Genomic DNA, 115343 nt, shown 5'->3' on the forward strand with positions numbered 1-115343 from the left:
CCGCTCATTCCACCGGCTTCCCCCCGAAGGGTTCCGCCGGTTTCCTGCGCTCGACTTGCATGTATTAGGCACGCCGCCAGCGTTCGTCCTGAGCCAGGATCAAACTCTCCATGAAAGAGTAGCCTGATCAAAGCTGTCCTCCCGGTTTCCCGGTCGGTCAGAACGGAATCTGGCTAAAGATTCCTGTATTTCAAAAATTGACAGAGAATGATTCATTCTCTTTCCTTCTTCTTGTCTTTTGTTTAGTTTTCAAAGGCCGCTGCAAGTAATCAAGTCAATGGTGGGCCTGAGTGGACTCGAACCACCGACCTCACGCTTATCAGGCGTGCGCTCTAACCAGCTGAGCTACAGGCCCCCGCCATGATTACAGGCATAAAAATGGAGCGGGTGATGGGAATCGAACCCACATCATCAGCTTGGAAGGCTGAGGTTTTACCACTAAACTACACCCGCATGTAGATGAAAGAATATAAAGTTTGTGCAGAGTCAAAGATGGTCGGGAAGACAGGATTTGAACCTGCGACCCCTTGGTCCCAAACCAAGTGCTCTGCCAAGCTGAGCTACTTCCCGTTTCACTCATTAAAATAAAAATGGTGCGGTTGAGAGGAGTCGAACCTCCACGGGTGTTACCCCACTAGGCCCTCAACCTAGCGCGTCTGCCATTCCGCCACAACCGCAAGCTTGTAATAATCATGGTGCGGGTGGAGGGAGTCGAACCCCCACGCCCGAAGACACTAGATCCTAAATCTAGCGCGTCTGCCAGTTCCGCCACACCCGCATGACTAAAAATTGTTGCTTATTTCTATATGAAATTAAATGGCGGTCCCGACGGGAATCGAACCCGCGATCTCCTGCGTGACAGGCAGGCATGTTAACCGCTACACCACGGGACCTTATAAAGTGTCGATGGTGGAGGATGACAGGCTCGAACTGCCGACCCCCTGCTTGTAAGGCAGGTGCTCTCCCAACTGAGCTAATCCTCCAAAAACAGACAAGTTGTCTGATTGAGATAAAGTAAGTATGGTGACCCGTACGGGATTCGAACCCGTGTTACCGCCGTGAAAGGGCGGTGTCTTAACCACTTGACCAACGGGCCTAAATGCTGGCGGAGAAGGAGGGATTTGAACCCTCGCGCCGCTTGCGCGACCTACACCCTTAGCAGGGGCGCCTCTTCAGCCACTTGAGTACTTCTCCTTGATGGCTCCACAGGTAGGATTCGAACCTACGACCCATCGGTTAACAGCCGATTGCTCTACCACTGAGCTACTGTGGAATAGTGTGTCCCTCTCTTTGGGAGACAAGTAATATCTTAACATCAGGGAAAATGTTATGTCAATATATTTTCAAAAGTTTTTCCGTGCCGCTGCGGGGTTTAAAGCGCTTTTAGCGCCTGCCCTTTCGGCGACTTTTATAATGTATCACATCCCTTTTAAGGACGTCAACGATTTCTGCAACTTTTTTTCTTCGATTTTTTTCAACACTCCACGGCATTTGCCGCACACGTATTTTTCGGTATTCATCCTTCGTCTGCGCGGATATTGAAACCGGCACGAGGCACATTCATAAACGTGAATAATCGAAGAGGTTTGTTTCGCTCCGGGAATCGATTTGCAATGCCGCGCTCCCCCCACTTTTTGAAGCAGCGCTTTAAAATCAGCATCACGATGCTGATATCCTCGCCCTTCGAGGTGGAGATGATAATGGCACAGCTCATGCTTAATAATGCTGATCAGTTCATTTTCTCCATAATGCTCCATGTGCTTTGGGTTTATCTCAATAGTATGTGAATGGAGCGCGTACCTTCCTCCGGTCGTGCGAAGCCTCTTATTAAAGACGGCACGGTGTCTGAATGGCTTTCCAAAACAGTCGATTGAAATCTGCTTAATCAGCAGCTGCAGCTCTTCATTCGTCAACGTCATCCTCCTGCTGTGTGCCTTCATAGTTTCTATCATATCATGTAGCAGCCTACTCCTCTACTGACTCTTTTATTCGGTCGCACGAAGCCGTTTCAAATCCGTTTACTGGACGAGAATCCATTACATAGTGACTGTTAGGCAGCCTAACCGACAATCAAGTTCACCCAGTAAAAAAGCTGCCCTAAACAGACAGCTCCTTTCCCTTTTATTCGTTATGAGGGACGTTTCATCGTAAGGGAGATACGCCCCTTTTGTACATCAACTCCATCAATCCAGACTGTTACTACGTCACCTACAGCTACTACGTCCATCGGATGTTTGACGAAACGATCGGCAAGCTTGGAAATATGAACGAGACCATCCTGCTTAACACCGATATCTACAAACGCACCGAAATCAACCACGTTTCGGACGGTCCCCTCCAGCTCCAATCCTTCATATAAATCCTCCATCGACAAAACATCCTGTTTCAGCAACGGCTTCGCTACTTCTTCGCGAGGATCGCGGCCCGGCCTGCGGAAGGCATCCAGAATATCCTCTAATGTAGGCAGACCGATACGAAGCGAGTCTGCTGCTTTCTGATGATTCAGCTGCTTCACCGCTTCCGAAGCCTTGTCTGATCCGATCTCTGAAGCATTTAATGACAGCTGCTTTAACAATGCCCCTGCTTCTTTATAGCTTTCTGGGTGGATCGATGTCGCATCCAACGGCTCCTTTCCATCAGGAATGCGCAGAAATCCGATACTTTGCTCGTACGTTTTCGCTCCGAGCCGGGGTACCTTTTTTAAATCGGTCCGTTTCTGAAATCGCCCCTCCGATTCACGGTGCCGGACAATGTTGCCGGCCACAGCCGGTGATAAGCCGGAAACATACGCAAGCAGCGAAGCAGACGCCGTATTGACATTAACCCCGACTCTGTTTACGACCGTTTCCACTACGAAAGTAAGGCTGTCTGACAGCTTAGATTGGGTCACATCGTGCTGATACTGGCCGACACCGACAGACTTCGGGTCGATTTTCACAAGTTCTGCCAGCGGGTCTTGAAGACGGCGCGCAATCGACACTGCACTCCGTTCTTCTACCTGAAGCTTCGGAAATTCTTCTTTCGCTGTTTTTGAAGCCGAGTACACGCTCGCACCAGCTTCATTGACAATTAAATAATAAATATCCGCTCGCTGCCGTTGAATGACTTCAGCGATAAACTGCTCTGTTTCCCGTGATGCCGTGCCGTTTCCGACAGCAATCATCGTTACACCGTAGCGACTGATCATACGGGTGACTTCAGCTTCTGCTTTTTTCGTCTGATGGTGCGGCGCTGTCGGATAGACAACACCTGTTTCCAGGAGCATCCCGGTCTCGTCCACTACTGCCAGTTTACACCCAGTTCTGTATGCCGGGTCCACTCCTAACACGACGTGTCCTTTCAACGGAGGCTGCAGGAGCAGTTGACGAAGGTTTGTTGAAAAAACTTCAATGGCATGCATTTCTGCTTTATCTGACAGCTCACCGCGGATTTCCCGTTCTACTGCAGGATAGATAAGTCGTTTCAGGCTGTCCTCTATCGCTGCTTGAAGCTGCTCTGCAGCCGGGACAGTGCGTCTTACCATTCGATTAACAGCCCACTTTTCGATCTCCTCTGCCGGTGGGATCACTTTTACTCGCAGGACGCTCTCTTTTTCTCCACGGTTTACAGCCAGGGTCCGGTGAGGCACCATTCGGCTTATTTTCTCCTCATAGTCATAATAAAGGGCGAACACTTCTTTTTCATCCTCCGCCTTCGCCTTTTTTTCAACCTTCAAACTGCCTCTCTTCCATACTTGATGTCTGACGTACCGCCGCACGGAAGGGTCATCCGCTGCAAATTCGGCAATGATATCCCTTGCACCTTGTAGTGCATCCTCTGCTGTCTCGACCGATTCTGATACATACGCCGATGCCTGTTCCAATGGATCGCCGGCCGAACAGCTTTGCAGCCACTGCGCTAACGGCTCCAGACCTTGCTCCTTTGCAGTTGATGCCCGAGTTCGTTTTTTCTGTTTGTACGGTCGATAGAGGTCTTCTACCTCCTGCAGCTTTTTTGCCTGCTGCAGATTATTTGCGAGTTCCTCTGTCCACTTTCCCTGCTCTTCAATTAATCGCTGGACTTCTTCTTTTCGTTTCGCAAGTGAAACAGCGTATTCCCAAATAGAGAGAACGCTGCGAATTTCCTCTTCATCCATTCCGCCCGTCATTTCTTTTCGATACCTGGCGATGAACGGTACCGTATTTCCCTCTTCCGCAAGCTTCAGCACGGTTTCCACTTTCGCAATCGGAAGGTTTGTTTCCGTATGTACGTGCTTTACAATCGTTTGATCCATCATCATTCCCCTTTCCGTTTCTGATTATAACATTTGCAGACTCTTCCTTCAGACAGCCTCGACATTCTCCAGAAAGATTTACGTGCTCGCCGCGGCACTTTAGAACACAAAAAAAGCTATCCTTCTTGACGAAAGACAGCCTCGAACTCCTATACGTACGCTTTCCCAATCATGACGGTTGCATCATCATCTACGTGCTCGAATAAATCAGACAGTCGGTCCATAATCGCTTCTGGCGTATCGTTTGCTGAGAACAGCCGATCGGATAACGGATCCTGAGGGAAGCCATCCGAGTACATCGTAAACACCATGCCCGGACGGTATTCCCAAGACTGTGTGCGAAGCTTTACTTTCCTGCCTGAAAGATAGCCTCGTTTTGGGACCGGCCGAATCATATCTCCGTCTGGATGATAAAAATGACAGGAAATATTACCCATATTAATGTATTCACACCGGCGGTTTTGAACATCAATTCGCAAAATGGAAAGGACAACACCGCGCGTGCCCCACATTCTGTCATTGCACAACTGAATCAGCCGCTCCAACGCTTCATCCGGATTTGACTCGATCACTTCCATTGCAAGCTTGGAGGCATGCATTGCCTCTTCGCCGCTTCCCAGACCGTCTGCCAATGCACAGGTCACTGTTCCGTCCCGGCTTGTACCGAAAAAACTGTCGCCGGAACACCAGTTGTTCCCTTTTGCTGTATGGTAAACGCTTATGTCCGAATCATCCAGATGAAGGTGTTCAATCATTTAAAAAGCCTCCGTTGCTTCTATGCGGATTGACTCTCTCAGTTTTTGCAAAGCCCGGCGCTGAAGTCTGGACACATGCATCTGAGAAATGCCGAGCTTCTCACCGGTTTCCTTTTGACTGAGATTATCGAAATACGTAAGCTGTAAAATTTGCTTTTCCCGGTCCGTTAATACAGCAAACGCTTTTTCAAGCAGGAGCTGCTGATCTGTTTTTTCGTAGCCGCCCTCGTCCTGACCAACCAGATCGAGCAGCGTAACAGCACTCCCTTCGTCGTCTGCTTCAATAGAGCGGTCGACTGATAAAGCCTGGTAGCTTTTGCCCATCTCCATCGTTTCCAGTACTTCTTCCTCCGAAACACCGAGATGGTCTGCTATTTCATGAACACTCGGGGAACGTTGAAGTGTCGTCGTCAAATCTTCAACAGCGCCTTTAATTTTCGGTCCCAGTTCCTTAATTCTTCTAGGTACGTGAACACTCCATGTTTTATCACGGATGAAGCGCTTAATTTCTCCAACAATCGTCGGCACCGCAAAGGATTCGAAGCTGCGGCCAAATGATGGATCAAACCGGCGCAGTGCCGCAAGAAGCCCGATCATCCCTACTTGCGTTAAATCTTCATCGTGCCGCTGTCCCCGGGAAAATTTCCGGGCAAGTGCATGGACGAGGCTCTCAAATTCGAGAACGAGCTCTGTCTGCAGTTCATCATCGTTCGTTTCCTGAAATTCTGCAATCTTATCGAGAATTTTCTGCTTCGCTTCACTGGTGTTTTGTTGGTTCTTCTGAGGTTCTGTCGACATCGCTATCCACCTCATCTCTTTGAAGGAACTTTGTCATGATTATCATGACACCGTCTTCACTGCGGATTTCCACTTCATCCATCAGGGTCTCAATCAGAAACAGCCCCAGCCCTCCTTCCTTAAGGTCCTCAACGGGCTGGTCTTTCGTGATCGGACCGCGGCCGCGGTTTAATTCTTCGATATCAACAGCGCCGCCTTTATCAGCCACCACAAGCTCAAGGCGGTTCTCAAAAATAGCAAAGCTGACATGCATGCTCGCATGCTCGGTCTGCTCAGGGTAAGCGTGATTAACCACGTTGGTACACGCTTCTGCGATTGCAATTTTAATATCTTCGATGTCATCGTAGGAATAGCCAAGTCTGTTCGCTATTCCAGACACAGTTAGACGCACAACGCCGACATATTCTGGCCTCGCCGGTACCTTCATTTCGATAAGTTCAGACTGATGGGCCATGCTTATGCTTCCTCCCTCTTCGCGTGGTCGATATCAATGACCTCATGCAGGCCGGTGATTTCAAACAGACGCTTCACTCGTGCATTCAATCCGGTCAGTGTTAATGACGTACCTGCCTTCTCACTTGCCTTCAGCGCCCCGATGAAGATCCCCAGTCCTGTACTGTCTATATAATCCACTCCGGAAAGGTCAATAATCAGCCGCTTGTCCTCCTGCTCCGCAAGCGGTGTGATCGTTTCCTTCAGCTTCGCAGCCGTGTAAACATCAACCTCTCCTGAAACTTGTGCAACACTTTTGCTTTCGTAGTCGGAAACCTGGATATCTAAGTTCATCTTTTCCCCTCCTGAATATTATGCATTATCTTAATCTCTTTACCCGGAGGGCAGTTCCTTAAAACTTCCTTCTTAAAATCATTAACGTAAAATCATCCCGAAGCTGGAATTCCTGTGCTTTTTCAAGCTCTTCAAACAATTCGTTAACAATTTCTTGAGCACTGAGATGAAGTCTTTCTTTTATCATGCTGACAACCGTATCCCGTTCTATGAACTCGCCGTCGACACGGCTTTCGGTTACACCATCGGATAAAAACACAATAAAGTCGCCCGGATCCAGGCGGAAGCCGCGCTCTTCGTATCGAACTTTTGGAGATACCCCAAGCACGAGACCTTTCGCCTCCAAACTCTCAAACGACTCTTCTGCTGAACGATAGAAAAAGCCCGGCTCATGCCCGGCGCTTGCAAAATGAAACTGATGGCTGTCCGGATAGTAAACACCGTACATCATGGTAATAAACATGTCCTCGTCAATGTTCCGTTCTACTACTCGGTTAAGGCTTTCCAGAACACCGGCCGGTTCGGTCTGCTTGTCCGTCAGCGTGTCCATCGCGTATTTTATCATCGACATCGACATTGCCGCAGGTACCCCTTTGCCGATGACATCAGCGACTGCGACAGCAAAGTTTCCTACAGTGTCCTCATCGTAATGATAATAATCTCCGCTCATCTTCCCTGCGGGCACGCTGATCACACCAAAATCAATTTCATCCGTTTTAATCTGCTTGTCCGGCAGAAGCGTTCGCTGCATCTGAGCAGCAACATTCAGCTCTGATTCCAGCTCCTGCTGTCGATCGCGGAGGCTTTGGTGCTCCCGGTACGCAAGTCCGTATCCAATCATGACCTCCAGAAGAAGGTCAAATGAATCTGTCACTTCTTCCGGCAGGTCTTCAGCCAATTCCTGAAACACGGACAAATGGAGGCTGACCGTTTCTTCCGGAGACATATCCTGCTCCATCATTTGTTTGCTGAACTGTTGAGCGTGATACAGGGCGGTTTCACTTTTATCACGCAGGTAGCTCGTCAGCATATCTTTGTATAATCGATACATCGAAACCTGCATATCCTCCACTCAGCCTGCACCCCCTGCTTATCTGTCTATGTTATCGAAGCCATTTCACTGCCGTAATGACAGTACCTTGATTAAGCTCAGATTCAATAGCAAAATCATCCATCAGACGCTTCACTCCCGGAAGACCTGCTCCAAGTCCACCCGACGTCGTAAACCCGTCTTCCATGACGCGGCGAAGATCCTTGATTCCGGGACCTTGATCGGAGGCAATTATTTTCATGCCCCGTTTACCGCCTTCCGCTACTTCTTCGATTTTTATCTGACCTTGATCTGCGTACAAATAAATATTACGTGCAAGCTCTGAGATGGCTGTGGTTATACGTGCCTGATCAACGGAGCCGAAGCCGATTTCGCGCGCGAGCTTTCGCCCGGCCTGCCTGGCTGCCACGATCCCCCATTCACTGTTAATATCGACATGGGTCTGAACTTGCATGTTTCACCCCTCCAATTCGAGCTGGAGTCTTTCCAGCCCCTGCTCAAGGTCCAATGCAGTCGGAACTTCATCCAGAACAATGCCCATATCGATCAACGTGATAGCAACAGCAGGCTGAATTCCAGTCAGCACCACTTTTGCTCCCATCAAGTTGGACATATCCACCACATCACCAAGTACCTTTGCGATAAATGAATCGATCATATCAACGGACGTTAAATCGATTACAACGCCACGTGACCCTTCTTCATGAATTTTTTCCAGAACATCTTCCTGAAATTGAAGTGCTGTCTGGTCATCCAGCTCCACCTGCACGGAAATAAGCAGGTAATCATGAAGCTTTAATATAGGAATTCGCAAAATGAGGTCCCCCTATCCTTCAAGTTCAACAATCTCGCGCTTTGTCATGCCAAGCGCTGTTTCGATACCTTTTTTAAGCGTGCTTTTAGTTGGGAATTTGCCCAGATCAATTCCCAGATTGACGATCGTCTGGGCGATTTCAGGGCGGATACCGACAAGGATGCACGTCGCTCCGACAAGGCGCACTGCTTCAGATGCCTGGATAATATGATGAGCCACCATCGTATCCACTACAGGCACACCGGTAATATCAATCAGAACCACCTGCGAACGGTGCTCAATTACCCCGTCAAGAAGGTTTTCCATGATCAGCTTCGCCCGCTCGGTGTCAATCGTCCCTACGAGCGGCATGACGCTGATCTTATCAAATACGGGAATAAGGGGAGCTGACAGTTCTTTTAATGCCATCTTCTGCAAAAACACTGTGTTTTCCCACGACCCGGAATACTGGTTAACCAGCTGATCCACGACATCGTCCACCCAGCTTTCAATTTCCTGAAATAGTTCAAGCTGGTCTTTGATTTCCCCATCATGGTCTGCTATTACTTTCACCGCAGACTTTCGGAATTCCTGCAAGCCTCTTGTAATGAAGTTAAGCGGCCAGCCCATTTGAATCAGCCGCTCTACAAATTGGTTTAAATCTCGGCCGCTCACATCGTTTTGCTGGATCGTGATGATCAGCTTCTGTACGAAATCCCGGCTCGTGCTCTCATATACAGCTGAAGAAACGTTCTGGAGAGCCTCATCCTGCCGAAATTGTTCAATTCGGCTGCCCCACTCTTCGGTTATATCCTGTTGGTTGTCTAGTATAGCCTGTCGTACATTTCCTTTCATATCTGCTGCTTCCTCCACTCTTGGCGACAAAGTTATATGTTCATTATTCCACTGATTCTGCGCATTTGCAAACGTTCCAAACAGTCGCTGATCAAAAATTTTCTATAGAATTGTGGCTCTATCGGATTACCGGTTTAGCTCCTTACGAAACGGGAACAGTCTTTAACAGTACAACGTCGGCATCCGGGGACAGTAAAACCGGATGCAACACCTGCACCCGGTTTTACTGAAATAAAATCGTATAAATGATACCTAAAAGTCAATAAGGCCAATGCTGATATTCAATCCCTCATTCACTTTTACCATCATGTCTTCATCCAGCTGCGTGATTTTATCCGTCAGCCGCTGTTTGTCAATCGTTCTGATCTGCTCCAGTAAAATGACGGAATCACGATCAAAACCATACTTGTCAGCGTCAATTTCAACATGCGTCGGAAGTTTTGCTTTCTGGATCTGCGCGGTTATCGCAGCAACGATCACGGTTGGACTGAATCGGTTTCCTATATCGTTCTGGATAATGAGTACCGGTCTTACTCCACCCTGCTCGGATCCGACCACGGGGGATAAATCCGCGAAATATACGTCACCACGTTTTACAATCAACGCCGCTACACCCCGCTAACTAGGCGGTCCAGCGTGCTTTCAGCCTCCTCTTCAGCTAAAAAGGACTCCGTTGCAATATTGAGGTTGATTTTTGCCATTTCCATATACCCTTGCTCCATCGACTCTCGGATGTGCTCTTTCTTCTGCTCCTGCTCCTGTACATACAGTTTCGCTGCGCGCTGAATTACGTCATTACGTTCCAAGCGATCCCCTCCAGTTAAAGCGTCGAGTTCTTGAACTAGCTGCTCAGGCAGACTCACGGTTACGTTTTTCTTCACTTCCATCGTCACCGGGCACCCCCACAAACCATTTTCCATTAAGTTATCCACAACAATCATAACACTTGACAAAAGCCAATGCAAAACCGTTTTAGCGAATTTACACATCTTTTTGTGTAAATTTTCTAACGATTGTATTCGTTTTCACTGGGAGTGGACTGTTTCGATGACAACATGCGCACACGCAAAGGTTCGTGAATGTGAGATCGATACGTGCACAATACCTTGTTCTTCAGCAGCGTTCAGCGTTGGGCGCCCCCCTGCTTCATACCCTGTTTCCATATCCTGAAAGGATAATGAGGAACCAATTCCGGACCCTCTCGCCTTTGCGTATGCTTCTTTGGCAGCGAACCTGCCGGCGAGATATTCGACTTGTCTGCGTCCAGTCAGTTCGTTATACCTTACAAGCTCCTGCTCTGTCAGGACACGCCGTGCCAATCTGACACCTGCTTTTTCGATTCGGTCGAGCTCAATGATGTCGATCCCCGTTCCTGTAATCATCCACTTTCCTCCCGGGCTCTTTTCGGTGAACTGCAGGGCTTTCCTGTGATAAGCTTAGCATATAAAGGCAGCACTGCATTGTATTGTATCGTATGCTGCCCGCCACTGAAAAGGGCGTATTTCTTCTATATTAAAGGCGGGATGCTATGTTTCTGCGCAATGAAAGCTTCGGGGAGTATATTCGTTCCTATCCAATGATCTCGATTTTACTCTCGATTAATGTGTTTTTCTATATTTGGACCGGTCTGTTTACATTTTTGGGCGGGCAGGAAATTTATCTTCTTGGAATTGGCTTTAACCCCGCTATTTGGGCTGGTGAATGGTGGCGGCTTGTGACTCCGATTTTTTTGCACGCTTCGCTGCTGCACGTCGGATTTAACTCGTTCGCACTGTTCTTATTCGGGCCAGCGCTGGAGCGCCTGCTTGGCGGACCGAAATTTCTGTTTATTTATCTCGGCACGGGAATACTTGCCAATATCGTGTACTTGTTTATTGGCAGCCCTGTCACCGCTCACCTTGGTGCGTCCGGTGCAGTATTCGGACTGTTTGGACTGTACGTCTACATGGTACTTCTCCGTAAAGACCTTATCTCTCACATGAATGCCCAGACGATTCTTGTGATCACAGGGATTGGGGTCGTGATGACGTTTGTGAATCCGAATATTAACATTATCGCGCACATCTTCGGCCTTATTTCCGGAGCTCTGCTTGGCCCAATCGTTCTCTCCCGAGTGACAAGCGCTGATTACTTCCGGCAGCGCGAGGTTCACGATCCAGATGAGATCGGATTTGATCCGGACCGCTGGAAAAAGAAAGAAGCGTTTAAGAAAAAGAAATGGCTGTATATCGGCGGCGGTGCCGCAGCCATGATTCTGTTTTTCTACCTTGTTGATACGTTTTTCTTTTCATAACGGCATTGAAAGAGCGCCTAAGCCGGCGCTCTTTTTTTCGTTTATGCGAGGGGGTTGCAGCCTCTAAAAAGACCCAGACCGAAGTCTGGGTCTTACCAGGCTGTTGATAAAGTCAATTTGTTTACATGGTTATTCGATTGATTGTATTTCCCCTCTGTTAAGCGAGCCTGCCTTGGGCTGGCCTTCAGCTATTTCTCAGGGTGATCCCGTATGAAGGGAAGAAAGGCACGGCTTCACTCGGACACAGGCTTCTTACAAGAAGCCTTCAAGACCCAGTCCGGCTCCGCTCGTGCATGGATGCCGTTCGCAGATCTGAGCGGCACGGAATCTTCAGGCTTCGCGGATTCCACGTCCCCGCCGGACACGAAGGGAAAATGGATTTGTTTGTTGGAGAAAAACGTTCCGATCGGTAGATACGACTGTTCCATGGTACATACGTGAAAGCACTGGTAATCCTTATTCGACATCGAAGTGTTGCCTATATAAAGGTTCCACCCATTTGGAACAAGCACGTGCGAATCATCACCAGGCGTTTCAACCGGACTGGCAGCTGCCAAATTGGAGGATCTCGACTCCAGGAGGATCCGAACGAGGCGAAGATCCGGCGGACAGCAGGAGGGAGCGGTTAGCTGAAGCCGTTCCCTCCGGAAAGCGAGTGTCCGTAGATGTAGGCAGGTGCAACGTTATTCACTTAAAATGACTTTATCCACACTTTGAAAAGACCCAGACCGAAGTCTGGGTCTCACGCGTATCTTTTTAATACCGCTTCAGCAGGTAGTGCAGCGGCAGAATCGAAACGAGAACAATGAGGAGCGCGCCCGGCGCGGCTTGCGCATAAAGCGCTTCTGATGCCTCGTAGTAAACACGCACAGCAAGCGTATCAAATCCTGGAGGCCGAAGCATCAGCGTTGCCGGAAGCTCTTTGATTGAACTTACGAACACGAGCGCTCCACCCGCAAGAATCCCCGGAAGAATGGAAGGAAGCGTGACCTTCAACATAACCTTCCAAGCAGGATAGCCGAGGCTTCTGGCAGCTTCGTCCATTCTGGGTGATACAAGCGACAAGGAAGCCTCCCCGGCCTGCATCGCCTGCGGCAGAAAGCGGACGACGAAAGCGATCGCGATCATATAGAACGTATTATACAAAGCCGGAAGATGGTTGTTAAACACAAACACCATACCGAGCGCCACAATTACCCCCGGCAAGGCGTAGCCTGTATAGCTGAGTTTGTCAATTCCGGACGAGATGACGGAGGGGTGTCTAGATTTCAAATAGATCAGCGGCAGAGCCAACACCATGCAAAGGAGGGCCGCCAACCCGGAAACCTGCACACTGTTCAACGCATATTCAAAGAAGCTGGCATCAATGACACCCGCCCCCGCACCGACAACTGTCCAGTGCACGAGCACATAAATCGGCATCAGCACAGCAAGTGAAAAAATAAAGATAACGTACAGAAAAGCGAATGGCTTCCACCGGCCGAGCTTCAAAATTTCTGGCGGACGATACGTGTTTGAAGTTTGATAGAACTTGTTTCGTCTCCGTGAAAATGCTTCCAGCCAAAGGATGATCACCGTAAGTACGATCAGTACCAGGCTAAGCACAGCCGCAGATGGAATATCAAAGCCTGCTCTCTGATAATAAATGGCAGCTGTGAATGTAACGTAGCGCATCATGGCAATGGCACCAAAATCGGAAAGTACATACAGTGAAATCAGAATTGCTCCTGCGCCGATAGCCGGACGCAGGAGAGGCAAATTCACCTTCCAGAACACTTGGGAGGTGGTCATCCCCTGTGAACGCGCGACCTCTTCAAAATTCCGGTTCATTTTTCGCAGAGACGCGCTTGCTATAAGAAACACGTAGGGGTACGTGAACATCGTCATCACGAAAAACACGCCCCAGAATGAATAAACATTCAGCGAATACGTCCCTAATACAGACAAAAAGCTGTCGTTCCAAAAATCGCGCATCCAGCCGCTTGGACCGAATACAATAATGTATGTTACAGCTCCTACATAAGGCGGGATCACGAGTGGAATCGCGAGCAGCCACTGCCAGACTTTTCGGCCCGGCACGTCTGTACGAATCACGATCCAGGCGAGCGACACACCGATTACGACCGCCATCACGGTAACAGCTACGGTCAGAGAAAGCGTGTTCCAAAGGAGGCCCGGTATACGCCCCCCGATGAGACGGGCCCAGCTGTGTGCCCCTGCGGAAAGAGACCGGACAATCACATATACAAGAGGAACGGACATGAGCAGACCCGTGATAGTTCCGATCAACAGCAGCACAAAACCCGGCGGATTCCCATTCCACATATGGCGCCACTGACGCTGCAGTTTCTGCAAGGCAGTCAGCCTACTGTTTACCCCGCTCTCCTCAGTATGATTCGACATACAAACATTCTCCTGACTTCGTTTACCTGACTTTTTCTCCTTCTCTATTCAATCATAATTACGCGTGTTCTGCCACACAAACCGTCTGCTCACCGACAGAAAAAACCGCGCTCCGGAAGTAAAAACCTCCGAAACGCGGTTCAGTTTGACGCTTGAAATCAGCGAAGCTCGAGATCGAGTCCAGCGTCTTCAATGAGCTGACGGGTATCTTCAAAGTAGTCGCCAAGCTCTCGCAGCGGCATATCCTGAACGTGCAGCTCAGAGAATGGGACCGCTTCTTCAAATGGAGGTTCCAGCTCTGGATTGATTGGTACTTCCAATGATTCACCGACAAACGCCAGCTGATTTTCTTCTTCAAGCACCCAATCCATAAACGCTTCTGCATTTTCCTGATTCGGTCCGCCTGCTACCATTCCAGCTCCGGCAGCGTTCACGATAGCGCCCATCTCGTCGTCACCCTGGTCTGCATAGACAAAGCCAACGTTGTTATCTTGTGGCTCTTCCAGCTGCTGATGGTAGTAGTAGTTGTTGACAAGGCCAAACGCGTGAGTTCCTTCTCCAACCGCGCGGCGGATATCGCCGTGCCCTTCAAAAATACCAGCGGCATTTTCCTGAATAGACTCGATCCATTCCTGTGTGTCCTCATCGCCCCACTCGTAGCGAAGGGCAGAAACGTTCCCGATCATGCCGCCGTTTCCGCCGCGCGTGATCGCATAGCCGCCTTCTACATCAGCATAGGAGTCATCCAGCAGATCCTCCATACGCTGTGGCACATCCTCTTCTTCAATCATATCTTTGTTATAAATAAACCCGCGGGCACGTGTCGAAAGGGCAACCCACTCGTTGTTCTCCGCACGAAACTGTTCATCAATCGTGTCGACATTTTCCGGCTCAGACGGTGCCAGCAGATCCTGCTGGTTTAAGTATTCCATCGCTCCAACATCGTTGGATATAAAGATATCTGCCTGTACATTGCCTGCCTCTTCCTGAAGCTGAAGCGGCTCTACTTCGTGAAGCGCAAGCACTTCAACACCGGTTTCTTCTTCAAATTTATCAAGAAGCGCGTCTACGAAGATTTCATTTCGGGAGGAATATACGACCAGTTCGCCGTCCAGCTCTTCAGCAGCTTCCTCATCACCTGCTTCATTTGCTTCGTCGTCAGCAGTCTCGTTATTCTCAGCTGCATGATTGTTAGCAGCTTCGTTGTTTCCTTCGTTCCCGTTATTACCTTCATTCTCTGCGCCGCACGCTGCAAGCAGTCCAGCAGATAACAGAGAAATTGTTAACACCTTGTAATGAACCTTCATAAACACCTTCCACTCCTTCAATGCTTAATTGAAAATGATTATCATTTATTTCAGTTCTCATTCTACCGACAATGAGAATCATTGTCAATGAGTTTTTGTTTAATTGTTGTACATTGTTAAAAAGATTGTCGCCCTTTAACAAAGCCAATAAAAAAACGCCGCAGCTGCGACGTTTTCTCTTCTTATCTACTCAACCAGCGCAACCAGCTCCGGCTTAATATCGAAAGAAACAAGCGTTCCGACTTCTACATCCTGTTCAACCGGCGCATAGATAATCATCGGTGCCGCTGTCAAATCCTGCTCCTGATGCAGCCGGACGTGCAGCTCCTGATATTCACCGCCGTACGTAACTCTGTCAACGCGACCACAGTAGGCGCCTTGTTCAGACAGCATACATCCCTCTGGACGGATGGAAAGCGTTACTTTTTCCAGCTGCTCCTGCGACTCTTCCGGAAGTGAGACGCGGCCGATATGGGTATGAATGCTTTTCAGATCCTGATCCATTCTGCCGGTCAGCAAATTCGTTTTTCCTACGAACTGGGCGACGAAACAGTTTTTCGGACAGCGGTACATTTCCTTCGGCGCTGCAATCTGCTGAATCACGCCTTCGTTCATGACAACGACACGGTCAGAAACGGCAAATGCGTCCTTCTGATCATGCGTCACTATAATCGCTGTCGTATTCGCTCTGCGCAGAATATTCGTAACATCAAACCGCATCTTTTCCCGAAGTCCGGCATCCAGATTACTGAACGGCTCGTCCATCAGAACAACGTGCGGTTTTGGCGCCAGTGCCCTGGCGAGAGCCACGCGCTGCTGCTGACCGCCTGAAAGCTGCGATGGGAATCGATCTGCGTACTCTTCCAGTCCAACAAGATCCAGTACTTCCTTCACACGCTTTTTCTTCTCACGGCTCTTCCACTTATTGAGTCCAAACATGACATTTTTAGCAATCGTCATATGAGGGAAAAGCGCATAATCCTGAAATACCATGCCAATTCCGCGCTTTTCCGGCGGGAGTGAATTAGATTCTGACACAATCGAGGCGCCATCGATTCGAATCGTTCCGGATGTCGGATTCTCGAACCCAGCGATCATACGCAATGTAGTCGTCTTACCACATCCGCTCGGCCCAAGCAGAGATACAATCTCGCCTTCTTTAATTTTCAGGCTGAGACCATCTACTGCCGGACGCCCGGTAGTTGAAAATGATTTCGTGATGTTATCAAGCTGAATTAAGCTCATGCCATTTCCCCCTGTACGCTCTCAGTTGCAGAATTTCCGAAGCACGCCGACGACCTGTCTATCTTGCTTATTTAGAATCATTATAATCTAACTGAGAATGATTTTCATTTCTACTGAAGTATAGCACACCTCAAATTTCCCGGTCAACCTGCAGCGGCAGTTGTCTCAAACTGTTCACAACTTTCTGACGGTGTCTGCTTCATTCTCATTCCCGGTTTATTCTTGTCTGCAAAATGGGAGGCTGCACGTCAGCGCAGCCTCCCGGATCAGTCCAGTTGTATTCTGTATAGGTTTAGAGAAGCTTTTCTCCAAAGAGAGAGCCAATCAACGCGACTGCAGCTTCTGCTGTCTGATTTTTCACATCCAGAATCGGGTTAACTTCAACAAACTCAGCAGATGTAATGATGTTTTTTTCTGCAAGAATTTCCATTGCAAGATGCGTCTCCCGGTATGTAGGTCCACCGATCACCGGCGTGCCGACACCTGGTGCATCGTTTGGATCAAGCGCATCAAGGTCCAGGCTCAGATGCACACCGTCTGTATTCTTCGTAACTATGTCTGTCGCTTCTTCCATGACCTTTGACATGCCGAGACGGTCAATTTCGTGCATCGTATACACATGGATGCCACGTTCCTTGATCAGCACCCTCTCGCCTTCATCGAGAGAACGGGCACCGATAATGACGATATTTTCCGGCTTTACCTTCGGGCTGAATCCCCCGATTGAGGTCAGGTTCTCGTGACCGAGCCCGATGCTCGCGGCAAGCGGCATACCGTGAATATTGCCGGAGGGCGAGGTTTCGCCGGTGTTCAGATCGCCGTGGGCATCGTACCAGATAACTCCGAGGTTCTCTTTATCCTTCGCTGTGCCGGCAAGTGAGCCGATGGCAATGCTGTGATCGCCTCCTAAAATCAGGGGAAATGCCCCTTCAGAAACGATATCCATCACTTCATCTGCGAGCATTTGATTCGCTTTTACGACAACGTCCAAGTCCTTCAAGTTCTGATCGTTTTTAACGTCAAGACGGGAAGGACGGCCGATTTGAATATCTCCCCGGTCTTCCACTTCATATCCAAGTGATTCAAGGCGTTCCACCACGCCTGCATAACGGATAACACTCGGTCCCATATCCACGCCGCGGCGCATTTGTCCTAAGTCCATCGGTACTCCAACAATTGTAATTTTTTGCTTCAATTCAATTCACTCCATTTGATGATGTATTTTATGCTGCAAGGCAGCGGTTATGTGTCGTGCAGCTCTGGAAGGCGGCAGAGGAGAGGAGCCGCTTCGGGAAGCGGCTCCTCTTATTCGTTTATTTGGAGAGCAGGCCGCGCACGGCAAACGTGATGTTTTGCGGGCGTTCAGCAAGACGGCGCATGAAATATCCGTACCAGTCGTTGCCGAACGGCACGTACACGCGCATTTTGTATCCTTCAGCAGCAATCTGCTCCTGCATCTCAGTCCGGAAGCCGTAGAGCATCTGGAATTCAAATCGATCCCGGCTGATATTGTTCTCTTCCGCAAACTGCTTTACTTCTGCAATGATATTATGGTCATGCGTAGCGACTGCTGCATAGCTTCCATTCAGCATATGGCGCTTAATAATGTTCATGTAATTGGCATATACGTCTTCTGCTTTTTGATACGCCACTTCAGGCGGCTCATTATACGCCCCTTTAATCAGTCGAAGGTTCATCCCCTTCAAATCGTCAATGTCTTTTTCAGAACGGAATAAGTAGGCCTGTATAGCAGTCCCGACATTATCATAGTCGCGGCGGAGCTCCTGAAGCACCTCCAGCGTCGGATCCAGGTGTGAATAGTCTTCCATGTCAATCCGCACAAAATTTTGATGCTGTTTCGCCGTGTCCAAAATGGTCCGCATGTTTGATAAGCAAAGTTCTTTATCAATATCAAGTCCCAGCTGCGTCAGCTTCAAAGAAAGATTACAGTCGACCCCTGCTTCTGCCATTGCGTTCAGTGTCCGCACGCAGTAATCAGCAGCATCCATTGCTTCGTCTTTGTTGTAGACAAATTCGCCAAGATGATCCACTGTGACGGACAATCCTTTTTCATTTAGTTTTCGGGCTGTTTCCATTGCCTCATCAATCGTTTCTCCAGCTATAACGGATTTCGCTCCGAATTTAGGTCCCCATTTTTCTGCCCGGTTTTTCACAAAATCATTCTGGGCCAGAAAAAGAAAAATATTACGTGTAATCATCAGGAAGGTCATCCCCTTTCTTCTCGTTGGTACGGCAGGACATGCGCTGCTGGACAAATGCCAGTACATTTCTTTTCCCGCTGCTTCGGCTTTTCAACCATTGACCGCCGCACTGTTTCGGTAATGCAAGAACAATGCCAATAATAAAACACTTGACCTGTAAGCCTTTTCAACGAAACCACGCTTCATTTATTTTGCGGTGCCATCATAATTTGCACCTCTACGAAAATTATTTTTGCATTCAAGCGCTGTTGCCTTATAAGATGAGGAGGAAGCGTTCACTAATGGAGGAATGACGATGCTGCCTGAAATGCCGGCTGTTTACAAACAACTGATCGACAAGCTTGATGCAGGAATACACATTGTAGACCGTAATGGCCAATCGCTGATCTACAATGAAAAAATGTCCCAAATTGAAGGAATGGACAAAGACGAAGTGCTCCGCAAAAATATAATGGATATCTTTCTCTTTGCATCCGAGGAAGACAGCCGACTGCTCCAAGCTTTAAAGCACGGCCGCTCTTTCCGCAGCGAGAGACAAACCTACTTCACTTTTAAAGGAAAGGAAATTACGACGGTTAACGATATTTTTCCAATTGAGGTTGACGGTGTGCGGGCTGGTGCAGTTGAAATTGCAGAGGATATCACAAAGCTGGAGAGAATGACCCGCCGGAAACGGCAGGATAATCTGCGTTTTACATTTGAGCGGATTGTTGGAGAAAGTATTCAATTAAAGGAAACGGTACAGCGGGCCAGACAGGCGTCGCGCACTGCTTCGGCAGTGCTGCTGTATGGAGAAACAGGCACCGGGAAAGAGCTTTTCGCCCAAAGCATCCACTCGGAAAGTCCTCGGGCAGCCGGTCCATTTATCGCTCAAAACTGCGCTGCCCTGCCGGAATCACTGATAGAAGGCATTTTGTTCGGATCGGTGAAAGGCGCGTTTACAGGTGCATCCGGACAAACGGGCTTGTTCGAGCAGGCAGCAGGCGGTACACTGCTCCTGGATGAGGTCAATTCCTTATCGAAACCGATGCAGGCAAAGCTTCTGCGTGTCATTCAGGAAAAAACCGTGCGCAGGCTTGGCGGTACGAAAGATGTCCCAGTCGACGTGCGGATTATTGCTGTTTTAAATGAAGACCCCCTTACTGCCATGCAGCAGGGCCGGCTCCGGCCTGATTTGTATTACCGGCTGAGCGTTGTTTCCTTAGCGGTTCCGCCGCTCCGGGAACGGCCACGGGACATTCCGCTTTTAAGCAATTTCTTTATATCGCTGTTTAACGAGCGGTTTCAGCTGAACGTCGCCGGCCTTTCAAAGGAAACAGAAGCTCTTTTCAACGACTATGAGTGGCCGGGCAATGTACGTGAGCTCGAGCATGTCATCGAAGGTGCCATGAATATTATTCATCATGCAGGCAGCATCGAGCCACATCACCTGCCTGGCCACATGAAGCTGCGAATGCTGAAGGAAGATATCCGCGCTTCAGAGCCGGCTGCTTTCGAACAAAAGCCGCTGAAGGAGCACCTCGAAGACAGCGAGCGCACCTATTTAAAAGAAACACTCCGCCGCACGAATGGAAATGTCACCCGCGCTGCAAATATACTTGGCATGAGCAGACAAAGTCTGCAATACCGGCTGAAAAAGCTGCAGATTTATCGTTCTGATACAGCGGACAGCTGATGGTCCGCAAGCTTTCGGTACAGAGAGTGGCTGTCGTACAGCGTCCGGTGGCTCCCTCTCCCTGTTACCCGCCCGTTTTCCATCACAATGATTTGATCCGCTCCTGCGATTGTTGAGAAACGATGTGCAATGATGATCGTCGTTCTGCCATTCATCAGAATATCAAGCGCTTCCTGCACTTGCTTTTCCGACTGGCTGTCCAGGCTCGCAGTGGCTTCGTCCAGCAGCAGTACTTCCGGATCGCGCAGCAGGGCTCGGGCAATCGCAATTCGCTGCTTTTGTCCCCCTGACAAACGGATTCCCCTCTCTCCTACTTCTGTATCGAGCTTATTGGGAAGCTCCTGTACGAAAGACGAGGCATTCGCTGCTTCAAGCACATCCCAAAAACGATACTCCGGCGGTTCTTCTGATAGACCATACATTAGGTTTTGACGCACAGTTCCAGCCAGCAGCGGACTTTCCTGCGATACGTAACCGATCTTGCGTCTCCATAACCGGAGCGGGTACGAAGCAACCGGGTCGGTTCCGTAGCGAATCGAACCCGCGCCGGGCTCGTAAAACCGTTCAATTAAGGAAAACAGCGTCGTCTTTCCAGCCCCGCTCGGTCCTACCACTGCTGTCACACTGCCTGCCGGAACCTCAAAAGAAACATCGGTTAATACCTGATCCTGTTCGTAGGAAAAGGATACTTGCTCCATCGTCAGCGGCTGCAGGACAGTCGGAGGCTGGCGCTCAGCTGACTCCGGCTCTTCAGTCTCATCCAAAAGACCGCGGATCCGCTCTGTCGCTCCAGCTGCTTTTTGCAGCTCGGCAAAAAATGATGAGAACTGGCTGACAGGCACAATGATCATAAATAAGTATAAAATAAACGCGACCAATTCACCGGCCGTAAGCGCTCCAGCTGCCACTCTCACTCCTCCGAAGCCGATGATAAACACTAGCATCAACATCATAGCGAGCGTCATGAGCGGATGCAGAACTGCCAGCACTTTTGCTTCCTTTAACCCGTAGCGAAACAGCTCTTTCGTGCGCGATTCCCCACGCTGTCTTTCGTGTTTTTCAGCTGTATACATCTTTACAAGCCTTATTTCAGAAAGGACGGTGCTGAGCACAGCCGTATAAGAGGCCATCTCCTGCTGAAGTGATTTGGAAATCCGGTACATTTTCCTGCCGAGCGGAATAATAATAAACAGCATCACCGGCACAGCTGTCAGCATAACCAGCGTCATCTGCCAGTCCAGCCAAAGCAGAATCATGACGGCTCCTGTCATGGAGAGCACCCCTGTGACCGCTGATACAAGGTGTCTCGTAATCAGACCTTTCACAATCCCGGTATCATTAATCAAACGGCTGACCGTCTCCCCGCTCTGTACGTGATCAAAATAAGATACGGGCAGACGGAGAATATGCCGCCAGATACGGCTTCGCAGCTCCCGCACAATGTGTTCACCTGTATAGGTGAGCAGGTACATCGATACTCCGGTCCCCACAGCCTGAAGCAGAAATAAACTCAAAAACAGCACAATTGTCCCCGTTTCCAGTCCGCCTGCGGTCACTGAATCGACAATTTGCTGCGTAAACAGTGGGATGAGAAGACCGACCGCGGTTTCAAATAAGCTCAGGATCAGCGCAGCAGCCAAAATCCATACCGGCGGCTTTGTCATTCGTATTAAGTCATAAAATTCGCGCCACGTAAATCGCTTTTGCTCCGGCATTTGTGCCACTCCCTGTCTGCTTCCATTCTGCCTCTATTATAACGTTCCCGTTCTGATCTGTCCGAATTCACATCCAGCTGATCCGGCCCTGCAATCGCCGGAACAGCCGATGCATATCGCAGTAATAGATTCAATGCCGTTTGGAACGTTGCTCGGGTGAAGCCTCATAGCCGTTCGAACTTGAACGGCATGACAAGCGCGAGCGGAGCCGGACTAGCTCTTGAAGGCTTCTCGTGAGAAGCCTGTGTCCGAGTGAAGCCGCGCCCTCCTCTCGTGCCATTCTCCCTGCAGAAAGGGGTCACACTGAAAAGGAGCTGAAGGCAGGCCCATAGCTGGCTGGATAAGGGAAGAAAGAATGCATAGAAATGACTAAACGGTTAAATCCGAATGACGTTGTCAACCACCTGAAAAAGCCGCCCGATTTGGGCGGCTTTCCCAGGCTGTTGATAAAGTCAATTTGTTTACATGTTTATTCGATTGATTGACTTTCCCCTCTGTTTACCGGCGGAAGCTTGCCGTGGGCTTGCCTTCAGCTATTTCTCAGGGCAACCCCTGAGAAAGGATCTTCAGGCTGCGCTAATTCCACAGGCGTCCCCGCCGGACACAAAGGGAAAATGGATTTGTTTGATGGAGAAAAACGTCTCAATCGCTGAACGCTGCGGCTTTTTTGGGTGGATACGTTGACGTTCATCCCGATTCGACATCGAAGCGCTGCCTAACGAAAGGTTCCCTTTATATGGAACAAGCTCGTGTGAATCATCATCAGGGTTTTAACCGGACAGCCAGCTGCTAAATCGGAGGAAACTCGACTCCGAGAGGATCAGAACGAGGCGAAGATCCAGCGCTTCTGACGAAAGGAAGAAGCGGTTAGCTGAGGCCGTTCCCTCCGGAAAGCGAGGGTCCGCAGATGCAGGCAGGTGCAACGTTATTCACTTAAAATGACTTTATCAACACTCTGAAAAAGCCGCCCGATTTGGGCGGCTTACCAGCTAAGCGTTGTCGTTATTCTCGTTCTCGTCTTCCTCTTCGTTTTCATTCTCATTTTCTTCATTGCCGGTGGTCGTTTCTTCATCATCTTCTTCATTGCTGTTGGTGTTGATGTTCTCACTACCATTTTCTTCAGTGTTTGCCGGATCGTCAGACTCTTCTTCATTTCCTGTTTCATCGTTTTCGGAAAGTTCATTGTCCGAATCATTCGCCTGCTGTTCTTCGCTGCTTGCCTCCGGCAGCTGCAGCGGAATCACTGTCACTTCTTCTTCTTCATTATTCACCAACTGCATCGTGTCGAGTGTAAAATATTTCGCAGTCAATTCAACAGCCTGCTGAAACAGCTCGAATTCTTCTTCCGATGCGCCGTCGTCACTAAAAAATACAAACGCCGTTTCATCTTCATAACGAATGTCGCTGATCTCCACTTCCTCTGGCACAACCGATGAAAAGCTCTCATCTTCTGAGTTCGCCATCTCCTCGACTGTTTCATCAAACGTCAACGGTTCTCCTGCTCCATTGGTCATCGGAGCTCCTGCCTGCCGGGCACTGACGAGATTGCCGTCAACCTGGTAAAATCCACGATTCATCAGGGAGAGACCTACATTTGTCTCACCAACTGGACCAAATTCCAGCGGGTCTTCTCCTTCGAAGAAGTATACCTGGTTAATTTGATGAATAGACAGGACTTCCTGCAGCACTTCAAGCGCGTAGTCTGTCTGGGCGCTTGACAGGCTGGAGAAATCGGTTCCCTCCTCAAAATAAAGACTGACCGCCCCCTCTTCCGGCTGATGAAGTTCAATGGACTCCAGCATGCTGAAAACACCATCTTCTTCTGTCGGATCGCTGGCTGCCAACGCTTCTGTCACAGCCTCTGCTTTTGTGAGACCTGAACCGCTCTCAGGGGTAAGCGTGACCAGTGAGCCATCCTCTTCTTCCAACGCTGCTGTTACATAGGTTGTGCTTTCTTCTTCATACGTGTAATCGATCTGTGCTTCCTGCATGCCGTTCCCGTTATTTTCCTCATTATTTAAAATATTGCCGCTTAGATCTGCCTCTCCCGGAGACGTGTTCACCGGTTCATTGTCCGCAGCTTCCTCTTCCTCGTTCACCTGTATGTCAGCGCTCTCTTCCTCTGCTCCATCGTTCGGGGAGCTTGTATTGGAAGAGTCGTTGCCTGCATCATTGGTGCTCTCGTCATCTGCAGCCTGTTCTTCTGAGTTGGTTTGCAAATCCGATTCACTCATGGTCGACATGTTGTTCTGTTCAGCGGAGTTCATATCGTCTCCGCTCATGAACATGCCGCTGTTCATGAATGAAGGGATCATGAGAACTACGAGAAGAACGGCGGCTGCCGAAGCCATGGCCGGAAAAAACCACTGCCGCTTCCGCTGCTCCATCCTGGACGGCATTCTTCCGCCGCGCTGCTTTTCTACCGCCTGGAACAGCTCGTCCTTGGAGCGTCGGTCTTCAATCTTCGGAAGCTTTGTCAGTGTTTTTTCAATATCATCCTCTGACCATTTCCTTCTGCTCACTGCATTTCCTCCTTTCCATCCTGTACATCTTCATGTGCCTTCAAATGCTTCTGCAGTGCTTTGATCGCGCGGTGCTGCGTCGTTTTCACCTTGCTTTCCGACCATCCAAGAATTTCTGCACTCTCGGCGATCGACAGGGATTGCACGTAGCGGAGAACGATCACCTGCTGTTGATCCTTTGTACATTTTTCAAGCATCTGATACACCTGCTGAATCTCTTCCTGCTGCTCAACAATTTGATCAGGGAGCGGCTGCTTGTCCTCGATTTCAAACTCCCGTTCGCTCCATTCGTATTCCTTGCCTTCGAATTTGCGCTTTTTTCGGGATTGTCTGCGTATCCAGTCAATCGCAACATGCTTTGCGATGGAGTAGAGCCATGTTTTCTCACTGCTTTTGCCCTCAAACGTTTCAAAGGAATGCAGTACTTTAATATAAACTTCCTGAACCAGTTCTTCGGCCGTTTCCCGGCTTCGGACCAAGTAAAATAAATACTGGAATAATTGCTGGTGGTAGGTCGTGTAAAGCCGTTCAAACTCCTCCCTCACAATATTCCCTCCCTGTGTCATCTAGTTAGTCGCTTACGCGCTGATAGTGTTACAACCTGTTTACGAATTTATGTATGCGTTTACGGGATCTTTCTCATTATGAAGAAACCCGATTCATGACAGTCGACATTCCGGCCTGTCATTTGTATGTGAAACAATCTCCATACGTTTCACATGCTTATTGTATCAGATACCAGCTCGGTGCCGGGAATAATTCCGGATTATAAGAAATCAGACATAGAAAAACCATTCATCCTTTACGGACGAATGGTTTTTCTATGTCTTTCGCCGGCACTTCTTTTTTCGGTACCAGCTCGTAAATTTTGTCGGTCTCAAATAAAGAAATCACTTCCTGAAGCCACTCATAGTATGCTTCAGCTGATTCGAGCTTGTCAATATCGGTTTGTGCACGTTCGGCAAGAGTTTCGCCTGCTTTTTGTTGGACTTCTTCGAGCTCTGCTTTCGCGGTTCGCAGCGCCTTTAAATTCAGCTCAGACGCCTCGCTCCACCGTTTAATAAAAACAGTCGAGAACGATTTATACCAATCTGGATCGGTTTGATATAAATCCTTTCGCACCCCTTTACGCCATGTTTTTTCAATCATATTCGCATCTGCCAGCGTCCGGACGCCCGTACTCATGCTCGTTTTGCTCATACCGGTCTTACGGCTCAGTTCATCAAGCGTAACCGGATCTTCTGAAAAAAAGATAGCCCCGTACAGTCTGCCGATTGAAGCAGGGAGATCATACAAGCTGATATTGTTCGCTATTTCGTTCGTAAACCTGGCTCTGGCTTGCTCCAGTTTCTCTTCAACGTCCATCACAGCAACCTCCTTTTTTTACACCTTTCTCATAGTAGCATGATGAAAAGAACTGATAAAACGAAAGGTTGCGTCCTTATATTGAGTAAATTGTAGTATTATAAAGATATTAGCGCGTCAGTTTTGTACAGTTTTTTCTGTACAAACTTTATCCCTGATTATGTCTCTGCACAACAGTTGAAGGATGAGAAAAAGATGCGTATAGTGAACAAGGTGTGATTTCAACTGCTTTGTACCTAGTTCCATGTTATTCCATGCGTCAAAGGTAGCAAAGAGTGTGAGAAACCATGAAAATGAAAAGAGGTGGCAGACGTGGCTAAAATCGAAGTGCGCAATCTATCCAAGATTTTTGGAAAACGAACGAAACCAGCACTTGAAATGTTGAAAGAAAAGAAGTCGAAGGACGAAATACTTAAAGAAACTGGTCTTACAGTCGGTGTTAACCGTGCGACGTTTGACGTGAACGAGGCAGAAGTCTTCGTTATTATGGGACTTTCCGGAAGCGGGAAGTCAACACTTGTCCGTCTGCTGAACCGTCTGATTGACCCGACGGAAGGTCAGATTCAGATCGACGGCGACGACCTGGCGAAAATGGACGATTCGGCGCTTAGAGAAGTTCGCCGTAAAAAAATGAGTATGGTATTTCAAAAATTCGGGCTGTTTCCATTCCGAACGATCGTGTCGAATGTTGAATACGGTCTTGAAGTACAAGGAATGCCGAAGGAAGAGCGACGTCAAAAAGCAATGGATTCTTTAAAGCTTGTAGGGCTGCAAGGATACGAGGATCAATATCCGGACCAGCTTTCCGGCGGAATGCAGCAGCGGGTCGGACTCGCAAGAGCGCTTGCTAATGACCCAGACATCCTGTTAATGGATGAGGCTTTCTCTGCACTGGACCCGCTGATCCGAAAGGACATGCAGGATGAATTACTCGATCTGCAGGCCTCGATGCAAAAAACAATCATCTTTATTACACACGATTTGGATGAGGCGCTGCGTATCGGTGACCGCATAATGATCATGAAGGACGGGGCGATCGTACAAATCGGTACACCGGAAGACATTCTGATGCATCCGGCAGACGACTATGTTGCCCGCTTCGTTGAAGACGTGGATCGTTCCAAGGTATATACAGCTGAGCATATTATGACTCGCCCAGAGACAGTGAACGCTGAGAAGGATGGTCCGCGGGTAACACTGCAGCGGATGCGTGATGCAGACATTTCTTCCGTCTACGTCGTCAACCGTTCTCGTGAGCTGCAGGGTATCGTGCATGCCTCTGATATCGCTGAAGCTGTGAAACGGGAAGAGCGTGACATCGCTCCATATATTCAAAAAGAAGTACCAACGTGTAACCTGGAAACGCCGATGCACGACTTGTTTGAAATGACATCAAATTCCACTGTGCCGATCGCTGTTACAAACGACAGCGGGAAATTAGAAGGCATTGTTATTCGAAGCAAGATTCTTTCGGCATTATCTGGAAAAGAGGTGAACAGCGTTGAGTGAAGCAATTTATGACTGGTTTGACGCTATTTTGGAATTCCTGCCCCGCCTTCCAGTCGGAACATGGGCAGAAGATTTTGTAGACTGGCTTCGAAATGCTGAAGGCTTTGAGTTTATTTTCGAAGGGATCCGTAATTCAGTCGGCTGGATTACCGGTGTCCTGAACAGCTTTTTCGGATTGATACCGCCGATCGTGCTGATCTTAGTTCTTACCGTCATCGGGTATCTGCTCGTCAGAAAAACCGGGAAGTTCGGTCTCCCGATTCTTATTTTCTTCGGTCTCCTCTTCATTGAGAGCATCGATTACTGGGATGACTTGATCCTGACATTGTCGCTTGTTATCACTGCGACCTTGATTTCCGTTATAATAGGGGTACCTGTTGGAATTTGGATGGCTAAAAATGATCTGGTCCGCAACATCGTGACACCGATTCTCGACTTCATGCAGACGATGCCGGCATTCGTGTATCTGATTCCGGCCGTCGCCTTTTTCAGTATCGGAATCGTCCCAGGTGTTATTGCTTCCGTTATATTTGCAATGCCGCCCACCGTCAGGCTGACGAATCTCGGTATCCGTCAGGTGCCGAAAGAAACCATTGAAGCCTCCGATGCATTCGGTTCGACTTCGAATCAGAAGCTGTTTAAAGTACAGCTGCCGATGGCGAAGGTTACGATTATGGCCGGTGTAAACCAGACGATCATGCTGGCTCTTTCCATGGTTGTTATTGCTGCCATGATTGGAACAGATGGCATCGGCCGTCAGGTCTATTATGCCGTTGGACGAAACGACATGGCGATGGGCTTTGAAGCCGGAATCAGCCTTGTTATCCTTGCCATCATTCTCGACCGCCTTACTCAGGCACTGAATCCTGAGAAGCGACAAGCTTAGGTTTTAACCTTTTTCTCAAAAAGGTCATATAGATAGAAAAACATTTTATAAAAGGAGAGGGTTTTACAATGAGAAAGATGCACAAGTTTGGCCTTGCTGCTGGTTTATCGGTCGCGCTGCTTGCAGCTTGCGGAGACAATGCAGAAGAAAACAACAACGCTGCTGGAAACGACAACGCAGATAACGCTGCTGAAGAGAATAACGGTGCGGACAACAATGCAGCAGAAAACAACGCAGCAGATGATGATGCAGACAACGACGGCGAAGCTTCCGGCTCTGACTACGGGGAAGAGCTTGAGTATACCATCACTGGTATCGATGCTGGTGCAGGGATTATGTCAGCTGCAGAAGATGCACTTGAAACGTACGACCTGAGTGACTGGGATATTTCTGCAAGTTCGGATGCTGCTATGACGCAGGCACTAGGCGATGCGTTTGAAAATGAAGAACCAATTATCGTAACAGGCTGGACGCCGCACTGGAAGTTTTCAGAGTATGACCTGAAATTCCTGGATGACCCGGAAGGCGTTTTCGGTGAAGCAGAAGACATTCACACATTCGTTCGCGAAGACCTCGAATCAGACATGCCAGAAGCGTATCAAGTACTCGATAATTTCCAGTGGTCAGAAGACGACATGGGTGAAATCATGGTCTCCATTCAGGAAGGCATGGATGAAGAGGAAGCTGCACGAGAATGGATCGATGCAAACGAAGACATGGTTGCGGAATGGACAGACGGTGTTGAAGAAGTAGATGGTGAGCAGATCGATCTCGTCTTTGTTGCATGGGATTCTGAAATCGCCTCTACCAACATGATTGCACTCGTTCTGGAAGACCTCGGCTACGAAGTCTCCATGGATCCGCTTGAAGCAAACTTCATGTTCCAGGCAGTGGCTGACGGTCAGGCTGACGCAATGGTAGCTGCATGGCTGCCGCTTACTCACGATCACCTCGTCGAAGAGTACGGTGACAGTATGGAAGACCTTGGCGCTAATCTGGAAGGTGCACGCACGGGACTCGTTGTTCCGGAATACATGGACATCGACTCCATCGAAGATCTGCAGTAGACAATACTTTTCTGTTATACGAGAAGACCCGGCCAAGAGGCCGGGTCTTCTTATATTCATTCGGTATCAATAGAGGAAATTATGCTTTTTACTTCTATGTCATCTGACTAAGCTTGAGTTATGCCGGTCTGTTAAGAAAATAGGTCCTTCCCCTTTTCCTCAGCTGCTTTAGCTGCTTTCGTTTCTTTAACGGTATCAAACACCCAGCGCAGGATACATGCGTGAAGAATGACCCCGCTGAACGTCAGCAGCGCTATCACAATATTTCCGGTGATCGAATCCGGATCGATATAGGCATAGCCAAAAAAGATAAGCGAAGCGGCTGCCCCGCCCCATGCTTCTGCATAATGAGCCAGTTTTTCCTGTTCGGCCCAGTAGAGCGGGATCGTACATAAAAATACGAACAGAATGACACCCGGCAAGACGTGCATCAGCTTTTGTTTCGAGAGCACTTTGATCGCCGGCTTGGCATAATATTTTGTCATCGCCTTCAGCCGCAGAAAATGAAGAATTCGCGCCAAGCGGGCAGCTTGAAAAACAGCATCAAGCGGAATAATCGCGATAACAATGAATGGATTATCTTTAAAGAAGGAAAGCTTTTGTTCTGCTCGGTAAAAGCGGACACAGAAATCGACGAAGAACACGCCCCATGTTCCCCACACAATCGGATCTTCATATCTTGTTTCAAACCAGATCGTGGATACAGCTGCAAAGGCAAGCAGCACCATCACACCCTCATATACCATTTCCGGCGCTGTTCGATCTGTGCTCAAGGGATTGCCTCCTTCTTGAAAATCATGTACTGAACCTCTATTATAGCGAATGGGAGACCGCATGTAACATTTCTCCAGAAAGAACGACAAATCCTGTAAGAACTTACGATGATAATTTAGAAAAGGTGGTTTTCTCATGCGTAAAATGCGAACGTTTGTTATCGGGGCAATGGCACTGAGTCTAGCTGCAGCCTGCGGAGTAAATGAAGCGAACGATAATGACAATGAAGTGAACAATAACGTTGGCGGAGCCAATGAGGTAGAAGAAAACCTCGACGATGTGAACGAAAACACAGAAGGCATTTCCAATGAAGAAGAGGAGGATGCAGATATCGAAGCGGACAATGAAGCGAATTCGGACGAAAACATTGCCGAGCCTGACTCTGAGGATAATGAAAATAACGGAAATAACAATGCCGATGCTAATGAAGATGCGGATGAAGAATCTAATGCAGCGAATGAAGAAGAGGCAAATGAAGAGGCAGCATCCGACGAAGAAACGACTGAGGAAGCAGAAGCCGTCGTTTCTCCTCTTTACCTTTATTTCTCGGATGCTGAGCTGTTGAATAATTACCGCGTGGAAGCGGATAATGAAGTGAGCATGGATGAAGCGGGGGCGATGGAAGCGATGGAACTCTGGGCAGCAGGTCCGACCCATGAAGAGCTTTATCCGCTTCTTCCGGAAGGAACAACCGTTCAGTCTGTAGCACTCGATGATACGACAGCTGAAGTGTCGTTCTCGCCGGAAATTGAAGACGCAAACCTCGGGTCCAGCGGTGAAATGATGCTGCTTGAGCAGATTGCTATGATGATGCAGCAGTTCGGCGCGGAGGAAACATCTATTTTAGTAGATGGTGAAAGTGCTGGCGCCCTGCTCGGTCATACTGATTTGGACGAGGCTGTACAGGCTGGCAGCCCGGAAGATTTTCAATCGATGGAGTAACCGGCAGGCTTAAGGTTGAATCATCCGTTTCAAGTCTTATATAATACGGCTATGCAGAGAAGCCGACAGAATAAGCTGGACCAGCAGCAAAACGGCTGGACCAGCTTTCTTTGTGCCTCTGCAGGAAAGGAAGTTTATGCATGCTTAAGCCTGTTAAAAAAACGGTGATGCACAGCTATCCGGGGCTTGTCGCCCTCGTCACCACTGCCTTTGAAGGAGAAACCAATATAATGGCTGCCGGCTGGCACTCGTATATATCCTATGATCCCCCTATTTACGGAGTTGCAGTGGCAGAAGAGCGGCACTCTCATCGGCTGATGAAGGAATCCGGAAGCTTTGCTGTGCAGTTTGTTTCTGCCGATCACGCTGCTGTCATTCAAAAAGCAGGGACCTACAGCGGTTCGGAAGGAAATAAACTCGATAAAATTGGATTGTCATGGCAGATAGGTCGTACTGTTCCAGTACCGGTGCTTGACTGCGCCTATGCAGCCTATGAATGTCGTATCATTGACCGCAATACTTACGGCGATCATGACTGGTTTGTCGCTGACATCACGCAGTTTCATCAGGATGCATCCTGTTTTCAGGAAAACGGATTGCCGAATATGGAGGTCAATCCGCTGCCGCTCTATCTCGGCCGCTCCACCTATTTGACAGCCGATGAGCAAACGTCCCGAAGAAATGTGCATATTCGCCGCTGAAGGAGACAGCCTGTTATGAACGAGTATCGTCCGTATATTGACATAAATGCAGAGTATTACGAAAGCAAATGGGAGAAGCACTCCCGGCCGTCACTATTTGCCGGTTGGAACTGGGCAGCTTTTCTGCTGGGGCCGGTTTGGGCAGCCTCCCGTCATCTATATGTATTTGCGGCTTCCTATTTCCTTATTTATCTTTTGTTCCTTCTCATAGAATCCCTGCTTCCGGCCTTGCTTAACCTTGGAGCTGGTGCAGCTGCAACACCTGCTTTTCTTGCAGCACCAATTCTTTTCATGCATATTGCGTTCGGCATGACTGGAAATGCCGTTTATATGCGTAAAATCTCTAAAATGGCTCAGCTCGAATCTGAGGGACGTCCCTCTCCGCCGCTCTTTCGCGGCCGGGGCCTGTCTAAAACAGCCGGAGCCGTCGTTCCAGTGGCAATGCTGCTTATTGCAGCCGCTCCGGCACTGTTTTTATTTAACTGGCACTGGAATCCTCCCCTCGAGCCGGGGATTTATGTTTACGACGGTGATCAGCCTCCTTCCGGAGAACTGGATACGATGGAGAATCCTGTCTTTATTAAATATGAATCCATGATTCAGCTGTATTATACCGGAGAGTCTCTTGACGGAATTGAACTTCGCTACGAGCTGTATTATCTCGGGACGGGAGCTGAGGAACTCATTTCCGACCGTGCTTATCCTTTTTTTTCTGGAAGTTCGCTGTCATTGGATCTTCTTAACGCAGAAGATCCGGAGCTCATGGAAGGCGAGTACCGGGTCGACGTCTACCTTAACGACAGTCTCTATGATATACAGCCGTTCACCGTTACGCTTCGATAACGTCAGCTGATTTTCGTGCCGTCCGGTACGTCACTGTCTGGTGCTACCAGTACGACGTCTCCCTCCCCCGGGACTCCGCCAAGCACAAGCACCTCTGATGTATAGCCGGCAACCTTGCGCGGCGGGAAATTAACGACCGCGATAACCTGACGGCCAATCAGCTCCGACGGCTCATATCGCTTTGTAATCTGGGCGCTCGACTGAAGCAGACCGAGACTGCCAAAGTCAATTTTCATTTTTATCGCAGGGACATGGGCTTTTTCGAGCGCTGCCGCTTCCACGATGGTTCCGATCCGGATATCCAGTTTTAAAAAGTCTTCCAATTGCACCATAACGAATCACTCCTTTTCTCGAAACTTGCTCCGTTAATGTTCCACAAATGTAAGTGTTATTCCTGCTTTTCAGCTCTGAGAACTGGATCAAAGAAGGAAAATCATGAAAAGAATGGTTTCTCTCCGTTTAATATAGGGAATGTTTTTATAATCCCTGCTATACGTGTTCGACAGGACCAGCCATTTCCGTCCTGATGACATACATGATTCACTACGACATAGAAAAAGGGGGAACGATCCGCAATTGCGGATTTAAACTACTTATGACTGAACATTATCAGTATGAAACGAAAAAACCAAGTATCGTCTTTTACATTTCTGCACCAATCGTAGCTGCATTCGTAATCTGGGGGTTTCTCGGTCCGGATTCCTTAGAGAATGCCTCCAATCAGGGGCTTGCGTTTACACTCGATAACTTCGGCTGGTTTTACATGCTTTCCACCGCTTTTATTATCGGTTTTGTACTTTTTCTCGCTATCAGCCCGTTCGGTAAACTAAAGCTGGGAAAACCGGATGAGAAACCGGAGTACCGCTTTTTCACTTGGATCGGCATGCTCTTCTCCGCCGGCATCGGGGTAGGGTTTGTTTTCTGGGGAGTGGCCGAACCGGTGCTTTATTTTTTTGATCCGCACCCTGACTTTGCAGGCTCTACAGAGGGTGAGCTTGCTACAGCAGGTCTTCGCTACGGGGTTTTCCACTGGGCACTGCACCCATGGGCAATCTTCTCACTGGTAGCCTTAACGCTTGCTTACGTACAGTTCAGAAAAGACCAGCCAGCGCTTATCAGTTCTGCGTTTCAGCCAATTCTCGGTGACCGTGCACACGGTGCCTTCGGAAAAGGAATTGACACACTTGCCGTTTTGGCTACTTCAACCGGGGTTGCGACTACATTTGGTCTGAGCGCCCTGCAAATATCAGGCGGGTTTTCCTACTTGTTTGACGGTATTGCAAACAATCCATCGACACAGCTTACTATTATCGCAATCATTACTGTGCTGTTTATTTTTTCCGCTGCTACCGGTGTAAATAAAGGCATTCGCATACTAAGTACGATTAACCTGACCATGGCAGCAGTTCTACTATTATTTGTTGTCATAGCAGGCCCGACATTATTTATCGCACAAAACTTTGTGACAACGATCGGCGGCTATCTATCAAATGTGGTTACGATGAGCCTCGATCTCGACCCATACGGGGACGGCGAATGGCTCGGCAACTATACGATATTCTTCTGGGCCTGGCACATTTCCTGGTCTCCATTCATGGGTATTTTCATCGCCCGTATTTCCCGGGGGCGTACGATTCGGGAATTCGTCGCCGGTGTTCTGATTGTGCCTTCCGTATTGGCAGCACTCTGGTTTACTACGTTTGGCGGAACCGCTCTAAGTATGATTCTTGGCGGGAACGATGTGATCGGCGACCTCGTTATGGAAGAAGAGGAATTGGCGCTCTTTGCGACGTTAGGCGAACTTCCCTTTGCAGCAGTTATGAGCGGCCTTGCCATTGTGCTCATCATTATTTTCTTTATCACTTCGGCGGACTCGGCCTCTTATGTACTCGGTGCGATGACGAGCAGCGGCAGTCTGAGTCCAAAACTTTACATTAAAATTATCTGGGGCTTTCTTATTGCAGGAACCGCCTCTGTACTGCTGTTAAGCGGCGGACTGGAGGGTCTGCAGACCGCTTCCATTGTCGCAGCTCTGCCGTTTGCGGTCATTATGGTCGTCATGATCTTTTCTCTCTTGATTATGATGTCGCGTGATGTGAAGATCGATAAGATCAAAAAACGCAAACGGGAACGGCGCGAGGTAAAAAAGGAAGTATACGGCGGAATGAAAGAGAATGTATTTGACGATGCGTTTGATGACGTCCGCGATGACTTAAAAGAAGACGTTCGTGATGAGATTTATGAAGAAATGAAAGAAGAAGTAAAGGAAGAAGTTTACGAGCAAGTCAAAGAAGAAGTCTATGACGATTTGAAAGAAGAAGCGTACGAGGAATTCAAAGAGAAAATCTACGATGATCTCCGGGAAGAATTTGAAGAACAGCTTTCAGACAACGAAATCGATCCAGACGACAAGAAGAAATAATCAATAATAAAGGCCCGGAATCAGTGATGATTCCGGGCCTTTAGATTGTCGATAACGTCTTTACGGGGAAATCACCTTGCATCTGGCTGCATCTGCGGATCCTCGCTTTCCGGAGGGAACGGCCTCAGCTAACCGCTTCCTTTTAGTGATAGAAGCGGTGGATCTTCGCCTCGTTCTGATCCTCCCGGAGCATTCCTTCGAGGCCGGCAGCTGGCAGTTCACTTGAAACCCTTGACGATGCGCACAAGCTGACTTGATTCGGGTGGAACCTTCGCTTAGGAAACGTTTCGACACCGCTTAGGGGACCGGTGCTTCAACAACTTTACCACGTAGACAGATGAGCTGGCGTTTCTACTGATCGTGACGTTGTTTTTTAAAAAAGCAGATCCATTTCCCCGTCGTGTCCGGCGTGCCCGTGGAAGCAGCGCAGCCGGAAAATGCTATGCTGCTCGGATCGCTGAACGGCATGAAAAGCGCGAGCGGAGCCGGACCAGGTCTTGAAAGCTTCTCGCGAGAAGCCTGAGTCCGAGTGAAGCCGCGCCATCCTCCCGCGCCCTTCTCTCTTCAAAAGGGGCGAATAGCTGACTGCAAGCCCACGGCTGGCTCGGCAAGCATAAGGGACATACAACAAAACGAATAAACATCTATGCAGATTGACTTTATAAACAGCCTGAGGGCCCGGAATCTCACTGATTCCGGGCCCTTTGTTAAGCTCATAAGGTTTACGAACTTCTACTGCTGCATGTCGTCGTTATAGCCAAAGAGCCACGTCAGAACGAATGCCGTACCGCCTGCAATGAGGTTTGTCAAAATATAGAGCACGAGACTGCTGAATGATTCAATGTAGAGCAGCGTACCCGGAATAACTGTAATGGCCATTCCTGTTGCCTGCAGGTTAAACAGCGCGGCGAAAAATCCACCTGCTGCACCACCGATCAGACCCATCACGAAAGGCTTTCCATAACGGAGGTTTACACCAAAGATCGCTGGTTCCGTAATACCGAGAAACGCAGACACAGAAGACGGAAGCGCAATAGCTTTCAGTTTTTTCGCCTTCGTTTTTAAACCGACGGCAAGAGCTGCTGCACCCTGCGCAGCAATACCAGCTGTAATCAGTGCGTTAAACGGATTTAGTCCGTTATCAGCAAGCAGCTGAATTTCAAACAAGTTGAATATGTGGTGCACCCCGGTGATCACGATCACCTGATGGAGACCACCGATGATCAGTCCGCTTAATCCGAGCGGAAGCTCCAGCACGAACGTGGCCCCGACCATAATCGCAGCTTCTACTGCTGAGAAAATCGGTCCGACGATAAACAATGCAGCCGTAATCATGATCAGAAGGGTCAAAAATGGGGTTAAAATCAAATCAAGTGCTTCTGGAATTCGCTGACGAAGCCATTTTTCGAGCTTCGCACCGAGATAACCCGCTATAAACGCCGGGAGTACGGATCCCTGATAGCCGATCAGCGGAATAAATCCGAAGAACATAAGCGGATCTGCCGCACCTTCCCCGACTTCATATGCGTTTGGCAGGGCCGGGTTGACGAGCATTAAACCGAGAACGATACCGATAACCGGACTTCCGCCGAACACCCGAAACGCCGACCAGGCAATCAGCGCCGGCAGAAAGGCAAAGGCTGTATCGGTTAACACTTCTGTATATAAGATAAAGTTATCCGGGATCGCTTCTGGTGTCGTACCGAACAGACCCAGCACCGCTTCCTGTGTAACAAGCCCGCGGAGACCCATGAATAAACCGGTGGCAACGAGCACCGGGATGATTGGAACAAAGACGTCACCGAACGTTCTGAGTAGACGCTGCATCGCATTACCCTGCTTCGCAGATTCCGCCTTCTGCTCCGATTTCGATGATTCCGATACACCTAGTGCAATGACTTCCTGGTGAATCCGGTTTACTGTACCCGTTCCGAAGATGACCTGAAACTGTCCGGAGTTGTAAAAAGCACCTTTTACCTTATCAATCTCCTCGACCTTCTCCTGATCAATCTTTTCCTTGTCTTTTACCATGAGACGAAGACGTGTCGCACAGTGGGCAGCAGAATCAATATTCTCTTGCCCGCCGATGGCTTCAATCAGTTCTTCCGCTATTCTGCGGTTCTCATCAGCCATGCTTCATACCCCTTTCTTTTTTTAAATCAAGCACCTATACAGGATCGATCACCTGAACATGTAATCGATTCCATATTGTGCAAAATAAAATAAATCTCTTGTGTAATCGATTCCATCAACATGATAAACTATCCCGCTTCAAAAGTCCATAGCCCATTACAGATTTTTCGACATTTTGCTGGTTTAACGATCGAAGCAGCATTTGCGCAGCTTCTCTTCCAGCTTCTTCGTATTTGTAATCGATGGTAGTCAGCGCCGGGGTAACGTACTGCGACATGTCGGTAGCGCCTACACCGGCAAAGCCGATCTGTTCAGGCACCTGAAGCCCTTTTTCTTTCGCAGCCTGCATCGCACCTACTGCCAGTCTGTCTGTCACTGCAAGCACGGCGTCAGGCCACTCTGAATCGGAGGCTGCTATTTGTTCAAATGCCGCTTTTCCGCACTCACTTGTAAAATCGGCCTTGAGGATCCATTCGGGCCGAACCTCAAGCCCGTGTCGATTCATCACGTCCAAAAAGCCCTGCCTGCGCAGCACGCCGACAGCATAATCCGATTCGTCTACTCCAATAAAACCGATTCGGCGTTTCCCGCTTTGAATCATATGCTCTGTTAAATCTGCGGCAGCGTGATAGTCGTCAAAATAAACCGAAGACACGCCTGGAAGGTTTTGACCGAGTGCGACAACCGGCACCTGCATAGCCCGCAGCGTAGCCAGCAGCTCTTCGTTCTGGTTGGTCGCCGTCAAAATAATGCCGTCTACTCGTCTGCTTTCAAGCAGCTGCAGCTGCCGGCGCTCCTGTTCATGATTCAGATTCGAGCTTGCGAGCAGCATTTGATAGCCATTCTGCTGGAACACATCGTCGAGTCCATTCGCCATCCGGCTGGATGTCTCTGTAAACAGCTTTGGCAGCACGACCCCGATTACTTTTGTGCGCTTCAGCCGAAGTGACTTTGCTTGTTCGCTCGGTCTGTATCCCGTTTCTTCAATGATGCGGCGTACCCGCTCCCGAGCTTCTGCACTGACATAGCCGGAATCATTCAGCACTCTGGACACCGTCGTTCTGGAAACTCCGGCTTTATCTGCAATGTCGTTTATTGTGACCATCACTCTCACCTCATCGATATCCTACCACGAAGATGAAAACCCTGTCATCTCATGTGATTCTCAGCAGGTATTTTGTTACCACTTTAAGAATAATGCTTGATCCCTCCTCATCTTGGGTAATAAGAACCCTGATGATAGAACTAATTAAACCCGTGGAAGGGGTTATCAAATTGCCTGCTTATTTATCTAAATCTGTGCTGACTTCATCCATCGCCCGAAAAATGACGCTCGTTGTCCTGGGTGCCACACTGTTCAGCTTAGCTGCAGGGGCACCGGTTGCTTACGCTCAGTACCTGCTTGCACAATCCGGTGCACTGGATCTCGTTGGCACGACAGTTGCTAACCTGCTCCAAACCTACTTTACGCTGATTGTTAATACGCTCATTTTACTTGCCTTTGTATTTACAGGGCTGCGATTCCTCGTTGTGAAGCCCCTCCAGCGGTTAAATGGCGTCATACAGCGCATTCAAGGGGAAAAGCTGGACCTCTCGCACCGTGCCGAAAATGATTCTGCCGATGAGATTGGCCAGCTGTCACGTGCCTTTGACAGTCTTCGTCTCTCCCTCTCCGACACGATTGTGCATGTGAAAGCGGCTGCCGAGCAGACAGCGGCTCAAGCGGAACAAAATGCAGCCTCAATCGAGGAAATCAGCGCTGGCTCTGCAGTTGTTTCGGACAGTGCAAACGTCATGCGCAGCCAGGCCGCATCCGGTCGAACAGCCGTTGAGAATACATCCCAGGCACTGCTGGAGCTTTCTTCTCTTTTACAAATAATCAGCACAAGATCGGATCGATCCGGAAAAGCGGCCGAGGATACCCTCTCTCTTACTGGGAAAGGAAGCACCAGCTTGGAAGAAGTTGCTTCGAAAATGAATCAAATGAAACAGGATGCCTCAGAGGCAGGAATTCACGTGCAGTCCCTTGATAAATATGCAGGCCAAATAAACAGCATCGTCGATACGATTACGAAGATATCTGATCAAACCAATTTGCTTGCACTCAATGCAGCGATTGAAGCTGCCAGAGCCGGTGAGGCCGGCCGCGGCTTTGCCGTCGTTGCCGACGAAGTTCGCAAATTGGCTGAACAAACCTCACGCGAAGCGGAGCATGTAACGGGTATTATCACCTCTATAACAGATACTGCCGCACTGGCTGCAGATTCAATGGAGACAAATGAACGATCGGTAGCTGCGGGGGCAGAAGAAGTTACCCGTACAAAACAGTTGTTTGACACGATTTACGAAGCGGTATCCAAAACATCTGGTGATATAACAGAAATTAAGGAGCTTGCCGGTGAGAAAACAGCTTCCTCTGCTGCAATTATCTCGTTTATTGATGAGATCGGCTCCTTTACAGATGATACCGATCATCATGCGGAGGCTGTCGCTTCCGCTTCCTCTGAAGCGAGTCATTCCTTGGAGGAAATTGCGGCCAGCACGGAGCAGATGACAGCACTCGCTGGCGGTTTACTGGAACAAACAAATCAATTTTCAACAGCTGAAGGAGGGCGCCAGGTATGACCGTAGAGATAACAGATACCGGAAGCGCTGTGCACGTATTGCTCCCCGCGCACCTTTCAGCTGAAGATGCCGCTGCCATGCGAAGCCGCCTGCTTGAGCACGGCAATCGCGGCGGCCGGAATTTTTACTTTCAAGGTTCAGAACGATTTGTAATCGATACATTATTTCTCGGCATTCTTGCAACGCTGATGAGGCGCTGTCATGCTTCTATTTCAGTCAGCGGCCTTTCCAGCGAAGCTCTTCAGACTTGTAAGAAAGCCCGAATGGACAAGTTAATTCATCTCGTTAAGCCATAATAGACAGAAAAAGAGACACGGAAGCGATCGCTGCCGTGTCTCTTTCTATTCGAAGCTATGATTATACCGCTGATACATTCGCAGCCTGTGGGCCACGGTCGCCGTCAACGATTTCAAACTCAACGTTTTGTCCTTCATCAAGTGTCTTGAAGCCTTCAGCGTTGATTGCGGAGAAGTGAACGAATACGTCGTCGCCGTCCTCGCGCTCGATGAAACCAAATCCTTTTTCTGCGTTAAACCATTTTACTGTTCCTGTGACCATATAAATCGGCCTCCCTAAAAGAAATTTGTTGAATCGTGCGAATCATTCGTACCCTGGTCGTGCCAAGAGGCCGTTGATATTGCCAATTCAAACATGTACAAGGCTGATGTTAGCATAATTGCACAAAACAATCAATATTATCCAGAAAAAATGATACCGCTTACGCAGTTGATACATCAGTCTTCTTCCACATTAGTCCCCCGCTGAACCTCCACCCGCTGGCGCAGTGTATGCTTATATTCTCTGCTTTCTCCCTCGCCGCCGGCTGGTGCGACAGTAAAGACCGCTTCTGCTTCAATCGTAAATTCACCCGGATCAGCTTCAACCTCAATGTGATTTCCGCTGTGTTCAGCGTCTTCGTCGAGCATGATCTGCTGTATGTCTCCACCGGCATCCTCTTCCGCTTCATAAAGCAGCATATCTCCCTGCTCAATCCGGTTGATTACAGCAATATGTCCTTCATACTGAAACAATGCCTCCTGTTCACCGTTGTGTAACACAACCGGCGTGACAGAAAGCGTTCCTCCAGCAAACTCCGGATCCAGATACAATTCCGCCTGCTCATATGGACCAGCCTCCCCGCATCCGCGCAGTGTAATCACGGATACGATAAAGAACAGCACTCCTGCCTTCATCTGCTTTCCCTCCTGTTTTCCATTCCCTCTCATTTTACCTAAAGCTGGGGGGTGAGGTAAAGAAAACAGTTGGCCGCGCTATTGTGCTTCTACTGTTCCTGCCTGCAGGACATGGCGCATAAGAAAATCAGCTGCTCCATCTTCGGCATTCGTCCCTGTAACAAAGTCCGCCGCCTTTTTTAATTCCGGTATGGCATTACCCATTGCCACACCAGTGCCGGCGCGGCGCAGCATGTCGATATCATTCGGTCCGTCGCCAAACGCGATCGCTTCCTGCTTGGAAATACCGTATTGATACAACAGGTATTCCATCGCTGACCATTTTGAGATTTCTTTACGAACCAGTTCAAATCCGTCCTGCCAGCGGATTAATTCCGCCGTACGGCTGTAGAGCTTTTTCGGGAGCGTAATGAAGTCCGTAGACCGAACGCTGTACTTTAATATTTTCTCCGGTTTCACCGTATGAAGCGGCCCTGTGTAGACCGGATACTTTCCGCCCTCATTAACCCATGCCTGTACAATTTCATCCTGTTCCAGGCAGTACAGGCCTTCTTCTGCATGAACCATTATATTTCTAGCACCGGAGCGGACGACCGCTTCGTGCAGCTCCCACGGTGAATGCATGTACTTCATCTGCAGCGGATCAAGCGAAAACCAGTCGTAGACGGCAGCCCCATTTAAACAAATCATCGGCGTTTTCAGTCCGAGACTCCGATGATGCGGCAGGGTAATATCCAGGTGTCTTCCCGTAGCGAGAAACACATAAATGCCAGCTCGTTTCAGTTCTTCAATCACCTGTCTCATTTTATGGGAAATTACATCTTCGGTATTTAACAGAGTACCATCCATATCGAGAAATACAGCTCTTATGCGCATGTCTGTTTCATCCTCTCCTGTTTCTATACCTACACCATACCCGCTGAACGTAAATCCCGTGTTAAGGAAGCTTAAAGGTTGAGGCTCCATTTTAAACGTTTTGTAAAGATCCGCTTTTCCTGAAGCGAACCGACCACAGCTAATTTCATTCAACAAGTTCCTATGAAAAATGGAGAATGAATGATCAAACAAGCGATACTGCTGTATGACGTACGCTTTCATCGAATTTTTGACTTTTTCTCATAATCTGCTATACTCATTCTGTTCTCTACGGACCGAGTCTTTCTAGGAAGGACTCTATCAATCTAATAGAAAGAGGTGCACGTGTTGTCTACAATTGAAAAATGGAAATAGGAATGGTTCAGCAACGTGAAAGGAGACGTGCTGGCAGGGCTGGTTGTAGCCCTCGCTCTGATCCCGGAAGCGATTGCTTTTTCCATCATTGCTGGTGTTGACCCGATGGTCGGCCTCTATGCCAGCTTCTGTATTGCTGTCATTATCTCGTTTGTCGGTGGACGCCCCGGCATGATTTCGGCAGCAACAGGAGCAATGGCTCTGCTCATGATTACGCTTGTAGCAGACCATGGCTTGGAGTATCTGCTCGCCGCTACGATTCTGACAGGTATTCTGCAGATTTTATTCGGGGTGTTTAAGCTCGCTGCGTTGATGAAATTTGTGCCGAGATCCGTTATGATCGGCTTTGTCAATGCGCTTGCAATCTTAATCTTCACGTCCCAGCTGCAGCACTTTGTCAACGAGACGTGGGTGATGTATGCGATGGTGGCGCTCACGCTGGCGATCATTTATATTTTGCCTAAGTTTACGAAAGCCGTTCCGTCTACACTTGTCGCCATCGTTGTCGTTACGGCGATAGCGATCATTATGAACGCAGGCGTTCGTACAGTCGGCGATATGGGGGCACTCCCGGATACACTGCCGATCTTTGCCCTGCCAAACATCCCGCTGAACATGGAAACGCTGATGATTATCTTCCCTTATTCATTAGCGCTTGCGATGGTTGGGATATTGGAATCTCTGTTAACGGCCTCGATCGTGGATGACATGACCGATACGGACAGTGATAAAAACAAAGAAAGCCGCGGGCAAGGAATTGCCAACGTCACTACAGGTTTCTTCGGCGGCATGGCCGGCTGTGCAATGATCGGTCAATCAGTCATCAACGTCAAGTCCGGTGGTACGGGCAGACTATCCGCTTTGGTCGCCGGTACGTTTCTTATGTTTCTCATTCTCGTCGTCGGAGACTGGGTTGTGCAAATTCCGATGGCAGCTCTAGCCGGCGTCATGATCATGGTATCCATCGGCACGTTTGACTGGTCGTCGCTGACGAACATTCATAAAGGGCCGCGGACGGATGCGCTCGTCATGGTCACCGTCGTCGGTACGGTAGTTTATACGCACGATTTGGCGATTGGTGTGTTCGCCGGGGTAATAATGAGCGCTATCTTCTTTGCCTGGAAGCTTTCCAAGATCAAAGTCGAGGAACATTTCAATGTTCGCACCCGGGAGATGACGTACGAAATTCACGGACAGCTCTTCTTTGCTTCCGTACAGGCTTTCATGGACCAGCTTGATTTTAGCGCCGATGTCAGTCACGTTATTCTCGACTTATCGAATACACAGCTGTGGGACGACTCAGCAGTTGGCGCTATTGATAAGGTGAAGCACAAATATGGACTTCGCAATATTGAAGTATCTATTACAGGATTAAACAAAGAAAGCTACAAGCTAATGGAAAAGATCGGCGGCTTAAACAAAGCCTCCGGCCATTAAGGAGGCCGTTCGCTTATGAAACGTATCTTACTTGCAGTTGATGGCTCTGAACACAGCAATCGAGCCGCCGAAAAAGCAATTGGACTTGCCAGGATCACGGAAGACTCTGAAATTGAACTGCTTTATGTAGTCGACGGCAGCCGCTCTAAAACAGATATCCTGCACTATGGGGATTCTGATGCAGCTTCTGCGAAGCGCCGCCGTATGCTCGCTTCATTTGAGGACATGATTGCCGCTGAGAACATCTCTGTTACCTCAACCGTTCTTCACGGAAAGAACGGCGTAGCAGAGCCTATCATTTCTCATGCGAACGACGGCGCGTACGATGTGCTTGTGATTGGAAGCCGTGGACTGAACACGATGCAGACGATGGTTCTCGGAAGCGTCAGCCATAAAGTGATGAAGTATGTGAAAGCCCCGGTCATGATGGTTAAATAAGGAAAAAGAGCGCACGTTGCAATGCTCCTCTTCACGAGAAGAACTCTCCAAATGGAGGGTTCTTTTTTATGCACTGACAGCTGGTTCCGCCTCCGAAAGGATGAGGAGGGAACGAGCACGACTTTCCCTCCTGACCTCCAGATCTTCTACCCTGAGAAGTCTTTCTTTATCTTCCGCATCACGGCTTCTAAAGGTGAAAAAGCCTCAAACCTAGTGAAGCCGTGTCCTTCTGCCAAGTGCTGCTCACTAAAATGGGCCTATTCTGGCAAAGCGGAGGGGACCTGCAACCAAAACGACGTCCTGTCGTTCTTCACTGAAAAGTCTGCGCTTTTTTTGGTCTGGCTCATGTATGTTTTGATTTTTTCCTGTAGTGACTGTTTGTTTGAATCATGCAAATATGGGAAGATAGCTGTATACACTACTTTAACGGAATAAGGGGGCTCCTTATGTTTACTCATATTTTAGTCGCAGCAGACGGATCCGAGCACAGCTTCAGGGCATGTGAAAAAGCAGCAGAGCTTGCTTCATTAGCAGAGCGGAACGCCGTGGTTGAACTGCTTCATGTGGAAATGCGCAGCCGTTCTGTTACAGACGAGCTGGAGGATGAGAAACCTCACCCGCCGGCCGAGGAGCAGCAGGAGCTGTTTGATGAATATAAAAAAGTCGATATCGGCCCTGCAGAATGGAAGGAAACGGTTATTATGGAGCGGGAAAACGTCGCTTCCTCCATTATCGATTACACGAAAGAGTCCGGAGCGGATATTCTCGTAATCGGAAGCCGCGGACGCAGCTCGCTGCAGACGATGGTGCTTGGAAGCGTCAGTCACAAAGTCATGAAGTACGTCGAAGTTCCGGTTTTGATCGTTAAATAAGCGTTATAGTAAACGGTGCTGATTGGTGGTGCAAGAAACTGGAGAACGGATCCTTCCTGAAAACATGGAACCGGATCACCCTATGTGCCTCACACATGCAGCACGGTAGTACTTGGCACTTCCCTGGTTTCCAGCCGTGTACGAAACATTGCCTGCGGCAGCGGCTACGAAGCGAAACTTATGGCAAGGCTCAGGCAAAAACGGTTAGCTGAGCCCGTTCTCTCCAGAAACCGAGTGTCAGCAGATACAGGCAGATGCAACGTTATTCCCCTAAAATGACTATATCTACATTCTGAAAAGACCGTTCTCTGTGAATAGAGAGCGGTCTTTCGTTGATCAGGCATGCTTTTCCTGCAGGTTTTCTTCTTTCTTTGCTTGAGCATCCGGTGGAAAGAACAGCTTCCGGTCTCGCCGCAAGAAATAAAGCGACAAAAGAACAGCAAGAATATCGGCCGCGGGGAATGCAATCCAGACTCCCCAGACACCAATCACCGGTGCGAGAATCAGAACGAGCGGAATCAAAAACAGCACCTGCCTGGCCATCGATAGAATTAAAGCCGGCCTCGCTTTTCCAAGCGCCTGATAAAGGCCGCCGCTGATCACCTGTATGCCGATCACAAACGCGACAGCAAAAATAATTCGCAGCGCATCAACTCCTGCGTCGATCACAGCCTGATCCTGCGTAAATACTCGCATAAGCCAGTCCGGGATGACCATCGCTGCTCCAAATACGAGAAACGAAAACAGCGTTACGACTTTGAGAGAAAGCTTAATCGCCTCACTCATTCGTCCAAACTGCCGAGCCCCAAAGTTATAGCCGACGATCGGCTGCATCCCCTGTAGAATTCCCATCATCGGCATTAGCGTAATCATCGCGATTCGCTGCACAACACCAAATACCCCGACGTAAAATTCGCCGCCGTAGCGGATCAGCATCGCATTAATGACGATCATCATCACGCTTCCTGCTACCTGCCGGGCAAATGCCGGCATCCCAACGATAGAGACTTCCTTAATAATCCGCCAAACCGGCAGCATGAGAACTGGACGAATATGAAGGGAGCTTTTCCCGCTGATAAAATACTTTAACACCATAAAGGTTACGGAAGCCTGTGAAATGACAGTCGCAATAGCCGCTCCCTGCACTCCCATATTCAGCCAGATAATAAAAACTGGATCCAGAATAATGTTGAGCACAGACGGAATAATCATTGTGATCATCGCAAACCTGGCATTTCCTTCTGCGCGGATGACGGCGTTTGTCGTAAATGCAAATGTAAAAAAGACTGTCCCCATTGTAATTGGGAAAATATAGGAATATGCCATCGCCATAACGGTATCGCCTGCCCCAAACAGCTGGAGAACCGGGTTCAGCAGTGTATAGGAGCCGATCACGCCGATGACACCAATAAGTACAACGAGCATCATCATGTTACTAAATACATGATCTGCCTCTTTTTCTTTCCCGGCTCCGAGCCTTCTGGAAATAACAGAAGCACCACCCATGCCTAACGCCCCGGCAACAGCCATCATGACGATCATAAGCGGAAAAGCCAGCGTCACAGCAGCCACTCCGTCAATGCCGACCGCATAGGAAATAAAGATGGTATCGACCAGGTTGTACACGGACATCGCAAGCATTCCTGCAATTGCAGGAATAGAAAGTCGCTTCAGCAAGGCAGGGATCGGCTCAGATCCAAGCCTTGCACTTTGTTCTTTTTGGGAGTTCACCGGCCTTCCTCCTCACGGAACGACAGACGTATTTTCTCCAGCAGCCGCCGCATTTGTTTGTCCTCTTCAGCTGAAAGAGCACTGGTTATTTTCGACTCTGCATGTTCCAGTGCTGTCCACATCTCTTCTTCGATATGCATGCCTTTTTCCGTAAGAGAAATCACTCTGCTGCGCCGGTCTTCGCGGCTCTGCATTTTCCGAATCAGTTCTTTTTTCAGCATCGTTTCCAGCAGTCCGTTCATCGTTGATCCTTGCACATTCAGCCGCTGCATCAGCTCCACCTGCGTCATACTGCCTTCTTTGTAAAGCAGAAACAGGATATTACTTTGAGAGCGTGTCAGCCCTAACCCTGAAAACTTACGATTAATATTGTTTTGAAGCATGTGTGCAGTCATACCAAGTTCGTAGGAAAGCAGTTTTTCTATGGGCTGATTCATTACCAGTCGTCCTCCATCGCAAATACTTCGTTCCCTAATATTACGATATACGAAGGAGTTCGTCAATCCATTTTCAGGAAACAGATGTACGACGAATAGAGCTGCCAGCCGGCAGCTCGTTATCAGGCTTTTGAAAAAGTCCGTCTGATTACCTAGTTACTGTTTTTTTATATCATCCTTCTTCGCTTCATCAGCCTGCCGCTCCGAAACAAAGCGGCAAAGAATTTCCCTCCTGCTCGCTGCTCCTAAGACGAATGCTGCGAAGCACCCGGGTCCCGCTCTATGAAAAAGACCCTGCACGAAGAAGGTTCCATGGGCACTTGCAGGCTCCTGCTAAAAACATCAGGTGTTTACCTTCTCTGCCAGCTGTCGAAACCAGAGAGCCTCGGCTCAGAATAAAGGGTAGACCCAGCGCTTCCGACAACCGGAGGAAAGCCAAACCCGTTTCCTCCGGAAAGAGCAGGTCCGCAGATGCAGACGGTGGCGAAGATAATCACCTCCGTTCCCAACGCCTTTTATTAAACAACATAGACAAACTGGCCGTTAGTAGCCATTTTCCTGATTAACCTGATTGACCGGAAGTATTTCCCCTTTTGTATAGGCGATTAAATTTGGTATTAAAATATCGCAGACGACCCGTTCGTTGTAAAATTCGGTTGAGCCTGCTGTGTGCGGAGAGATAAGTACGTTATCCATCTCCCAAAGCGGATTCGCTTCTGGAAGCGGCTCTTCTTGAAAAACGTCCAGTCCGGCTCCGCCGAGCTGCTTTTGTGCAAGTAATTCCGTCATTGCCGCTTCATCTACGGTGCCGCCCCGGCCTATGTTAATGAAAAAGGTCTGTTTTCCCATCAGTCGAAGTCGTGCCTCTGAAAAAAACTGTTCCGTATCTTTTGTCAGCGGCAGGGCATTGATGACAAAATCGGCCTTCGCAAGCCGCTGATCGGCTTCCTCCGGCGTGACGATTCTATCTGCATAATCTGACGGCGCTCCGCTTTTGCGAACGCCGGTAACATCCATTCGGAACGCTTTTGCGAGCCTTGCCGTTTCCTCTCCGATCGCTCCCATCCCGTATATCACGATTGAAGCTCCATGAATTTCATGCTTCAATCCAGCATGATGCCATTTCTTTTCAGTCTGCTGCTTTGCATAAGCAGACATGCGCCTTGTCCAGCCGAGCATAAAGGCAAAAATCGTTTCCGAAATGGGCGCGGCGTGGACTCCATTGGCACTTGAAATCTGAATTCCCTGCTTAAAGTATGTATCGAGTGGAAGATGGTCGACGCCTGCACTCCACGTTTGGATCCACTTCAGATGTTCTCCCGCATACTCCATCATGTCTGCCTTCCATCCAGCAGCTGCTTCTGCTTCCGGCATCCAAGGCTTCCACGTTTCTTCCTCCCGGCCGATAACCACATTCCAATCTGGGACTGCTTCTTTAATTTTCTTGATGAGCTCCCCCTGCAAATCCTGTGCAATGACGATCGTTCGCATAAATGGTCCTCCTCTAATGACTAGTCATTATACCTTTTCGATCAAAGACGGTTCTTTTCCTGCTTTTTGGAGGCTTCTGACGGAGCTGTTTCGCTAAACTGTCATAAAGCATTCATAATCACAGACGGGCTTCCGGTTTCTACCGTCTGTCGTTTCGCATATAATAGAAAACAGACTGTGTATGTTGCACCGCGATCTCGAGCATTCATCTTTGAAAAGAGAGGTTTTGTGTATGTCATATAGTAAAATGCTGCTTATTACCGCTGCCGTCTTCGGTGTCATCGGTACGTTCATGGGTGGTCACATGGCCGGCTCAGGCGGACCTTCACTGCGTCCGATCCATGCTCACGTTCTGACTGCCGGCTGGCTGTCTTTATTCGCCTGGTCGATCTACTACAAAGTATACCGTCCTGGAAAAACGCTGCTTACCAAAATTCATGTATGGAGTGCCCTGATCGGAACCATTGGACTCTGCCTCGGCATGTATCTCTATATGATGGAGCCGTTTCCGCTCCCGGGAATAGTGACCCTGCTGTTCTATATCATCAGCGGATCTGTGCTGATGATCAGCTACTTTGTCTTTTTAATTATCGCTGTCCGAACGCCTGATGAGGATCCTGCTTAATTTGTCTATTACGCAGAAAACAGCCTCTGCCCGATGAATGGGCGGAGGCTGTTTAATTGTTAATCGGCATCGATCGCTTCAATTGCCTGCTTCACTGAACCATAGGTTTTTAAAGAGGATAAATCGATATCCAGCCCCCGTGTGTGCATTGCGACTTTTGGTGTGATGCCGGTGATGATCATCGTCACTCCTTTCAGCTTCATTAAATCACCAAGCTGAAAAATACCGACGACGGCTGCTTCATCCACTTCACGGAAACCGGAGAGATCCAAAATCAGCGTCTCAATCGCAGATCGGTCCAGTTCAGGAAGAATACGCTCCATGATAATGTTCATTCGCTTCTCATCAATGTTTCCGATAAGCGGCAGAACGGAAATCGTTTCTTTAATCGGCACAACTGGAGTGGAAAGGAGCTCAATTTCTTTATTATAGGAGGCAAGCTTTTCCTCTGCTTCTTTGAAATCGGTAATATCTTTTTGAATCCCGACGAAGTAGTACTGATCCTCTGATTCCAGATAAATCGGATCGATATGCAGCAGGTTCCAAAACGGCGTTCCGTCTTTTTTATAGTTAAGCAGTTCGACTGACACCGGCTCTTTTTCTTTAACTGCGCTGCGAATTTTATCGACTTCGCGCTGATCTGTCTTTTCACCCTGCAGAAACCGGCAGTTTTGACCGATGATGTCTTCCTGGGAATAGCCGGTCAACTTGGTGAATCCCTGGTTTGCGTAAATAATCGGGTTATCCGGCTGCTGCGGATCGCTGATGATAAAGACGAGCTGTGTCTTTTCGAGGATTTTATTTTTAAGTGCCTGTAAGTCCGTAACCACGTTATCGCTCCTTTGCTTCTGCTTCCGTTAAACGTGTCTCTATTGTACCCAACTTACAAACGCTTGAAAAGCCGGAGCTGATTATGCTTCCGGCTCTTGCAGAATATGATCACGCAGAACGAGCGAACAGGCTCCTCGCAGCGTACTGTTTTCCAGTGTTGATACATGGATATCTGTATCGGCAGCGTGCTTGGTCAGAAAGCGTGGATATGCAGCTTTACGCGCTGTTTCCATCAGCTGTTCGTTCCGGCTTAACCCGCCCCCGAAAACGACTGCACTCGGATTGAACGTATGCACAGCGTTCACAAGAGCATACCCAAGCCACGTGCCAATCTGCTTCAGTGCTTCAGCTGCAGCAGGATCGGTGCCTGCAGCGGCTGCAACGTCTGCGCCGGATGTGTAGGGCCTGTGCTCAGTCGCTTCATTTGCCTGCCGTACGAGCGCTTCAGCCGAAGCAAGCGTCTGCAGGCAGCCGCTTGCTCCGCATGAACACTGGACGCCGTTCGGATCGATGAGCGTGTGGCCGATTTCTCCAGCTATGCCGGAAGCACCTTCTGCGACTCTTCCGTTTTCCACGTAAGCCGCTCCCAACCCTCGACCAGCATTGATAAACAAAAAGGAATCATACGTGCGCCCCTTCCCGTACCACGATTCGGCCAGCGCCATTGCCTTCACGTCATTACAGGTGGAAATCGGGAGCCCAAAAGCTGTCTCCAGCGCATGGCGAAGCGGAACGCCCTTTATCCCATGAGCGGGGGCGTGAACCGAAACACCGCTGCGTCTGTCTACGATTCCATGTACGGCTGCGCCTATTCCAAGCACCGGTTCCGGTTCCTCACTCAAAAATTGATGCAGCGAAGAGGTAAGAAAGGAGAGAAAGGTGTTTTCCGTCACCTGCTCCGGGATGGCAATCGTCCTGCTCCGCAGCAGTACGGTGTCCAGCCCTGCTGACGCGATTCGCAGCTCGCTGGATCCAATATCAATACCGACAATCCGCTGGGCCCGGTTATTCATTTGCAGCAGGATCGGCTTTCGACCGCCGCTGGAGGCTCCTGCTTTCGTCTCACGCACGAGATTTTCCTGAAGCAGCGCCGTCACAATATTTGTAACGGATGCTGCGGTCAAACCTGTACGGTCGGCAATGCTCGCGCGTGAAATTCCTGACGTACTCTGTCGGATCGCCTGCAGCACCCGGCTTCTGTTTCGTGCTTTCATATGCTGAAAACTGCTCATCACCTATCCCCCTATTGCTGGATCGTCTGCATAAACCGTTGAAACGCGCGAATACCGGCATCGTCACGTTTAAACACGCCCGCATGACCTAAGATCTCTGCAAAGACAAGCCCCGTTTCTTCCTGCAGAAGCGTCTCCATTTCTTCCACGCTCGCGATACGGCGTCCTTCCGAAACCTTCAGTGCCCAATCAGCGTGCTTTGCCGTGATCCCGTCATACAACGCCGATTCAGGGGAAACACCCGCTAGCTTTTCCGCAGTTTCACGAAGCTCCTGCTTCAGCCGACCTGGCAGTACGGCCAGCCCCATGACTTCGATCAGGCCGATATTTTCTTTTTTAATGTGATGCGCATGCGCATGCGGATGAAATATCCCGTCCGGATGATCGCTGGAGGTGCGGTTGTTCCGGAGCACAAGATCAAGTTCGAATGCCCTTCCGCGCCGTCTGGCAATCGGAGTGATTGTCTGATGGAGCGTTCCGTCTGTCTCTGCATAAATCCCTGCCGTTTCATCGCTGTAAGCACGCCAGCTGTTCAAAATGTGTTCTGCTGCTTTTTTGACTTCCGTACGATCGTCTCCCTGAAGCCGGACGACGGACATCGGCCATTTTACTCTGGCTGCAGTCACTCCTGTAAACTGTGGCAGTTCCATTGTTTCTTCTGCTTCAGCGCGGGCCATCGGAAACGTATAGCGGCCGGCCTGGTAATGATCGTGGCTCAAGATAGAGCCTCCGACGATAGGCAAGTCCGCATTGGAGCCTATAAAGTAGTGCGGGAACCGTTCAGTAAAAGCAAGCAGCCGGGTAAATGTGTCGCCGGTGATGACCATCGGCTCATGCTTCTCTTTCAGCACAATAGCATGTTCATGGTAGTAGACATATGGAGAAAATTGAAAATGCCACGCTTCTTCATTTAAGGTCACCGGAATTGTTCGCAGATTCTGCCTGGCAGGGTGATTAAGCCTACCTGCATAGCCTTCATTTTCTCTGCAAAGCAGGCAGAGCGGATAGGAAGAAGCCGGCTGGTGCTTAAGCTTTTCAATTTCAGCCGGATCTTTCTCCGGCTTCGATAAATTGATCGTCATATCAAGCGCACCGTATTCTGTATCCGTCTTCCAGGTTACATTCTTTTCAATACGCTTTGTCCGAATGTAATCAATCGCTTTGTTCCACTCGTAAAACCAGGCCGTAGCCTGTTCCGGGCTTTTCTCTTCCTCTTTGCCAAACCGGCTCGCGATCACAGAAGGCTTATCTGCAAAGACACCCATCAGCTTCGTATCAAACAAGTCTCGTTCCGTTACCGTATCATTTTCTATCCTGCCTTCATCCAGTGCCCATTTCAAGATATCCTCCATGATCGAATGAAGGTCCCGTTCTGCTGCGGATACCGGCTGTTCAAAATCAGCAATCTGCAGCTTCTCAAGCAGCTGATTCCGGCAGTACACGTGATCTTCTTTCTCAATCAGCTTTTTTCTGACAGCCCATGCCGTCAATTCTTCCACTAATCGGCTGATGTTCATTCAGTTTTCCTCCCCGTAGCCATTCGGATGCTTTTGGTGCCACTCCCACGCTGTTTTTACGATCGTGTGCAAGTCAGCATACTTCGGCTTCCAGCCCAGTACGGATGCTGCTTTCTCGGAGGAAGCAACCAGCTCTGCCGGATCTCCCGCCCGGCGCGGAGCTATTTCCCGGGAAATAGGACGTCCCGTTACATGTTCAGCAGCATCGATCACCTGCTTCACACTGAAGCCGCTGCCGTTGCCAAGGTTAAACGTATCTGACGATTTGCCGTTGCGCAGGTGCTGCAGCGCCTGAATGTGAGCTTGAATCAGATCCTCGACGTGAATATAATCGCGGATGCAGGTGCCGTCATCTGTTGGATAATCATCTCCGAAAATCATGATTTTCTCGCGCTGTCCGAGCGCCGTCTGCAGAATAATTGGAATCAGGTGAGTTTCCGGATCATGATCTTCTCCAATATCAACGGTCGTATGCGCCCCTGCTACATTGAAGTAGCGCAGCACGACGTACTCCATGTCATAGGCCTGCCGGCACCAGTGCAGCATTTGTTCGATCGCAAGTTTCGTCTGACCGTACGTGTTGCCTGGCTTTGTGGGGGCCGACTCTGTGATCGGTACAGATTCCGGTTCCCCATATACAGCGGCCGTTGACGAGAATACGATATGCTGAACACGATGCTGCTTCATCACCTTCATCAGACTGATGGCGCCGCCTACGTTATTGTCGTAGTAGTCAAGCGGCTTTTCCATGCTGACACCGACGAGCGAATCTGCGGCAAAATGCATCACAGCATCTATCGATTCCGATGCAAACATGGCCTCAAGGGCTTGTTCATCACGGAGATCGACGTGATAAAAAGCAGCCTGATCCGGCACTGCTCCCCGATGACCGGTCTGCAGGTTATCTGCTACTACTACCTCTTCACCCGCTTCCAGCAACGCTGCAACAGCATGGCTTCCAATGTATCCTGCTCCTCCACAAACGAGTACACTCATTTTATGCCTCTCCCTTCCATTTTCCGGCTCCTCCGCCGATATCTGTTACATAAAATGCCGGTTTCCAGCCGACCGCTGCCTGATAAGTATTTCCAATGCGCTCAAGCGTTTCCTGCAAGCCCTGCTGCTTAACAACCGCAATTGCACAGCCGCCAAATCCTGCTCCTGTCATTCTTGCTCCAAGAACACCTTCCTCTGCCCAGGCAGCCTCAACGAGTGCATCCAGATGCTCTCCTGTCACTTCATAATCCTGTTTCAGCGATTGATGTGAGGCATTCAGCAGTTTGGCGAACCCATCAACGTCACCATCCACAAGCTTTGCATGCGCCTCTTTCGTGCGCTGCTGCTCGGTTACGGCATGGCGGGCACGTGCATATTCTACCTTAGAAAGATGACCTGCCTTTTCCTCAAGCATTTCCGGCGGCACTTCACACAAATATGCGGGTGCTCCATTCTCCTGCAGATTCATTAACGCGGATTCGCATTCTTCCCTGCGCTGATTGTACGCCGAGTCTGCAAGCTCTCTTCGCTTATTTGTATTCATAATCACGAGGACGTTGTCCTGCAGATCAAGCGGGGCATACGATACGTCCAGCGTTCTTGTATCGAGCAGCATCGCCTGCTTTTCTTTACCGTTAGCGATTGCGAACGGGTCCATAATACCGCAGTTAACTCCAAGGTAATCGTTCTCTGCCTGCTGTGCCAATTTACTCAGGGTAACCTGATCGAGTCCGAGCTCGTTATATGCGTTTAGCACGGTACCAATCAGGACATTAAATGAAGCTGAAGAAGAAAGCCCTGCACCGTTCGGGATGGTTCCCTCTACAACCGCGCGAAATCCGTGAACACGGCGTCCTGTTTCAGCCTCGATGACCGCTGTCATAGCCCGAATAAAATCTGTCCATCCGCCCTGCAGCTCTACCTTCCCACCGAGATGAATCGTTTGTATGCCATCATCCGGAAAATTGATCGAATACATTTCTACTTTTCGCTCTTCAAGAGGAGAAACCGCTGCGTAAGTTCCGATTGTCAGCGCAGCTGGAAACACGAGTCCTCCATTGTAATCAATGTGTTCTCCTATTAAGTTTACTCTTCCCGGTGAAAAATAAACCGCGTCTGCACGCTCGCGAAACAATTTCTCATATGTTTTCTCTACTGTTGTCATGAGGACACCCCTTTATTAATTAATTTAATTAAGTATCTTTATCGTAGCATGATTCCAGTCATCGCACAACCTGACACGAAAATCTTCATCGTTCATAATCGTTCAAAAGCAATCACTCCTCTTTATTTTCTGCTGATATTTCTGTCTGCATCCAGCTATTCAGCAGCATGTATCTATACTGACCTCAGCGGATCAAAAGGAAAATGAATGTTTTTGAATGTTTTTGAAATAAAATGATTGATTTTGATTGTTTCATGTTTTATACTCAATGTAATCCCTTACATGGAGGCGGAAACAATGCTGACATACGAACGGCACGACACAATTCTTGAACTGCTCCGGCAGCGGCGGACAGTGAAATTGACAGATTTGACAGAAGCAACCGGTGCTTCAGAATCTACAATCCGGCGTGACCTGAGTGAACTTGAAGATGCACAAAAATTAAAGCGTATACACGGTGGTGCCTCTCTTCCTTCCAGGAAGTCGGATGAACCAACGATGCTCGATAAAAAAACAGTTTTCGCCGAAGAAAAACAGCGAATCGGCAGACTGGCCGCTTCCTTTATTGAAGACGGTGATTCCGTCTACCTCGATGCCGGAACCTCAACGGAGGCGATGCTTCCTTATATTGAGGCAAAGGAGATCGTTATCGTTACAAACGGCCTGAACATTGTAGAGCCTGCTCTCAAGCGAGGATTTCGCACATACGTTCTCGGCGGCTACGTCAAATCGGGAACGCTTGCTTTTATCGGCAGGACAGCCGCTGAATCACTGAAGCAGTATCGGTTCGATAAAGCATTTCTCGGCACAAACGGAGTCGACCCGGAATTTGGCTTTTCCACTCCGGACCCGGAAGAAGCTGCTATTAAACAGCTCGCATTGGAAGCGTCCCAAGAGGCGTTTGTACTCGCAGATGCGTCCAAACTGCAGCAGACATCCTTTTCGCGTTTTGCCTCCATTCACGACGCTGCACTGATTACGGAGATAAAAGCTGATACAGAACTGTTTCTCGAGCAGCTGAGTGAGCATACTACGATTGAAGGAGTGAAGCCATGATTTACACCGTCACCCTTAACCCGTCGATTGACTGCTTTATGGAACTGCCGGAGCTGGTCGAAGGTGCGACAAACCGCGCTACCGAGCAGCGGATGATTCCAGGCGGGAAAGGCATAAACGTCTCCCGCGTGCTGCACCGGTTTGGCATTGCCTCAACGCTGCTCGGTTTTACAGCAGGATTTACCGGCGCCTTTTTAAAGGAAGAGCTTGCTGCAGAGGGCTTGCGCACCCATTTTACTGACACACCTGGTATGACACGAATCAATATGAAACTCAAGACCGCAAAGGAAACCGAGGTTAATGGCCCTTCTCAAGCTATCAGTGAGGAACATGTCCATCAGCTGCTTGCCGGACTAGATTCAGCGGACGAACATGATCTGCTCGTTCTTTCCGGAAGTCTTCCACCGTCACTCCCGTCTGAAACGTACCGGATGATAGCTGAAAAGCTCACGCTTCGAACGGTGATCGATACAAGCGGTGTGCCTCTGCAAAAAGCGCTCTCGGCCAGGCCGTATCTGATTAAGCCGAATATCGATGAACTGACCGCCCTGTACGGCCAGGAATCAGCGGATACACCAGGAGCTGTACGTTTGGCGAAAAAAGCTGTTGCCGATGGTGCAAAAAATGTTCTCGTCTCCCGTGGAGCTGAATCCGCCCTGCTCGTTTCCGCCGAACGTGTGCTGGAAGCAGCTGTTCCAACCGGAACGATCCACTCTACTGTTGGAGCAGGTGATTCGATGGTTGCCGGATTTCTCGCGGGGCTGGAGAACGGTCTTGCACCTGAAGAAGCATTCCGCTGGAGCATCGCTGCCGGTTCTGCCACGGCATTTTCAGAATCCCTTTGCACGAAAGAGCATGTTGAAGATCTGCTGCCGTCCGTCTCTGTTCACGAATATAAGGAGGAATCGGTATGAAAATCACAGAGTTGCTCACAGTTGAAACAATTGTACTGGATTTGACAGCTGACTCAAAAGACGGCGTCATCGATGAGCTAACGGCCAAACTGGATCAGGCAGGCAATCTGAATGATCCTGCTGCCTTCAAAGCAGCCATTCACGAGCGGGAGTCACAAAGCTCGACCGGTATTGGCGAAGGGGTCGCGATCCCTCACGCAAAAACGAAAGCTGTGTCACGCCCTGCGATCGTTTTCGGCCGCTCCAAAGCGGGAATCGACTATGATTCTCTCGATGCTCAGCCGGCTCACTTATTCTTCATGATCGCAGCCAGCGAAGGAGCGAACCAAACTCACCTTCAAGCATTGTCCCGCCTTTCCACACTGCTTATGGACGAGTCCTTCCGAGAAGAGCTGATGACCGTTCCTTCGGAAGAAGACTTGCTTGCAGCGGTTGACCGGAAAGAAACAGAAAAGCTTGCTGAAGAGGATCCAAAGGAAGCATCAGGGGACCGCCCGTATTTTCTCGCTGTCACAGGCTGCCCGACTGGCATTGCGCACACGTACATGGCAGCTGACGGCTTAAAAGCAGCTGCTGAAAAGCTTGGCTACGATATTAAGGTAGAAACAAACGGCTCAGACGGTGTAAGAAACGCGCTGACCGCAGAAGATATTGAAAAAGCAGACGCGGTGATCATCGCTGCGGACACGCGGGTGGAAACAGACCGTTTCGATGGCAAACCGTTGCTGAAAGCGCCGGTAGCCGCAGGCATCCGCAAGCCGGAGAAGCTGTTGCAGGATGCACCTGATGCACCTGTGCACCAGGCAGCCGGCGGCGGAGAGCGCCAGGCCGCTTCTGCATCGGGTCTCGGCTCAGCTAAATCGGCAGGTGCCGCGTTTTACAAGCACTTGATGAGCGGTGTATCAAACATGCTGCCATTTATCGTCGGCGGCGGTATTTTAATCGCCTTGTCCTTCTTCTTTGAAGATCCGATCACAGGAGAGATGGGCTGGTTTGGTGAAATTCTGTCGACGATCGGCGGTGCCAATGCCTTCTTCTTCATCGTACCAGTGCTTGCAGGCTTCATCGCTTACAGCATCGCAGACCGTCCCGGTTTTGCTGCCGGTATGGTCGGCGGTCTCATGGCTCACAATGGCGACGCCGGTTTCCTCGGCGGGATTGTAGCCGGTTTCCTTGCAGGTTATCTCGTACTTGGCATCCGTCGTTTGTTCAGCTTTATGCCTGCTTCACTTGAAGGCATTAAAACGATTTTGATTCTCCCGCTGTTTGGTATCTTTACAACCGGGTTCATTATGTACTTCCTCGTCGTACCGATGGCAGCCGTCCAAGGCGGACTCGTCAGCTGGCTCGGCGATATGCAGACAGGCAACTTCGTCATTCTCGGAATCATTCTCGGCGGGATGATGGCAGTCGACATGGGCGGACCGATCAACAAATCCGCTTACGCATTCGGACTCGCGATGATCGACGCCGGATTGTATGCTCCGATTGCTGCTATTATGGCGGGAGGTATGGTGCCGCCGCTCGGTATTGCACTTGCTACGACGTTTTTCAAGCGAAAGTTCACGAAGGAGCAGCGTGATTCCGGCCGCACAAACTACATTCTTGGAGCTTCGTTTATTACGGAAGGAGCGATTCCTTTCGCAGCAGCTGATCCACTGCGGGTGATCCCTTCGCTCATTGCCGGCTCTGCCGTAGCAGGCGGACTGTCCATGTTTTTCGGTGCCGCTTCTGAAGCACCGCACGGAGGCGTGTTCGTTATCCCGATCATGACGCAGCCGGTTCTATATGTAGTCGCCATATTAATTGGCTCACTTGTTACAGCAGGACTGCTTGCGATTCTGAAAAAGGACATCGATCAAGTTCCTGCCGCAGGAGCTCCTGCCCCGCAGAAAAAAACAGCTTAAAACGAGACGAGCCGCCCGGGTTGGGCGGCTCGTATTCATTTTCTTGTCACGTGCCTCGCATGTATTTGTCCATTCGTTTGTCATCCTTATTTTCCTTTACGACAAGGATCGCGTGAATCATGCCTGGTATATAGAAAAACAGGGTTAATACGAGGTTAATCAGTGCCTGAATCGGTTTCCCTGCTAGAAGGACCGCTACAGGCGGCAGTAAAATGGCAAGCAGCCACATCATAAGACGTCATCCTTTCTGATTTCAATATCCCGGACTACTTATCTTCCCCGGGAAGTCTGCCTCGTAAACGGTTGCGGGGATGTTGCCGTTGCGGAAGGTCGTCGGCCGTGATGCCCACTTTGGCACGGAAAACAGATTCTTTCTTCAAGACCGGCCGTCCCTTTCCGATACCGACCTGCTTTTCCTCAGAACGAATGACGGTTGAGTGGTCCTGGGTTTTTAAGTCGGATACGAGCTGCTTCATATCACGGAATAAGTCGCGCTTCCTCACTGTACCCCTCCTTTTTTACGAATCGTATTGTTGTTCTTTACCCGTTTTTGACTGGATTGAAGCAGTGGAACAGATGGTTCCGGCACTTTCAATGATGCAGGATACGTGGGTCATATGGGTGAACACTGCTGAGAACCACTCTTGCAAATGATTGCAGGAGATTGTTAATCTGAAAGCACGTTACGCAACGCTTGCGAAGACTCAAGTTGTTTTATTCGTTATAACAGCCTGTTACGTTCACGGCCGGTATCTTTCGGCGCTCAAACCATCAGCCTCCTGCTTCCCCTTATGTCGTAATCAAAAAAAAAACGGAACCGGTCATCCCCGGTTCCGCTCTTATGTTCCTGTGCTTACGCCCACCACATGTCCGCAGGCTTTTCACGAATGAGTACGCTGTTGACGTTATCAGCGGCGCGCTGAAAGCCTTCATCAATAGACATAATCGGATCTTCGTGCTCAATGCTGACAACATAATCGTAGCCGTACGTACGCAACGCACTGATCATATCCGACCATTCCTGCATGCTGTGCCCGCATCCGACAGACCGGAACGACCAGGCGCGTGTCTGCACCTCGCTGTATGGCTGCATATCGGTCAGACCGTACATGTTTACGTTATCCTGATCAATGTACGTGTCTTTCGCATGGAAGTGATGGATCGCATCTGCTTTTCCAAGTATTTTGATCGCAGCTACCGGATCGATGCCCTGCCACCAGAGATGGCTCGGGTCGAGATTGGCGCCAATCGCAGGAGAAGTTGCTTCTCTCAGCTTCAGCATCGTGTGCGGCGAATGGACGAGAAAGCCTCCGTGCAGCTCGATGCCGATTTTAATACCGTGTTCTTCCGCGTAAGCGCCGAGTTCTTTCCAGCATGGGATCAGCTTTTCTTCCCACTGCCACTTCAAAATGTCGCCGTATTCAGCCGGCCAAGGGGCTACCGGCCAGTTTGGCAGCTTAGCTCCTTCGTGATCACCGGCAGTACCGGAAAAGCCGTTGACAACCGGCACGCCGACTAATGACGCCAGCTTAATGGTCTTTTTCATGACTTCTACTGATTCTTTTGCAAAGGCTTCATTAGGATCAATCGGGTTCCCGTGACAGCTGAATGCACTGATCATCAAGCCGCGGTCCTCCACCTTCTTCATGTACTCATTTCGCTTATCTTCGCTTTCCAGTAGGCCGTCCAGATCGCAGTGCGCGTTTCCCGGGTAACCGCCCGTGCCGATTTCCACTGCTTCCAATCCGGCAGCTTTGACATAATCGAGCATGTCCTCAAAAGACTTGTCTCCGAACAGAACCGTAAATACGCCAGATTTCATGCAAATCTCCTCCTCGATTTAGACGAAAATCATGAAGCATTTCCGTCTTTCATTTCTATCAGCCTCATGACTGGTTAATCCTCCAGTGAGATGCTGCGTCCTTCCACGCTGCTTCTGTAAATCGCATCAACAATCTGCTGCACGTAAAGCGCGTCCTCCGGCTTAATGATCAGTGTTCCATCACCGCGGCAGGCATCAATAAAATTCTGCAGCTGAAACAGTCCCGGGTCCGCTTCTCCCGGCACCCAGTTCGGGGTACTGTCGAGCAGCATCCCGTGCTTCGCCTGGTTAACCTCGAGCGGGAACAGATCAACGCCTCCCGTATCACCGGATATCGATACATATTCTTTATCTTCTTTTACGTTTGCGGCCCATGATGTTTCAAACAGCATCGTTGCCCCGTTATCAAAACGGATATATGCCGTGACGTGATCATCGACTTCGAATGTCGTATGATCAACACGCCCCCATTCGTTTATCTGGTCCGGCATCCGGCTCAGCTTATTGTACGTGTTCCCGCTGACTTCAACCGGCTTTGGACTGCCCAGCAGCCATAAGGATAAATCCAGGAAATGACAGCCAAAATCAATCAAGCTGCCTCCTCCCTGGAGCTCTTTATTGGTGAACACGCCCCAGCCGGGTACTTTTCGACGGCGCAGCGCCTGCACTCTTGCCACCATCGGCGCTCCGATTTCTCCAGCCTCGACGAGCTTTTTAGCAGCCTGGCTCTCTTTCATCGAGCGGTAGTGATAAGCAATCATCAGCTGTTTTCCGCTCCGTCTGGACGCTTCCAGCATGCTTGCGCCTTCCTCCGCTGTCATCGCCATCGGCTTCTCACACATGACGTGGACGCCCGCATCGAGGGCAGCAATCGCAGCTTCCGCGTGAAATTTATTGGGTGTACAAATAATGACAGCGTCTACTTTTGGCAGCACATCGCGAAAGTCATCCGTGACAAGCGGCTGGTGAAACGAGACCGCTGCCTGCCTGGCTGTTTCCAGGTTGATGTCACAGACGGCTGTTACTTCCACTTCATGCTTTAGCTCCAGCAGGACGGGGATATGACGGTGACGGGCAATTCCGCCGGCCCCGATTAATCCAATGCGTAAACGGTTCATGCGTATCCTCCTCAGCCCAAGTCCAGATCGACGATTGTTTTTGATTCGTTTGCTTCCAGTGCGCCAAGAATAACTTCCAGCGATTTCTTCCCTTCTTCACCAGGAATGGCAGGTTCCTCATCTGCCTGGATTGAGCTGACAAACGAATCGATTACGCCGGAGTTTGTCTGACCGCCGCTCTCGTTCGTTTGAATGCCGCCCAGTTCGAACCTCGCTTTCTCACCGTCCACATAATCAATCACCACGTTGTACTGCGGATCGTCTTCCAGCTTCATGATGCCCTTTTCAGCGTATATAACTGTCGCATTATCCTCTCCGGCTGTGTAGGACCAGCTTGCAGCAAGCGTTCCGATGATTCCTGTTCCAGTCCGGAGAATGCATACTGCCGTATCGTCGACCGTGCTGTGGTCTTTGGCGCTCGTTTCGATAAACGAGCCGACGCTCGTAAAGTCTTCGCCGAGAATAAACCGGAGCAGGTCTGTCTTGTGAACACCAAGGTCGCCCATGGCGCCAATAAACGCTTCATCCTTTTTAAAGAACCAGCTGTCTGCGCCATCAGCACTCCATCCTTCCGGTCCGCCGTGCCCAAACGCCGTTCGAAAGCTGTAGATTTTACCAAGCTCGCCGCGCGCGATCATGTCCCGTGCCCGCTGATGGGAAGGAACAAACCGCTGATTATGCGCAATCATCAGCCACTTGCGCGCATTTTTAGCTGCTTCAATCATGTCATCTGCTTCCTTGCTGGATGTCGCCATCGGTTTTTCGCAAAGAACATGCACGCCTGCGTTCAACGCTGCAATCGAAACTGGTGCGTGCAGGTAGTTCGGAGTGCAGACGCTGACGATATCAATATCTTCGCGCTCCAGCATTTCCTGATAGTCTGTGTAAGCCATCGCATCGAACATACTGCCAAGCTCTTCGGCCCGCTCTTGATTGATATCGCATACCGCAGTAAGCGTCACCTCCGGGTTTGCCGCATATTCCGGCAGGTGCCGATATTTTGCAATACTTCCACATCCAATAACTGCTGCTTTTAACATTTATTCGTCCTCCTCTTTAGATGAGATTGGTTCAAGCGCTTCGGGATGATGGCCGTATACCGGCTTTTCACCGGCATGGCGTGCTGCCCACCCTGCTGCATTTTTGATGACCTGCTGCACATCCGGGTGATAGTACGTTGGATAGGTTTCGTGCCCCGGCCGGAAATAGACGATCTTTCCGCTTCCGCGCCGGAACGTGCAGAGACTGCGAAAGACTTCTCCGCCTTCAAACCAGCTGACCATCACCAGCTCATCAGGCACCGGAATGTCAAAATGCTCTCCGTACATTTCTTCCTTTTCCAGTTCAATATGAGAGCCGATTCCTTTCGTCAGAGGATGCGTCGGATCGACGACCCAGATGCGTTCCTTCTCATCCGCCTCCCGCCACTTTAAATCGCAGCCGGTCCCCATCAGGCGCTGAAACACCTTTGAGAAGTGTCCGGAATGCAGCACGACAAGGCCCATGCCGTTCCACACGCGCTCCTGCACTTTCGCTGCTATTTCATCGCTTACTTCCTCATGGGCTTTATGTCCCCACCAGATCAGGACGTCGGTTTTATCAAGCACTTCATCTGTTAATCCGTGCTCAGGTTCATCAAGAACCGCCGTGCTGATCGACTCATACTCTTCCGCTAAAAAGCTGCGGATGGCTTCATGGATGCCATCCGGATAGATGTTCTGCACTTCCGGGTTTTCTTTTTCATGACGGTATTCGTTCCAAATTGTAATATGCATCGAACCACTCCTTTAGCTATTGTGACGCGCTTCCTATGTCAGGCGGCGCTGTGGATTCTCGGATGATCAAGCTGACATCCAGCACTTCAGGCTCCGGACTTCCGCCCTTCATCGCTTCAAGCAGCTTCCCGGCTGCTGCATCTCCTTTCAACTGAATCTGCTGCCGAATCGTCGTTAAAGAAGGAATGCTGTACCGGCTTGAATGAATGTCATCAAATCCAGCTACGGACAGATCATCCGGCACCCGGATTCCTCGTTCATAAAGGGCCCGTATCAGACCTTGAGCAATGATATCCGAGGTGCAGAATACAGCTGTTGCATCCGTTGCAGACACGCGCTCTGCAGCTTCATATCCGCTTGAAAAACTATGAGAATGAGGCGTTTCAACCGGATTCATAGGCTGAATCCCAGCCTCTTTGCACGCTCGCTCATAGCCGGTATACCGGTAATGTTCGACCGGATTGTGCAAGTTGGTACCGGTAAACAGAATCCGTGAATGGCCAAGTTCCGCCAGATGACAGGTGGCAAGGTAGGCCCCCTTCTCATCTTCAATATTGACAGACGGATACCTGTCCGTATGTTCCTCATACGTATCAATCAGAACGGCCGGCACATCGATACTGCGCATTTCGTCGTAAATCTCTTTCGGAAATAATCCGAAAAACAACAGACCGTCAAGCTTACGCTTGTGCACCCAGGTCCGGTAGTGCTCCGGCCTGGACAAACCGGTCAGCAGAACATCAAATCCGCTTTCGCGCGCACGTTGTTCAACTGCACTGATCATCTCATTATAGTAAGTATTTTCACGCATCACATGTGCAATCGACTGATTAACAAGCGGCAATATTATCCCTATCAGCTGCGAGCGCTGACGGGTAAGCGAAACAGCAGTGAAATCCGGTTCATAGCCAAGTTCCTCAATGGACATCAATACCCGCTCTTTCGTCGATTGAGACACTTTTTTCACATCATTCAGCACATAAGAGACCGAAGCCTTGGAAACGCCGGCATGCCGCGCTACATCTGTAATAGTTGGTCGTTTTTTCATCATGGCTCCCTTCCGCATCTATGCTGCAGGTTAACCGGTTCACTAAGCAACTGCTCTTATCATATCGGCTAATGGAAACGCTGTCAATCACAAATGTGGACAGCCGGCTGATGGCTTGTCCGCAACGTACGTGTCTATTCGATTTTCTAGGCCTTTAAAAGGGAAACGTCAATCTCTGCGCCTGAAACCTGGACTGAGCCATATCAGAAGCAGACTGAGCAGGAGCCCGGCCGAAGCGGAGGCAGTTAAAATCGTTGTAATTGGCAGATCGGCAGCAACCAGCATCGTAATCAGTCCGAACGCGATTGGTTCAAATCCGCTTGCTGCCAGCGTAATAATGCTCATCACGCGTCCCAGCTTCGCTTTTTCTGTTTGTTCCTGCACCATCGTAACAACAGGCAAATAGACGAACATAGCTGCAAACCCTGCTGCGGCTGTTAAACCTACAAGCATCGGCATCGCCTCTGAGCGGCTGAAGAGCAGAAAGAGCAAAAACGTCAGTGCAAGCGATAGAAACACGAGGCGGCCCCGCTTACGCTTCAGGTTCCAAATGACAAGAACAACGCTTGCTGTAAACGTTCCTGCTGCAAGACCCCCTTCCAACAGACTCAGTTCAAGCGGGGTACCGCCAAGTGCACTGACGATAATCGGAAAGCTGATGATGATCGGACCGATCATAAATAAGTTCAGCACGACAATCGTAAGCGTGCCAGTCCGGTGAAGTTCAGATCCTTTCACATAGCGCAGTCCTTCCACTAAGTCTGTGAGCGCCGACTGGCCATCTGTGCGCTTATCCGGCCGCGGGTCTTTAATGAACGGAGGGAAGACGAGCACTGTCGAAACAGCTATCAAAATCGCAGCCCCCGAAAACGTGAGGGTGAAGTCACCGATGTACAGCAGCAGCCCTGCAATGATCGGTCCTATAATAAACATCATTTCAGTCGATCCCTGGAACAGTGAATTAGCACGCTGAAGCTCCGCATCTCTGACAATGATAGGAATCATCGAAGACACTGCCGGAAAGAAAAACGCGTCGAGGAATCCGAACACGAGTGCGATAATGACTAGTGCCGTAACTGTCAGCCAATCGTTCACGTAAAGAATAATCATGGCAGCCATAACGCATACCTGCAGAAAATTGGTGACAAACATGATATTCGACTTGCGTATTTTGTCTGCTAAAATCCCGCCGTAAATCATCATGATAACCCTTGGAATGGACACACTCATCATAACGATTCCTAAAACAGCCGGATCTTGCAGTTCGTCGACGATGAACCAGGAAACAGAGAGAAAAAACATGGAAAATCCAAGCATAATGGTGAGGCCTGACATCCAGACGAGTAAAAAAGCCCGGTTTTTATGTAAAGGTGGTGTCGTCATGGCTGCTGGCCTTCTTTCCTTCTTATTTTCTACTGCTGCACATCTATCATTATGGTAAGATAATAAAAGATCGATACGAAAGGACGTTCGCTATGCGTTATTATACACACCTCTCGACGGCATGTGCGGCAGCGCTTGCCGTTGATCATTATACGGCTTTTTCATTTACAGAAACAGCCCCAGCTTTTACCGCGGCCGGTCTGATGCTTGGCGCCGTTTTCCCGGACATCGATGAAACGACCTCCTGGATCGGCAGACGCTCAAGAGGGCTGGCCTTCTGGGTAAAGCTATTGTTCGGCCACCGCGGCCTGACTCACTCCGGTATTGCAGCCCTCGTCGCCGTGCTTGTTCTGCTTCGGTTTGATCACGCCTTTATTGAAGCTTTCTGTTTTGGCTTTGTTGCTCATCTCACCGGGGATTTGTTTTCCAGAAGCGGCATTCCATTATTCTACCCTCTGACGAGAAAACGCACGAGTCTTCCTGTTTACCGGACCGGCTCTTGGGTTGAAATGCTTCTCTTTATCGCATCACTCGTTTATATTGCTTATTTCTTATTTTAACAGAATATGTTTTGTTTAAGTTTGTTCGTTTAGGGAATGAGGTCAGTGACAGAATACCCTGTCTTGAAAGGAGAATGTTTCATGGGATTGGTCGTTCATTCATCGAGGCTTACTTTAAAAGCTCTTTCTCTCGACCTTTTCCCTCATTTGCGACAGGCTAACTATTTTCCAGCTCATCTTGACGCTCATTTACAAGGGTTACGGATGAACTCGGCCTGCTACGGCTGGGGCCCTTGGATAATTTATTTGCGGGATTCAGATGAGGTAATTGGAGATATCGGATTTAAAGGGAAGCCGGACAACTGGCATACAGTGGAAGTCGGCTACGGAATCAGGAAGCCTTATCGCTTACAGGGATATGCAACTGAAGCACTTGAAGCGATATTAAACTATTGCTTTCAATTAACAGAAGTGACCAGAGTGACTGCGGAATGCCGACACGATAACCTGGGCTCCATCCGCGTCCTGGAAAATAATCACTTGTTCCCGGAGACGGAGCATTTACAAATGGTGAACTGGCAGCTTACGAAGAACCAGTACTTTTCCAAACGCAATGCGCTCGCTGCCTCTTCTGATACTGGAAGCTAAAAACCGCAGAGCAGTTAAAAGCAGCCTCTCCTCTTATGGATCAGGCTCTTTTTTATGGCACTCTGCCTTAGCTGCTCCGTACATACGAATGGTAAGAGGCCAGCCGGAACGTCCCGGCTGGCCTCTGCTTCCCTTATTTTCTGACATAAAACTGGTCAAGCAGTCCAGCTGCTTCGCCGCGGCTGTTCCAAGCCGCTGTTACATAGGGGGTGCCTCCTGCCTGAACGCGGCTGATCCATGTCTGTTCAGCAGCAGCGCGGTGCATGAGCAGCGGCTCTTTTGTATCCGATGCTGAAAAGCTTTGATTCAGCACCCACCAGGCAGGCGTGATGCACGCCCGCTCCAAATCCTGTTGGAGACGCTCTCCCTCCAGGACCGGTGTAGCTTCCGGAAGACTGACTAATAAAACCTTTGTATACTGCGGGTCGCGAAGGCGGGGCAGCAGCTTTTGAACTGCTTCTGATACGTTGCCTCCCTTTCGTTCCACCTCCCGATGATAAGCCTCCGCTGCATCGAGAAGCAGAAGCGTATGGCCGGTCGGTGCGGTATCAATCACAACAATATCATCTGCAGCCTCGTCTACAATTTCAGCAAATGCCTGAAAGACAGCAATTTCCTCAGTACATGGCGAATCCAGATCCTCTTTCATAAATGACAGCTCGTCTTGTGAAAGTCCGGCTCCCGCTTCTCTGAGCACCTTCTCCTTATAGGCTTTCGTGACTTCTTTAGGGTCCACAGCACTTACCGTAAGTGAGGCGGGACGCTCGCTGCCTATCGCCTGCTCCACGTGAGCAGCCGGGTCCGTCGTAGTTAAATGAACGCGATGTCCCGCCGCTGCAAGTGCAGAAGCAATCGCAGCTGCTACCGATGTTTTACCAGTGCCGCCCTTTCCCATCGTCATAATCACGCCTTTTTCCATTTGAGAAAGATCCGCTGCAAGCAGTTCAAGCCCGGGCTCCGAACGGAAACCTGCCACCTCTTCCTGGAAGGCTACTTCTTTGTCAAAGAACGATCGAAGTGCTTCAAGTCCGGTCACGTTATGAGGCTTCAGCGGTATAAAAGAAGCCTGATCCGTGTCTGTTTGCGTCAGTGCTTCCTGCTGAACCCGCTCAAGCTGCACGGCCGTTTCATCTCTGGTCCTGCGCTCAAATACACCGTTGATCAGCAGCTGCTGACTGTTGATTCCAAGTTCACCTAGCTCTGCTCCTGCCCGTTGCGCTTCGGCAAGGCTGCCCCTGTCCGGACGTGCAACGAGAATCAGCTTTGTACGTTTTGGGTTTCCAAGCACCCGGACAGCTTCTGCGTATTGTTCCCGCTTAGAAGCTAAGCCGGAGACCGGACCAAGGCAGGAGGCACCGTGCTCGTTTTCATCAAGAAATGTTGTCCATGCCTGCGGCAGCTGCAGCAGACGAAGGGTATGCCCGGTAGGAGCTGTATCAAAAATGATATGGTCATAGGGGGAGGTCTTATCTTTGTTCGTCAGCAACTGGGTAAACTCGTCGAATGCTGCTATTTCGACTGTGCATGCACCGGACATCTGCTCCTCCATCGAATCAACAGCCGACTGCGGAAGCAGGTCCCGGTATGGCCCGAGCACTCTCTCCCGATAAGCCGCTGCCGCCTCCTCCGGATCCAGATTAAGAGCGGACAGACCTGATACGCCAGGAACTGCTGCTGTTTCATGTCCGAGATCCATGTCGAATACGTCCTGAAGATTAGAAGCAGGGTCCGTACTTACGATTAACACCTGCTTGCCTAGGTCGGCAAGGCTGACAGCAAGTGCCGCAGCGGTGGACGTTTTCCCTACTCCTCCCTTACCTGTTAAAAATAGATATGGAACCGTTAGATCAGTCGGGTCAAATTGCTTCACGTTCAACACTCCTTCGGCCGCGTTTACAGCAGGTTAACTTTTGTAGATGGAGCCTTACTTTGCAACTCTTTTTCTTCGACATCCAGAAAAGCCGCCAGCTCGCTTCTGTCCGGATAACGTCCGTTCATCACCAATTCTCCATCTACTGTTATCGCCGGCAGTGCATCCGCTCCCTCTGTATCGAGCAGCTGTTTCACAGCGCTGTTTTCCACAAAAGGCTGAGGCTCCTGGGCAAGATTATATCGTTCCATATCAAAGCCTGCTTTCTGAACATCCAGATGCAGCTTGGCCATTTTTGTCAGTGCCGGATCCACATCCGGTCCGCATACGCCAGTTGAACAGCAGAGAGCAGGATCAAATACACGAATTTGTTTTGTCATGATACATCATCCTCCGTTTTTATGTATATAAGCAATCATTTATATACAGAGTGTAACGCACCCTTCATTAAAACGCAACCGGCTCCCTGCCATTCAGGCTCTTCTTTAGTGAACAGGCTCAAACTGCTGTTTTAATGGACGAATACCTTACCTGCTAAAAAAGGAGCTGTCAGCTGAGCCCATTCCCTTCCTCAAAGAGGGTGTCGCACATACAAGAGTTTTCAGCCATTAGAACGTTGCCGATACGTTGAAAACTGCCTGCCGCAAGATGCGACAGGCAGTTTCAGCTGCTATTAGTTTGGCAGGTACGCCAGCATGGAAGTGGCGATGGTAAAGTAAATCATCAGACCGATTACGTCGTTCAATGTTGTAATAAACGGACCGGATGCGACTGCCGGGTCAATCTTCAACTTGTTAATAATCAGCGGAATCGTCGCTCCGACAACCGTTGCGATGCTCAGCGTGATAAAGATGGACGTACCGACAACACCTGCAAGCACCCAGTTTCCGTATAAAAATGGAATGAGCACCATGATGGTGACAGCGCAGAATAAACCTAGATAAACACCGGTTCCGAATTCACGCCGGATCATGCCGCCAATCTGTCCACGCTCTACATCGCCAGTTGCCAGCCGGCGAACGACAACAGCGAGCGCCTGTGTACCTGTATTACCAGCAGAGTCCATAATGAGCGGAATGAAGGCAGCAAGAATTACAACAGCTTCCAGTGTTTCTTCAAACTGATCGATTATGTTTGCCGTAATCAACCCGAGGAACATGAGGGCCACAATCCACGGAGCCCGTTTCTTAGCTGCTGTAAAAGAAGAGATTTTAGCGTCGAGCGAGCCGCGCACAGCGGAAATCTCACCAAAATCCTCTTCCGTTTCTTCTTCAACAACATCTAAAATATCATCGACGGTGATGATCCCGACTAACGTATTCTGCTTTGTTACAACCGGAACAGCAAGAAAGTCGTATTTTTTAATAAGCCGGGCAACATCCTCCTGATCCTCTTCAGCGTCGACGGATACAACACGAGTACTCATCGCATCCGCCACCGTATCCTCCGGCCTTGCCGTAATCAGATCCCGAAGTGACACAACGCCTGCGAGTTTATCTTTGTCGTCGACCACGTACAGGTAGTAAATCGTTTCTGCGTCCGGTGCTTCTTCGCGCAGACGCTCCATCACGTCTTTTACCTGATCGCTTGCACGAAGCGCAATGAATTCCTTCGTCATGATGGCCCCGGCTGTTTCTTCTTCGTATGCCATCAGTTCCCGGACTTCTTCCGCTTCCTCCTGCTGCATGATGCTCAAAATTTCAGTTGCTTTGTTATCTTCCATTTCTGCAAGAAAGTCAGCAGCATCATCCGCATTCAGCTCATCAAACATGTTTGCTACATACAGCTCATCTACCGTTCGAATAAAGTGAGCCTGGTCTTCTGCCTCCAGCTGCTCGAAAATCTCTGCCATTTCAGCCGGACTGAGAACGGTATGAATAAACTCCTTCTGTTTATCGGTGAGCTCCCGGTAGATCTCTGCCCGGTCTGTCGGATGAAGATCCATCACCGTCTCGTGCACCTTCAGAGTCTGCTCTTCATCGATCTGTTGAATGATATATTTCTTATACTCTTCGCGAGTATACGTATTGAGTTTTACCATGTGTCTGCCTCCTTATCAAAAGGAGCACTTTCCACAAGCAGGGAAAGCGACTCCCTCTATTGTTATAGTTTTTTTACCCTCTGTGAATAAACATGAATCGGGGTCCATCTTTCCCCACTCCTTTCCTTGAACCTGCTTTTCAGCTGAATTCATCAAAAAAAGCACCCTCCACAAATAGAGGGTGCCTTGAATACGCACTCACATATACCGGCAAAACTGCCGGTACTCCCCCTATCGTAGAGCTTTAGCACTGTGCGGCATAGGGATGTTCCCAGCTGCGTTAAAAACCACCTTAAGTCGATGGTTTCTGTTGACCCATTGGCGTCTTTGGACGTTTTTGGGCAGCAGCGTATCTCCTGCACAGGAGCCTCACCTAACGAGGTATTCAGCTGATATTCTTATGAAAATGTAGCATGAGCAGTTTCAAGGTGTCAACCATATCCTTGAAAATATTTTGCCATTGGCAACATTTTTCTATCTAACCAAAAAACAAAATCAAGACAGAAACTGTCAGGCAGTAGGCTGCAAAATAAATCAGGCGGCCATTCGTGACCAGATTAATAAACAGTTTGATCGCAAAAACGGATACGATAACAGAAGCTATAAACGATATAACATATGGCACGAACATGCCAGGAGCTGTCATCGCTGCATGCATTTCCGGAATCATAAACACAAGGCTTCCGATACTGACCGGAATGGATAAAAAGAAGGAAAATTTCAGCGCCGTTTCCGGGCTCACTTTTCGGGCAAGTGCCGCTACGACCGTTGCCCCGGACCGGCTGATCCCCGGCGCAAGTGCGAGCGTCTGAGCAAGGCCGATAATGACGGTATCCATGACGGTAATTTGCTCATCTGTTTTATCTCCGCGAAGGTTGCGAATGAGCCAGAGTGCGATCGCCGTGATCATCAGGGCAAGCGCGACCATGTGAATCGCCGTCAGTTCGCCTCCGATAAAGTCTGCGAACAGTCCCCCTACGATCACCGCCGGAATCGTTCCGAGCACAATCAGCCATGCAAACCGGAACGAGCCATAGTGCCGGCGCTCCCGCGTCATGACATAGCGGGCAGTGCCGTTGATCATTTCCATCAAATCACGGCGATAGACGATAAAAACGGCAATCAAGGATGCCCCGTTCAGGAAGACCTCAAAATGCAAGTCCGGAACATCGATTCCGAAAAAGTGCTGCACGAGACGTAAGTGGCCGCTTGATGATACCGGAAGAGGTTCGGTCAATCCCTGTACTGCTCCGAGAAAAATGTATTGAAGTAACGCAATAAATTCAGTCATATGGTAAAGTCAATTCCTCCTGTATAATGAGTGGATGCGTACGCACTGGCGTACACGTTACCAGATTTCAGGCAAATTAGAAAGGGGGCGCATGTATGCATCCCATTATGTTACTGGCCGTCTTTATTGGCGGTATGGCAGGAGCGGTCTCACGCTACTGGGTAAACCTGGCATTTTTAGATACCGGCTATCCTTACGGCACCATTATTGAAAATATCAGCGGCAGCCTTGTGCTTGGTGCCCTCACCGCCTGGACGCTTTTGAAGCCGATACCTTCGTGGCTTAAAGCAGGATTGGGCGCTGGCTTTTGCGGAAGCTTTACCACGATGGCAACGCTCGCCTCTGATACCGTTCTGACGGCCGGACTGAGCGAAACCGCAACAGTTGTGTACTTGGCTGTCTCTATTTTTGGAGGACTTGCTGCTGCGGCAGCAGGCTTTTTCGGAATGTACTATGTAGCGAAACGAAAGGAGGGAGCAGGATGATTTTGCTGACGGCACTCGCCGGAGGTCTTGGTGCGCTTTTGCGATACATGATTGGCGTCCTGTTATCGGACCGGTTTACGAAAAGCAGTTTTCCGATTCCCATGCTTGCAGTGAATTTGACCGGTTCTTTCGGTCTTGGCCTTTTTCTAGGCCTTTATCTTGGCTATATCCCGCTGGATGCATACGAAGGCCCTGTTTTTTTAATAGTCGGAGTCGGCTTTTTCGGGGCATTCACGACATTTTCCACTTTTGCAGTTGAAACTATTACACTGCTGAGGCGCGGCGCCTGGATGCCGGCGCTCTGGTATTCCTCTATCACCATCATCGGGTCGCTCGGTACATTTCTTTTCGGTTTTCTCCTGACCGGATCTTCGTAATGCAACGACAAAAAGGGCTGCCTGTGCCGGATTTTAAAACGTCCGGTGTGGCGACCCTTTTTTATTAAGACCGGCTGCTTATTCCTCGCCGACGATTTTCGCTTCCAGCTCCAGCTCTACACCGAAGTTTTCCTTCACGGTACGCTGAACCATATCAATTGTTTTCAAATAGTCTGTCGCTGTGGCACGGCCTTTATTCACGATAAAGCCTGCATGCTTCGTCGACACTTCCGCATCTCCAAAGCCTTTTCCCTGCAGGCCGCTGTCTTGAATCAGTTTCCCGGCAAAGTATCCCGGCGGACGTTTAAAGACACTTCCGACAGACGGATATTCAAGCGGCTGCTTCGATTCACGCTGAAACGTCAAATCATCCATCTTTTCTTTAATCACGCCTGCATCACCTTCAGCCAGCTGAAATACCGCTTCAAGTACGATATAGCGCTTGCGCCCGATAATACTTTTACGATAGTCCAGTTCAAGCTCGTCTTTATGAAGACGCTTGATCTGTCCTTCCGGCGTAATGACCGTCACATGATCGATGACATCCTTTACTTCACCGCCGTAAGCGCCGGCGTTCATGACCATCGCGCCGCCGATCGTGCCCGGAATACCGCAGGCAAATTCAAGACCTGTCAGGCTGTAGTCCAGTGCTCGGCGGGAGGCTTCCTTAATATTAGCTCCGCCCTGCGCCTTCAGCGTCAGCGACTGTTGGTCAACCGTAATCGACTGAAGATGTTTAAAGTGCATAACCAGACCGCGGATGCCGCCGTCTCTGACAATTAAATTGGATCCATTTCCAAGAATCATAAATGGGATGTCAAACTGCTTTTGAATCGCTACAACTTCTGCTGCCTGTTCAAACGTTTCCGGCGCTGCAAATATATCAGCGCTGCCGCCCATTTTCGTCAATGTATGGTTGCTCATCGGTTCGTTTCGTTTTACAAGCCCGTCTCCGAGTACTGATGCGAGCCGTTCATATGCGGCTTCTGTATGATTAATTTTATTTGTCATTGTAATCCCTCACTGCTTATTGCGTAAATTCACTTGCATTACTATCCTTTTCATTCTAAACAATTACAAGCCATTTGCAAAGGCTCTTTCGCAGCATACGCAGAAATGTTATCAGACTGCAATAGGCAGACAGGCGAAGCCTGTGGTAGTCTGGAGGAAATGATAAGCTATTGGAGGCTACTGCCATGTATACCGTATTTTCTACGTTTCACGTCCCCGAAGAGAAAGCGGACGAAGTGATCGGCATTTATCAGAACCGTTCGCGTATCGTCGATAATGCCCCGGGGTTTCTCGATTTTCTGCTGCTGCAAAACGATAAAAAAGCCGGCGAGATTACCGTACAACTGTTTTTCGATACGAAAGAATCGTATATGAATTGGGTTCGCGGGGGAGATTTTAAGCGAATTCACGATCTTGAAAAGAAATATCCCGATCAAGAGCTCGCCTCGATTATTCCTTCCGTATCCCAGCATAAGGTGGTGGCTACATGACGCTCACCGCTGACATTATCATCGATCGCGTGACAAAGCGGATGTATGAGGCTGATCCTGAACTGCTTGAAAAATACGGTGAACGCGGTGTCGAAAAGTGCCGCGAAGACAACCATCATCATTTGAAACAGCTTTCTGCAGCCTTTACGGTAAACAGTGAAGCCATGTTCGTTGACTATGCCCACTGGCTGAACGGCATCCTGACGCGCCACGGAATGAGTACAAAACATTTAACGGATAACTTTTTATTTCTGGAGGATGCGATGCAGGACGATACGTCTGAGCGCACGGCGGGTTACTGCCGCTATCTCCAGGCTGCCCGGACAAGCTTAACGTCAGAGGATTAAATCACCAAACAGCCCGCAGCCTGATTGGCCTGCGGGCTGTTTCATGTTAGTCATGAACAATCTCCAGCACTTCTCCGCTGTACGCATCGATGATCACATCAGCCTCACGATCAGCGGCTTCATTTTCTACCTCGATTTCATAAACGAGCCGCCCGTTCTTTTCTTCCAGATCTATGTCATCTACTTCGCCTTCAAAAGCTTTAACGGCGAGAGCAGCTGCTTTATCACGGTCAATCGGATCGACCGGGGCCGTTTCCTCAAGCGTAAACAGCTCGATGTCCCCGCTGTAGGCATCAATTTCCAGCCGGCCTGTCGCTCCATCTTGAGAAAATACGACATCGTACACGTTCTGTTCCCCTTCTTTCAGCTCCATTTCAGTGATCACAGCTCCAGCAGCTGTTTCAGATACGATCGCTTCAACATCAGCTGGCTCCAGCTTTTCCGACTCTTCTTCTTCCTGTTGTTCAAGCCCCTGTTCACTCACTGGATCAAACGACAGCACCTCCCCGGTGACCGGATGCAGGTCAATCTGATAAGTCCCGTCAGCTGCAGTCAGCTGCATCGTATACGTATCTTCAAGTGCCTGAAAAGCTGTTACTTCCCCTTTGTAGCGCGATTCCATCATGTCGACTGCTTCCTCTGCATGCAGAAGCTCCGGATCATTTCCAAATAGTCCGTACATTCCTGCCAGGAAAGCACCACCGCATAAAAGCGGCAGCGCTTGCTTCACTTGCTTTTTCATCTTAATGGTCCACGTAAATGACTTCACCAGTGAAGGCATCCACATAAACATCCACATCGTCATCTCCGTACTCTACTTCTACTTCATAAACGAGCATCCCGTTTTCCCGTTCCAGCTCTATATCATCAACGTGTCCCTTGCCTACGTGATTAAGCGCGATATCGGCTGCTTTCTGAGAAGAAATCTGTTCATTGCTGTTCCCAGACTCATTGGTTTCTGTGTGCTGCTCCTCGCTTGCTTGGCTGCTGTTCCCTTCTGTCATGTAGCCGCGGATGTCACTTTCGACATGAATGACTTCGCCGGATTCAGCATCAATATACACATCTCCGTCTTCGTCGAAAATTTCTACTTCCAGCTCATACACATAACGGCCATTCTTTTTTTCAAGTTCGCGGTCATCAATCGTGCCTCCGTCAAAAAGGCTCAGCGCTTTCTGCTCTGCTTCTTCAATGGAAATGGCAACCTGCTGTTCTGCTCCTGTACCGAGTAAGTCATCATCTACCTTTACGACTTCACCAGTATACGCATCGACTTTAATATCATAGTCATCGTCCATGTAGTCGAGCTCGACCTCATAAACGAGTCTTCCATTTTCCGTATCCAGCTCCACTTCATCCAGCTGGCCATCGACAATGGTCTTCGCGGCATCGACTGCCTGCTCCGGCGTAATGCGATCACTCTCATCCGCTGCGGAGTCTGTCTGTTGCTCTGTGTTGTTTTGCTCTGTCTGATTGATCTCTGTCAGATCAGCTGTCGGTTCATCACCAGCCAGTGCAAATGCGGATGTTCCTCCAATAATCGAAATCACTGCGATCGAAAGCATTGTTTTTTTCATGATACTCGCTCCTTTTTTGTAAGTGTTTTGTTGATCTGGTTCTACTATATCCAGTGGAGATGAGAACATCATGAAGAAAAAATGAGAATTCGATTAGAATGATATGAATTTTATCTCAGACAACTGCTTTATGAGTATACTTAAATAAAAAACCGCCTTTGACCGGAGCCAGAGACGGTTTTAGCATCAATCATCGTATATAACGGAGAGCACCTCGCCGGTATAGGCATCAATGATAATATCTGCATCGACACCCGTTTCATCGTTTTCTACTTCGATTTCAAAGATAAGTCTTCCGTCTTCTTCTTCAAGATCGATATCATCCACGTCGCCCTCGTGCTCTTGCAGTGCAATCTCTATCGCTTCGTCTTCCGTAAGCGGCTCCAGCGCAGCCTCTTCCTCAAGGGTAAACAAGTCCACTGCCCCGCTGAAGGCGTCAATCTCCAGCCTGCCGCTGCGGCTGTCCACCTGAAACGCAACATCATAATAGGGCGTCCCGCCTTCTTCATGCAGGTCAACGGCAGTTATATCCATATCACCGGAGACGGTTTCTTCTGTTATGGCGCGTACCTCTTCTTCGGTCAGCATGTCCGGAGATGCGGCTTCGTCCGTTTCCTCCAGCACCCTCGTCTGCTCCAGTGAAAGCACCTCGCCTGAAACTGGATCAACGAGAGCTTCGTATTCTCCTGAAGCTGTCGAAAAGGACGCATGGTAGCCGTCCGCTTCCAAATACAGGTTCGAAACATCAGCCTGATACCGATTTTCAAGAGCTTCTATTACAGCACTCCCTTCCAGTTGTTCTTCCTGTTGAAAGAATAAAAAAAGGAGAGCGGCTAAGGCAGCTGCTGCAGCCGCAGGTATAAGAATCAGTCGTATCGTTTTTCCAGTCATGCCAGCCCCTCCTCCGGAAACAGAACCGTAAACGTTGTTCCCTGCTCAATCACGCTGTCGACATAAATCCGGCCCTCGTGTGACTCTGTGATCTCCTTTGCGATAGACAGCCCGAGACCGGTACCTCCGCTCGCTCGTGTGCGCGCCTTATCGACCCGGTAAAACCGGTCGAAAATATAGGGGATATCCTCTTCAGCAATGCCGATTCCTTTATCAGCGACTGTACAGGTTACTCCTTCGGTCTGACGTTCAACGGTGACCGATACATCTTCTGAGCTGTATTTCAGTGCATTTTCAATCAGCAGATAAGCCAGCTGCTTCAGCTGCAGTTCGTTTCCTTCAATAACCGCTGTATCGTCTGTCTTCACATGTACCGGTCGACTGTAGGCAACGGACAGCTGTCTGGCAGTGTCCGCAAAGACAGGCCCCGGCCGCACCGGCCCCTTCTCAACCGCTCTGTTTTCACCGGACGCAAGCGCAAGCATCTGATTGGTCATCTCTTTCATTCGCTGCGCTTCTGAAGTGATGGCGTCAACCGCTTCATCAACGACTTCCGGCTTATCACGGCCCCGGCGCTTTAATAGCTGCGCATAGCTGTCAATGACTGTAAGCGGCGTCTTTAATTCGTGTGAAGCATCCGAAACGAACTGCTGCTGCTTCTCATAGTTTTCCCGCAAAAGATCAATCATATGATTAAACGTTCGTCCCATATCTGCGAGCTCGTCTTTTCGTTTCGTTTCCAAATCAATTTTCTTAAAGGTACCTTGTTCTTCAATCTGTTTCATCGTGGCCACAAGTGCCTGCACCGGCCGCAGTACAAACCGGCTGAGCGATCGTGCCGCCAGAAAAGACGGCAGTACGATCACAGCTGTCGCCAGGAGCAGCACGAACCGCAGAATCTGAAGCGTTTCTTCGTACATCGGCATCGGCTCAGTTACTTCAAGTGTGACGACTGCTCCTTCCTCCCACAGCAGCGGAACCTGAGCCGATGCATAGGAAGATCCCGCAAAATTAAAGACTCGGGTTGTTTCTCTTCCTGGCTGCGGGTCCGTAACCGGAATGGTGGCAAGTTCCGTATTTTGAGTGGTCACGGTCAGCAGACTGCTCCCCTCCGGGCTGATCACGCGGATCATGCTGTCTCCGGAAACGTATGATTCCAAAAAAGAAGCCGGATTTTGATCTGGCTGCGAGCTGACAGCTTCGGTCATCGTGCGCGCCTGCTCAAGCGTCCGGTTCTGCTCCCCTTCCAGCAGGTTTTGCTGAAACACAAGGTAGATGCCGATATTGACTGCAATTAAAATAAGCAGCAGCAGCCCGGTAGAGTAAAGCGTCATCCGCTGTGCAAGCTTCATTCCGACTCATCCTTCAGCACATAGCCGACTCCGCGCACCGTATGCACATAAGAACTGTCAAACGGCTTATCCAGCTTCTGACGCAAGTAGCGGACGTAAACGTCGACCACGTTCGTTTCCCCCGCGTAGTCAAATCCCCACACCCGGTCCATAAGCTGTTCCCGGGAGAGGACCCGGTACGGGTTTTCCATGAAGTATACGAGCAGGTCATACTCCCTTGGTGTAAGCTCCAGCTTCTCGCCGGCCCGCCGTGCTTCTCTTCGTGGAATATTGATTTCCACATCTTGAAACGACAGCTTTTCATCCTGTTTATCGTCCTGCCCGGCCCCATTCCGTCTTAACAAAACTCGCACGCGAGCCAAAAGCTCTTCCATATCAAACGGCTTCGTGACGTAGTCATCGGCCCCCTGATCGAGGCCCGTCACTTTATCCACAGTTGCATCCCGTGCTGTCAGCATGAGAATCGGCACCTGCTTTTGTTCTCTGCGAATCCGCCGCAGCAGTTCAATCCCGCTTAAACCAGGCAGCATAACGTCTAAAATGTAGAGCTGATAGCGTTTATCCTGTATCGTCAGCCACGCATCCATTCCATCATGAACGGTGTCTGCTTCATATCCTTCATACTGTAACTCCAGCTGCAGCACTCGAGCAATCTTTTCTTCATCTTCCACAATTAATATGCGCTCTTTCAAGGTGACTCCCCCAGATCGTGACGTATCGTTTCTTTAGTCTTACTCTTTTTTGCTGAAAAAAGCAACTGCCTCTATCCGCTGAAGCCTGTGCGCAAAGGGGCAGAGTAAACCAATCAAACAGCTGCATCGTCAAAAGCCTGCCTTTTCGGGGCACTGTTCAGACAATTTTTCACTGCCGACTCCCGTCATGAACAGGGTTAATGAAAAAAGACGGAGGCACCGGAACATCGCTGTCCAGGTGCCTCCAAGTAAGAGACGTTACGCTTTCTGCTTTTTCAAAGCCCTTCCGGCAAAAGCCGTATAGAGCGCTGGTACGATAATGACGGTCAGTACCGCTGAAAACAGCAGACCGGCAATGATGGAAATAGAGAGCGGCTGAAACAGTACATCTCCGCTCAGTGCGACAGGCGTCAGTGCGCCAATAGCCGTGAATGCAGTCAACAGAATCGGCCGTAAACGCACACGTCCCGCTTCAATGACAGATTCATGCAGCCCCATGCCTTCTTGGCGGCGCTGGCGGATGAATTCCAGCAGCACAATCGAGTTTCGGACAACAATCCCGGCAAGGGACACAATTCCGAGCAGTGCGGTAAAGCCAAGCCCGGTCTGCGTGACGAATAGCCCGACGATCGCGCCTGATGCGGCAATGTGTACCGTCGACAGTACGAGAAACGGCATAGCGAGGGAGTAGAACTGAATCGCAATGACGATATAAATCAGGAACAGCACAAGCACAAACAGTGTTGCCAGCTCCAAAATGAAATCAGTCCGCTGCTCGGTTTCCCCGCCGAGACTGATCGTATAGTCATCACTGTAGTCTGTTTGCACATCGGCAATAATGCTTTCAATTTCCTCCTCCAGTGCCTGGTCGTCCCCTTCGCCCGGGAAAACGCGCACCGTTACGGTCCGTTCTCCGCCGTCACGAATGATTTGTGGAATTTCCTCTGTTCGTTCTTCACTTACAAGTGTATCGAGTGTAAGCAGCTCCGGAGCCCCGGACTCTTCCATCTGCTCCATACTCGGTACTTCGATTTCACTGATATCGATATCTTCTCCCTGCGGCACTCGGTCGAGGGCGAGCTGAAGGTCTACGGTTTCTTCCGCTGAACGGAATGTGAGCAGTGGAATGCCTTCTGTACGGAGACCGATCTGTTCACTGATGTCAGCCGGTGTAAGTCCATTTTCTTCGAGCTCGTCACGATCCGGCTCGTACACGAGCGTCGGACGTCGCGGACCGAGATCATCGAGTACTGTCCCGCTTTCCGGAATCTCGCTGATCTCCTGCTGCAAATCGCTGCTGATGTCCATGAGCGTGTCAACATCCGGACCCTGCAGCGTCAGAGCGATAGGCGCTCCGACAGGCGGACCTGCCTCAATCGTTCCAAGTTCAATTTCTGCATCAGGAAATTCTTCCTGCAGCGGCTCTGTCCAGCGGTCGATCGTTTCCTCCGCCGACTGGGCCTCTCGCTCCACCCGCAGCAAAATATTTCCTGTTTCTTCTCCGGTAGTGTCCAGGCCGTCACCAAACAGAGGCGGCAGCCCGTCTCCAGCGTAAACAGCTGTTTCATAGACGTTTTCATCTTCAGCTGTGATCATCGTCCGCATATCCTGCAGCACATTTTCCGTCTCTTCAAGAGACGTTCCTGCCGGCATGCGCAGTTCTACTGTAACTTCATCCCGATCCGTACTTGGGAAAAAGACAACCGGAATGAACGGAATCAGTGCATAAAAGGCGGTAGTAACGACAAGTCCGGAAATAGCCACCTTCCAAGGATGACGGACTACTTTTGCGAGGATTACATCGCTGTACCAGTCAGCGAGCCTGTTAAACTGCCGCCCCAGGATACCGTCGACTTCTGCCCGGTGTGAGCCTGCTTTTTTCACAAGCTGCTTTCTCCGACGCCAAATCAAGAAAATCGGTACGAATGTTAATGCGACAATGGTCGATGCAAGAATCGTCGTAATCAGCACAGTTGGGAGCGCCCGGATGAAGTTTCCGTTTGCGCCTGTGATAAATACGAGCGGCAAAAACGTAAAGACAATCGTAAGCGTTGAAACGATAATCGACGTACGCACCTCTCGCACGCCTGTCAGTGCTCCTTTAACCGGGTCCAGTCCCTCCCGGTATTTATTTCGAACATTATCGCCAACCACAATGGCGTCATCAACGAGAATTCCGAGTGCCACAATCAGTCCGATAATCGAAATCTGGTTCAAGTCGACACCTGCAAATGGCAGCGGAATCAGCCCGATAAACACAGAGGTCGGAATCGCCAGCGCCACGATCACGGCCGATGAAATATTCAGTCCAAGCAGCGTCACGACAATAACTGAAATCGCGGCGAATAAAAAGGAAAGCGCGAGATCACCAAATATTTCATCTACAATGGTCACCTGTGTATAAAACAGGTCCAGCTCCACACCGCCAGGCAGCTGTTCGCCAAGCTCATTCATCCGCTCATCCACTGCGTCATGCAGAGTAGGAATATTGGCTCCTTCTTCCGGAAAGACGGTGAAGGCGAGTGCCGGGGTCTGTTCAAATGTAATCAGGTCATCCGGGACATCGAGATCAATGCCGACCTCGGCAATATCCTCTATGTAGACCCGGTCGCCGTCCAGATCGTTCCCTACAAAAATGGAGCCAATCTCATCAGAGCTCTGCAGCGTCGAAAGCTCCAGCTGTACGTTTTCCCCGTCAGCCTGCTGAATACCCAGCGGCTGCGGATTCAGCTCACCCTCTATGGCATCAATGACGTCCGGCAGCTGCAGGCCCGCGTCAAACAGCTCATCTGCATCAACATCGATCAGCAGCTGCTGGTCCGGAAAGCCTTTTATGCCAACGGAGGCTACATCATTAATCGATTCAATTTCTTCTTCCCAGCCTTCGATCAACTCGCGAAGATCGTACAGCTCTTCATAGTCATCGCCGAGTATATGGTAGCTCGACAGCCCTCCAAGCCCTTCTACCTCTGCAAATTCCGGTTCTGCCGTATCCGGAAGTTCACTCTCTGCCTGCGCAACCGCCTGCTGGATTTCTGTGAAGACTTCGCTCCGGTTAACCCCGTCCTCCAGCTCCACAGTAATGGTCGAAAAGCCGGAAGTCGAAACTGACTGAATCTCGGCAATACCGTCGATTCCTTCAACAGCTCCTTCGAGCGGAACGGTTACCTGCTGCTCTACCTCTTCAGGGGCACCGCCGGGATAAGGCGTCGATATGTTAGCAACGTCGAACGAAATCTCTGGAATTTCCCGCTGTGGAAGTTGAAAAAGGGTCAGTACCCCCAACAGGATAAAAATACTGATAAACATCATCGTAATTTTCGGTCTCGATATAATTTTGTCAATCATGCTGATGCCCTCCATTTTTATGACGATAGTGTCATTTATAACTATAAGCAATAAGCGGCTTTATGAAAAGCAGAATGTACTGCTAAGCAGAAAGACCGCTTCGGATCAGCTTATACACTTCGTCCGCCCATGCCTCCTCCGACTCATGCCGGAACGGAATTTGAACCGCTGACATAACAAAGCCGACCAGTGTGTCCAGCGGTACATCTTCCCTGACGCTGCCGCGCTGCTGCTCTTCAATCAGAATATCTTTAATCTTGGAACGCATTTGCTGCAGAAGTTGAAACATCGCTTCTACGCTTTTTTGAACCTTTGGTGATGCTTCCTTATCAATATACGGCATCACCTGCATCATTTGATGGATGTTCGCGTATCGTCCCCAGAGCTGAATCAGAGCGTGTACCGGATTGCCTGCGTGGCTGGCCCGGTCCATGTTTTCAACGACCTGCTCGAGCAGATGGACCATAAAAGCCGTGATCAGCTCTTCTTTATTCGAGTAGTAATTGTAGATGGTGCTTCTAGCCACCCCAAGCCTTTCCGAAAGTGCTTTGAAGTGAAAACCGGCGTAACCGGACTCCAGTATCAGCTTTTCTGTTTCCTGGAAAAGCTGCACCTCATCGATTGTTTTCGCTCGTCCCATCTTCAACGCTTCCTTTCCACCCCTAAACTAACGTTCTATACCCTGTACCGGTCCATTTTAACCCTCTGTTTCAATTCTTGCAAAAGAACTTGAAGCAGCTCCATTGCCAGACGGAAGGGTGACATGCTATGTTTTGTATGTTCACTTTTTCACTCATTATGATAACAGGAGGAACATAGATGAAGAAAGCAGTTTTGACAGGCGCCGGAGCGGTTCTGCTCCTCTCTGCCTGCGGTACAACAGATGATGCTTCCGGATGGGAACAGATTGAAGAGGAAGGCGTGCTCGAGGTTGCAACCTCCGGCACTCTGTACCCTACATCATTCCGGGATGAAGATTCCGATGAGTTAACTGGATTTGAAGTAGAGGTTGTCCGAGAAGCAGCCGAGCGCCTTGATCTTGACGTCGAATTTACGGAAATGGGCTTTGACGGGATGCTGACGTCTATCCACAACGGACAGGTCGATCTTGCTGTCAATGATATTGACGTTAATCCGGCACGGGAAGAAAATTTTCTCTTTACTGATCCGTATAAATTCTCATATGGAAGCATGGTCGTCCGGGAAGACGATCTTTCCGGCATTGAAACGCTTGAGGATTTAGAAGGAAAACGCGCGGGAGGTGCTGCTACTACGATTTACATGCAGATCTCCGAAGAGTTTGGCGCTGAGGGTGTTGTGTACGAGAATGTCACGAACGATGTGTACCTGCGCGACGTGGAGCGAGGCGAAACGGACGTTGTTCTGAACGACTTCTATCTGCAGTCGCTGGCTGTTGAAGCACTGCCTGACATTGACGTTACCGTGCATCCGGACTTGTTCTACCATCCGAATAATCAGGCCATGATTATGGACCTGGAAAATACAGAGCTTCGCGATCAGCTGAATGAGGTGATTGCCGAGATGATGGAAGATGGAACGATCACAGAATTGTCCGAGACTTTTTTCGGTGGACAGGATGTATCCCAGGAGCCGGAAGTCGACTTTGCAGACGATGAAACCTTTATGGATGAAGAAGAAGACCTTGACGAGCTCGAGGAATAAATGGGAAGGGGGAGCTGGCTGTGAGTTCTGTTCGCTGGGAGCACATTTTTGATATTGAGCTTGCATGGAATTCACTTCCTTACGTGCTGCAGGGACTTGGGCTGACGCTGCTCATCTCTCTCGTCAGTATGGTGATCGGACTTGTGATCAGCCTGCTGCTTGCGGTTGCCCGAGCTTCTCCGCGCTTCTATCTGAGATGGCCGGCACGCGTTTATATTTCGTTTATGCGAGGCGTGCCGATTCTCATCATTTTATTTCTGCTCTACTTCGGTTTTCCGTTCATTGGAATCGAGTTTGCTGCCGTTACTGCTGCCATTATCGGCTTCAGCTTAAACAGTGCTGCCTACATGGCGGAAATCAACCGCTCGGCGATCGCCGCGATCCCCCGGGGGCAGTGGGAGTCCGCCCGCTCACTTGGATTCACCTATCCGAAAATGATGCGCCGGATCATTCTGCCGCAGGCTTCACGAATTGCTGTTCCGCCGCTGACAAACGTGCTGCTCGATTTAATTAAAGCATCCTCTCTCGCTGCGATGATTACGGTTCCGGAAATTTTCCAGCTTTCGCGGATTGTAGCAGGACGAGAGATGGATTACATGACCATGTTTATTCTTGTAGCGCTGATTTACTGGGCAGTATGCTCCGTAATGACGCTTTTGCAAAATTACCTGGAAAAGCGATACGAGCGCTACGGCGCTTTATAGCAGCCAGACGAAAAGCACCGTCTTCCCAGTCAGAATGGGGACGGTGCTTTTTTACATCCGGTCTCGATCCAGATCTTTTCCTGCTGAACTGCTTTTTTGCTCAAGCAGCGCGATCACCCGCTTCATCTGCTCCGCCTGCAGGTCTGAGTTTTTCTTCAGCTGATAAACCCAAACAATCAGCAGAATGGCGAGAATGAGCGGCAGCAAAGAAACGGCGATGAAAAAAAGCATGCCTAACGCGCCTGCCATTTCCATTCGTCATCTACTCCTTCCGAAATTTGTCTTACAGCTCTGTACCCGGACTGTCCCGGTTTAAAAACCCGCCTTCAGAATGAAGCACCTGCCCGGTGATCCAGCGAGCCTCCTCTCCCGCAAGCCAGGCGACTGCCCGTGCAGCATCTTCTGGTTCGCCAATACGTTTGTCGGGGAACAGCTCCTTCAGTTCCTCCTTGATCTCTTCCGTCATCCAACCGGTGTCAGTCGGTCCCGGATTGACACCATTTAAACGGATTCCCCGCTTCATCAGCTGGGACGAGATTGAATATACGAGTGTTTCTGCGGCTGATTTTGTTACCACATAGGAAAGCTCATCCGGCATTTGCCCTTTAGACCAGCCGGTTGCAATATTTACGATACTCCCTTTTTCTCCTCGCGGAAGCATAGCCGCAAACGCCTGAATCAGCAGCACGACCGCTCGCGTATTTACTGCATAGTGACGGTCGAGCGCTTCTGCTGTCACATTTCCAAGGTGATCATTAATCGAAACGGCTGCGTTATTGACAAGAACAGACGGCGCCTGTTCCATGGCCGCTTCGGCTTCCTTCATAATCTCCACTGCGGCTTGCGGCCGCTCCAGATCCGCTTCAATCGCTGCTGCCTTCACGCCGTTCTGTTCAAGCTCCCTGATCAATTCATTTACCGTCTGTTCATCTTTTCCCCAGGGCATTTCCGAATCGTAGCTTCCCCACCATGTAAACACAACATGAAAACCATCAGCTGCTAATTTGCGGCAGATAGCAGCCCCAAGCCCTGCTCTCCTGCCTACCCCTGTAACTAACGCAACGTTTGTCATCCAACCCCTCCTAAATCCTTTATTTTCCATTTGTAGCTGTAAAAAAGCGGGATGCCTCCGCATCCCGTCAGAGTGTTGATAACATCATTTTAGGTAAATAAGGTTGCATCTGCCTGTATCTGCGGACCCTCGCTTTCCGGAGGGAACGGGCTCAGCTAACCGCTTCCTTCTTCCGTAGGAAGCGCTGGATCTTCGCCTCGTTCTGATCCTCCAGGAGTCGAGCTCCTTCGATGCCGGCAGCTGCAGTGCGTTTCACGTGCCTGGTTCGGACTGCACGATTGGCTTCCATACAGATAGAACCTTCCCGATAAGACGTTTCGATATTGAATAGGGGGTGTCCGTACTTCATCGTATTCATGATAAACGGAAAAAAGCAGTCGCGTCTGTCGTGACGTTGTTCTCAAACAAGCAGAGCCGTTTTCCCATTGTGTCCGGCGGAGGCGCAACAAGCAGTCTGAAGATTTCGTGCCGTTCAGATCTGCGAATGGCATCCACGCACGAGCGGAGCCGGACTGGCTCTTGAAGGCTTCTTGTGAGAAGCCTGAGTCCGCGTGAAACCGCGCCATTCTCCCGTGCCTTTCTTCCCTCCATACAGGGTCCCCCTGAGAAATAGCTGAAGGCCAGCCCGCGACAGGCTAGGTAAACAGAGGGGAAATACAATCAAGCGAATAAACATGTAAGTGGAAAGACTTTTTCAACAGCCTGGCGGGATGCCTCCGCATCCCGTGTCGTTCCTTTTCTGAGTGAATCAGGATAATGCATTTGTCAGCGGTGGTACGATCTGCTTTTTACGGGAAACGACGCCTTCAAGCACCGCTTCGTGATCGTTCAGCGTAACGCTGAATGCTTGTTCAACGGCTTTCTCTTCTCCGCCGGCAGTAAGGAGGACGGAATCGTTGGAGAGAATATCCGTAACAGCCAGCGCAAACAGACCGTAGCTGTTGCTGGAAACTTCCTGCTCCATTGCTTGCAGCACGTCTTCTTTTCGATTCAGCACATCCGCTGCATCTACAACGTTTACCTGAGCCACCTTGACCGTGTGAGCGCCCATCGTGAATTCCTTCGCATCCATCGTCAGCAGCTGATCAACTGATTTACTGCTCATGTCAGCACCGGCTTTTAGCATGTCAAGTCCATATTCCTTCAGATCGACCTGTGCTGTTAAAGCAAGCTCTTCTGCTGCACGCTTATCTTCCTCTGTGCACGTAGGTGATTTAAACAGGAGAGAGTCGGAGATAATCGCTGAAACCATTAAACCCGCCACTTCTTTACTGATGTCTTTGTTGTGTTCCGCATACATTTTTTTCAGGATCGTTGCGGTACAGCCTACAGGTTCTGCCCGGTAGTAGAGCGGCCCCTCTGTTTCAAAGTTGGCAATCCGGTGGTGGTCAATCACTTCTGCCACCTGCACGTCCCGGATGTCATCGGCGCTCTGCTGAAATTCATTATGATCGACGAGAATAACCGTATCCACTTCATCCGATACACGCTCGACGTGACGCGGAGCTTCTATCCCGAAATGATCGAGCGCATACTGCGTTTCTGCTCCCACTTCTCCGAGGCGGACTGCTTCCACTTCTTCACCAAGCTGCTTTTTCAAGTCTGCATAAATAAGCGCTGAGGCAATCGTATCCGTATCTGGATTTTTGTGTCCAAAAATGAGCTTCTTTTCTTTGTTCATGAAGACCGCTCCTTTAGTAGTAGCTGTAGTAATGTTTCCCGCTTCATTTTATCATTCCTGATCAGAGCAGACCAGACCAACGGTGCAGAAACCTCGACCGCCTTTTTTATGGGAGCAGCAGGGGTCAGCTGACGAACAGCCTGGAGACAACGCTTCACAAGCTTGACCGATCGTCCAGCACACAACTCTGAGAGCTTTGCAAAAGATGAGTCCTCATCCGGCAAAAAAACTCCCCGGCAAGCCGGAGAGCTTTATCATTCATCTTCCATAGGGACGGTGTCTACGAGCGGAGCTTCGATAATGTAGCGGTCCGGTGCTGGTCCGATAAACGTGAACGGATAGCACGTCGTGAGTGTTAAAATCGGTTCCTCTTTATCCACGATAACGGTTCGGTCTTCTGCGTCCGTAATCCATGTTTTATCGATTTCGTATTCATACTGGACGCCTTCAAACTGGATATACATACTGTCGCCGTCTTCGAGTTCGCCGAGCTCTCGAAATACCGTATCACGATGTCCAGACAATACGGTATGTCCCATGCCGTCTGGCGGAACGGTAAAATCACCTTCGTGGTAGCCAACTCCCTGCTTCAGCGTTTCATCGTCTGTACCCCAATAGATTGGGTACTTCATATCGACCGCCGGAATCAGCAGCCAGCCAATGTCATCTCCATTGTCATACTCGTCGTACACTCTCGGTTCTCCAGGCTCCGGCGAATCAAAAGCAGGCGTCGGCAGCTCAGCTGATTCATCCGGTTCAGCCTCTGCTTCAGCACTTTCTTCCGGCTCGGGCTCCGGCTCCTGCATGACAATATCAGCCGTATCCAGTGCTTCACGACCGGAAGAGCTTTCTGTGGCCCAGGCGTAACCGTTCCAAGCTGCTCCGGCGAGTCCGCCTGTAATCAGCAGCACTGCAATTTTTTTCCGCATGCTTCCTCCCGCCCTTCCAAAGACGATCGTCCGAATTCATGGTTTCCGTCAGTGCACCTCTCCGCAAAAGCCTTTTCGGAAGTGATGGGTGCCATTCTGGATTGAGTATACCATATTTCGGTATTGAAAGCAGACATCCTGTACCTGCGCTCTTTCACAGGTGGTCCCTGCTATACTGGAGCAGCGCTCGACAGCAGGGCTGCGCTGCAGCTCACAGTCGCGGCTGCCGCATATATCGGTGAAACAGCTTCTCACTTGTGAAACATGGTTTCACAAGTGTTCAGAGAAATATCATGATGTATTTTATATACACTCAATCAATCTTAATCCAGTTCTATCAATACTTCACTAATTTATAAACGGATAAAGATTGATTAAAATTGACTGAATTTGATAGTACTTGAACCAATTTGAACCAAATGATGCTAGTTGAATACATTTTATCATTATAAGAATATTTCATATGGGACTATTGCCTAATATTATTAACTTTTTTTATAACATAATCAACTTGTTCCTCATCTAAATTAAATAATTTAAATAACTGGCTGTCTAAATCCTCCGAGAAGTCAATAAATTCATTTTCATTGGAGTAGTCAAGTAAATCGGGAACCTTCTTAGCAAGAGAAGACAGCGATTCATCTGTCATTAGAAAAGTAAACCTAACAAGATAACTTTGACAATACTTTTTAAAGTTTTGGGCTTCCTCTTCGGTCTTAAATGACTTTAACGCAAGTCTTGACCGTCCAAAAGCTGAATTATTGTCAATTATTGATATTTGATTATCACGTTTCTGTCCACCAGCATTGGCGCTAGATACAACAACTTGCCACTCTGATACCAGCTCTTGATTTACCTTTATTACATCTTTATCTGCAACAAACCAATTTGCACGTCCCATCTTCCCAGCTTTATCATTTGTGTATAACTTTATTGATTTCGAGCAATCAATTTCTTGTCCATGATATAACTCTACTTTGCTTGGATTGTTTTCGGCAAAATTACTTTCTATTTGAAAAAGTGATCTAGGAAAGATACTATTAAATAGATAATCTAAATCATTTCTCAAAACAAAGTCATCAGTTTTTTTAATAATTTTCAAATCTTCCGGATTCAATGGTATTATATCATCACCAGGAGAGTTGATTTTTACCTTTATTTCCCTACCATTTAATTTATATACATATTCAAATTCGTTACTATTTTTACTGAAATCCTTAACAACAATACTAATTCCATCTGGTATACCCACTCCAGAAAAAACTTCTTCGGAATCTGGATAAAAAATAACTTTAGAAAGGTGAGGATCGTTAATTTGATTGTAACCAAAATTGCTAAGACCTTTTCCAGAACGATGAATCCACCTTCCACCAGGGTATATTAATACTGTATACTCTGAAGCTAATTTTTCACCCTCTATTTGAAAATGGTGAAAAATATTTTTCACAGGTTTTTGTCCATGTTTTGATTCCTTTTTTAGCATTTCTTCTTGATATGGCGGATTACCAATTACAACATCAAATTTCAAATCATCATCTCCAAAAAATTCCTTTATTCTAGTCAATGCAGTTCCATTCTCTACATGCTTGGTTAAGTCTATGTTTGCAATATTCCCATCACTTATCTCAGAAAATTCACCGTAAACATAGTTTTTTGCAATGTTAGATATGATATCACTAGGTGCACAAGCATATAATTGTTTCTCTAAAATCCATTTAATACGTTGATTTTGATCGGGTATTTCTTTCTTAAGACCTATATTTAACTTTTTTACAAGTTCAGCCAAAAACAGACCACTCTTTGTATAGAGATCAATATATTTAAAATTAGGATTTGAAAAAATATCGGGATTTTGTTTTTCCAATTCGTCAACCATATACTTCACAATGTATCTTGGTGTAAATATTTGATTTGTTTTTTGTGGCGGAATGTAATCAAAAATATCGTCTTCCAAGCTTTCGTCAAAATAATTAGCTAAGCGTTCTCTTGTGTCTAAAAATTCACGAATACTCGCATTAAAGACAACTTCATTAAATAATCCTGGTATCGATTTCTCGCTTCCACTATCATCTACATATTCAAAACCATCACGTAATTTTTTAAACTCATCAATAGTAATACTTGTTAAGTCTTCAAATGTTGCTTCATCAATATTTTCATCAAAATTGGCTAATGTTGTTTCTTCATCACCGTAGGCCATTAAAAAGGCAGGTATTGTTCGTGCAAAGCCACGTAAATGATCTCGCACATCATCTTCCGTTGCTTTCTTTTTCTTTTCTTCAACTTTCTCAATTTGTTCTTCCACTACCGTATGAATGGTTTCTTCTACTTCCTTATTAATTTCATCTAAAAAAGTTGTTTCTATTTCTTTCTTCTTCTCTTCATATTGTTTAGTTGCAACTTGCAATTCCTCTTCATTGTTTTCTGAAATCGCTTCATCTCTTTTATGTTCATAATCCCTTTTTAACTCTCTAACTTCATTTGCCATCGTTAAATGTTTGTCTGTAATCATTTCCTCTAATGAAGTATGCACACTTTTCTTTATGTCATCTGCCCGACCTTTTGTTAATTTAAAGTCATCTTTAAATTTATCAAATCCATCAGCGAATGATTTTGTTATATTTTCGGCTAATGTTTTAATGGATTCTTTTTGATTTTCTTCTGCTTCGTCTATTGATTTAGTTACCTCTTCTACAACTTCAATTGGTGCATATATTTTGTCACCAAATATATCTTTTGACTTACCTAAAACAACCTCTTTCGGTATTTCAACTTCTCCTTCTTCATCTAAGTACGGATCTGTTATTTCTACTTCACGAGGTTTCTCTAATCTTTTATTTTTCTCTGGTGGTATTTTATCTAGGATTTCTTTAAACGGGGAATCACCAGAAAAAACGCCAGCTATATTAGCGAAAAGTAAGTTACTCATAAAACCCCTTTTCACTACTTCCCTTGAAGTAATATGTGTTGGTATTGCAAGTACTTCAGAAGCATTGATTTCATGCATGGATCCATCTTCATCTTCAGCAATAACAGGGAAGAAGTTTAGTAATTTTTTAATTTTACTCTTTCTTTCACTGCTTGTTTTTGAACTACCACTTGTTAAATTATTCGCAAATTCATCATATAATCGTAACGTTCTGTCTGGGGAGAAATCAAATATATATGCACTTTCTTTGCGATATAGTTTCCCTTCCTGCTCAAATTCATAAGGGTTTTGCGATCTAAATGCAGCCTGAAAGTATAAACTAGGTGACTCGATATTATTTAACATAAATACGGCTGTCCACTCAGGTATCGTCACACCAGTCGTTAATTGACCTACAGAAAGTGTAATTGTTTTATCATGTTTTTGTATAGATTCACGGACTTTATCGAAGCTTTTGGCGTTCTTCTTCATGTCCAATGCTTCCTCTTCCAAGTTCTCTTGGATGCTAACGCCGTCTCCTGCAGCAAGTACAACAGCATACTCTTTGAATGTCGAATGCTCTTTTAACAATTCCTCTAATGCCTTCGCAGCATTTACGCGTGGTAAAAGCCAAAACGTATGATTTAGTTCATTGCGATATTGATCTTCACAAAATGGAAATTTACCTGATGATAAATTATCTAAAAACCTTATAACACTTTCTTCATATTCAAATTTTCCGTTATCTTTCACTCGGAAGAACTCGTTTAAATCAAATGCATAATCTATATTTGTTTCATCTTCAATTTGTAAACCTGCTGTCACTTCATCTTCAATCATTTTACTCATTTGATATGTAAATAGATTTAGTGTCGGTAAGCTTTCATATGGATTACTTCCAATCGTTTCGTCCCACTCTTCTTTTGCTTGTTGTTCATCGATATATGACCAATTGAAGATTTGTTCTTCATGGAACTTGTTATTCGCTAATGCTTTAAATGGTGTGCCAGATAAATGTAAAGTAAACTTTCTCTTTATCTTACTGAATGCTCTATCTGTCTTTTTCGTGTCAATCCCCTCATGCGCCTCATCAATCACTAAGAGATCCCAATCTAATCCAGCGACCCAGTCTAACTTTTCGTATCTACCACCTGCAAATTTTGCCCCCTTTAAGTCTTGTAATGAAATAAAAGCAATTTGAGATGGATTTTCATGTGTTGTTGTGTCAAGATGGTCTAAGTATTGGTCACGAGTCATTGCTTTACCGCTTAACGCATCTGTTTCAGAAACAAATTTTTTATGCGGTTCCTGCCATGCAATGAACTTTTGAAAATCATCGAACCATGAATTTGCTATTGCTGGTCGATTTGTAACAATTAAAACATTCGTTGTTTGTAAATTACGAATAAAGTCAAATGTTGTTAATGTCTTACCAAACCTAGGTTTTGCGTTCCACAAAAACTCCATCTCTTCATCTTCACTATGATAATATTCTAATGTTTTTTCTACCGCTTGTTGTTGCTCATTTCGTAAAACATAATTAAATTTGTTATCTGCAATCTGTATCACTTCATAATCTCGTTCAATGAATTTGTTTGTTAAATGTTCTGCTCTTTCTAACGTTCCATTAAAATAAAACCATTCATCAGCTCGACCATTAAAATCCTTTCTTTCAATTCCATTCATTTTGAAATAACGATGTAATTCCTTGTCACGGAACCATTTCCCATCAGATTTCCTTGCTAGCTTTTCAAACAATATATTAGGGTTTAATCCTGCTGTTCCAACTTGTTCAAATACTCGTGTCGCCGCGTCCCTTGTCGTATCTCCTATTTTTACGTAACCATCATGTGATGGAACTTCTGGTAGTGTATATCCATAAATTTTATATTCGATTTCCTTAAAAGGCTTAATGATTGTTCTGTCCATTAGACTTCCTCCATTTCCTCTTTATAAACGTCGATTATTTTAACTGGAATATATCGCATTTCTTTTTCCACTTCTTCTTGTGTCTCAATTTCCTCATGAAAAAAACTAAAAAGATCAATTTGTTCTGATTCATTTTGAGGCTTTCGTAAAGTTTTACCATTTTCCTTTTGTGTATCTTCATATATTTCATCAAGTGTATATTCTGTTCTTTGAACTTTTATATTTTTATTATTTTTTCTTAAATTAATGATTTCCCACTCACTGAAGACCAATGGTTTACCATCTACTGCCTTACGAGTTAAAAAGTTACCATTTCCAATATTTAGCGAGATAATTCTTTTAGCGCTATCTAATACTTTTTGATTCATTTTTCCTTTATGATAATGAATTTGCTCTTTATAATGGTCATAATATTTTTGGAACATATTCATCACGCATGTTTGAGCATTATCTTCTAATAATTCAATTCCATACAATGTGGTTAAGGCTAGTAAAGAGTAATTTTCAAATTGAACTAAATCGTTATTATACTTCTCTGATACCATTTTTAGTTTGCGTTCAAGTATTGCAACTAAAAAAGCCCCTTCCCCAGCAGAAGGCTCTAAAAATGTTGTCGTAAGATTTTCACAAGCTTTTTTTATTTCTGGTATATCTAGCATTCTATTTACTATTCTTTTAGGAGTGAATACTTCCCCATGTTTTTGTACTCGGGTTTTACATTTAACAATTTCTTCCACCTAATCATATTCCTCCTTTGTATATGCTAATTTATTTAAGATTTCACATATTATCTGTTTCTATTTTACCATAATGAACTTATTGACGTAATTTCCAATAGTTACGTAGTAGATTTTTCTCTTTTATTAAATCTTATATTAAGCCCGAGTTCGACAGTAAATAGGCACACGTTTATATTATTTTATGTTGGTTTGAAAGTATTCATCACATATAATATAGGCATGTATATTCGACGAGTAACCAGAAAAAATAAAAATGGAACAATAACCTCCTACCTGCAGCTCGCTCATAATGAATGGGATCCGAAAGCCAAATACGCAAAAGCGAAGGTGATTTATTCTTTCGGCCGGGAAGATCAAGTGGATCGGGCCGTATTAGAACGTCTGGCATCCAGTATGTCGCGATTCCTTTCGCCGGAAGCGGCGCTGCAGTCCAAAGAAACCGTGGGGGAAGTGGCTTCTTTTCTCTTTCAATCCTCGAAAAGCGTGGGCAGTGTCTGGCTCCTGGATCAATTGTGGAAGAAGCTCGGCATGGAGGAGGTCATCCAAGCCTGCTTCTCTTCCCGCCAGCACGAAATGGATATTGAACGACTGCTCTTTACTATGGTGGCGAACCGCGCGGTTTCGCCCGCTAGTAAGTTCTCCCTTACGAGCTGGGTCGAAGAAGATGTCTACGTATTAGGCGTGGAAACGGTCCAGAGCCACCAGCTGTACCGCGTCATGGATGAGCTGCTCGACGTACGCGCGGAACTTGAAAAAACGTATTTTATGCCGTGTCCGATTTATTGAATCTGGAAGTGGATCTACTCTATTTTGATACCACCTCCAGCTATTTTGAAGTGTCCCCCGACAAAGTCTCCGAGGACGAGACCTTCCGAAAGCAAGGGTACTCGAAAGACAAACGCCCGGATCTTCTGCAAACCGTGATCGGCCTCGCGGTTACCCGCGAAGACATTCCGATTCGCGTATGGGAATGGCCCGGGACCACGATGGATATGACGGTGATCGAACAAGTGAAAACAAGACTTGATCGGCTGGAAGCTCGGGCGGGTGATACAAGTCGCCGATCGAGGGTTTTCTTCCTGAAAGAATCTTCGGATTCTGCAGCAAACCGGCGGCCATTATATTATTGGCGAACACATGCATGCGGGAAAAAAAGATGTCGAAGAAGCCTTAAGCAAGCGAGGCCGGTTTCAGGTGATTCGAGAGAACCTCCATGTGAAAGAAGCGATTGTTGGGGATGGAGAAGCGCGCAAGCGCTATGTGATTGCATACAATCCCGACGAAGCCGCGCGGGATCGCACGAAGCGTGAACAAATCGTGGCATCCCTCGAAGCGCAGATCTATGCCTTGCGGCAGGAGGCAAACGAAGCACATCATAAGAAAGCCTGTGCCCTGCGGGCGCATCCGACGTACGGAAACTATGTGCTGCAATTGAAAGATGGAACCCTTCGTCTCGATAAACAAGCCATACGCGACGCGAGCAAATATGACGGGAAGTACCTCATCCGCACGTCGGATGATACGCTGTCGATGGAAGACGTGGCGCTTGGTTACAAGCAGCTGTTGGAAGTGGAGGACGCGTTTCGCACCTTAAAAACCACGTTACAACTGCGTCCCATGTATCATCGGCTCGAAGAGCGGATTCGCGCCCATGTGGTGATCAGCTGGCTGGCCCTGTTGCTTGTCAGCATTGCCGAGTTGCAGACCGGAGACACCTGGACCCGAATTCGCAAGGAAATGAATCGGCTCCATGTCGGACATTTTTCTACAAAAGATGGCGACCTGTTTCAGTGTACGGAAGTGACCCAGAAACAGCGGCGAACCTTTGATGCGCTAGGGTTGAAGCCTCCTCCCAATATCCTCGATCTCCAGGCAAATTCCTAGTAACACGTCTGGTGTATTCCAAAATGCCTGAGAACCCTTGCCTTAGTAGGGTTCCCAGGCATTTCGTTTACCTAGTAACTGTCGAACTCGGGTCAACAGCCTGTTCACTTGTGAAACATGGTTTCACAAGTGTTTAACTTTCTGAGGAAAAGCGTTAATCACGCTCCTGAAAGCTACAACTTCCCTTATGAAAGCTTTATCCTTGGCCGGCAAGTGTTCACGAGCATCAACTTAAGGCTGGCTTAACGAAACTGCCATTATTTACAGCAGCCAAATGTTCCACTTTCCCAGGAAAACGTTCACCCTGTTTCGCTGCGTCCTTCTTCAAACATCGTGCAGACGGCTCCCTCTCCATCCTCGAAGCGGGGCCTAAAGAGCTTATATAGCGAAATACCGTCCCTCAGGATGGGCAAATACCATCGCTGTGACGCTTGCCTCCGGCTCCATCATAAAGCCGTCTGTCAGTTCCATCCCGATTTGGGAGGGCTGGATTAAGCTGAAGAGCTTCTCCTGGTCCTCCAAATTCGGACATGCCGGATATCCAAAGGAAACCCGTACTCCCTGATACTTTGCAGAAAAGCGCTCCTGCATCGTAAAGTCCGGCGAATCCGGGAAACCCCACTTGTCACGCATCATCTGATGAACACGCTCTGCAAATCCTTCCGCGAGCTCCAGCGCTGCTGCCTGAATGAGGTGGCTGTCCATATATTCACCGGCTTCTTTCGCTTCTTCTGCAAGGTTGCGTACGCCTTTACCTGCCGTCACAGCCAGAAACCCAACGTGGTCCATGACGCCGCTCTCTTTGCTCCTGAGAAAATCGGCAAGACAGAGGTAGGGCGCTTTATCCTGACGCGGAAACGTGAACGTTCCCAGGACGCGCTTCGGATCTGCCGGATCATAAATGTACACGCTGTCTCCGTCTGACTGAGCCGGAAAGAACTGATACATGCCGTCTGCGCGCAGCTGTTTTTCAGCTGCAGCCTTTTGTAAAAAGCCGTCTACCCGCGCTTTCAGCTCTTCTGTCTTTTCATCTCCACGCTCCAGCTTCCGCTTCACGTTTCCCTGAAGACCAAGGTGGGAACCAAGCAGCGTCTGCATGTTCACATATGGATACAGATGCTTCAGGCTGTAGTCGCGCATAATATGCGGCTTATAGTCCTCGGGAATGAACAGAGGTGCTTGTCGATTAACGTCTGAAACAGGTTTTTCTGCAACAGCTGTCGCTGCCTGCTTCTTTTCCGCGTCAGCCGCCACTCGTTCTCGTGCCTGAGCCTGCTTTTCTTCTGTATGAGAACGAAGTGCTTCCCGCTCCTCCGGCTTCACGAGCTTGTTGGCAATATCGAGTCCGTTCATCGCATCTTTGGCATACAGTACCATGCCGTTATACTGCTGGGCAATTTTTGTATCTGTAAATCGTCTGGTGAGGGCGGCACCGCCGACAAGAATTGGCAGATCAATGCCATGCTCCCGAAGGTCATTCGCGGTGATCACCATCTGCTGTGTTGATTTTACGAGCAGCCCGGAAAGCCCAATAACATCCGGCTGTTCTTTTTCCACTGCCTGGATCAGCTCGTTCGGCGTTACCTTGATCCCAAGGTTGACGATGGAAAAACCGTTATTTTTCAAAATAATTTCCACGAGGTTTTTTCCGATATCATGCACATCGCCTTTAACGGTCGCAAGAATCACTTTTCCTTTCCCACGATCGTCCTTCTTTTCCTCCATATGCGGCTCCAGGTGAGCAACGGCTGCTTTCATCGCTTCGGCACTTTGAAGCACCTCTGCTACGATCAGCTCGTTGTCGTTAAACAGCTTTCCTACTTTATCCATGCCCGTCATGAGCGGACCGTTGATGATGCTGAGCGGCTCGTCATACTCTTCCAGCGCCATGTCCAGATCCGCATAAAGCCCTTCTTTCGTACCTTCTACGATGTAGTTGGCGAGACGTTCATCGAGCGTCATCGTTTCGGCAGCCTGCTCCGCCTTCGGCTTCTTTTTCCGGTAAAACGCAGTAAAGGTGGCCAGTGTCTCATCGTTTGTGTCAAACAGCAGCTCGTCAGCGAGCCGCTTTTCTTCATCTGAAACAGAACCATACCGCTCGAGTTTTTCTGTATTCACGATCGCATAATCAAGTCCAGCCCGTGTGCAGTGGTACGTAAAGGCTGCGTTCAGCACCTCGCGCCCAAGGGGCGGCAGACCGAAGGAAACGTTGCTGACTCCAAGGATGGTCAGACAGTCCGGCAGCTCCTCCTTAATCATCCGAATCCCCTGCACGGTTGCTTCTGCAGAACCAATATACTGCTCGTCTCCGGTGCCGACCGGAAAAACGAGCGGATCAAAGATGATGTCTTCTGCAGGAATTCCGTATTTTTTTGTCAGCAGGTCATGGGATCGCTTCGCGATATCGAGCTTCCGCTGTGCGGTTACGCCCATGCCCTCCTCATCGATTGTCCCGACGACGACAGCAGCTCCGAATCGCCGTATGAGAGGTGCCACCGCTTCAAAGCGTTCTTCTCCGTCCTCCAGGTTAATGGAGTTAATAATCGCTTTTCCCTGCGAGTACGTGAGCGCCTTTTCAATGACGTGTTCATCGGTCGAATCAATCATGAGCGGCACTTTAACTTTATTGATCACCTGGCTGAGGAAATGTTCCATATCTTCCATTTCGTCGCGATCCGGATCGGCCAGGCAGACGTCCACTACGTGGGCTCCCTTTTTCACTTGCGCCCTTGCGATCTCAGACGCCTCTTCAAACTTTTCCTCTGCAATCAGGCGCTTAAATTTTTTGGACCCGATAACGTTTGTCCGTTCGCCGACCAGCAGCGGGCGCATGGATTCGTCGTAGACGAGCGGTTCAATGCCGGAAACGACATGGCCGTGCCGTTCTGGAAGCGCACGAGGCTTGTACGCTTTCAGTGTTTCATCCATGACGCGAATGTGCTCCGGCGTCGTTCCGCAGCATCCACCGACGACATTCAGCCACCCTTTCTCTGCGAATCCGGCTAATTTCCTAGCCAGCATGTCAGGTGATTCGTGGTAATGCCCTTCTTCATCCGGCAGCCCTGCGTTTGGATAACAATGAACGAAGGTCGTGGACAAATCAGACAGCGAGCGCAGATGATCCTGCATGAATTCCGGTCCGGTCGCACAGTTCAGTCCGACGACGGTCGGATTCATATGCTCCAGCGAAATGTAAAATGCTTCGATGCTCTGCCCTGCAAGCGTCGTTCCCATCGGTTCAATCGTACCGGATACGATGAGCGGCCATGTACGCCCGTATTCCTGCTGCACCCGTTCAATCGCCACATAGGCTGCCTTGACGTTCCGCATGTCCTGACTTGTTTCAAGCAGCAAAAGATCAGAACCGCCGTCCACAAGTCCGCGCACCTGCTCTTCATAAGTCTCAGCAAGCTCCTCGAACGTCGTTCCTCCGGTAACGGACAGCGATTTTGTTGTCGGTCCCATTGCACCGGCTACAAAGCGAGGCTTCTCCGGCGTAGAGAAGGCCTCTGCCTCCTGCTTCGCAAGCTTGGCTGCTGCGACGTTCAGTTCATAGGCTTTATGCTGCAAATCATAATCAGCCAGTACGATAGAGGTGGCCCCGAACGTATTGGTTTCGATAATATCCGAACCCGCCTCCAGGTAAGCTCGGTAAATCCGGCGAATGACATCCGGGGAAACTTCGTTTAAATATTCATTGCAGCCCTCATACTCCTCCCCGCCAAAATCATCGGCGTGAAGGTCTGCTTCCTGAAGCATCGTTCCCATCGCTCCATCTAAAAGCAAAATTCGTTCGCGCAGCTGCTGTTCAAATGCTGTCGTCATGCTTGTCATCCTCTCCCTGCTGCCCGTCCGCTGATGACGGCTGTTTTCTCCTGCTCCCGAATGTACGCCGTCAGTGTTTCTGTGATGGAATAACGCAGAAACGGCGTAATCAGATACACGGTTCGGAAATGCTTCAGCGCGGTATCGATCAGCTCTTTTGCCATTTGAATCCCTTCCCGCTCTCCTGCTTCTCTGTCTCCGTCGGTCTGCTTCATCCGCTCGCGCACATCGTCTGTGAGCGTGATACCCGGCACCTCATGATGCAGAAACTCAGCGTTTCGGCTGCTGACGAGCGGCATAATTCCAATATACACGGGCACCTCAAGATCCTTTACGGCTTCTGCTGCTGCTTCGATTCGTTCTTTGCTGTACACCGGCTGACTCATAAAGAAATCAGCTCCGGCTTCCTTCTTCTTCGCCAGACGCTGTACTTCCCGATCAAGTCGTCTTGCATTAGCATTGAATGCAGCTCCTACAGTGAAGTCGGTTTTCGCCCCAAGGTCCTTTCCGGAGAAGGACGTGCCTTCGTTCAACTGTTTAATCAAACGGATTAAGTCCATAGAGGACATATCATATACAGACGTAGCCCCTGGAAAATCGCCGACCTTTGCCGGGTCGCCTGTAATCGCAAGAATATCCCGTATGCCGAGCTCATGCATCCCAAGCAGATGGGATTGCAAGCCGATGATATTGCGGTCCCGGCAGGCGATGTGCAGAAGCGGCCGAGAGCCCTCTGCTTTAATACGAGCACCGAGCGCAAGATTATCAATCCGCGACGACGCTAGTGAATTATCCGCTAACGTGACCGCATCGACTCCAGCTCCCGTCAGCTTGCGCGCTCCTTCCATAAATGCCGGAACACCAGAAAGCGCCTTTGGCGGATCCAGCTCGACAATGACGGACGTTTGTCCGCTCGGCTCTGTCAGCTTTGTAATTCGTTCCCCTTCCAATTCTGGAGCGGCAGCTGCCCGCCTTCTGCTCGGCTCTGTTTTCGTGACCGGCTGCAATTCGTGCTCTGTCACTGCTTTTCGGATTTCTCGAATGTGTTCAGGTGTCGTTCCACAGCAGCCTCCGATCAAGACTGCTCCTTCCGCTGCCAGAGAGGTCGTCATGTCGCCGAAATACGACGGATTGGATTGATAGGAAAAACGCCCGTCGCGGACGTTTGGCAGACTTGCATTCGGATAAACGCTCAATACCGCCCTGCTTAAGGTAGCTGTCTCCTCCAGCGACTGCAGCATATGATAAGGTCCCATGCGGCAGTTGATTCCACAGACGTCAGCGCCAAGTGCTTCGAGCTCTTCAAGTGCCTGCTGCAGGGGCATTCCTGTGTGCAGCACGCCGATATCACCGAGTGTGGCTTGAGCAATGACCGGCCGTGTGGTCTTTGCCCGGACATATGTTAGAATCTGCTTCAGCTCCTCAAAATCATAAAAGGTTTCTAACAAAAAACCGTCCACATCCGTATCAAGCAGGACATCCGCCTGCTCCCGCAGGACGGATAACCGTTCGTCCAGCGGTGTTTTTTCCTGATGCATCGTCGCAACACCGCCAATTGTTGCGACTGTATAGGCACGACCCGCCGCAGCTTTCCTTGCGATAGTGACAGCAGCCCGGTTCAGCTCCTCCACACAGTCGGAAAGCTGATAGCGTGCCAGCTTGGAGGCATTCGCCGCGTAGGTATTTGTTTGAATCAGATCTGCTCCAGCTTCGATGTAAAGCCGGTGAATTTCTTCAATCTGATCCGGATCAGATACGTTCAGCTCTTCAAAGCAGCCCTGAATTCCTTTCTGGTAGAGCAGGGTCCCCATGGCCCCGTCACCGATGACGAGGCTTGTACTCAGTTTTTCCTTCAGGGTCATACCTGCTCCTCCTTTCTGGCAGCAGCAAATGCGTTGGCGAAATCCTGCTTCAGATCCTCTGTCTTTTCCAGTCCGACGGACAGACGGAGCAAGCCATCCGGTATGCCCCGCGCATGCCGTTCTTCGTCCGACATCGCGGCGTGGGACATCGTTCGCGGGTAGGAAAGAATCGATTCCACCGCACCAAGGCTGACTGCAAACACCGGAATTTCCACGTGCTCCACGAAACGGCGGACGGCCTCTTTATCTTTCAGGCGGAAAGATAAAACAGCACCGGCTCCTTCTGACTGTTCTTTGTTCACTGCATAGCCAGGGTGCGTTTCGAGCCCGGGATAGTACACGTGCTCTACTTCGGGCTGCTCTAAAAACCAGGCTGCCAGTTCATGCGCCGACTGTTCCGACACACTCATTCTTGCATGCAGTGTTTTCAGCCCCCGCATGACAAGCCAGCAGTCCTGAGGACCTAAAATCGCACCGAAGCTGTTCTGCAGAAACTGCAGCTCTGCTGCCAAATCGGCATCTTTTACGACAGCGAGTCCGGCAACGACGTCACTGTGCCCGCCTATAAATTTAGTTGCACTGTGCAGTACAACATCGACTCCAAGATCAAGCGGACGCTGCAGAACCGGCGTCATAAATGTATTATCAAGCGCCGTCAAAATGCCGTTGTCTGTTGCAAATTCAGCGATTTCACGAATCGGCGTAATATTCATCGTCGGATTTGACGGTGTTTCCATAAAAATCATTTTTGTGTTTGGCTTAACCGCTGCTTTAACTGCTTCAGGATCAGTCATATCGACAAATGTATGCTCTATTCCCTGCCGATGAAGCACCTTCGTGGTCAAACGGAAGGTGCCGCCGTACACGTCATCTGTAATGACCAGATGGTCACCAGTGGAAAGAAGCATAAATGTGGTCGAAATAGCCGCCATTCCGGAAGCAAAGGCGAATCCATGAGTGCCGTTCTCAAGCCCGGCAATCGTCTCTTCAAGAGCCTGACGCGTCGGATTGCCGGATCGTGCATAATCATAGTCACCAAATTGTTCAATATCAGGCTGGTGAAACGTGGAAGCGTGTTGTACTGGCACACTTACTGCACCAGTAACCGGATCGGTTTTATGAGGCGAATGCAAAAGTGATGTTTGTTTAGAATAGTGGGTCATGGTTTATATCTTCCTTTCCAGCGCTGCTTGTTGAAATGCCGCTTTTAAATCGTTTGTCAGGTCTGAAGCTGATTCGATGCCTACCGAAAATCGGAGCAACCTGTTACAGACACCAAGCTTCATACGCACTTCTTCCGGAACATCTGCATGAGTCTGCGTAGCCGGATACGTCATAAGGCTCTCAACTCCGCCGAGGCTCTCGGCGAATGAGATAACCGACAAGTTTTGCAGGATCGGATTGACCATCGCTTCATCCTCCACCCGGAAGGATAGCATCCCGCCCCTTCCTGGATAAATAACGTCTGTGACGAGGTCTTCCTTCTCCAGGAAGTCAGCGATAATCCGTGCGTTTTCGGTATGCTTATCCATCCGGAGCTGCAACGTTTTCATCCCGCGGATCACGAGCCACGAATCCAACGGAGAAAGTACAGCTCCGATGCTGTTATGATAATAGAACAACTCCTCTCCAACTTTTTCATCTGCTGCGACAATTAACCCGGCAATGACATCGTTGTGTCCGGATAAATACTTGGAGGCACTGTGAATAACGATGTCAGCCCCTTCATCTATAGGCCGCTGAATCACCGGCGTATAAAACGTATTGTCCACGATCAGAAGCAGACCGTGCCGCTTCGCAAGCGCTGCGTAGACAGCCAGATCGGCTTCCTGCATGAGCGGATTCGTTGGTGTTTCGATAAACAGCGCTTTCGTGCGCTCGTTGATTTTAGCCTCAAAGGAATCCGGCTGGTCAGGCTCTGCATAATGAAACGTGATACCCCATCTCGTCCAGCCGTTCTCAAAGAGACGGTACGTTCCGCCGTACAGATCGCTTGTCGCAATAATTTCATCACCCTGTTCAAATAAGGACAGGACTACTTGTACCGCGGCCATCCCCGATGCACAGGCCAGTCCTCTCACGCCACCTTCCAGCTCAGCAATGGACTGCTCCAGCACCGCGCGAGTCGGATTTCCTGTTCGTGAATAATCGAAGCCGGTGGACTGGCCGATTCCTTCATGCCGGTAGGCAGTGGAAAAATAAACGGGAGCATTAACGGCTCCAGTTGTCTGATCGCTGCGGTTCCCTGCTTGTACAAGCTTTGTTTCCAGTGAGTACTTCCGGTCTGTCATGGCTGCGCTCTTCCCTTCTCTGGTTATAGACTGACGAGTCTGGTAACGAGTCTGTAAATATAAAAAACTTCTTTACCGGCTGCGATAAAGAAGAAAGTGTCGTGATTTTTCTTCTTATCTTACAGTCCCCGTTTCGGAAACTGCAGGATTTAGCACCTTGCCAAAGGCTGGTTGCTGAGATATCAACGGGCCGGTCCCTCCATCTCTCTTGATAAGAAAGTTCGTCAGAATATTTAGTTTAACGTGATAATTCCTCATTCTAAGGGAAAATCGCAGCGATTGCAATACTTAGTCTGCTGGAAGCGCTGTCTTTTACGTCAATGAATGATGACGACTAAATTTTTCGCGTCTAGCTCACTTTGTACATTTTAGAGAAACGAATGTGCTCAGGCACGTCCTTGCTGCACTGCAACGATATTCATCCTTCTTTACAAGTTGTCATGATGCTAACACGTTCAGCTGTATATCCTATTTTACTAATTTCACGCCCTTGGTTGATTGAAGGAACCAAGCTGCATGAACTTCCCAGCTTTTTCGCAGGCCTGAAGAAAAAAAGAGCGTGACGAGTCGATCCTTCCGGACGGAAGTGCCGCAGGCGTACTTTCTTTATTCCGATATCAATCATTTATAGAGTCTTTTCAATAAAGCAACGGTTCTCCTTAAAGAAATAATCTCTGTGTGACTGTTACTTATATGGAAGATAAAAACTTTTTTAAATGACACGTATTCCAAATAGTCACGATCGTCACAGCTTCTTTCGTGACATTGTTAGCAACATAAAAAAGTTTTCAGATTATTGGTTTACCTTTTGTACAAACGGGATATATAGTCTATACGTTGGTTGAACAATCTCTTTACATACATTGTATAGAAGTTATTCAACCAATACAAAAATGATCAAGGAGATGATGAGGTTGAGAAAGTTGAAATGGCTTATGATTGTTTTCGTTGCTATGCTTATGTTTGGAAGCGCAGCAGCTCCTGTATTTGCGGACAGTCACGGGGATGACGGCGACAACGCGATGGTGAGGGTATTCCATGCTTCTCCTGATGCTCCGGAAGTAGACGTGTATGTGAACGGTGATGCAGCAGTTGAAGGAGCAGCATTCCAGGATATCACTGACTACCTTGAACTTCCTGCAGGCGATCACGACGTAGCGATTTTCCCAGCCGGTGAAGGCGGCGAAGGAGATCCTGTCATTGAAGAGACACTCACAGTCGAAGGCGGCATGTACTACACAGTAGCTGCTGTCGACACGCTTGAAAACCTCCGTCTTGAAGCTTTTGCTGACGATAACACGGTAACAGAAGGTATGACGAAAATACGTGTCGGCCACCTGTCTCCAGGTGCACCAGCTGTTGACGTCGGGCTTGTCGGTGGAGATTCCCTTTTCGAAGGTGCTGAATTCTTCGCAGTAACGGACTACCTCGAGCTTGACCCAGACACGTATGATCTGGAAATCCGTGCAGCTGGTACGGAAGATGCTGTTCTGGACCTTTCCGGTACAACGCTTGAAGCAGATATGGTGTACTCTGCATACGCAGTAGGCGCAGATGCTGATGAGCTAGATGTTGTTCTCGTCGCTGACGAAGCACACGCTGCTCCATCTGATATGCCGCAAACTGGTATGGGCGGAGCTTCCCAGTCTTCCAGCCTGATGCCGATTGCATTGACAATTGCAGCAGGGGCTCTCGCTGCAGCAGTATTCTTCCGCAGACGTTTTGCTCCACAAGCGTAACCTTTACTGGGTAAGTCTTCTTGTCTTCCTCGGAGCCTGTTCCGGTTCCGGGGAGGACAATTTCTCTTCTCCGGAAACTTCGTTGTCCCCTGAGAGCCCAATGGAGCCCGCTGTATCAGAAGAGGTTGAGGCTGAACCCGGTGACGCGGATGCCGAGTATGCGCCAGATTCAGAAACTGCATCCAGCAGCGAGTCGAACGAACCTGAGGAACATGCAGTTTCCGAAGAAGAGAACGATCCCGAAGAAAATCAAGCTGAAGAAACAGTTGAAGACGTTCAGGAGGCAGAGCCGATTCAACCTGTTCTTGGTGGAACTTCTTCCGGAATGGAACCGGTTCGCATTGAAATTCCCGCAATCGATGTAGATGCGGTCGTGGACGGGTATGGATTGAACGAAGAGGGTCAAATGGCTGTTCCGGATGAGGGTGAAACAGTTGCCTGGTTTAACAGAGGTGCCAAACCAGGAGCGCAAGGTAATTCGGTTCTGGCAGGCCATGTTGATGACTATGAAGGTCCGGCCGTATTTTATGACCTGAAAGAGTTAGAGCCAGGTGACAGCATTCATTTGTATGACGAAGACGGTGAACAGATGACCTTTATTGTACAGTCAATGGAGAGTTATCCGTATGAAGATGCACCAGTTGACCAGGTTTTTGGCGGCACGGCGTCGCGCAATTTAAACTTAATTACGTGCACTGGAGAATTTGACCGCAATGTTGGCACCCACCGTGAACGACTTGTCGTGTATACAGAGCTTGAGCAATAAATATTTTCTGCCGTTCGTATCGACGAACGGCAGAACGCCTTTTTATCCTAAGCTTCAGCTCACAGGCATTCTGGTTTTACGCCTGTGACTGCAGAATAAAGCGAGCCGATGATGATCGGCTCGCTTTTCAGAGTGTTGATAAAGTCATTTTAGGTGAATCACGTTGCATCTGCCTGTATCTGCGGACACTCGCTTTCCAGAGGGAACGGGCTCGGCTTTCTCTTCTTCCCTTCGCCGGATCTTCGCCTCGTTCTGATCCGAGCTCCTTCGATGCCGGCAGCTGCAGTGCGTTTCACGTGCCTGGTTCGGACTGCACGATCGGCTTCCATACAGGATAGAACCTTCCCGATGAGACGTTTCGATGTTGAACAGGGGTGTCCGTACTTCCTACAATTCCGTATAAAAGGTAAAAAAGCAGTCGCGTTTGCCTGTCGTGACATTATTCTCCACAAATCAGAGCTATTTTCCCGGTGTGTCCGGCGGAGGCGCAACAAGCAGTCTGAAGATTTCGTACCGTTCAGATCTGTGAACGGCATCCACGCACGAGCGGAGCCGGACTGGCTTTTGAAGGCTTCTTGTGAGAAGCCTGAGTCCGAGTGAAGCCGCGCCATCCTCCCGTGCCTTTCTTCCCTTCATAACAGGGATCAAACAGCTGAAGGCCAGCCCGCGGCGGGCTAAGTAAGCAGAGGGGAAATACAATCAAGCGAATAAACATGTAAGTGGAAAGACTTTTTCGTTGATGTTAACTGGTCGACGCCTTAAAGAATTGACGAGGCGCGGGAAGTACACGTCGCCGGGAAGGCACTGGCCCTACTCTGTTTTCTTCGTTTTATTCAGATTCGTTTCTTTTTCGATCCGGCCGCCAGCGGCTTAAAATAAGCAGAGCTAGGACGGCACCTGCTGCACTGCTTACAAAGAATGCTGGTACAAAAGCAAAGATAGCTGCTGAATCTCCTAAAAAGAAAATGACGATTGGTACAGCCAACAGCGCTCCGACAATGGATGTTCCGATTACTTCTCCAGCAGCTGCCGCCCACGTTTTACGTGACCATCGGTATGCCAATCCTGCCAGCAGCGCTCCTGCCATCCCTCCGGGAAAGGCCAGAATCGTTCCCAGTCCGAGCAGGTTTCGAAGCAGCCCGATTAAAAATGCAATCAGCACCGCAGGCCCGGGCCCTAATAGGACGGCAGCAATGATGTTTACCGCGTGCTGGACAGGATACGCTCGGGCAACACCAGCTGGAAACCAGATAAATGCTGCACCGACAATTCCAATAGCTGTAAGCATTGCTGTTAAGGTGATCAGTCTTGTATTTTGCATGAAGTTCCCCCTCCCCTCCAAAAGTATAGCAGGTATCCTTTTTCGGCAAACGTATTTAGCATCTTTTCTTCCCGCAGACAGCAAAGAGTGCTGCCCCTGTAGTAGAGACAGCACCTGAGAGTGGTCGATGCTTTCCGTTTCTTTATTTATTAAGCGATAAACCGCTCGCATACGTCAGCACATTTTTTACACATGTCTGCGCAGTGCTGGCAGTGATCGTGATCATGCTGGCCGCATTCATCAGCACAAGCCTTGCAAACGACCACACATGTTTTTAAATATTCATCAAGAAACGGAGAATCTCTGGAAACAGCCTGTTCGGTAAAGGAGCAGACATCCGCACATTCACGGTCGATTCGGATGCACGCTTCCATCATCTTAACGTCGTCTTCCTTTAAGCATTCATCAAAACATCTGTTGCAGGCTTCCATACAGTCATGCAATGCTTTCATCAGTTCATCTTTTTGAATCTCATTCATGAAGCATTCCTCCTCTTAATGGTTTCATTACTGCTTCTATTTCCTTTCCCTTCTTTTTCCTAAACACGATTATTTTAAAAGGGATCTGGGAAAAGAGCTGTACACTACATTCTGAAGGAGTGACCTCCATGCCATGGAATATGCAGGATTACCCAAGCTCTCTGAAAAATTTAGATACTGCCGTCCGCAAAAAAGCAATTGATATCGCGAATACGATGCTCGAAGAAGGCTATAAGGAAGGGGAAGCAATCCCGATTGCGACCGAACAAGCTAAGGAATGGCAGAAAAATGCATCTGACAAGGAAATCGAGCAGCTTAAGCAAGCATCCCAAAAGGAAATCGAGTCCGCAGACGGTGATGATTCCGCGCGCCCTGAGTTAACGGATAAGGATGTTTACGTAAAACCCCACGAAAACGGCTGGGCGGTTCAATCAAAAAGTGCGAAACAGCCTTCAGACACCTTTTCGGAAAAACAGGAGGCCGTCTCCCGGGCCGAGGAGATTGCTCGGAATAAAGAAACGTCGGTTATCGTCCAGAAACAGGACGGCTCTACCCAAAAAACCTACAAGCCTTCTTGATAATACCTGCATTTCATAACAAAGAGCCTGCTGTGCACCTTCACAGCAGGCTTTTTTTGAATTACGTTGATTACATACAGACAAAGGGATCGCCTCTGCCTAGCTCTGTTTATTCCAGAGATCGTCCCAATTCATTTCTGGTACGAGACCTTCGTCAGCTGCACGGGTAAGCAGCTGTTCGACTGCTTCCCGGCCGATACTGCCAAGCGCGAATGAAAATTCGTTCACGTAGAGATCAATGTGCGATTTTGCGACTTCCTCGGACATTTCCTGCGCGTGCTCCATCACGTAAGGCATAACCTTCTCCGGATTCTCCCACGCTGCGGTGAGTGACGTTCGAATCCCGGCTGCCAACATGTCTGTGTCCGTTCCCTTTTTAGCAATAATCGCCCCGAGCGGAATAGGTGTGCCGGTATCCTGTTCCCACCAGTCTCCAAGATCCACCAGCTTTTTCAGGCCGAAGTTCTGATACGTAAATCGCGCTTCATGGATGACAAGACCTGCATCTACATCACCGCGCTCCACTGCCGGCATGATGTCTTCAAACGGCATCACCGTTACTGCTGCCTTAACACCTGAGAATTGCTGCTTCTGCCAGAGGCGGAAGAGCAGATAGGCAGTGGACTTGTCACTCGGCACGGCAATCGTTTTTTCGTGCCAGTCAGATGTATCTTCCTGCTTCATCAGCAAAAGCGGCCCGCAGCCACGGCCGAGCGCGCCGCCGCATTGCAGCAGGTCATAGTCCGACGCCGCATACGGGAGTGCGGCAAATGATATCTTCATGACAGATGGACCTTCTCCTTCAGCAGCCCATCCATTCGTTTGATCGATATCAGCGTAAGTGACTTTAACATCATCGAACCCCGGTACAGATCCATTGACCAGGCTGTGAAAAATAAATGTGTCGTTAGGGCATGGTGAAAATGCAATTTTCATTCTACTCTCTCCTTCCATTGCTGCAGAACGAGCGAGAGCTGTTTAAGCGCTTGCTCGATATCCCATTTTTGTAAGCTTCTCGGCCCAGTTATATTTGAAACCGCACGAATTTCAACAAATGGAATCCCACAGATTAACGCGGCATGAGCAGCTCCTGCACCTTCCATCGCTTCTCCTCCGGCTTCAGGATACCTCACCATAAGTTCTGAGACTCGGGACTCTGTTCCAGCAGCAGTAGAAACTGTTAGGATAGGGAGATAGTGTGCTTGAAGCTCCGCAAATTGAGCGGCAGCCTCTGAAGAAAAAGCAGACGTTCCAAATCCTAATTCATCCGTACTTAAAAATCCAGCTTCTGATTCCGCTCCTAAATCCGCAAAAATACTGTGTGTGCCAACGATGACGTCACCGATTACGGCTCTTCCGGGAAATGCTCCGGCTATACCTGCATTGATGATCACGTCTGGTTTATGTGTCAGTGCAGCCTTCATGGTTCTCGCTGCTGATTCTGCCGGTCCAAAGCCGCACAGTTCCACTGCAGCTTCTGATTCCGCAAACACTCGTCTTACTGCTTCACGTTCTTTTTCAACCGCTGTCACAATTAAAATCGACTTCATGAATATTAAGCTCCTTTTACAGTTCGACGAAATAATAGATTTTTCATTAGGATTCCTGTATAAGTGTATCAGGTACAGCGTATAATAGAAATGCTTGAAGCTTACTCCCGCCTGCCTCATGGTAAATATTTCATGTGAATTCAGCGGTTAGGGGCATGCTTTCAAGGGAATAGTTCTAAGGATAGTGTCTTTTCCGTTCTATTTTCCAGTCTGACACAGCTGACGTCCTTACTATAAGAAACTTTCTCTGTTGAGTGAAACATAACAGGATGGTTGGCGTTCTTATAATTGGGGAACGTCCGCTTACTGGACAGAACAGAAGGTGCAAGTTATTTCAGGAGGTAGCAGGAATGGCCGAATTAATGTATCTCGGAGTCATTGCAGCAGTCATTTTTTACATTGGCATCAAGGAACGCCGAAAAATGGATCGGCAGCTGCAAAAGATTCCGACACGAATTCTTGTAAATGGAATTCGAGGAAAATCAACCGTCACCCGACTCTTAATGGGAATCGCGAAAGAAGATGGACAGCGAACTGCTGGTAAAACAACCGGCACCTCTCCCCGTTTGTTTTACTGGGATTCTGAAGAGGAAGAACCGATTATGCGGAGCCTGCAGGGTGCTAACATTTCTGAGCAGAAAATCATCAATGATCAAGTAGCTGACCGCAACGTTTCCACGTTTGTTGCAGAGTGTATGGCAGTTAACCCGGAGTATCAGAAGGTATTCGAAGACCGATTTGTTCGTCCGCACATTACGGTTATCACGAATATTGTGGAAGATCATCTTGATGTCATGGGTCCTACCCTCGATCAGATTGCTGAAGCCTTTTCCCGTACGATTCCGAAAAACGGATATGTCGTCATGCCGGAAACAGACTATAATGATTTTTTTGAGGATATCGCAGAAAACCGCGGCTCTGAAGTGGTCTACTATTCTACGAAGGGCATTGATGAGTCGTACTTGAAGAAATTCCCTTACATGATGTTTGCGGAAAATGCGGCGATTGGTTTAGCCGTTGCCGGCATTCTTGGAATAGACCGTGACACAGCGATGCGGGGGATGCTGAATGCACCGGTAGATCCGGGTGCGATGAAAATTCATTCCTTCGGTACAGCATCTGAACCGAGCTATTTCTTTAATGGTTTCGCTGCAAATGATGCTACTTCCACGCGGAATATATGGAATAAAATTCTTGCCTCTGGCTACCGTCACAGGCACAAGGCAGTTATCATGAATTGCCGGGATGACCGTGTTGACAGAACGATTCAGTTTGCTGAAGAAGTGCTTCCCGAGCTGAAAATGGACACATTGATCGTAGCTGGTAAAGCCGTCCAGCCCATTGTCCGCGCTTATGAGGAAGGCAGCATCCAGGTGAATAAGCTGATTAACCTGGAAAAAGCAGACACAGAGGAAGTTATTGATGAACTGAAAAAGCTCCCGGATGAGACGCTGCTCTATGGGATTGGAAATATTCACGGCGGCGGTCAGGAAATTGCTGACGCCATGGAAGAACTCGGTGCCGAACGGAAAGATCCTGGCAAGCAGTCAGGTGCAGCTTACTTTCCGAAACGACGGGACCGCGTATTGGCCGAGCAGCATTAATCGGCAAGTCGTGGAAGGCTGTTCTTTTACGGGGCAGCCTTCTCGGCATGCATATTTCACTTATTTTAAAGGAGTTGGCTGAGCTTGTTTGGTACGGATTTATACATTGCGATTGTTGTCGGGGTTTTGCTATCCCTTCTTTATGCAGAGAAAACAGGAATTGTTCCTGCAGGACTTGTTGTACCGGGCTATCTGGCCCTCGTATTTGATCAGATTATGTACTTAGTGATTGTTGCCGCAATCAGTCTGCTTACATATTTAATCGTCACGCAGGTGATCGGACGCATGACAGTTTTATACGGCAGACGAAAGTTTGGTGCGATGCTGACGGTAGGGATTTTATTAAAAATGGCCGTTGACTTTTCTTATCCGCTTGTCGGGTTCGAGATATTTGAGCTCCGGGGCATAGGTGTTATCGTGCCGGGGCTGATAGCAAATTCTATTCAAAAGCAGGGCGTTCTGCCCACCTTCTCGTCCACCTTTGTCATAGCCTTTGCTACCTTTGTTATTATCACAGTGTTTCATTTATTTTAAAGCAGGTGAGAATAGTTTATGGAAAGAAAGTTTACCTTTCAGGAGCGCATGAAGCTGCTCCAAATCAAACATAAAAAAACAGCCCTGCGTGATTCCCTCATTGCCATGGCTGTCATCTCTGTCCCCCTATTTGGGTACAGCTGGTTCATTCCTGCTGAGGAAGCAGAGGATACGAGACCGGATAACGTTGATTACCGCATATCCATGGTCGGAGACATGATGATGGGCCGGCACGTGCTGGAGGCCGCAAACCAGGCAAATGAACCAATTGATCGCGTATTTGACTACGTGACACCGTTCTTTCACGAATCTGACTACACAACGGGAAATTTTGAGAATCCGGTGATGGACCCCGATGATCCGGAAATTGCCCCGCAAATAGAAGACGCCGAGCTTCACAATAAGGATATTCATTTCTTTGCGGAGCCGGACTCCGTTGATGCCTTGATCGATGCCGGCTTTGATTCTGTGAACTTGGCGAACAACCATATGCTCGACTACGGTGACTTATCATTAAATCAAACGCTTGACCACATGCGCGATGCAGATATTGAGTTGGTTGGCATTGGGGATGCTTTGAACATTGATGAAGAGGATACAGGGGATCTCGATGCTTCACGCATTGAAACATTTGAAAATGAAGACGGCGTCCGCTTTGGCATTATCGGTTTCACCGACGTTTTCGTACAAGGCTTCAGCGCCTCTGATTACGTCGGCGGGGTCTTTACATCTGAATATGTCGGACTGACCATCCTGCGGGAACAGCTGCAGGAGGCAAAACTTCCTGAAGAAGACGGCGGTCTTGGCATTGATGTGATGATGGTGCACGTGCACTGGGGCGATGAGTATCAGGTAGGCTACAACGAGACCCAGGAAGCGCTGGCCCAGTTTATGAACAACTACGGCGCCGATATTATCATCGGTCACCACAGCCACGTGCTGGAGCCGTTAACAGTTGTTGAAAATAACGATGGCCACCGCACGTTTGTGATGAACAGCCTCGGGAACTTTGTATTTGACCAGGGCTGGTCCCGTACGAAGGAATCGGTCATTGCCCAGCTCGACTTTCTGGATGACGGCTCAACGGAAATGTCCTTTGTGCCGATCCGGATTGGAGATACAAAACCGTATGAAACGGCCGGACCGTTAAAAAGCTATCACGATTTCCGCATTTTCCGTACGCTGCGTAAAGAACTTGATTCCGACTTGTGGACAGTCGAGGATGGCCGCCTCAAGGTGGATCTGGACGCTGCTGGAGTGCTTGAAGGAGTTGGACCATCATGAATTACAAACCATATCTCCGCTGGACCTATGCAGCAGCATCCGTCATTTTTGTAGGACTCGTCGCATGGAACCTTTATTTTGCGGACGAATTCGATCCGTTCCGCGAACCATACTCCGGTGCCTTTCAGGATCGGCAGACAGACTCTGTTGAGGTATCCGGAAGCAATGAGACTGAAGAGCCGAACAATGAACAGAACACTTCGAATACAAATCATTCAGAAGAAACGCAGCCGTCAATCGGCGTGTACGGCGTCAGCTCCGTACATCCTCTCGCTGCAGATGTTGGTATGGAAGTTATGGAAAACGGCGGGAATGCAGTTGATGCCGCCGTTGCGATCTCCTTCATGCTGAACGTCGTCGAGCCATACGGCTCCGGGATTGGCGGAGGTGGGCTTATGCTCGTCCACGATCCCGAAGAAGGCATTTTGAGCTACGATTACCGGGAGGCTGCCGCTGAAAGTATTGACGTGGACATGGTAGAGAACAGCGAAGGTACGCCGCGAGGCATCGCTGTGCCAGGCCTCGTAAAAGGGATGGAAATGATCCATGAGAACCATTCTGAGCTATCGTGGGAGGAACTGCTTGATCCCGCGATCGAAACAGCCCGTGAAGGCTTTGACGTTGGAAACGTGCTCAATCAAACGACTGGTAACGCGGCTCGCCGCCTGAATACGCTCACGCCTGATGAACGGGAAATCTTTTTCCCGGGCGGTCAGCCGTTCGAAGTAAACTCCACGCTCGTTCAGGATGAACTTGCAAATACCCTGGAAACGATTCAGGCAGAAGGAGCGGACGGGTTCTATACCGGCGAGATTGCGGAAGCAATCGTCGCAGAAATGGAACGCGTTATCGATAACCCGGATTTTGGAGCCAACAATAGT

At 48.9% G+C, this 115343-nt stretch carries 105 protein-coding genes, 10 tRNA genes, 1 rRNA gene, 1 pseudogene and 2 riboswitches (1 of these 119 running past the window's edge); of the genes and pseudogenes, 34 read left to right on the forward strand and 83 right to left on the reverse strand.

What is annotated here, in order from left to right; genetic code table 11:
- The 24 genes from ACSZLD_RS06255 to acpS form a co-directional block, all read right to left on the reverse strand.
- Nucleotides 1-115 (reverse strand): 16S ribosomal RNA (locus tag ACSZLD_RS06255); the annotation flags it as partial.
- 163 nt (nt 116-278) lie between these two features.
- Nucleotides 279-355 (reverse strand) — tRNA-Ile (locus ACSZLD_RS06260).
- Nucleotides 356-379: 24 nt separating this feature from the next.
- Nucleotides 380-453: transfer RNA gene (locus ACSZLD_RS06265), tRNA-Gly, on the reverse strand.
- A 40-nt stretch (nt 454-493) separates the two neighbouring features.
- Nucleotides 494-570 (reverse strand) — tRNA-Pro (locus ACSZLD_RS06270).
- Between the two features lie 21 nt (nt 571-591).
- Nucleotides 592-677, reverse strand: a tRNA-Leu gene (locus ACSZLD_RS06275).
- 16 nt (nt 678-693) lie between these two features.
- Nucleotides 694-778, reverse strand: a tRNA-Leu gene (locus ACSZLD_RS06280).
- 39 nt (nt 779-817) lie between these two features.
- A tRNA-Asp gene (locus ACSZLD_RS06285) sits at nt 818-893 on the reverse strand.
- Nucleotides 894-907: 14 nt separating this feature from the next.
- Nucleotides 908-983, reverse strand: a tRNA-Val gene (locus tag ACSZLD_RS06290).
- 38 nt (nt 984-1021) lie between these two features.
- A tRNA-Glu gene (locus ACSZLD_RS06295) sits at nt 1022-1096 on the reverse strand.
- 7 nt (nt 1097-1103) lie between these two features.
- Nucleotides 1104-1194 (reverse strand) — tRNA-Ser (locus tag ACSZLD_RS06300).
- 4 nt (nt 1195-1198) lie between these two features.
- Nucleotides 1199-1273: transfer RNA gene (locus ACSZLD_RS06305), tRNA-Asn, on the reverse strand.
- 145 nt (nt 1274-1418) lie between these two features.
- A complete protein-coding gene (locus tag ACSZLD_RS06310) occupies nt 1419-1913 on the reverse strand; it encodes a SprT family protein (RefSeq protein WP_377909176.1) in 495 nt (164 codons plus the stop codon).
- Nucleotides 1914-2128: 215 nt separating this feature from the next.
- On the reverse strand, nt 2129-4279 hold the full coding sequence (locus tag ACSZLD_RS06315) for a Tex family protein (RefSeq protein ID WP_377909168.1): 2151 nt from the start codon (nt 4277-4279) through the stop codon (nt 2129-2131).
- 143 nt (nt 4280-4422) lie between these two features.
- Nucleotides 4423-5028 carry a SpoIIE family protein phosphatase gene (locus tag ACSZLD_RS06320; protein ID WP_377909169.1) on the reverse strand — a complete coding sequence of 202 codons (606 nt, stop codon included), beginning with the start codon at nt 5026-5028 and terminating at the stop codon, nt 4423-4425.
- The gene (gene sigB / locus ACSZLD_RS06325; protein ID WP_168008433.1) at nt 5029-5826 is read right to left on the reverse strand and encodes an RNA polymerase sigma factor SigB; all 798 of its coding nucleotides are present in this window, start codon (nt 5824-5826) and stop codon (nt 5029-5031) included.
- Nucleotides 5786-6280: an anti-sigma B factor RsbW gene (rsbW, locus tag ACSZLD_RS06330; protein ID WP_377909170.1), complete on the reverse strand. Its 495-nt coding sequence runs from the start codon at nt 6278-6280 to the stop codon at nt 5786-5788. The genes sigB and rsbW overlap by 41 nt, the downstream gene beginning before the upstream one ends.
- Before the next feature lie 2 nt (nt 6281-6282).
- A complete protein-coding gene (locus tag ACSZLD_RS06335) occupies nt 6283-6612 on the reverse strand; it encodes an STAS domain-containing protein (RefSeq protein ID WP_377909171.1) in 330 nt (109 codons plus the stop codon).
- A 58-nt stretch (nt 6613-6670) separates the two neighbouring features.
- Nucleotides 6671-7675: a PP2C family protein-serine/threonine phosphatase gene (locus ACSZLD_RS06340; RefSeq protein WP_377909177.1), complete on the reverse strand. Its 1005-nt coding sequence runs from the start codon at nt 7673-7675 to the stop codon at nt 6671-6673.
- 40 nt (nt 7676-7715) lie between these two features.
- The gene (locus ACSZLD_RS06345) at nt 7716-8117 is read right to left on the reverse strand and encodes an anti-sigma regulatory factor (RefSeq protein ID WP_377909172.1); all 402 of its coding nucleotides are present in this window, start codon (nt 8115-8117) and stop codon (nt 7716-7718) included.
- 3 nt (nt 8118-8120) lie between these two features.
- Nucleotides 8121-8477, reverse strand: coding sequence for an STAS domain-containing protein (locus ACSZLD_RS06350; protein WP_168008441.1), 357 nt, complete (start codon nt 8475-8477; stop codon nt 8121-8123).
- Between the two features lie 12 nt (nt 8478-8489).
- A complete protein-coding gene (gene rsbRA / locus ACSZLD_RS06355) occupies nt 8490-9311 on the reverse strand; it encodes an RsbT co-antagonist protein RsbRA (RefSeq protein ID WP_377909173.1) in 822 nt (273 codons plus the stop codon).
- A 252-nt stretch (nt 9312-9563) separates the two neighbouring features.
- Nucleotides 9564-9914 carry a type II toxin-antitoxin system PemK/MazF family toxin gene (locus ACSZLD_RS06360; RefSeq protein ID WP_168008445.1) on the reverse strand — a complete coding sequence of 117 codons (351 nt, stop codon included), beginning with the start codon at nt 9912-9914 and terminating at the stop codon, nt 9564-9566.
- Between the two features lie 5 nt (nt 9915-9919).
- On the reverse strand, nt 9920-10198 hold the full coding sequence (locus ACSZLD_RS06365; protein WP_377909178.1) for an antitoxin: 279 nt from the start codon (nt 10196-10198) through the stop codon (nt 9920-9922).
- Nucleotides 10199-10336: 138 nt separating this feature from the next.
- Entirely contained in the window at nt 10337-10693 is a 357-nt protein-coding gene (acpS, locus tag ACSZLD_RS06370; protein WP_377909174.1) for a holo-ACP synthase, read from the reverse strand.
- Between the two features lie 146 nt (nt 10694-10839).
- Between acpS and ACSZLD_RS06375 the strand changes: the two genes are divergently transcribed.
- Nucleotides 10840-11604 carry a rhomboid family intramembrane serine protease gene (locus ACSZLD_RS06375; RefSeq protein ID WP_444684644.1) on the forward strand — a complete coding sequence of 255 codons (765 nt, stop codon included), beginning with the start codon at nt 10840-10842 and terminating at the stop codon, nt 11602-11604.
- A gap of 756 nt (nt 11605-12360) precedes the next feature.
- Here the strand turns inward: ACSZLD_RS06375 and ACSZLD_RS06380 are convergent.
- The 5 genes from ACSZLD_RS06380 to ACSZLD_RS06400 all read right to left on the reverse strand — a co-directional run bounded on the left by ACSZLD_RS06380 (nt 12361) and on the right by ACSZLD_RS06400 (nt 18778).
- The gene (locus ACSZLD_RS06380; protein WP_444684645.1) at nt 12361-14007 is read right to left on the reverse strand and encodes an ABC transporter permease; all 1647 of its coding nucleotides are present in this window, start codon (nt 14005-14007) and stop codon (nt 12361-12363) included.
- A 158-nt stretch (nt 14008-14165) separates the two neighbouring features.
- Complete coding sequence (locus tag ACSZLD_RS06385; protein WP_444684646.1) at nt 14166-15314, reverse strand: extracellular solute-binding protein; 1149 nt, start codon at nt 15312-15314, stop codon at nt 14166-14168.
- A gap of 186 nt (nt 15315-15500) precedes the next feature.
- The gene (locus tag ACSZLD_RS06390; RefSeq protein WP_444684647.1) at nt 15501-16559 is read right to left on the reverse strand and encodes an ABC transporter ATP-binding protein; all 1059 of its coding nucleotides are present in this window, start codon (nt 16557-16559) and stop codon (nt 15501-15503) included.
- Between the two features lie 292 nt (nt 16560-16851).
- Nucleotides 16852-17721, reverse strand: a complete 870-nt coding sequence (gene rocF / locus ACSZLD_RS06395; protein WP_377908864.1) for an arginase — start codon at nt 17719-17721, stop codon at nt 16852-16854.
- Nucleotides 17722-17872: 151 nt separating this feature from the next.
- A complete protein-coding gene (locus tag ACSZLD_RS06400) occupies nt 17873-18778 on the reverse strand; it encodes a proline dehydrogenase family protein (protein ID WP_377908851.1) in 906 nt (301 codons plus the stop codon).
- Nucleotides 18779-19076: 298 nt separating this feature from the next.
- Between ACSZLD_RS06400 and ACSZLD_RS06405 the strand changes: the two genes are divergently transcribed.
- Nucleotides 19077-20456 (forward strand): sigma-54 interaction domain-containing protein, encoded by a 1380-nt coding sequence (locus tag ACSZLD_RS06405; RefSeq protein ID WP_444684648.1) that lies wholly within the window; start codon nt 19077-19079, stop codon nt 20454-20456.
- On the opposite strand, the gene ACSZLD_RS06410 is transcribed toward ACSZLD_RS06405, so the two are convergent.
- The 4 genes from ACSZLD_RS06410 to ACSZLD_RS06425 all read right to left on the reverse strand — a co-directional run bounded on the left by ACSZLD_RS06410 (nt 20429) and on the right by ACSZLD_RS06425 (nt 26058).
- Nucleotides 20429-22171: an ABC transporter ATP-binding protein gene (locus tag ACSZLD_RS06410; protein WP_377908849.1), complete on the reverse strand. Its 1743-nt coding sequence runs from the start codon at nt 22169-22171 to the stop codon at nt 20429-20431. The genes ACSZLD_RS06405 and ACSZLD_RS06410 overlap by 28 nt on opposite strands.
- A gap of 989 nt (nt 22172-23160) precedes the next feature.
- Nucleotides 23161-24693 (reverse strand): hypothetical protein, encoded by a 1533-nt coding sequence (locus ACSZLD_RS06415; RefSeq protein WP_377908848.1) that lies wholly within the window; start codon nt 24691-24693, stop codon nt 23161-23163.
- Nucleotides 24690-25238: an RNA polymerase sigma factor SigX gene (gene sigX, locus ACSZLD_RS06420; RefSeq protein WP_377908847.1), complete on the reverse strand. Its 549-nt coding sequence runs from the start codon at nt 25236-25238 to the stop codon at nt 24690-24692. The genes ACSZLD_RS06415 and sigX overlap by 4 nt, the downstream gene beginning before the upstream one ends.
- Nucleotides 25239-25488: 250 nt before the next feature.
- Nucleotides 25489-26058: a GbsR/MarR family transcriptional regulator gene (locus tag ACSZLD_RS06425; protein ID WP_444684649.1), complete on the reverse strand. Its 570-nt coding sequence runs from the start codon at nt 26056-26058 to the stop codon at nt 25489-25491.
- A 312-nt stretch (nt 26059-26370) separates the two neighbouring features.
- Between ACSZLD_RS06425 and ACSZLD_RS06430 the strand changes: the two genes are divergently transcribed.
- From ACSZLD_RS06430 to ACSZLD_RS06440, 3 genes are all read left to right on the forward strand, one after another.
- Nucleotides 26371-27567 carry a quaternary amine ABC transporter ATP-binding protein gene (locus tag ACSZLD_RS06430; protein WP_377908845.1) on the forward strand — a complete coding sequence of 399 codons (1197 nt, stop codon included), beginning with the start codon at nt 26371-26373 and terminating at the stop codon, nt 27565-27567.
- Nucleotides 27568-27595: 28 nt separating this feature from the next.
- Nucleotides 27596-28453, forward strand: coding sequence for an ABC transporter permease (locus ACSZLD_RS06435; protein ID WP_377908863.1), 858 nt, complete (start codon nt 27596-27598; stop codon nt 28451-28453).
- Nucleotides 28454-28521: 68 nt separating this feature from the next.
- On the forward strand, nt 28522-29520 hold the full coding sequence (locus ACSZLD_RS06440; RefSeq protein ID WP_444684650.1) for a glycine betaine ABC transporter substrate-binding protein: 999 nt from the start codon (nt 28522-28524) through the stop codon (nt 29518-29520).
- 131 nt (nt 29521-29651) lie between these two features.
- Here ACSZLD_RS06440 and ACSZLD_RS06445 read toward each other — a convergent pair whose 3' ends face one another.
- On the reverse strand, nt 29652-30293 hold the full coding sequence (locus ACSZLD_RS06445; RefSeq protein ID WP_444684651.1) for a hypothetical protein: 642 nt from the start codon (nt 30291-30293) through the stop codon (nt 29652-29654).
- 136 nt (nt 30294-30429) lie between these two features.
- Here ACSZLD_RS06445 and ACSZLD_RS06450 point away from each other — a divergent pair, with 136 nt between their 5' ends.
- The 3 genes from ACSZLD_RS06450 to ACSZLD_RS06460 all read left to right on the forward strand — a co-directional run bounded on the left by ACSZLD_RS06450 (nt 30430) and on the right by ACSZLD_RS06460 (nt 32780).
- On the forward strand, nt 30430-31236 hold the full coding sequence (locus ACSZLD_RS06450) for a GerMN domain-containing protein (RefSeq protein ID WP_444684652.1): 807 nt from the start codon (nt 30430-30432) through the stop codon (nt 31234-31236).
- Between the two features lie 140 nt (nt 31237-31376).
- Nucleotides 31377-31937, forward strand: a complete 561-nt coding sequence (locus tag ACSZLD_RS06455; RefSeq protein ID WP_444684653.1) for a flavin reductase family protein — start codon at nt 31377-31379, stop codon at nt 31935-31937.
- A 15-nt stretch (nt 31938-31952) separates the two neighbouring features.
- On the forward strand, nt 31953-32780 hold the full coding sequence (locus ACSZLD_RS06460) for a DUF2628 domain-containing protein (RefSeq protein WP_444684654.1): 828 nt from the start codon (nt 31953-31955) through the stop codon (nt 32778-32780).
- Between the two features lie 2 nt (nt 32781-32782).
- Here the strand turns inward: ACSZLD_RS06460 and csaA are convergent, their stop codons facing one another.
- The gene (csaA, locus tag ACSZLD_RS06465) at nt 32783-33112 is read right to left on the reverse strand and encodes a chaperone CsaA (protein ID WP_444684655.1); all 330 of its coding nucleotides are present in this window, start codon (nt 33110-33112) and stop codon (nt 32783-32785) included.
- Nucleotides 33113-33375: 263 nt separating this feature from the next.
- Between csaA and ACSZLD_RS06470 the strand changes: the two genes are divergently transcribed.
- A complete protein-coding gene (locus ACSZLD_RS06470) occupies nt 33376-35202 on the forward strand; it encodes a BCCT family transporter (protein WP_444684656.1) in 1827 nt (608 codons plus the stop codon).
- Nucleotides 35203-35934: 732 nt separating this feature from the next.
- Here the strand turns inward: ACSZLD_RS06470 and ACSZLD_RS06475 are convergent.
- Entirely contained in the window at nt 35935-37335 is a 1401-nt protein-coding gene (locus ACSZLD_RS06475) for a sucrose-specific PTS transporter subunit IIBC (protein WP_444684657.1), read from the reverse strand.
- A gap of 115 nt (nt 37336-37450) precedes the next feature.
- Complete coding sequence (locus ACSZLD_RS06480; RefSeq protein WP_444684658.1) at nt 37451-38440, reverse strand: LacI family DNA-binding transcriptional regulator; 990 nt, start codon at nt 38438-38440, stop codon at nt 37451-37453.
- A 170-nt stretch (nt 38441-38610) separates the two neighbouring features.
- Between ACSZLD_RS06480 and ACSZLD_RS06485 the strand changes: the two genes are divergently transcribed.
- Nucleotides 38611-39960 (forward strand): methyl-accepting chemotaxis protein, encoded by a 1350-nt coding sequence (locus tag ACSZLD_RS06485; protein WP_444684659.1) that lies wholly within the window; start codon nt 38611-38613, stop codon nt 39958-39960.
- Nucleotides 39957-40256 carry a hypothetical protein gene (locus ACSZLD_RS06490; RefSeq protein WP_377908835.1) on the forward strand — a complete coding sequence of 100 codons (300 nt, stop codon included), beginning with the start codon at nt 39957-39959 and terminating at the stop codon, nt 40254-40256. The genes ACSZLD_RS06485 and ACSZLD_RS06490 overlap by 4 nt, the downstream gene beginning before the upstream one ends.
- Before the next feature lie 61 nt (nt 40257-40317).
- On the opposite strand, the gene ACSZLD_RS06495 is transcribed toward ACSZLD_RS06490, so the two are convergent.
- The 3 genes from ACSZLD_RS06495 to ACSZLD_RS06505 all read right to left on the reverse strand — a co-directional run bounded on the left by ACSZLD_RS06495 (nt 40318) and on the right by ACSZLD_RS06505 (nt 42029).
- A complete protein-coding gene (locus ACSZLD_RS06495; protein ID WP_168008495.1) occupies nt 40318-40518 on the reverse strand; it encodes a cold-shock protein in 201 nt (66 codons plus the stop codon).
- A gap of 176 nt (nt 40519-40694) precedes the next feature.
- On the reverse strand, nt 40695-41153 hold the full coding sequence (locus ACSZLD_RS06500) for a hypothetical protein (protein WP_444684660.1): 459 nt from the start codon (nt 41151-41153) through the stop codon (nt 40695-40697).
- Between the two features lie 78 nt (nt 41154-41231).
- Nucleotides 41232-42029, reverse strand: a complete 798-nt coding sequence (locus tag ACSZLD_RS06505) for an HAD family hydrolase (protein ID WP_444684661.1) — start codon at nt 42027-42029, stop codon at nt 41232-41234.
- A 369-nt stretch (nt 42030-42398) separates the two neighbouring features.
- On the opposite strand from ACSZLD_RS06505, the gene ACSZLD_RS06510 reads away from it, so the two are divergent.
- From ACSZLD_RS06510 to ACSZLD_RS06520, 3 genes are all read left to right on the forward strand, one after another.
- On the forward strand, nt 42399-43820 hold the full coding sequence (locus tag ACSZLD_RS06510; RefSeq protein ID WP_444684662.1) for a SulP family inorganic anion transporter: 1422 nt from the start codon (nt 42399-42401) through the stop codon (nt 43818-43820).
- Between the two features lie 15 nt (nt 43821-43835).
- Nucleotides 43836-44258 carry a universal stress protein gene (locus tag ACSZLD_RS06515; protein ID WP_444684663.1) on the forward strand — a complete coding sequence of 141 codons (423 nt, stop codon included), beginning with the start codon at nt 43836-43838 and terminating at the stop codon, nt 44256-44258.
- A 446-nt stretch (nt 44259-44704) separates the two neighbouring features.
- On the forward strand, nt 44705-45130 hold the full coding sequence (locus ACSZLD_RS06520) for a universal stress protein (RefSeq protein WP_377908829.1): 426 nt from the start codon (nt 44705-44707) through the stop codon (nt 45128-45130).
- Between the two features lie 336 nt (nt 45131-45466).
- Here the strand turns inward: ACSZLD_RS06520 and ACSZLD_RS06525 are convergent, their stop codons facing one another.
- From ACSZLD_RS06525 to ACSZLD_RS06535, 3 genes are all read right to left on the reverse strand, one after another.
- Nucleotides 45467-46861 (reverse strand): MATE family efflux transporter, encoded by a 1395-nt coding sequence (locus ACSZLD_RS06525; RefSeq protein ID WP_444684664.1) that lies wholly within the window; start codon nt 46859-46861, stop codon nt 45467-45469.
- The gene (locus ACSZLD_RS06530) at nt 46858-47298 is read right to left on the reverse strand and encodes a MarR family winged helix-turn-helix transcriptional regulator (RefSeq protein ID WP_444684665.1); all 441 of its coding nucleotides are present in this window, start codon (nt 47296-47298) and stop codon (nt 46858-46860) included. The genes ACSZLD_RS06525 and ACSZLD_RS06530 overlap by 4 nt, the downstream gene beginning before the upstream one ends.
- A 543-nt stretch (nt 47299-47841) precedes the next feature.
- Nucleotides 47842-48789 (reverse strand): D-2-hydroxyacid dehydrogenase, encoded by a 948-nt coding sequence (locus tag ACSZLD_RS06535; RefSeq protein WP_444684666.1) that lies wholly within the window; start codon nt 48787-48789, stop codon nt 47842-47844.
- Between the two features lie 232 nt (nt 48790-49021).
- On the opposite strand from ACSZLD_RS06535, the gene ACSZLD_RS06540 reads away from it, so the two are divergent.
- Nucleotides 49022-49414: a hypothetical protein gene (locus ACSZLD_RS06540; RefSeq protein WP_377908825.1), complete on the forward strand. Its 393-nt coding sequence runs from the start codon at nt 49022-49024 to the stop codon at nt 49412-49414.
- Between the two features lie 59 nt (nt 49415-49473).
- Here ACSZLD_RS06540 and ytvA read toward each other — a convergent pair whose 3' ends face one another.
- The 5 genes from ytvA to ACSZLD_RS06565 all read right to left on the reverse strand — a co-directional run bounded on the left by ytvA (nt 49474) and on the right by ACSZLD_RS06565 (nt 55155).
- A complete protein-coding gene (gene ytvA, locus ACSZLD_RS06545) occupies nt 49474-50244 on the reverse strand; it encodes a YtvA family blue-light photoreceptor (RefSeq protein ID WP_377908824.1) in 771 nt (256 codons plus the stop codon).
- Between the two features lie 81 nt (nt 50245-50325).
- On the reverse strand, nt 50326-51477 hold the full coding sequence (locus ACSZLD_RS06550; protein ID WP_444684667.1) for an ROK family transcriptional regulator: 1152 nt from the start codon (nt 51475-51477) through the stop codon (nt 50326-50328).
- Between the two features lie 11 nt (nt 51478-51488).
- Entirely contained in the window at nt 51489-52994 is a 1506-nt protein-coding gene (gene galT / locus ACSZLD_RS06555) for a UDP-glucose--hexose-1-phosphate uridylyltransferase (protein ID WP_444684668.1), read from the reverse strand.
- Complete coding sequence (galE, locus tag ACSZLD_RS06560; RefSeq protein WP_377908821.1) at nt 52995-53990, reverse strand: UDP-glucose 4-epimerase GalE; 996 nt, start codon at nt 53988-53990, stop codon at nt 52995-52997. It abuts the gene before it with no gap.
- A gap of 1 nt (nt 53991) precedes the next feature.
- Nucleotides 53992-55155, reverse strand: a complete 1164-nt coding sequence (locus ACSZLD_RS06565) for a galactokinase (protein ID WP_444684669.1) — start codon at nt 55153-55155, stop codon at nt 53992-53994.
- Nucleotides 55156-55452: 297 nt separating this feature from the next.
- Between ACSZLD_RS06565 and ACSZLD_RS06570 the strand changes: the two genes are divergently transcribed.
- Genes ACSZLD_RS06570 through ACSZLD_RS06580 form a run of 3 tightly spaced genes read left to right on the forward strand, consistent with a single transcriptional unit; the run spans nt 55453 to nt 59032 of the window.
- Nucleotides 55453-56211: a DeoR/GlpR family DNA-binding transcription regulator gene (locus ACSZLD_RS06570; protein ID WP_377908819.1), complete on the forward strand. Its 759-nt coding sequence runs from the start codon at nt 55453-55455 to the stop codon at nt 56209-56211.
- Entirely contained in the window at nt 56208-57125 is a 918-nt protein-coding gene (pfkB, locus tag ACSZLD_RS06575; protein WP_444684670.1) for a 1-phosphofructokinase, read from the forward strand. Before ACSZLD_RS06570 ends, pfkB begins: the two co-directional genes overlap by 4 nt.
- On the forward strand, nt 57122-59032 hold the full coding sequence (locus ACSZLD_RS06580) for a PTS fructose transporter subunit IIABC (RefSeq protein ID WP_444684671.1): 1911 nt from the start codon (nt 57122-57124) through the stop codon (nt 59030-59032). Before pfkB ends, ACSZLD_RS06580 begins: the two co-directional genes overlap by 4 nt.
- Before the next feature lie 46 nt (nt 59033-59078).
- On the opposite strand, the gene ACSZLD_RS06585 is transcribed toward ACSZLD_RS06580, so the two are convergent.
- The 8 genes from ACSZLD_RS06585 to ACSZLD_RS06620 form a co-directional block, all read right to left on the reverse strand.
- Nucleotides 59079-59264, reverse strand: a complete 186-nt coding sequence (locus tag ACSZLD_RS06585) for a YqaE/Pmp3 family membrane protein (RefSeq protein ID WP_168009538.1) — start codon at nt 59262-59264, stop codon at nt 59079-59081.
- 34 nt (nt 59265-59298) lie between these two features.
- Nucleotides 59299-59535, reverse strand: coding sequence for a hypothetical protein (locus ACSZLD_RS06590; RefSeq protein WP_377908816.1), 237 nt, complete (start codon nt 59533-59535; stop codon nt 59299-59301).
- A 350-nt stretch (nt 59536-59885) separates the two neighbouring features.
- Nucleotides 59886-60854 carry a sugar phosphate isomerase/epimerase family protein gene (locus ACSZLD_RS06595; protein ID WP_377908815.1) on the reverse strand — a complete coding sequence of 323 codons (969 nt, stop codon included), beginning with the start codon at nt 60852-60854 and terminating at the stop codon, nt 59886-59888.
- 74 nt (nt 60855-60928) lie between these two features.
- On the reverse strand, nt 60929-61972 hold the full coding sequence (locus tag ACSZLD_RS06600; RefSeq protein WP_377908814.1) for a Gfo/Idh/MocA family protein: 1044 nt from the start codon (nt 61970-61972) through the stop codon (nt 60929-60931).
- Nucleotides 61973-61983: 11 nt separating this feature from the next.
- Entirely contained in the window at nt 61984-63012 is a 1029-nt protein-coding gene (locus tag ACSZLD_RS06605) for a Gfo/Idh/MocA family protein (RefSeq protein WP_377908813.1), read from the reverse strand.
- On the reverse strand, nt 63013-63747 hold the full coding sequence (locus ACSZLD_RS06610; RefSeq protein ID WP_377908812.1) for a ThuA domain-containing protein: 735 nt from the start codon (nt 63745-63747) through the stop codon (nt 63013-63015). It lies immediately after the preceding gene.
- Nucleotides 63748-63763: 16 nt separating this feature from the next.
- Nucleotides 63764-64795: a LacI family DNA-binding transcriptional regulator gene (locus tag ACSZLD_RS06615; RefSeq protein WP_444684672.1), complete on the reverse strand. Its 1032-nt coding sequence runs from the start codon at nt 64793-64795 to the stop codon at nt 63764-63766.
- Nucleotides 64796-64963: 168 nt separating this feature from the next.
- The gene (locus ACSZLD_RS06620) at nt 64964-66178 is read right to left on the reverse strand and encodes an MFS transporter (RefSeq protein WP_444684673.1); all 1215 of its coding nucleotides are present in this window, start codon (nt 66176-66178) and stop codon (nt 64964-64966) included.
- A 92-nt stretch (nt 66179-66270) separates the two neighbouring features.
- On the opposite strand from ACSZLD_RS06620, the gene ACSZLD_RS06625 reads away from it, so the two are divergent.
- Together ACSZLD_RS06625 and ACSZLD_RS06630 are read left to right on the forward strand one after the other, a co-directional pair.
- The gene (locus ACSZLD_RS06625; protein WP_377908809.1) at nt 66271-66738 is read left to right on the forward strand and encodes a metal-dependent hydrolase; all 468 of its coding nucleotides are present in this window, start codon (nt 66271-66273) and stop codon (nt 66736-66738) included.
- Between the two features lie 81 nt (nt 66739-66819).
- Nucleotides 66820-67326, forward strand: coding sequence for a GNAT family N-acetyltransferase (locus ACSZLD_RS06630; protein WP_377908808.1), 507 nt, complete (start codon nt 66820-66822; stop codon nt 67324-67326).
- Nucleotides 67327-67459: 133 nt separating this feature from the next.
- On the opposite strand, the gene arsA is transcribed toward ACSZLD_RS06630, so the two are convergent.
- The 4 genes from arsA to ACSZLD_RS06650 form a co-directional block, all read right to left on the reverse strand.
- Nucleotides 67460-69196 carry an arsenical pump-driving ATPase gene (arsA, locus tag ACSZLD_RS06635; protein WP_444684674.1) on the reverse strand — a complete coding sequence of 579 codons (1737 nt, stop codon included), beginning with the start codon at nt 69194-69196 and terminating at the stop codon, nt 67460-67462.
- 23 nt (nt 69197-69219) lie between these two features.
- Nucleotides 69220-69576, reverse strand: a complete 357-nt coding sequence (gene arsD / locus ACSZLD_RS06640) for an arsenite efflux transporter metallochaperone ArsD (protein WP_444684675.1) — start codon at nt 69574-69576, stop codon at nt 69220-69222.
- 293 nt (nt 69577-69869) lie between these two features.
- On the reverse strand, nt 69870-71237 hold the full coding sequence (gene mgtE, locus ACSZLD_RS06645; protein WP_444684676.1) for a magnesium transporter: 1368 nt from the start codon (nt 71235-71237) through the stop codon (nt 69870-69872).
- 222 nt (nt 71238-71459) lie between these two features.
- A riboswitch (M-box (ykoK) riboswitch) is annotated at nt 71460-71625 on the reverse strand.
- 90 nt (nt 71626-71715) lie between these two features.
- Entirely contained in the window at nt 71716-72528 is an 813-nt protein-coding gene (locus ACSZLD_RS06650) for an undecaprenyl-diphosphate phosphatase (RefSeq protein WP_377908804.1), read from the reverse strand.
- 95 nt (nt 72529-72623) lie between these two features.
- Here ACSZLD_RS06650 and ACSZLD_RS06655 point away from each other — a divergent pair, with 95 nt between their 5' ends.
- Both ACSZLD_RS06655 and crcB read left to right on the forward strand, forming a co-directional pair.
- Nucleotides 72624-73013, forward strand: a complete 390-nt coding sequence (locus ACSZLD_RS06655) for a fluoride efflux transporter FluC (RefSeq protein WP_444684677.1) — start codon at nt 72624-72626, stop codon at nt 73011-73013.
- Complete coding sequence (crcB, locus tag ACSZLD_RS06660) at nt 73010-73390, forward strand: fluoride efflux transporter CrcB (RefSeq protein WP_444684678.1); 381 nt, start codon at nt 73010-73012, stop codon at nt 73388-73390. The genes ACSZLD_RS06655 and crcB overlap by 4 nt, the downstream gene beginning before the upstream one ends.
- A 78-nt stretch (nt 73391-73468) precedes the next feature.
- Here the strand turns inward: crcB and murB are convergent, their stop codons facing one another.
- Nucleotides 73469-74389, reverse strand: a complete 921-nt coding sequence (gene murB, locus ACSZLD_RS06665) for a UDP-N-acetylmuramate dehydrogenase (protein ID WP_377908861.1) — start codon at nt 74387-74389, stop codon at nt 73469-73471.
- Between the two features lie 197 nt (nt 74390-74586).
- Between murB and ACSZLD_RS06670 the strand changes: the two genes are divergently transcribed.
- A complete protein-coding gene (locus ACSZLD_RS06670; RefSeq protein WP_444684679.1) occupies nt 74587-74892 on the forward strand; it encodes an antibiotic biosynthesis monooxygenase family protein in 306 nt (101 codons plus the stop codon).
- Nucleotides 74889-75239 carry a hypothetical protein gene (locus tag ACSZLD_RS06675; protein WP_444684680.1) on the forward strand — a complete coding sequence of 117 codons (351 nt, stop codon included), beginning with the start codon at nt 74889-74891 and terminating at the stop codon, nt 75237-75239. Before ACSZLD_RS06670 ends, ACSZLD_RS06675 begins: the two co-directional genes overlap by 4 nt.
- 46 nt (nt 75240-75285) lie before the next feature.
- Here ACSZLD_RS06675 and ACSZLD_RS06680 read toward each other — a convergent pair whose 3' ends face one another.
- The 7 genes from ACSZLD_RS06680 to ACSZLD_RS06710 form a co-directional block, all read right to left on the reverse strand.
- A complete protein-coding gene (locus ACSZLD_RS06680) occupies nt 75286-76008 on the reverse strand; it encodes a PepSY domain-containing protein (protein ID WP_444684681.1) in 723 nt (240 codons plus the stop codon).
- Nucleotides 75983-76816, reverse strand: a complete 834-nt coding sequence (locus tag ACSZLD_RS06685) for a PepSY domain-containing protein (protein ID WP_444684682.1) — start codon at nt 76814-76816, stop codon at nt 75983-75985. Before ACSZLD_RS06685 ends, ACSZLD_RS06680 begins: the two co-directional genes overlap by 26 nt.
- A 186-nt stretch (nt 76817-77002) precedes the next feature.
- Nucleotides 77003-77707 carry a PepSY domain-containing protein gene (locus tag ACSZLD_RS06690; protein ID WP_377908797.1) on the reverse strand — a complete coding sequence of 235 codons (705 nt, stop codon included), beginning with the start codon at nt 77705-77707 and terminating at the stop codon, nt 77003-77005.
- Complete coding sequence (locus ACSZLD_RS06695; RefSeq protein ID WP_377908796.1) at nt 77704-79059, reverse strand: sensor histidine kinase; 1356 nt, start codon at nt 79057-79059, stop codon at nt 77704-77706. Before ACSZLD_RS06695 ends, ACSZLD_RS06690 begins: the two co-directional genes overlap by 4 nt.
- Nucleotides 79056-79751, reverse strand: coding sequence for a response regulator transcription factor (locus ACSZLD_RS06700; RefSeq protein WP_377908795.1), 696 nt, complete (start codon nt 79749-79751; stop codon nt 79056-79058). Before ACSZLD_RS06700 ends, ACSZLD_RS06695 begins: the two co-directional genes overlap by 4 nt.
- Nucleotides 79752-80009: 258 nt before the next feature.
- Nucleotides 80010-83099 carry an efflux RND transporter permease subunit gene (locus tag ACSZLD_RS06705; RefSeq protein ID WP_444684683.1) on the reverse strand — a complete coding sequence of 1030 codons (3090 nt, stop codon included), beginning with the start codon at nt 83097-83099 and terminating at the stop codon, nt 80010-80012.
- 82 nt (nt 83100-83181) lie between these two features.
- Complete coding sequence (locus ACSZLD_RS06710; protein WP_444684684.1) at nt 83182-83739, reverse strand: TetR/AcrR family transcriptional regulator; 558 nt, start codon at nt 83737-83739, stop codon at nt 83182-83184.
- Nucleotides 83740-83918: 179 nt separating this feature from the next.
- Between ACSZLD_RS06710 and ACSZLD_RS06715 the strand changes: the two genes are divergently transcribed.
- Both ACSZLD_RS06715 and ACSZLD_RS06720 read left to right on the forward strand, forming a co-directional pair.
- The gene (locus tag ACSZLD_RS06715) at nt 83919-84782 is read left to right on the forward strand and encodes a transporter substrate-binding domain-containing protein (RefSeq protein ID WP_444684685.1); all 864 of its coding nucleotides are present in this window, start codon (nt 83919-83921) and stop codon (nt 84780-84782) included.
- A 20-nt stretch (nt 84783-84802) separates the two neighbouring features.
- Nucleotides 84803-85486 carry an amino acid ABC transporter permease gene (locus ACSZLD_RS06720; RefSeq protein ID WP_377908791.1) on the forward strand — a complete coding sequence of 228 codons (684 nt, stop codon included), beginning with the start codon at nt 84803-84805 and terminating at the stop codon, nt 85484-85486.
- A gap of 51 nt (nt 85487-85537) precedes the next feature.
- Here ACSZLD_RS06720 and ACSZLD_RS06725 read toward each other — a convergent pair whose 3' ends face one another.
- The 7 genes from ACSZLD_RS06725 to ACSZLD_RS06755 all read right to left on the reverse strand — a co-directional run bounded on the left by ACSZLD_RS06725 (nt 85538) and on the right by ACSZLD_RS06755 (nt 94742).
- Entirely contained in the window at nt 85538-85741 is a 204-nt protein-coding gene (locus tag ACSZLD_RS06725; protein ID WP_377908790.1) for a hypothetical protein, read from the reverse strand.
- 28 nt (nt 85742-85769) lie between these two features.
- A complete protein-coding gene (locus ACSZLD_RS06730) occupies nt 85770-86558 on the reverse strand; it encodes an SDR family oxidoreductase (RefSeq protein ID WP_377908789.1) in 789 nt (262 codons plus the stop codon).
- Nucleotides 86559-86912: 354 nt separating this feature from the next.
- Complete coding sequence (locus tag ACSZLD_RS06735; protein WP_444684686.1) at nt 86913-87149, reverse strand: hypothetical protein; 237 nt, start codon at nt 87147-87149, stop codon at nt 86913-86915.
- A 157-nt stretch (nt 87150-87306) separates the two neighbouring features.
- Nucleotides 87307-88239, reverse strand: coding sequence for a manganese-dependent inorganic pyrophosphatase (locus ACSZLD_RS06740; protein ID WP_377908787.1), 933 nt, complete (start codon nt 88237-88239; stop codon nt 87307-87309).
- Nucleotides 88240-88493: 254 nt separating this feature from the next.
- Nucleotides 88494-89168: a class D sortase, LPxTATN-specific gene (srtD, locus tag ACSZLD_RS06745; protein ID WP_377908786.1), complete on the reverse strand. Its 675-nt coding sequence runs from the start codon at nt 89166-89168 to the stop codon at nt 88494-88496.
- A gap of 469 nt (nt 89169-89637) precedes the next feature.
- Nucleotides 89638-94005 carry an Eco57I restriction-modification methylase domain-containing protein gene (locus ACSZLD_RS06750; RefSeq protein ID WP_444684687.1) on the reverse strand — a complete coding sequence of 1456 codons (4368 nt, stop codon included), beginning with the start codon at nt 94003-94005 and terminating at the stop codon, nt 89638-89640.
- A complete protein-coding gene (locus ACSZLD_RS06755) occupies nt 94005-94742 on the reverse strand; it encodes an N-6 DNA methylase (protein ID WP_444684688.1) in 738 nt (245 codons plus the stop codon). The genes ACSZLD_RS06750 and ACSZLD_RS06755 overlap by 1 nt, the downstream gene beginning before the upstream one ends.
- 222 nt (nt 94743-94964) lie before the next feature.
- Here ACSZLD_RS06755 and ACSZLD_RS06760 point away from each other — a divergent pair.
- Nucleotides 94965-96629, forward strand: a pseudogene (locus ACSZLD_RS06760) (IS1634 family transposase).
- A gap of 378 nt (nt 96630-97007) precedes the next feature.
- Here ACSZLD_RS06760 and metH read toward each other — a convergent pair.
- From metH to ACSZLD_RS06780, 4 genes are read right to left on the reverse strand one after another with little or no spacing between them, the layout of a single operon-like run.
- A complete protein-coding gene (gene metH / locus ACSZLD_RS06765) occupies nt 97008-100454 on the reverse strand; it encodes a methionine synthase (RefSeq protein ID WP_444684689.1) in 3447 nt (1148 codons plus the stop codon).
- A gap of 5 nt (nt 100455-100459) precedes the next feature.
- The gene (locus ACSZLD_RS06770) at nt 100460-102316 is read right to left on the reverse strand and encodes a bifunctional homocysteine S-methyltransferase/methylenetetrahydrofolate reductase (protein ID WP_444684690.1); all 1857 of its coding nucleotides are present in this window, start codon (nt 102314-102316) and stop codon (nt 100460-100462) included.
- Nucleotides 102313-103479, reverse strand: coding sequence for a cystathionine beta-lyase (metC, locus tag ACSZLD_RS06775; RefSeq protein WP_444684691.1), 1167 nt, complete (start codon nt 103477-103479; stop codon nt 102313-102315). The genes ACSZLD_RS06770 and metC overlap by 4 nt, the downstream gene beginning before the upstream one ends.
- A gap of 3 nt (nt 103480-103482) precedes the next feature.
- Nucleotides 103483-104607, reverse strand: coding sequence for a methionine biosynthesis PLP-dependent protein (locus tag ACSZLD_RS06780; RefSeq protein ID WP_377908782.1), 1125 nt, complete (start codon nt 104605-104607; stop codon nt 103483-103485).
- A gap of 111 nt (nt 104608-104718) precedes the next feature.
- A riboswitch (SAM riboswitch) is annotated at nt 104719-104825 on the reverse strand.
- A 690-nt stretch (nt 104826-105515) separates the two neighbouring features.
- Here ACSZLD_RS06780 and ACSZLD_RS06785 point away from each other — a divergent pair.
- On the forward strand, nt 105516-106346 hold the full coding sequence (locus tag ACSZLD_RS06785; RefSeq protein ID WP_440898538.1) for a DUF4397 domain-containing protein: 831 nt from the start codon (nt 105516-105518) through the stop codon (nt 106344-106346).
- Between the two features lie 82 nt (nt 106347-106428).
- Nucleotides 106429-107112: a class F sortase gene (locus tag ACSZLD_RS06790; protein WP_444684692.1), complete on the forward strand. Its 684-nt coding sequence runs from the start codon at nt 106429-106431 to the stop codon at nt 107110-107112.
- An 829-nt stretch (nt 107113-107941) separates the two neighbouring features.
- Here ACSZLD_RS06790 and thiW read toward each other — a convergent pair.
- Together thiW and ACSZLD_RS06800 are read right to left on the reverse strand one after the other, a co-directional pair.
- Complete coding sequence (gene thiW, locus ACSZLD_RS06795) at nt 107942-108433, reverse strand: energy coupling factor transporter S component ThiW (RefSeq protein WP_377908779.1); 492 nt, start codon at nt 108431-108433, stop codon at nt 107942-107944.
- 149 nt (nt 108434-108582) lie between these two features.
- Nucleotides 108583-108912 carry a four-helix bundle copper-binding protein gene (locus ACSZLD_RS06800; RefSeq protein ID WP_168008019.1) on the reverse strand — a complete coding sequence of 110 codons (330 nt, stop codon included), beginning with the start codon at nt 108910-108912 and terminating at the stop codon, nt 108583-108585.
- Between the two features lie 128 nt (nt 108913-109040).
- Between ACSZLD_RS06800 and ACSZLD_RS06805 the strand changes: the two genes are divergently transcribed.
- Complete coding sequence (locus tag ACSZLD_RS06805) at nt 109041-109490, forward strand: DUF2188 domain-containing protein (RefSeq protein WP_168008017.1); 450 nt, start codon at nt 109041-109043, stop codon at nt 109488-109490.
- A gap of 99 nt (nt 109491-109589) precedes the next feature.
- Here ACSZLD_RS06805 and ACSZLD_RS06810 read toward each other — a convergent pair whose 3' ends face one another.
- Together ACSZLD_RS06810 and mqnB are read right to left on the reverse strand one after the other, a co-directional pair.
- Entirely contained in the window at nt 109590-110426 is an 837-nt protein-coding gene (locus ACSZLD_RS06810; protein WP_444684693.1) for a 1,4-dihydroxy-6-naphtoate synthase, read from the reverse strand.
- A complete protein-coding gene (gene mqnB / locus ACSZLD_RS06815; RefSeq protein ID WP_168008013.1) occupies nt 110423-111040 on the reverse strand; it encodes a futalosine hydrolase in 618 nt (205 codons plus the stop codon). Before mqnB ends, ACSZLD_RS06810 begins: the two co-directional genes overlap by 4 nt.
- A gap of 350 nt (nt 111041-111390) precedes the next feature.
- Here mqnB and pgsB point away from each other — a divergent pair, with 350 nt between their 5' ends.
- The 4 genes from pgsB to ACSZLD_RS06835 form a co-directional block, all read left to right on the forward strand.
- Entirely contained in the window at nt 111391-112644 is a 1254-nt protein-coding gene (gene pgsB / locus ACSZLD_RS06820; protein ID WP_246238235.1) for a poly-gamma-glutamate synthase PgsB, read from the forward strand.
- An 84-nt stretch (nt 112645-112728) separates the two neighbouring features.
- A complete protein-coding gene (pgsC, locus tag ACSZLD_RS06825) occupies nt 112729-113178 on the forward strand; it encodes a poly-gamma-glutamate biosynthesis protein PgsC (protein WP_168008011.1) in 450 nt (149 codons plus the stop codon).
- An 18-nt stretch (nt 113179-113196) separates the two neighbouring features.
- Nucleotides 113197-114462 (forward strand): CapA family protein, encoded by a 1266-nt coding sequence (locus ACSZLD_RS06830; protein ID WP_377908777.1) that lies wholly within the window; start codon nt 113197-113199, stop codon nt 114460-114462.
- Nucleotides 114459-115343 carry the 5' end (the start) of a gamma-glutamyltransferase family protein gene (locus ACSZLD_RS06835; RefSeq protein ID WP_377908776.1) on the forward strand. 1002 nt of this gene lie beyond the right edge of the window, so 885 of the gene's 1887 nt are visible here — the first part of the coding sequence; it begins with the start codon at nt 114459-114461; its stop codon lies off the right edge, out of view. The genes ACSZLD_RS06830 and ACSZLD_RS06835 overlap by 4 nt, the downstream gene beginning before the upstream one ends.

The organism is Alkalicoccus luteus (assembly GCF_052061695.1).
Classification (GTDB): Bacteria; Bacillota; Bacilli; order Bacillales; family Salisediminibacteriaceae; genus Alkalicoccus; species Alkalicoccus luteus.

Excerpts from the sequence above, each read along its gene's own strand:
- ACSZLD_RS06315 (WP_377909168.1), bottom strand. The coding sequence starts at position 4,279 with ATGATGATGGATCAAACGATTGTAAAGCACGTACATACGGAAACAAAC.
- ACSZLD_RS06320 (WP_377909169.1), bottom strand. The coding sequence starts at position 5,028 with ATGATTGAACACCTTCATCTGGATGATTCGGACATAAGCGTTTACCAT.
- sigB (WP_168008433.1), bottom strand. The coding sequence starts at position 5,826 with ATGTCGACAGAACCTCAGAAGAACCAACAAAACACCAGTGAAGCGAAG.
- rsbW (WP_377909170.1), bottom strand. The coding sequence starts at position 6,280 with ATGGCCCATCAGTCTGAACTTATCGAAATGAAGGTACCGGCGAGGCCA.
- ACSZLD_RS06335 (WP_377909171.1), bottom strand. The coding sequence starts at position 6,612 with ATGAACTTAGATATCCAGGTTTCCGACTACGAAAGCAAAAGTGTTGCA.
- ACSZLD_RS06340 (WP_377909177.1), bottom strand. The coding sequence starts at position 7,675 with ATGCAGGTTTCGATGTATCGATTATACAAAGATATGCTGACGAGCTAC.
- ACSZLD_RS06345 (WP_377909172.1), bottom strand. The coding sequence starts at position 8,117 with ATGCAAGTTCAGACCCATGTCGATATTAACAGTGAATGGGGGATCGTG.
- rsbRA (WP_377909173.1), bottom strand. The coding sequence starts at position 9,311 with ATGAAAGGAAATGTACGACAGGCTATACTAGACAACCAACAGGATATA.
- ACSZLD_RS06365 (WP_377909178.1), bottom strand. The coding sequence starts at position 10,198 with ATGGAAGTGAAGAAAAACGTAACCGTGAGTCTGCCTGAGCAGCTAGTT.
- acpS (WP_377909174.1), bottom strand. The coding sequence starts at position 10,693 with ATGATTACAGGAACGGGGATCGACATCATTGAGCTCGACCGAATCGAA.
- ACSZLD_RS06375 (WP_444684644.1), top strand. The coding sequence starts at position 10,840 with ATGTTTCTGCGCAATGAAAGCTTCGGGGAGTATATTCGTTCCTATCCA.
- ACSZLD_RS06380 (WP_444684645.1), bottom strand. The coding sequence starts at position 14,007 with ATGTCGAATCATACTGAGGAGAGCGGGGTAAACAGTAGGCTGACTGCC.
- ACSZLD_RS06385 (WP_444684646.1), bottom strand. The coding sequence starts at position 15,314 with ATGAAGGTTCATTACAAGGTGTTAACAATTTCTCTGTTATCTGCTGGA.
- ACSZLD_RS06390 (WP_444684647.1), bottom strand. The coding sequence starts at position 16,559 with ATGAGCTTAATTCAGCTTGATAACATCACGAAATCATTTTCAACTACC.
- rocF (WP_377908864.1), bottom strand. The coding sequence starts at position 17,721 with ATGGACTTAGGACAAATGCGCCGCGGCGTGGATATGGGACCGAGTGTT.
- ACSZLD_RS06400 (WP_377908851.1), bottom strand. The coding sequence starts at position 18,778 with ATGATTACACGTAATATTTTTCTTTTTCTGGCCCAGAATGATTTTGTG.
- ACSZLD_RS06405 (WP_444684648.1), top strand. The coding sequence starts at position 19,077 with ATGCTGCCTGAAATGCCGGCTGTTTACAAACAACTGATCGACAAGCTT.
- ACSZLD_RS06410 (WP_377908849.1), bottom strand. The coding sequence starts at position 22,171 with ATGCCGGAGCAAAAGCGATTTACGTGGCGCGAATTTTATGACTTAATA.
- ACSZLD_RS06425 (WP_444684649.1), bottom strand. The coding sequence starts at position 26,058 with ATGGACGTTGAAGAGAAACTGGAGCAAGCCAGAGCCAGGTTTACGAAC.
- ACSZLD_RS06440 (WP_444684650.1), top strand. The coding sequence starts at position 28,522 with ATGAGAAAGATGCACAAGTTTGGCCTTGCTGCTGGTTTATCGGTCGCG.
- ACSZLD_RS06450 (WP_444684652.1), top strand. The coding sequence starts at position 30,430 with ATGCGTAAAATGCGAACGTTTGTTATCGGGGCAATGGCACTGAGTCTA.
- ACSZLD_RS06455 (WP_444684653.1), top strand. The coding sequence starts at position 31,377 with ATGCTTAAGCCTGTTAAAAAAACGGTGATGCACAGCTATCCGGGGCTT.
- ACSZLD_RS06460 (WP_444684654.1), top strand. The coding sequence starts at position 31,953 with ATGAACGAGTATCGTCCGTATATTGACATAAATGCAGAGTATTACGAA.
- csaA (WP_444684655.1), bottom strand. The coding sequence starts at position 33,112 with ATGGTGCAATTGGAAGACTTTTTAAAACTGGATATCCGGATCGGAACC.
- ACSZLD_RS06470 (WP_444684656.1), top strand. The coding sequence starts at position 33,376 with ATGACTGAACATTATCAGTATGAAACGAAAAAACCAAGTATCGTCTTT.
- ACSZLD_RS06475 (WP_444684657.1), bottom strand. The coding sequence starts at position 37,335 with ATGGCTGATGAGAACCGCAGAATAGCGGAAGAACTGATTGAAGCCATC.
- ACSZLD_RS06480 (WP_444684658.1), bottom strand. The coding sequence starts at position 38,440 with ATGGTCACAATAAACGACATTGCAGATAAAGCCGGAGTTTCCAGAACG.
- ACSZLD_RS06490 (WP_377908835.1), top strand. The coding sequence starts at position 39,957 with ATGACCGTAGAGATAACAGATACCGGAAGCGCTGTGCACGTATTGCTC.
- ACSZLD_RS06495 (WP_168008495.1), bottom strand. The coding sequence starts at position 40,518 with ATGGTCACAGGAACAGTAAAATGGTTTAACGCAGAAAAAGGATTTGGT.
- ACSZLD_RS06500 (WP_444684660.1), bottom strand. The coding sequence starts at position 41,153 with ATGAAGGCAGGAGTGCTGTTCTTTATCGTATCCGTGATTACACTGCGC.
- ACSZLD_RS06505 (WP_444684661.1), bottom strand. The coding sequence starts at position 42,029 with ATGCGCATAAGAGCTGTATTTCTCGATATGGATGGTACTCTGTTAAAT.
- ACSZLD_RS06515 (WP_444684663.1), top strand. The coding sequence starts at position 43,836 with ATGAAACGTATCTTACTTGCAGTTGATGGCTCTGAACACAGCAATCGA.
- ACSZLD_RS06520 (WP_377908829.1), top strand. The coding sequence starts at position 44,705 with ATGTTTACTCATATTTTAGTCGCAGCAGACGGATCCGAGCACAGCTTC.
- ACSZLD_RS06530 (WP_444684665.1), bottom strand. The coding sequence starts at position 47,298 with ATGAATCAGCCCATAGAAAAACTGCTTTCCTACGAACTTGGTATGACT.
- ACSZLD_RS06535 (WP_444684666.1), bottom strand. The coding sequence starts at position 48,789 with ATGCGAACGATCGTCATTGCACAGGATTTGCAGGGGGAGCTCATCAAG.
- ACSZLD_RS06540 (WP_377908825.1), top strand. The coding sequence starts at position 49,022 with ATGTCATATAGTAAAATGCTGCTTATTACCGCTGCCGTCTTCGGTGTC.
- ACSZLD_RS06550 (WP_444684667.1), bottom strand. The coding sequence starts at position 51,477 with ATGAGCAGTTTTCAGCATATGAAAGCACGAAACAGAAGCCGGGTGCTG.
- galT (WP_444684668.1), bottom strand. The coding sequence starts at position 52,994 with ATGAACATCAGCCGATTAGTGGAAGAATTGACGGCATGGGCTGTCAGA.
- galE (WP_377908821.1), bottom strand. The coding sequence starts at position 53,990 with ATGAGTGTACTCGTTTGTGGAGGAGCAGGATACATTGGAAGCCATGCT.
- ACSZLD_RS06565 (WP_444684669.1), bottom strand. The coding sequence starts at position 55,155 with ATGACAACAGTAGAGAAAACATATGAGAAATTGTTTCGCGAGCGTGCA.
- ACSZLD_RS06570 (WP_377908819.1), top strand. The coding sequence starts at position 55,453 with ATGCTGACATACGAACGGCACGACACAATTCTTGAACTGCTCCGGCAG.
- pfkB (WP_444684670.1), top strand. The coding sequence starts at position 56,208 with ATGATTTACACCGTCACCCTTAACCCGTCGATTGACTGCTTTATGGAA.
- ACSZLD_RS06580 (WP_444684671.1), top strand. The coding sequence starts at position 57,122 with ATGAAAATCACAGAGTTGCTCACAGTTGAAACAATTGTACTGGATTTG.
- ACSZLD_RS06585 (WP_168009538.1), bottom strand. The coding sequence starts at position 59,264 with ATGATGTGGCTGCTTGCCATTTTACTGCCGCCTGTAGCGGTCCTTCTA.
- ACSZLD_RS06595 (WP_377908815.1), bottom strand. The coding sequence starts at position 60,854 with ATGAAATCTGGCGTATTTACGGTTCTGTTCGGAGACAAGTCTTTTGAG.
- ACSZLD_RS06600 (WP_377908814.1), bottom strand. The coding sequence starts at position 61,972 with ATGAACCGTTTACGCATTGGATTAATCGGGGCCGGCGGAATTGCCCGT.
- ACSZLD_RS06605 (WP_377908813.1), bottom strand. The coding sequence starts at position 63,012 with ATGTTAAAAGCAGCAGTTATTGGATGTGGAAGTATTGCAAAATATCGG.
- ACSZLD_RS06610 (WP_377908812.1), bottom strand. The coding sequence starts at position 63,747 with ATGCATATTACAATTTGGAACGAATACCGTCATGAAAAAGAAAACCCG.
- ACSZLD_RS06615 (WP_444684672.1), bottom strand. The coding sequence starts at position 64,795 with ATGAAAAAACGACCAACTATTACAGATGTAGCGCGGCATGCCGGCGTT.
- ACSZLD_RS06620 (WP_444684673.1), bottom strand. The coding sequence starts at position 66,178 with ATGACGACACCACCTTTACATAAAAACCGGGCTTTTTTACTCGTCTGG.
- ACSZLD_RS06625 (WP_377908809.1), top strand. The coding sequence starts at position 66,271 with ATGCGTTATTATACACACCTCTCGACGGCATGTGCGGCAGCGCTTGCC.
- ACSZLD_RS06630 (WP_377908808.1), top strand. The coding sequence starts at position 66,820 with ATGGGATTGGTCGTTCATTCATCGAGGCTTACTTTAAAAGCTCTTTCT.
- arsD (WP_444684675.1), bottom strand. The coding sequence starts at position 69,576 with ATGACAAAACAAATTCGTGTATTTGATCCTGCTCTCTGCTGTTCAACT.
- mgtE (WP_444684676.1), bottom strand. The coding sequence starts at position 71,237 with ATGGTAAAACTCAATACGTATACTCGCGAAGAGTATAAGAAATATATC.
- ACSZLD_RS06650 (WP_377908804.1), bottom strand. The coding sequence starts at position 72,528 with ATGACTGAATTTATTGCGTTACTTCAATACATTTTTCTCGGAGCAGTA.
- ACSZLD_RS06655 (WP_444684677.1), top strand. The coding sequence starts at position 72,624 with ATGCATCCCATTATGTTACTGGCCGTCTTTATTGGCGGTATGGCAGGA.
- crcB (WP_444684678.1), top strand. The coding sequence starts at position 73,010 with ATGATTTTGCTGACGGCACTCGCCGGAGGTCTTGGTGCGCTTTTGCGA.
- ACSZLD_RS06670 (WP_444684679.1), top strand. The coding sequence starts at position 74,587 with ATGTATACCGTATTTTCTACGTTTCACGTCCCCGAAGAGAAAGCGGAC.
- ACSZLD_RS06675 (WP_444684680.1), top strand. The coding sequence starts at position 74,889 with ATGACGCTCACCGCTGACATTATCATCGATCGCGTGACAAAGCGGATG.
- ACSZLD_RS06685 (WP_444684682.1), bottom strand. The coding sequence starts at position 76,816 with ATGAAAAAAACAATGCTTTCGATCGCAGTGATTTCGATTATTGGAGGA.
- ACSZLD_RS06690 (WP_377908797.1), bottom strand. The coding sequence starts at position 77,707 with ATGACTGGAAAAACGATACGACTGATTCTTATACCTGCGGCTGCAGCA.
- ACSZLD_RS06695 (WP_377908796.1), bottom strand. The coding sequence starts at position 79,059 with ATGAAGCTTGCACAGCGGATGACGCTTTACTCTACCGGGCTGCTGCTG.
- ACSZLD_RS06705 (WP_444684683.1), bottom strand. The coding sequence starts at position 83,099 with ATGATTGACAAAATTATATCGAGACCGAAAATTACGATGATGTTTATC.
- ACSZLD_RS06710 (WP_444684684.1), bottom strand. The coding sequence starts at position 83,739 with ATGGGACGAGCGAAAACAATCGATGAGGTGCAGCTTTTCCAGGAAACA.
- ACSZLD_RS06715 (WP_444684685.1), top strand. The coding sequence starts at position 83,919 with ATGAAGAAAGCAGTTTTGACAGGCGCCGGAGCGGTTCTGCTCCTCTCT.
- ACSZLD_RS06725 (WP_377908790.1), bottom strand. The coding sequence starts at position 85,741 with ATGGAAATGGCAGGCGCGTTAGGCATGCTTTTTTTCATCGCCGTTTCT.
- ACSZLD_RS06730 (WP_377908789.1), bottom strand. The coding sequence starts at position 86,558 with ATGACAAACGTTGCGTTAGTTACAGGGGTAGGCAGGAGAGCAGGGCTT.
- ACSZLD_RS06735 (WP_444684686.1), bottom strand. The coding sequence starts at position 87,149 with ATGGAGGGAAGAAAGGCACGGGAGAATGGCGCGGTTTCACGCGGACTC.
- ACSZLD_RS06740 (WP_377908787.1), bottom strand. The coding sequence starts at position 88,239 with ATGAACAAAGAAAAGAAGCTCATTTTTGGACACAAAAATCCAGATACG.
- srtD (WP_377908786.1), bottom strand. The coding sequence starts at position 89,168 with ATGCGGAAAAAAATTGCAGTGCTGCTGATTACAGGCGGACTCGCCGGA.
- ACSZLD_RS06750 (WP_444684687.1), bottom strand. The coding sequence starts at position 94,005 with ATGGACAGAACAATCATTAAGCCTTTTAAGGAAATCGAATATAAAATT.
- metH (WP_444684689.1), bottom strand. The coding sequence starts at position 100,454 with ATGACGACAGCATTTGAACAGCAGCTGCGCGAACGAATTTTGCTTTTA.
- ACSZLD_RS06770 (WP_444684690.1), bottom strand. The coding sequence starts at position 102,316 with ATGACCCTGAAGGAAAAACTGAGTACAAGCCTCGTCATCGGTGACGGG.
- metC (WP_444684691.1), bottom strand. The coding sequence starts at position 103,479 with ATGACCCACTATTCTAAACAAACATCACTTTTGCATTCGCCTCATAAA.
- ACSZLD_RS06780 (WP_377908782.1), bottom strand. The coding sequence starts at position 104,607 with ATGACAGACCGGAAGTACTCACTGGAAACAAAGCTTGTACAAGCAGGG.
- ACSZLD_RS06785 (WP_440898538.1), top strand. The coding sequence starts at position 105,516 with ATGAGGTTGAGAAAGTTGAAATGGCTTATGATTGTTTTCGTTGCTATG.
- thiW (WP_377908779.1), bottom strand. The coding sequence starts at position 108,433 with ATGCAAAATACAAGACTGATCACCTTAACAGCAATGCTTACAGCTATT.
- ACSZLD_RS06800 (WP_168008019.1), bottom strand. The coding sequence starts at position 108,912 with ATGAATGAGATTCAAAAAGATGAACTGATGAAAGCATTGCATGACTGT.
- ACSZLD_RS06805 (WP_168008017.1), top strand. The coding sequence starts at position 109,041 with ATGCCATGGAATATGCAGGATTACCCAAGCTCTCTGAAAAATTTAGAT.
- ACSZLD_RS06810 (WP_444684693.1), bottom strand. The coding sequence starts at position 110,426 with ATGAAAATTGCATTTTCACCATGCCCTAACGACACATTTATTTTTCAC.
- mqnB (WP_168008013.1), bottom strand. The coding sequence starts at position 111,040 with ATGAAGTCGATTTTAATTGTGACAGCGGTTGAAAAAGAACGTGAAGCA.
- pgsB (WP_246238235.1), top strand. The coding sequence starts at position 111,391 with ATGGCCGAATTAATGTATCTCGGAGTCATTGCAGCAGTCATTTTTTAC.
- ACSZLD_RS06830 (WP_377908777.1), top strand. The coding sequence starts at position 113,197 with ATGGAAAGAAAGTTTACCTTTCAGGAGCGCATGAAGCTGCTCCAAATC.